The organism is Streptomyces sp. NBC_00210, assembly GCF_045160975.1.
Taxonomy (GTDB): Bacteria; Actinomycetota; Actinomycetes; order Streptomycetales; family Streptomycetaceae; genus Streptomyces.
In genome coordinates this window covers 4,940,417-5,055,759 of record NZ_CP108120.1, presented here as the reverse complement: position 1 = coordinate 5,055,759, position 115,343 = coordinate 4,940,417, and the positions used below count along the sequence as shown (strand labels likewise).

The 115,343-nt window shown below is 68.1% G+C and carries 93 protein-coding genes and 2 tRNA genes (2 of these 95 running past the window's edge); 53 read left to right on the top strand and 42 right to left on the bottom strand.

The annotated features are described in order from the left end of the window. Positions 1–715: the final stretch of a CBS domain-containing protein gene (locus OG729_RS23000; RefSeq protein WP_405807925.1), read on the top strand. 830 nt of this gene lie to the left of the window's left edge; 715 of the gene's 1,545 nt are visible here — the last part of the coding sequence; its start codon lies off the left edge, out of view; the stop codon is at positions 713–715. 187 nt (positions 716–902) lie between these two features. After that, the gene (locus OG729_RS22995) at positions 903–1,259 is read left to right on the top strand and encodes a hypothetical protein (protein WP_405807924.1); all 357 of its coding nucleotides are present in this window, start codon (positions 903–905) and stop codon (positions 1,257–1,259) included. Between the two features lie 1,009 nt (positions 1,260–2,268). Here OG729_RS22995 and OG729_RS22990 read toward each other — a convergent pair. Then, on the bottom strand, positions 2,269–2,661 hold the full coding sequence (locus tag OG729_RS22990; RefSeq protein ID WP_405811243.1) for a winged helix-turn-helix domain-containing protein: 393 nt from the start codon (positions 2,659–2,661) through the stop codon (positions 2,269–2,271). Between the two features lie 666 nt (positions 2,662–3,327). Here OG729_RS22990 and OG729_RS22985 point away from each other — a divergent pair. The 10 genes from OG729_RS22985 (at position 3,328) to OG729_RS22940 (ending at position 17,092) form a co-directional block, all read left to right on the top strand. Further along, a complete protein-coding gene (locus OG729_RS22985) occupies positions 3,328–4,491 on the top strand; it encodes a hypothetical protein (RefSeq protein WP_405807923.1) in 1,164 nt (387 codons plus the stop codon). Continuing rightward, positions 4,488–5,639, top strand: coding sequence for a caspase family protein (locus OG729_RS22980; RefSeq protein ID WP_405807922.1), 1,152 nt, complete (start codon positions 4,488–4,490; stop codon positions 5,637–5,639). Before OG729_RS22985 ends, OG729_RS22980 begins: the two co-directional genes overlap by 4 nt. A gap of 1,109 nt (positions 5,640–6,748) precedes the next feature. Further along, complete coding sequence (gene tuf / locus OG729_RS22975; RefSeq protein ID WP_405811241.1) at positions 6,749–7,963, top strand: elongation factor Tu; 1,215 nt, start codon at positions 6,749–6,751, stop codon at positions 7,961–7,963. Between the two features lie 193 nt (positions 7,964–8,156). Continuing rightward, positions 8,157–8,825: an HAD family hydrolase gene (locus OG729_RS22970; protein WP_405807921.1), complete on the top strand. Its 669-nt coding sequence runs from the start codon at positions 8,157–8,159 to the stop codon at positions 8,823–8,825. Continuing rightward, positions 8,822–9,208, top strand: a complete 387-nt coding sequence (locus OG729_RS22965) for a hypothetical protein (RefSeq protein WP_405807920.1) — start codon at positions 8,822–8,824, stop codon at positions 9,206–9,208. The genes OG729_RS22970 and OG729_RS22965 overlap by 4 nt, the downstream gene beginning before the upstream one ends. A gap of 18 nt (positions 9,209–9,226) precedes the next feature. Beyond that, entirely contained in the window at positions 9,227–9,409 is a 183-nt protein-coding gene (locus tag OG729_RS22960; RefSeq protein WP_405807919.1) for a hypothetical protein, read from the top strand. A gap of 708 nt (positions 9,410–10,117) precedes the next feature. Then, a complete protein-coding gene (locus tag OG729_RS22955) occupies positions 10,118–10,810 on the top strand; it encodes a hypothetical protein (RefSeq protein ID WP_405807918.1) in 693 nt (230 codons plus the stop codon). Positions 10,811–12,091: 1,281 nt separating this feature from the next. After that, positions 12,092–12,874 carry a hypothetical protein gene (locus OG729_RS22950; RefSeq protein ID WP_405807917.1) on the top strand — a complete coding sequence of 261 codons (783 nt, stop codon included), beginning with the start codon at positions 12,092–12,094 and terminating at the stop codon, positions 12,872–12,874. A 109-nt stretch (positions 12,875–12,983) separates the two neighbouring features. Beyond that, positions 12,984–15,533, top strand: a complete 2,550-nt coding sequence (locus OG729_RS22945; RefSeq protein ID WP_405807916.1) for a hypothetical protein — start codon at positions 12,984–12,986, stop codon at positions 15,531–15,533. 359 nt (positions 15,534–15,892) lie between these two features. Continuing rightward, complete coding sequence (locus tag OG729_RS22940) at positions 15,893–17,092, top strand: hypothetical protein (protein WP_405807915.1); 1,200 nt, start codon at positions 15,893–15,895, stop codon at positions 17,090–17,092. A 1,056-nt stretch (positions 17,093–18,148) separates the two neighbouring features. On the opposite strand, the gene OG729_RS22935 is transcribed toward OG729_RS22940, so the two are convergent. The 4 genes from OG729_RS22935 to OG729_RS22920 are packed head-to-tail and all read right to left on the bottom strand — an operon-like array spanning position 18,149 to position 26,367. After that, on the bottom strand, positions 18,149–21,406 hold the full coding sequence (locus tag OG729_RS22935) for a type I restriction endonuclease subunit R (RefSeq protein WP_405807914.1): 3,258 nt from the start codon (positions 21,404–21,406) through the stop codon (positions 18,149–18,151). Next, entirely contained in the window at positions 21,403–22,563 is a 1,161-nt protein-coding gene (locus OG729_RS22930) for a restriction endonuclease subunit S (protein WP_405807913.1), read from the bottom strand. Before OG729_RS22930 ends, OG729_RS22935 begins: the two co-directional genes overlap by 4 nt. Before the next feature lies 1 nt (position 22,564). Further along, positions 22,565–24,196 (bottom strand): N-6 DNA methylase, encoded by a 1,632-nt coding sequence (locus OG729_RS22925; RefSeq protein ID WP_405807912.1) that lies wholly within the window; start codon positions 24,194–24,196, stop codon positions 22,565–22,567. 17 nt (positions 24,197–24,213) lie between these two features. Further along, entirely contained in the window at positions 24,214–26,367 is a 2,154-nt protein-coding gene (locus OG729_RS22920; RefSeq protein WP_405807911.1) for a hypothetical protein, read from the bottom strand. Positions 26,368–26,903: 536 nt separating this feature from the next. On the opposite strand from OG729_RS22920, the gene OG729_RS22915 reads away from it, so the two are divergent. Beyond that, the gene (locus OG729_RS22915) at positions 26,904–27,926 is read left to right on the top strand and encodes an EcsC family protein (protein ID WP_405807910.1); all 1,023 of its coding nucleotides are present in this window, start codon (positions 26,904–26,906) and stop codon (positions 27,924–27,926) included. 248 nt (positions 27,927–28,174) lie between these two features. Next, on the top strand, positions 28,175–28,462 hold the full coding sequence (locus tag OG729_RS22910; RefSeq protein ID WP_405807909.1) for a hypothetical protein: 288 nt from the start codon (positions 28,175–28,177) through the stop codon (positions 28,460–28,462). A gap of 209 nt (positions 28,463–28,671) precedes the next feature. Here OG729_RS22910 and OG729_RS22905 read toward each other — a convergent pair whose 3' ends face one another. Further along, positions 28,672–29,448, bottom strand: coding sequence for a hypothetical protein (locus OG729_RS22905; RefSeq protein WP_405807908.1), 777 nt, complete (start codon positions 29,446–29,448; stop codon positions 28,672–28,674). A 413-nt stretch (positions 29,449–29,861) separates the two neighbouring features. On the opposite strand from OG729_RS22905, the gene OG729_RS22900 reads away from it, so the two are divergent. The 3 genes from OG729_RS22900 (at position 29,862) to OG729_RS22890 (ending at position 34,349) form a co-directional block, all read left to right on the top strand. Beyond that, positions 29,862–32,321 (top strand): AAA family ATPase, encoded by a 2,460-nt coding sequence (locus OG729_RS22900; RefSeq protein WP_405807907.1) that lies wholly within the window; start codon positions 29,862–29,864, stop codon positions 32,319–32,321. Positions 32,322–33,347: 1,026 nt separating this feature from the next. Continuing rightward, positions 33,348–33,479 (top strand): hypothetical protein, encoded by a 132-nt coding sequence (locus tag OG729_RS22895; protein ID WP_405807906.1) that lies wholly within the window; start codon positions 33,348–33,350, stop codon positions 33,477–33,479. Positions 33,480–33,800: 321 nt separating this feature from the next. Beyond that, positions 33,801–34,349, top strand: a complete 549-nt coding sequence (locus OG729_RS22890; protein ID WP_405807905.1) for a hypothetical protein — start codon at positions 33,801–33,803, stop codon at positions 34,347–34,349. A 223-nt stretch (positions 34,350–34,572) separates the two neighbouring features. Here OG729_RS22890 and OG729_RS22885 read toward each other — a convergent pair whose 3' ends face one another. Next, entirely contained in the window at positions 34,573–34,890 is a 318-nt protein-coding gene (locus OG729_RS22885; RefSeq protein ID WP_405807904.1) for a helix-turn-helix domain-containing protein, read from the bottom strand. Positions 34,891–34,983: 93 nt separating this feature from the next. On the opposite strand from OG729_RS22885, the gene OG729_RS22880 reads away from it, so the two are divergent. Next, a complete protein-coding gene (locus OG729_RS22880) occupies positions 34,984–35,895 on the top strand; it encodes a hypothetical protein (RefSeq protein ID WP_405807903.1) in 912 nt (303 codons plus the stop codon). 83 nt (positions 35,896–35,978) lie between these two features. Further along, positions 35,979–37,652, top strand: a complete 1,674-nt coding sequence (locus tag OG729_RS22875) for a hypothetical protein (RefSeq protein ID WP_405807902.1) — start codon at positions 35,979–35,981, stop codon at positions 37,650–37,652. A 257-nt stretch (positions 37,653–37,909) separates the two neighbouring features. Here OG729_RS22875 and OG729_RS22870 read toward each other — a convergent pair. The 7 genes from OG729_RS22870 to galU form a co-directional block, all read right to left on the bottom strand. Beyond that, positions 37,910–37,983 (bottom strand) — tRNA-Ala (locus tag OG729_RS22870). An 80-nt stretch (positions 37,984–38,063) separates the two neighbouring features. Then, a complete protein-coding gene (gene glpR / locus OG729_RS22865) occupies positions 38,064–39,206 on the bottom strand; it encodes a gephyrin-like molybdotransferase receptor GlpR (protein WP_405807901.1) in 1,143 nt (380 codons plus the stop codon). 136 nt (positions 39,207–39,342) lie between these two features. Next, the gene (locus OG729_RS22860) at positions 39,343–39,954 is read right to left on the bottom strand and encodes a GNAT family protein (protein WP_360882532.1); all 612 of its coding nucleotides are present in this window, start codon (positions 39,952–39,954) and stop codon (positions 39,343–39,345) included. A gap of 14 nt (positions 39,955–39,968) precedes the next feature. Next, complete coding sequence (locus OG729_RS22855) at positions 39,969–40,529, bottom strand: MogA/MoaB family molybdenum cofactor biosynthesis protein (RefSeq protein WP_360882535.1); 561 nt, start codon at positions 40,527–40,529, stop codon at positions 39,969–39,971. Continuing rightward, complete coding sequence (gene moaC / locus OG729_RS22850) at positions 40,526–41,005, bottom strand: cyclic pyranopterin monophosphate synthase MoaC (RefSeq protein WP_360882538.1); 480 nt, start codon at positions 41,003–41,005, stop codon at positions 40,526–40,528. The genes OG729_RS22855 and moaC overlap by 4 nt, the downstream gene beginning before the upstream one ends. 71 nt (positions 41,006–41,076) lie before the next feature. Continuing rightward, positions 41,077–42,378, bottom strand: coding sequence for a gephyrin-like molybdotransferase Glp (gene glp, locus OG729_RS22845; protein ID WP_405807900.1), 1,302 nt, complete (start codon positions 42,376–42,378; stop codon positions 41,077–41,079). Between the two features lie 4 nt (positions 42,379–42,382). Continuing rightward, positions 42,383–43,285 (bottom strand): UTP--glucose-1-phosphate uridylyltransferase GalU, encoded by a 903-nt coding sequence (galU, locus tag OG729_RS22840; protein WP_360882544.1) that lies wholly within the window; start codon positions 43,283–43,285, stop codon positions 42,383–42,385. A gap of 94 nt (positions 43,286–43,379) precedes the next feature. Between galU and OG729_RS22835 the strand changes: the two genes are divergently transcribed. After that, the gene (locus OG729_RS22835; protein ID WP_360882547.1) at positions 43,380–43,973 is read left to right on the top strand and encodes a 5-formyltetrahydrofolate cyclo-ligase; all 594 of its coding nucleotides are present in this window, start codon (positions 43,380–43,382) and stop codon (positions 43,971–43,973) included. Here the strand turns inward: OG729_RS22835 and OG729_RS22830 are convergent. Next, positions 43,963–46,692, bottom strand: a complete 2,730-nt coding sequence (locus OG729_RS22830; RefSeq protein WP_405807899.1) for a penicillin acylase family protein — start codon at positions 46,690–46,692, stop codon at positions 43,963–43,965. The genes OG729_RS22835 and OG729_RS22830 overlap by 11 nt on opposite strands. Positions 46,693–46,913: 221 nt before the next feature. On the opposite strand from OG729_RS22830, the gene OG729_RS22825 reads away from it, so the two are divergent. The 6 genes from OG729_RS22825 (at position 46,914) to mscL (ending at position 52,805) form a co-directional block, all read left to right on the top strand. Then, the gene (locus OG729_RS22825; RefSeq protein WP_405811240.1) at positions 46,914–48,428 is read left to right on the top strand and encodes a potassium/proton antiporter; all 1,515 of its coding nucleotides are present in this window, start codon (positions 46,914–46,916) and stop codon (positions 48,426–48,428) included. A gap of 359 nt (positions 48,429–48,787) precedes the next feature. Beyond that, the gene (locus OG729_RS22820) at positions 48,788–50,050 is read left to right on the top strand and encodes an MFS transporter (protein WP_405807898.1); all 1,263 of its coding nucleotides are present in this window, start codon (positions 48,788–48,790) and stop codon (positions 50,048–50,050) included. A gap of 69 nt (positions 50,051–50,119) precedes the next feature. Then, positions 50,120–50,464: an FmdB family zinc ribbon protein gene (locus OG729_RS22815; protein ID WP_405807897.1), complete on the top strand. Its 345-nt coding sequence runs from the start codon at positions 50,120–50,122 to the stop codon at positions 50,462–50,464. A 213-nt stretch (positions 50,465–50,677) separates the two neighbouring features. Continuing rightward, positions 50,678–51,535 (top strand): S-methyl-5'-thioadenosine phosphorylase, encoded by an 858-nt coding sequence (locus tag OG729_RS22810; protein ID WP_360882559.1) that lies wholly within the window; start codon positions 50,678–50,680, stop codon positions 51,533–51,535. A 199-nt stretch (positions 51,536–51,734) separates the two neighbouring features. After that, complete coding sequence (locus tag OG729_RS22805; RefSeq protein ID WP_405807896.1) at positions 51,735–52,208, top strand: hypothetical protein; 474 nt, start codon at positions 51,735–51,737, stop codon at positions 52,206–52,208. A 123-nt stretch (positions 52,209–52,331) separates the two neighbouring features. Next, the gene (mscL, locus tag OG729_RS22800) at positions 52,332–52,805 is read left to right on the top strand and encodes a large conductance mechanosensitive channel protein MscL (protein WP_405807895.1); all 474 of its coding nucleotides are present in this window, start codon (positions 52,332–52,334) and stop codon (positions 52,803–52,805) included. A gap of 7 nt (positions 52,806–52,812) precedes the next feature. Here mscL and OG729_RS22795 read toward each other — a convergent pair whose 3' ends face one another. After that, positions 52,813–53,019, bottom strand: coding sequence for a hypothetical protein (locus OG729_RS22795; RefSeq protein WP_405807894.1), 207 nt, complete (start codon positions 53,017–53,019; stop codon positions 52,813–52,815). Between the two features lie 524 nt (positions 53,020–53,543). Here OG729_RS22795 and OG729_RS22790 point away from each other — a divergent pair. From OG729_RS22790 to OG729_RS22780, 3 genes are all read left to right on the top strand, one after another. Then, positions 53,544–54,749, top strand: coding sequence for a low temperature requirement protein A (locus OG729_RS22790; RefSeq protein ID WP_405807893.1), 1,206 nt, complete (start codon positions 53,544–53,546; stop codon positions 54,747–54,749). Positions 54,750–54,818: 69 nt separating this feature from the next. Continuing rightward, complete coding sequence (locus OG729_RS22785; protein WP_405807892.1) at positions 54,819–55,886, top strand: P1 family peptidase; 1,068 nt, start codon at positions 54,819–54,821, stop codon at positions 55,884–55,886. A 143-nt stretch (positions 55,887–56,029) separates the two neighbouring features. After that, positions 56,030–56,794 carry a DUF6227 family protein gene (locus OG729_RS22780; protein ID WP_360867422.1) on the top strand — a complete coding sequence of 255 codons (765 nt, stop codon included), beginning with the start codon at positions 56,030–56,032 and terminating at the stop codon, positions 56,792–56,794. Positions 56,795–56,884: 90 nt separating this feature from the next. Here the strand turns inward: OG729_RS22780 and OG729_RS22775 are convergent, their stop codons facing one another. Beyond that, complete coding sequence (locus OG729_RS22775; protein ID WP_405807891.1) at positions 56,885–58,390, bottom strand: MFS transporter; 1,506 nt, start codon at positions 58,388–58,390, stop codon at positions 56,885–56,887. Between the two features lie 62 nt (positions 58,391–58,452). Here OG729_RS22775 and OG729_RS22770 point away from each other — a divergent pair, with 62 nt between their 5' ends. Next, entirely contained in the window at positions 58,453–59,409 is a 957-nt protein-coding gene (locus OG729_RS22770; RefSeq protein ID WP_405807890.1) for a helix-turn-helix transcriptional regulator, read from the top strand. A gap of 157 nt (positions 59,410–59,566) precedes the next feature. Here OG729_RS22770 and OG729_RS22765 read toward each other — a convergent pair whose 3' ends face one another. Continuing rightward, on the bottom strand, positions 59,567–60,565 hold the full coding sequence (locus OG729_RS22765; RefSeq protein WP_360867431.1) for a sigma-70 family RNA polymerase sigma factor: 999 nt from the start codon (positions 60,563–60,565) through the stop codon (positions 59,567–59,569). Between the two features lie 148 nt (positions 60,566–60,713). Here OG729_RS22765 and OG729_RS22760 point away from each other — a divergent pair, with 148 nt between their 5' ends. After that, on the top strand, positions 60,714–61,271 hold the full coding sequence (locus tag OG729_RS22760) for a GNAT family N-acetyltransferase (protein ID WP_405807889.1): 558 nt from the start codon (positions 60,714–60,716) through the stop codon (positions 61,269–61,271). A 95-nt stretch (positions 61,272–61,366) separates the two neighbouring features. On the opposite strand, the gene OG729_RS22755 is transcribed toward OG729_RS22760, so the two are convergent. Next, positions 61,367–62,149, bottom strand: coding sequence for a dioxygenase (locus OG729_RS22755; protein WP_405807888.1), 783 nt, complete (start codon positions 62,147–62,149; stop codon positions 61,367–61,369). A gap of 82 nt (positions 62,150–62,231) precedes the next feature. On the opposite strand from OG729_RS22755, the gene OG729_RS22750 reads away from it, so the two are divergent. Continuing rightward, positions 62,232–62,756 (top strand): MarR family winged helix-turn-helix transcriptional regulator, encoded by a 525-nt coding sequence (locus OG729_RS22750; RefSeq protein ID WP_405811238.1) that lies wholly within the window; start codon positions 62,232–62,234, stop codon positions 62,754–62,756. Between the two features lie 157 nt (positions 62,757–62,913). Here OG729_RS22750 and OG729_RS22745 read toward each other — a convergent pair whose 3' ends face one another. After that, positions 62,914–64,440, bottom strand: coding sequence for an MFS transporter (locus OG729_RS22745; RefSeq protein WP_405807887.1), 1,527 nt, complete (start codon positions 64,438–64,440; stop codon positions 62,914–62,916). A 179-nt stretch (positions 64,441–64,619) separates the two neighbouring features. Then, the gene (locus OG729_RS22740; RefSeq protein WP_405807886.1) at positions 64,620–65,267 is read right to left on the bottom strand and encodes a TetR/AcrR family transcriptional regulator; all 648 of its coding nucleotides are present in this window, start codon (positions 65,265–65,267) and stop codon (positions 64,620–64,622) included. Between the two features lie 273 nt (positions 65,268–65,540). On the opposite strand from OG729_RS22740, the gene OG729_RS22735 reads away from it, so the two are divergent. Then, on the top strand, positions 65,541–66,833 hold the full coding sequence (locus OG729_RS22735) for a M6 family metalloprotease domain-containing protein (protein WP_360867445.1): 1,293 nt from the start codon (positions 65,541–65,543) through the stop codon (positions 66,831–66,833). On the opposite strand, the gene OG729_RS22730 is transcribed toward OG729_RS22735, so the two are convergent. Beyond that, complete coding sequence (locus OG729_RS22730) at positions 66,820–68,514, bottom strand: class I adenylate-forming enzyme family protein (RefSeq protein WP_405807885.1); 1,695 nt, start codon at positions 68,512–68,514, stop codon at positions 66,820–66,822. The genes OG729_RS22735 and OG729_RS22730 overlap by 14 nt on opposite strands. A gap of 69 nt (positions 68,515–68,583) precedes the next feature. Then, positions 68,584–69,705: a CapA family protein gene (locus tag OG729_RS22725; RefSeq protein ID WP_360867451.1), complete on the bottom strand. Its 1,122-nt coding sequence runs from the start codon at positions 69,703–69,705 to the stop codon at positions 68,584–68,586. Positions 69,706–69,863: 158 nt separating this feature from the next. On the opposite strand from OG729_RS22725, the gene OG729_RS22720 reads away from it, so the two are divergent. Beyond that, positions 69,864–69,936 (top strand) — tRNA-Arg (locus tag OG729_RS22720). 215 nt (positions 69,937–70,151) lie between these two features. Here OG729_RS22720 and OG729_RS22715 read toward each other — a convergent pair. The 5 genes from OG729_RS22715 to OG729_RS22695 form a co-directional block, all read right to left on the bottom strand. Then, positions 70,152–70,622 carry a hypothetical protein gene (locus OG729_RS22715; RefSeq protein WP_405807884.1) on the bottom strand — a complete coding sequence of 157 codons (471 nt, stop codon included), beginning with the start codon at positions 70,620–70,622 and terminating at the stop codon, positions 70,152–70,154. A 111-nt stretch (positions 70,623–70,733) separates the two neighbouring features. After that, positions 70,734–71,423, bottom strand: a complete 690-nt coding sequence (locus OG729_RS22710; protein ID WP_405807883.1) for a hypothetical protein — start codon at positions 71,421–71,423, stop codon at positions 70,734–70,736. Further along, entirely contained in the window at positions 71,420–73,072 is a 1,653-nt protein-coding gene (locus tag OG729_RS22705) for a polyprenyl synthetase family protein (protein ID WP_405807882.1), read from the bottom strand. The genes OG729_RS22710 and OG729_RS22705 overlap by 4 nt, the downstream gene beginning before the upstream one ends. Then, a complete protein-coding gene (locus OG729_RS22700; RefSeq protein WP_405807881.1) occupies positions 73,065–74,150 on the bottom strand; it encodes a hypothetical protein in 1,086 nt (361 codons plus the stop codon). Before OG729_RS22700 ends, OG729_RS22705 begins: the two co-directional genes overlap by 8 nt. A 190-nt stretch (positions 74,151–74,340) precedes the next feature. Then, positions 74,341–75,900: a serine/threonine protein kinase gene (locus OG729_RS22695; protein WP_405807880.1), complete on the bottom strand. Its 1,560-nt coding sequence runs from the start codon at positions 75,898–75,900 to the stop codon at positions 74,341–74,343. A 632-nt stretch (positions 75,901–76,532) separates the two neighbouring features. Here OG729_RS22695 and OG729_RS22690 point away from each other — a divergent pair. Next, entirely contained in the window at positions 76,533–77,147 is a 615-nt protein-coding gene (locus OG729_RS22690; RefSeq protein ID WP_405807879.1) for a hypothetical protein, read from the top strand. A gap of 20 nt (positions 77,148–77,167) precedes the next feature. After that, complete coding sequence (locus tag OG729_RS22685; protein ID WP_405807878.1) at positions 77,168–78,031, top strand: choice-of-anchor K domain-containing protein; 864 nt, start codon at positions 77,168–77,170, stop codon at positions 78,029–78,031. A gap of 390 nt (positions 78,032–78,421) precedes the next feature. On the opposite strand, the gene OG729_RS22680 is transcribed toward OG729_RS22685, so the two are convergent. Continuing rightward, positions 78,422–78,754, bottom strand: coding sequence for a carboxymuconolactone decarboxylase family protein (locus OG729_RS22680; RefSeq protein WP_360867609.1), 333 nt, complete (start codon positions 78,752–78,754; stop codon positions 78,422–78,424). 335 nt (positions 78,755–79,089) lie between these two features. On the opposite strand from OG729_RS22680, the gene OG729_RS22675 reads away from it, so the two are divergent. Beyond that, entirely contained in the window at positions 79,090–79,236 is a 147-nt protein-coding gene (locus OG729_RS22675; RefSeq protein WP_360867612.1) for a hypothetical protein, read from the top strand. 176 nt (positions 79,237–79,412) lie between these two features. Here the strand turns inward: OG729_RS22675 and OG729_RS22670 are convergent, their stop codons facing one another. Beyond that, positions 79,413–80,735 carry a hypothetical protein gene (locus OG729_RS22670; RefSeq protein ID WP_405807877.1) on the bottom strand — a complete coding sequence of 441 codons (1,323 nt, stop codon included), beginning with the start codon at positions 80,733–80,735 and terminating at the stop codon, positions 79,413–79,415. A gap of 270 nt (positions 80,736–81,005) precedes the next feature. Between OG729_RS22670 and OG729_RS22665 the strand changes: the two genes are divergently transcribed. After that, entirely contained in the window at positions 81,006–81,299 is a 294-nt protein-coding gene (locus OG729_RS22665) for a hypothetical protein (protein ID WP_405807876.1), read from the top strand. A 39-nt stretch (positions 81,300–81,338) separates the two neighbouring features. Here OG729_RS22665 and OG729_RS22660 read toward each other — a convergent pair whose 3' ends face one another. The 3 genes from OG729_RS22660 to OG729_RS22650 form a co-directional block, all read right to left on the bottom strand. After that, positions 81,339–82,109 carry an adhesin gene (locus OG729_RS22660; protein ID WP_405807875.1) on the bottom strand — a complete coding sequence of 257 codons (771 nt, stop codon included), beginning with the start codon at positions 82,107–82,109 and terminating at the stop codon, positions 81,339–81,341. A 247-nt stretch (positions 82,110–82,356) separates the two neighbouring features. After that, the gene (locus OG729_RS22655) at positions 82,357–84,171 is read right to left on the bottom strand and encodes an MFS transporter (protein WP_405807874.1); all 1,815 of its coding nucleotides are present in this window, start codon (positions 84,169–84,171) and stop codon (positions 82,357–82,359) included. 187 nt (positions 84,172–84,358) lie between these two features. Beyond that, a complete protein-coding gene (locus OG729_RS22650; RefSeq protein WP_405807873.1) occupies positions 84,359–87,043 on the bottom strand; it encodes a serine hydrolase in 2,685 nt (894 codons plus the stop codon). A 221-nt stretch (positions 87,044–87,264) separates the two neighbouring features. On the opposite strand from OG729_RS22650, the gene OG729_RS22645 reads away from it, so the two are divergent. The 3 genes from OG729_RS22645 (at position 87,265) to OG729_RS22635 (ending at position 89,544) form a co-directional block, all read left to right on the top strand. Then, complete coding sequence (locus OG729_RS22645; protein ID WP_360867630.1) at positions 87,265–87,999, top strand: GPP34 family phosphoprotein; 735 nt, start codon at positions 87,265–87,267, stop codon at positions 87,997–87,999. 246 nt (positions 88,000–88,245) lie between these two features. Further along, on the top strand, positions 88,246–89,103 hold the full coding sequence (locus OG729_RS22640) for a helix-turn-helix transcriptional regulator (protein WP_360867632.1): 858 nt from the start codon (positions 88,246–88,248) through the stop codon (positions 89,101–89,103). Between the two features lie 231 nt (positions 89,104–89,334). Then, positions 89,335–89,544: a DUF397 domain-containing protein gene (locus OG729_RS22635; protein ID WP_360867635.1), complete on the top strand. Its 210-nt coding sequence runs from the start codon at positions 89,335–89,337 to the stop codon at positions 89,542–89,544. A 218-nt stretch (positions 89,545–89,762) separates the two neighbouring features. Here OG729_RS22635 and OG729_RS22630 read toward each other — a convergent pair whose 3' ends face one another. Then, positions 89,763–90,602, bottom strand: coding sequence for a hypothetical protein (locus OG729_RS22630; RefSeq protein WP_405807872.1), 840 nt, complete (start codon positions 90,600–90,602; stop codon positions 89,763–89,765). 108 nt (positions 90,603–90,710) lie between these two features. Here OG729_RS22630 and OG729_RS22625 point away from each other — a divergent pair, with 108 nt between their 5' ends. From OG729_RS22625 to OG729_RS22615, 3 genes are all read left to right on the top strand, one after another. Continuing rightward, on the top strand, positions 90,711–91,907 hold the full coding sequence (locus OG729_RS22625) for an FG-GAP-like repeat-containing protein (protein ID WP_405807871.1): 1,197 nt from the start codon (positions 90,711–90,713) through the stop codon (positions 91,905–91,907). Between the two features lie 113 nt (positions 91,908–92,020). Further along, positions 92,021–92,803, top strand: a complete 783-nt coding sequence (locus tag OG729_RS22620; RefSeq protein ID WP_405807870.1) for an SDR family oxidoreductase — start codon at positions 92,021–92,023, stop codon at positions 92,801–92,803. A 318-nt stretch (positions 92,804–93,121) separates the two neighbouring features. Next, entirely contained in the window at positions 93,122–94,720 is a 1,599-nt protein-coding gene (locus OG729_RS22615) for a sodium:solute symporter family protein (protein ID WP_405807869.1), read from the top strand. Positions 94,721–94,819: 99 nt separating this feature from the next. Here the strand turns inward: OG729_RS22615 and OG729_RS22610 are convergent, their stop codons facing one another. From OG729_RS22610 to OG729_RS22585, 6 genes are all read right to left on the bottom strand, one after another. Next, entirely contained in the window at positions 94,820–95,935 is a 1,116-nt protein-coding gene (locus tag OG729_RS22610; protein ID WP_360867649.1) for an ADP-ribosylglycohydrolase family protein, read from the bottom strand. Between the two features lie 108 nt (positions 95,936–96,043). Further along, a complete protein-coding gene (locus tag OG729_RS22605) occupies positions 96,044–98,422 on the bottom strand; it encodes a tetratricopeptide repeat protein (RefSeq protein ID WP_405807868.1) in 2,379 nt (792 codons plus the stop codon). Between the two features lie 5 nt (positions 98,423–98,427). Then, positions 98,428–101,016, bottom strand: a complete 2,589-nt coding sequence (locus tag OG729_RS22600; RefSeq protein WP_405807867.1) for a bifunctional FO biosynthesis protein CofGH — start codon at positions 101,014–101,016, stop codon at positions 98,428–98,430. An 89-nt stretch (positions 101,017–101,105) separates the two neighbouring features. Beyond that, positions 101,106–101,453 (bottom strand): hypothetical protein, encoded by a 348-nt coding sequence (locus tag OG729_RS22595; protein ID WP_360867658.1) that lies wholly within the window; start codon positions 101,451–101,453, stop codon positions 101,106–101,108. Between the two features lie 77 nt (positions 101,454–101,530). Beyond that, positions 101,531–102,118 carry a Uma2 family endonuclease gene (locus OG729_RS22590; protein WP_405807866.1) on the bottom strand — a complete coding sequence of 196 codons (588 nt, stop codon included), beginning with the start codon at positions 102,116–102,118 and terminating at the stop codon, positions 101,531–101,533. Positions 102,119–102,168: 50 nt separating this feature from the next. Further along, on the bottom strand, positions 102,169–103,080 hold the full coding sequence (locus tag OG729_RS22585; protein ID WP_405807865.1) for a hypothetical protein: 912 nt from the start codon (positions 103,078–103,080) through the stop codon (positions 102,169–102,171). Between the two features lie 353 nt (positions 103,081–103,433). Between OG729_RS22585 and OG729_RS22580 the strand changes: the two genes are divergently transcribed. Genes OG729_RS22580 through OG729_RS22560 form a run of 5 tightly spaced genes read left to right on the top strand, consistent with a single transcriptional unit; the run spans position 103,434 to position 110,412 of the window. Further along, the gene (locus OG729_RS22580; protein ID WP_360867667.1) at positions 103,434–103,916 is read left to right on the top strand and encodes an SseB family protein; all 483 of its coding nucleotides are present in this window, start codon (positions 103,434–103,436) and stop codon (positions 103,914–103,916) included. Beyond that, positions 103,913–104,560: a hypothetical protein gene (locus OG729_RS22575; protein ID WP_405807864.1), complete on the top strand. Its 648-nt coding sequence runs from the start codon at positions 103,913–103,915 to the stop codon at positions 104,558–104,560. The genes OG729_RS22580 and OG729_RS22575 overlap by 4 nt, the downstream gene beginning before the upstream one ends. Further along, positions 104,560–109,251 carry a putative T7SS-secreted protein gene (locus OG729_RS22570; protein WP_405807863.1) on the top strand — a complete coding sequence of 1,564 codons (4,692 nt, stop codon included), beginning with the start codon at positions 104,560–104,562 and terminating at the stop codon, positions 109,249–109,251. The genes OG729_RS22575 and OG729_RS22570 overlap by 1 nt, the downstream gene beginning before the upstream one ends. Before the next feature lie 22 nt (positions 109,252–109,273). After that, positions 109,274–109,828 carry a hypothetical protein gene (locus OG729_RS22565; RefSeq protein WP_405807862.1) on the top strand — a complete coding sequence of 185 codons (555 nt, stop codon included), beginning with the start codon at positions 109,274–109,276 and terminating at the stop codon, positions 109,826–109,828. Further along, positions 109,825–110,412 carry a DUF4291 domain-containing protein gene (locus tag OG729_RS22560; RefSeq protein ID WP_405807861.1) on the top strand — a complete coding sequence of 196 codons (588 nt, stop codon included), beginning with the start codon at positions 109,825–109,827 and terminating at the stop codon, positions 110,410–110,412. Before OG729_RS22565 ends, OG729_RS22560 begins: the two co-directional genes overlap by 4 nt. A 492-nt stretch (positions 110,413–110,904) precedes the next feature. Here the strand turns inward: OG729_RS22560 and OG729_RS22555 are convergent, their stop codons facing one another. Beyond that, a complete protein-coding gene (locus OG729_RS22555) occupies positions 110,905–111,348 on the bottom strand; it encodes an ATP-binding protein (RefSeq protein ID WP_405807860.1) in 444 nt (147 codons plus the stop codon). A gap of 123 nt (positions 111,349–111,471) precedes the next feature. Between OG729_RS22555 and OG729_RS22550 the strand changes: the two genes are divergently transcribed. After that, positions 111,472–112,326, top strand: a complete 855-nt coding sequence (locus tag OG729_RS22550) for a Scr1 family TA system antitoxin-like transcriptional regulator (RefSeq protein ID WP_405807859.1) — start codon at positions 111,472–111,474, stop codon at positions 112,324–112,326. Further along, positions 112,323–112,517 (top strand): DUF397 domain-containing protein, encoded by a 195-nt coding sequence (locus OG729_RS22545; protein ID WP_405807858.1) that lies wholly within the window; start codon positions 112,323–112,325, stop codon positions 112,515–112,517. Before OG729_RS22550 ends, OG729_RS22545 begins: the two co-directional genes overlap by 4 nt. A gap of 155 nt (positions 112,518–112,672) precedes the next feature. Here the strand turns inward: OG729_RS22545 and OG729_RS22540 are convergent, their stop codons facing one another. Next, positions 112,673–113,500 carry an LLM class F420-dependent oxidoreductase gene (locus OG729_RS22540; RefSeq protein WP_405807857.1) on the bottom strand — a complete coding sequence of 276 codons (828 nt, stop codon included), beginning with the start codon at positions 113,498–113,500 and terminating at the stop codon, positions 112,673–112,675. A 95-nt stretch (positions 113,501–113,595) separates the two neighbouring features. Between OG729_RS22540 and OG729_RS22535 the strand changes: the two genes are divergently transcribed. Both OG729_RS22535 and OG729_RS22530 read left to right on the top strand, forming a co-directional pair. Beyond that, the gene (locus tag OG729_RS22535; RefSeq protein WP_405807856.1) at positions 113,596–113,916 is read left to right on the top strand and encodes a hypothetical protein; all 321 of its coding nucleotides are present in this window, start codon (positions 113,596–113,598) and stop codon (positions 113,914–113,916) included. Positions 113,917–114,111: 195 nt separating this feature from the next. Continuing rightward, positions 114,112–115,343, top strand: the 5' portion of a protein-coding gene (locus tag OG729_RS22530) for a PucR family transcriptional regulator (protein WP_405807855.1). The gene runs 67 nt beyond the window's last position; only the first 1,232 of its 1,299 coding nucleotides appear in the window; it begins with the start codon at positions 114,112–114,114; its stop codon lies off the right edge, out of view.

Sequence of the window (115,343 nt, the reverse complement as noted above, 5' to 3'; positions counted from 1 at the left end):
TGTCGCTTCGGCGGACTGCCAAGTGGTATCCGTGCGCCCCGAGGACACGTTGCGGCAGGCGATCACCAAGATGGTCTTTCACGACTTCTCGCAACTACCAGTTTTGGATGGGGATGGTCGGCTGAGCGGTGCGATCACCTGGGAGTCGATAGGTAAGGCTCGTATGTCCGGGAACTCCCTCAGCCTGTCTGACGTCATAGTCCAGCCGCTGGACATTCACAGCCAGGCTGAGCTGCTCGACTGGATCCCTCAGATCCACAAACATGGTTATGCCTTCATACGCGATGACCAGCACAAGATCACAGGCATCGTCACCACGGCGGATCTCACGAACCAGTTCGGCGCCCGCGTCGAGCCCTTCGTTCTGCTGGAAGAGCTGGAGCAGCGGCTGCGGCGCCTACTCAATCAGGCGCTGGAGCGAGGAACCCTCACTCTCGACGCCATCCGATCCAGGCTGCTGCCGCACCGGCAGAAGAAGGTGCATGCGGCCGACGATCTAACTCTCGGTGAGTACTCACACGTCCTTGAGCCCGAGGCTCATTGGGGCGCCCTGAAATGGGATGCTGACCAAGGGCTCGTTCTGCCTTCGTTGCGAACGTGCACTGCATTCCGCAACAAGCTCATGCACTTCAGCCCCGACCCAATCCCCGGCGAGGAACTCACGCCCGTCCGGGGCTTGCTCGCGGTACTCAGGTCGCTGGATCCGATCGCCTGACAGCTCTGAGGTGGGAAGGCACTACTCCGATCACAAGCATTGATGGTGGCTACAGCAGTCTTGAGCGCAGGGAGTGGGGACGACGACGCCTATCGGTGACGACGCCAGTCGTCTCTCTCCAAAGATCCGGCATGACTGAGCGAGAGCAATGATGTCAACGGAAGCGGAGCGCAGGTTTCACACAGACATGGTTGCCGGCGTCGACCGCCTCAAGCGCGAGATCGGCTACAACGCGACGAGGTTCGCGCAGACGCTGGGCGAACTCGGTGGTGTGGCGGCCGCTCGACAGCTCCTTCGCGGACACGACGCGTCGGACGGTTTCACGACGCTTTGGGAGCACGACCGACTGGACGTCAGCGTGGAGGCGTACGTGCTACTCCCCTGGTACCGAGGTCTGTTCGATGAACATCATCTGGAGACGGCCATGTGGCGGCTAACCGAGCACCACTTCGACGTCGATCACTTCCTCGACGAGGCAAGAGAGAATCCACCTGGGTGGACGCAAGCCAACACCGACGCAGGCTGTGGCGACGCCGCCGACTGACCACACATGGCTGCACTCTCGGCTCCTGCATCGCAGATGTGCATGCCCCGGTCGCAGCCGCACTCCACGGAACCCACCATCGAACTGACGAAAGCTCATAAACGATCGAGGCAGGGACCCTGAGTCCTGGCTCGACAACAATAGGATTTTCTGCTGTGGAGATCCGGATCCCTGGTAGAGCAACGCGACCCCAGCACCGCCGTAGGCCGTATCGGAACGGTTCGCACGCTGGACGACAGAGGAGGTGACGGATCTTCGCCTTCACCGACCGGACGGGCCGGTCAGCGATGAACGTGTAGACGTACCATTTGTTCGTTCCCCGCTTGCGGCGCCACTGGATATGGAACCCCAGGAAGTCGAACCCCTCGCTCAGGTGCACCACTTGGGTCTTGGCTGGTGACAGTCGCAGCCCCATCGGTGCGAGAACCCTGGCGATTTCTTCGTGCAGTGCCTCGGTATCCTGCCTGGTCCCGTCGACCAGGACGATCGTGCACGAAGTTGAACAGATCATCGAACCGGCGGCCAGGGCCAGCCACCGCCCAACGGTGAAGCTTGGCCTGCATCTCCGATACTTGCTGGCGCGGCCCAGCTGAGGCTGCTTCCGGCAGAGCGCCGCCATTCGGCGGTGCACTATCGGCATTGCAGCATCCTTCCCCTCTCGATACCGCTGCCGCCCTTCCCCGTGCTCCGGGCTTTCCCCGCCTCGGAGTACTACGGCGGCTCCGCCCGACCCGGCCCGTTCGGCGGTCGATGCACCTATCCACACCAGCGAACAGGCAGTACGCCGTCAGGGAGTTGAGACCGGATGGTTCCCGTGTCTACTGTGATTCGCTCGTCGAAGTAGGAGCCCGACTGTGTCCCTGCGGCCTCGCCACGAGTACGCCGTACTCCTTTCCTCGTAGCCTCCCGGACGGCTTCGAAATACCGGCCAAAGAGTTCCCCACCGCCAACGACGGTGAGTGCGCACCGCCTCCGGCCCAGATCCGCCAGGTTCGAGCCGGTGTATTCGTTAAGAGAGGTAAAGACGCCGGCTTCTCGCGTACTCTTCTCCGTCCCGCTCGCCGGACCCGCACCATCTGGCAGTACTGGCACATCCCGGCTTTGTCAGGGCCGCTCCCGCCCTCCCCGGCATCACCCAGGCTGCCCTCAGCTCCACCTCCCTGCCACGACAGGTCAGCAGTGAAGGTCTCTCACCTCCACACGAAACACAGCGCCTCACGGCGCAACTCGAAGACGATCCACGCCCCGAGCGCCGCCGCGGTGGCTTTGCCTGCAGCCAGGTCTCCTTCACCCAGCCTGCCACCGCCACGTCGTCACGCTCAACCGCCCGCCGCACCGGCTGCTGACACGACCAGCCCTGCCGCCGCTGCAACTCCCACACCCTGCGGACCGACAAGGACACCAACAAGTCCGCGATCAGCACACCGACCCTGGACAACGTCCAGCGCTCATCCGCCCACCCCTGAGCCCTCGCCCCCTCCAGCAGAAGCGGCTCCAACAACGCGCAGGCGCCGTCATCCACCTTCGGCCCCTTCGCCGGGCCCGACGGACGCAAGGCCTCCACCCCGCGCGCTCCCGCCAGGACCGGCGCCACCGCTCCACTGACCGCACACTGACCGAAGATCCTCAGCGATCACCGTGTTCCCCTCACCCCGCGCAAAGGCTCCGGCGGCAAGCATGCGCACCCGCTCCCCGAGTTGCCTGACCCTGCGGTGTGAGACCACCACCCTGCGCGTACCTCATGACCCCGAACTACCGCAGGGATCACGCAATGTCACCCCCGACAACCCAACGGAAAGGTCAGTAGGAGCTGTTAGGGGGCAGCGGGCAAGGCGTCGGAATTAGTCAGCTCTTGTAGGGAGTCGGCGGCGGCGCAAAACAACTCCACCACGGGGGACGGGACGAGCCTCCCGCCCGATTTTGGCGGGCTCTGAGAACTAGCGCTGACGTTGGGCCGAGTCGCAGGTGCTCGACTAGCCACTTAGACTATTCCTAGCGGTGGATTAGTACGCCCCACCGGGTGCGCTCGATATCTGTCCGACTGCGATATGATTGAGGTGTCAAGCGTATGGCACTGGTATTCATTCATGGGATCGGAAATCGAGATCCAGGGGAGTTTGACGGCGTAACAAAGCTTCGTGATGGTCTATTCAAGAAACATCTCTTGCCCGCGATCTACAGGGATCCAGACGCTGTGTCGATCTTCAGTCCGCACTGGGGCGTACACGGAGGGAAACTTCGCTGGAACCACGCGTCTCTTCCCTACAGCACAAGAGAGCCTTTGAGCGCCGGAGATGATGACCTTTGGGGCATCGCCGCCGCAGCCGCCCCGTTGGATGTCCAACCCCAGGCCGTATTGGTAGCTATCGCGCGCTCCAGCGTCCGTAACGCCATTGACTTGCTGTTCACCTGCGCCGACTTGAGAGATCGAGAGCCGGATGAGATCAGTGAACTAGTCGACGTTGCCATCCAACTTGACGCATATTGCAGAAACCAGGAAACGGATCGCCCGTCAGGGCCTGAGAAGGTGCGTCACCCTTGGCTCGTCGACTGCGATGATGACGAGGACTTTGTCGACCTCCTGCTAAGGGAAGCGGTGCCAGTTGGCGAACCGGGTGCGGACGAGGCCATGGGGGGCAAGGGCGTTGGTGGCTTGGCTGGGAAGATCCTCCGCGGTACACCTGAGAGGGTGCAGACAGCGTTGGCTGCCACTGCAGCAAGAGGTGTGCGCCGCCTCTTTAGCGAGCGAGTATCGCTCTTGCTGGGTGACGTGTTCGCGTACCTGAAGGAACCGGATCAGATCAGGGGCGTCGTTGTGGCGGGCATCCGCGACGCCATTGACGACACTCCGCCTGGAGATCAGTTGGTCGTGGTGTCACACAGCATGGGTGGGAATATCGTCTACGACATACTCAGCAATTCCCCGGAGTTGCATGTCGACGTCCTGATCACCGTTGGCTCCCAGGTCGGCTTGTTCGCGGAGCTCGGTATGTTTTCATCTATTGGTTCGGCGTCAACAGAGAGCGCGAAGGTGCCAAGGCTAACTAACGTCGATCGCTGGATCAACGTGATGGACGACAACGACATCCTCGGCTACCACGCCGTCCCCATCTTTGACGGCGTGCAAGATTACTACTATCCAACCAGGGAGGTGTGGGCACACTCTGCCTACTTCCGTCAGCCCAACTTTCATGCGCGGTTGGCCGAGCGGATTTCGGAATGTTCATCGTGACCACCATCGAGGTCGATGCCGGAAACGGTCCGCATGTGCACGCGTTGGTCATCGGAGTTGGTTCGTATCCCTACTGCGCGCAGCCGAGTGGACCCGGTAAAGTCAGGAAGCTGCTGCGGCAGATAGAACCGCTCACATCGGCACCGCTCTCGGCAAAGAGGTTCAGTCAATGGTTGCTCAATAACCCCTGGGATCCACCAGTTGGTAGCGTTGAGGCCTTCATTTCTGCACCAGGGCCCGTCTACCTTTCATCGAAGGCAGGCACCCACCAGATTCAACCAGCGCGGTTCAGTGAGGCGCAGGAAGGCTGTCGCCGTTGGTTCGATCGGTGCAACACAAACCCTGAGAATATTGCCATATTCTTCTTTGCTGGACATGGCTGGGAGCGCGGTCAGCAGGAGCTCCTCATGGAGGACCTCGGCAAGGACCCGATGTCGCTGTTCGCGAGCATCGTTGATTTCCGCAACACCGCCCTCGCCATGCGCACATGTCAGGCTCACACCCAGTGCTTCTTCGTTGACGCCTGCCGCGATTTCCCTGACGGTCTGGCAGGTTACTTTGGGGACCGGGGGCGCCAACTCCTCGACATCGACCTCCGGCATGCGCGTGAAGCCGGCTCGAGAGACACCCCGCGCCTCTTCTCAGCCGCTCTGGGGCAGCGAGCATACGCGCCTCGCAATCAGCCCAGCCACTTCACAGAAAGTCTGATCAAAACGCTCGACGGGCTTGGTGCGCGGAAAACGGCGGCCGGGTGGCAGGTCCTGACGGATTACCTGTCGCCACACCTCAACAGGGTGCTTGCTTGGGATGCGCGCCAACGCGGTGAAGTGCCGGCCTTCGTGGATGCGGAAGGCGGCACCGGGGCGGTGGTGCGCACCCTGGAGCAAGCTCCGGTGGTGCCCTTCCGTCTCGGCTGCGATCCCGCGGCAGCACTTTCCAGTGCGCAGTGGAACCTGCTGCCATCGACGGCTGGCAGAGCGAGTAATCGCGGACCAGCAGCATTGCACTGGCAAGGCAAGATCTCCGCAGGCGTCCACCAGCTTTCGCTCCTGTTCCCCAACGAGGACTACCACGCGCGCACGGTGCACTACCCCTTCGACACTCCGTGTGTCGACGACTACATCCAGGTGGAGGAGAACAAGCCATGATCCCAGCTGCCGGCGGGGGGGTCCGAGTCGAGCTGATCTATCACGAGGCCGACATCCCGAATGGAACGGTAGTTGGCGGCGTCGAGATCGTCGACTCGCAGCTGCAGACCGCGGCAACTTCCGTGGTGCGGGTCAGCGAGCCGGTGATGGTGGAACTGCCTCAATCTGGCATCTATCATGCCCGTGGCCTGCTGGCGTCAGGAGGGGTATTGTCTGCCTCCTTCGATACCGGAACCACGAGCTCTCCGGTTATCTTGGCCTCCGCGCGCCAGGAGGGCCCGCCGATGTATCGATGGATCGCGGGTTGGCGTTGGGACCCGTCTCAGGGAGAATTCCTACCAACGGGTGTGGTCCTGGACAAGCATAGGGGTCAAGCCAGTGTCTGGCCAAAAAGCGGGCAAATTCTTCAAATCGGTGGACTTGACGTAGCGTCGCGCTCCGTCGTCGAGCCTAGGTACGCCTGGCTTCAGCCCGGTCTTGATCCTTATGACCTGACACTCCGTCCCGGGCTCGCGCACACACTGTTGGCTTTCCTCCAGGCCGGCGACCTACCCGCAGCCCGCTCGGTCGCAGGCGAAGCACAACAACTGGCGGGTCAGCCAGTTGGATCCGAGCCGATACTGGAGATAGCGATTGGCTACTACCTCCTCCGCATTGGCTCGGAACAGGCGTTGGCGTGGGCTGACGGTCTGGCTGATGCCTGCCCATCACCCGACGCTCACACCATCCGTGCCTGGGCCCTGCTTCAACAGCGCAAACCTCCGAAAGGGAAAGTGCGCTATGCGTTGCTGGAGGCCCTGAGGCTCGGTCTTCCGGCCCTAAGCGGGGGCTTGCGAATGCTTGGCGACGGCCTACACCTGTTGCCGGACGATGATAAAGCCTGTGCGAGAGCCAGAGGTTTCCTCGCCCCATACCTCAGGGCCACAACTCGCTCAGTCCTAACCACCTTCTGGGGTGTGGACCCCAATAATCCGATGCCCTTCCCAACTGCCACGAACGCCGTTCCAGCGCATGCCGAGCTTTGGCCCCGCACTTTGGTCGAAAGCGAAATTTCTGACACCTTGAGCTATGCCCCCGGGCGCGCTCTAGCCTCGGAATCGGCGCTGGAGATCGCACCTCATACCCAGGTACCGAAGGCGAGGTTTGAGCGGACGAAGCCGCACGTCAGCATCGGCACCATCGGCCACATTGGCCACGGCAAAACCACGCTCACGGCAGCTATCACCCAGGTGCTGCACTACGCGTACCCGGATCTGAACGACAACGTGGCGACGGTCAAGCAGCTTGACAAGGCGCCCCAGGAGCATCGACGCGGTATTTCCATCTCCGCTGCGCACGTCGAGTACCAGACCGAGTCGCGTCACTACGCGCACGTCGACTGCCCCGGTCACGCGGACTACATCAAGAACATGATCACGGGTGCGGCGCAGATGGACGGCGCCATCCTCGTGGTCGCCGCCACCAACGGCCCGATGCCGCAGACCAAGGAGCACATACTGCTGGCGCGGCAGGTTGGCGTTCCCTACATCGTTGTCGCCCTGAACAAGGCCGACATGGTGGACGACGAGGAGATCCTGGAGCTCGTCGAACTCGAGGTCCGCGAGCTCCTTTCCGAGTACGACTTCCCGGGCGAAGACGTTCCCGTCGTCAAGGTCTCGGCGCTCAAGGCCCTCGAGGGCGACCTCCGCTGGGGGGAGTCGGTCCTGACACTGATGGCTGCCGTTGACGAGGCCATCCCGACGCCCGAGCGTGACGTCGACAAGCCGTTCCTGATGCCGATCGAGGACGTCTTCACGATCACCGGTCGTGGCACCGTCGTCACCGGTCGTATCGAGCGTGGTGTCCTCAAGGTCAACGAGACCGTCGACATCGTAGGCATCAAGCAGGAGAAGACCACCACCACGGTCACCGGCATCGAGGCGTTCCGCAAGCTGCTCGACGAAGGCCAGGCCGGTGAGAACGTCGGCCTCCTTCTCCGCGATGTCACGCCTGAGGACGTCGAGCGCGGCCAGGTCATCATCAAGCCCGGTTCGGTCACGCCGCACACCGAGTTCGAGGCCCAGGCCTACATCCTGTCGAAGGACGAGGGTGGTCGTCACACCCCCATCTTCAACAACTACCGCCCGCAGTTCTACTTCCGTACCACGGACGTGACCGGCGTTGTGACCCTCCCCGAGGGCACCGAGATGGTCATGCCGGGCGACAACACCACCATGACGGTCAACCTCATCCAACCCGTCGCCATAGAGGAGGGCCTCAAGTTCGCCATCCGTGAGGGAAGCCGCACTGTAGGTGCCGGCCAAGTAGTCAAGATCATCAAGTGATTTGGCCGACGGTGACCCACAGGCGCCAAGCCGCGTCGGTGTAACTGGGGAATGTGGGACAGGTCGGGCAAGTGCACCCGGACCAGGTCGTCGGGGTGGCCTTCGCGGATGCGCTCTTGGTACGGGGCGGGGCCGTCGAAGCGGTACGTTTATACCGGGTGTTGACTACACGCGCGCAGTAGAGTCACCCGTCGTGCAGCCTTTGGTGCTCTTCGACCTCGACAACACCCTGGTGGACCGGCGACTGGCGCTGACCGACTGGGCAGCCGCCTTCCGGGCGCGCTTCGGCCTTCGTCCCGAGGACGAGATCTGGCTCATCAGTCAGCTCGCAGAGCGCGCCTCACCAGCTCACTTCGCGGAGATCCGAGGCCGGTTCCACCTCGTCGAGTCGGCCAGTGTGCTGTGGGACAGCTACTGCGCGGCCATCGCTGCGACGGTAACCTGCCACCCCGATGTATTGATGGGCCTGGAAAGGCTACGGGCCTTGGGGTGGCGGATCGGGATAGCGACGAACGGGGCCACGGACATTCAGTGGGCCAAGTTGCACGCAAGCGGTGTCGCCGACCGCACGGACGCCGTCTGTATCTCCGGGGAAGTAGGGGCGCGCAAGCCGGAGCCGGCCATGTTCCTCGAAGCGGTTCGCCGCTGTGGCGGCCGTGACGACGTCGTCGAAGCGTGGATGGTCGGTGACAACCCGGTGAATGACATCGGAGGCGGCCAAGCCGTCGGCCTTCGTACGGTGTGGATCAGCCGTGGCGTCACATGGCCGAGGAGCTGCCCGAGCCCGATCGTCAGGTCCCCCGAGGCCCGCCTTGCAATCGACCTGCTGGTGGCCCGTGAACCAAAGAGGAGCACCGCGTGACCAGATCAGACGTGACGGTAGGCGTTCTGCACCCCGGCAGTATGGGGGCGGCGGTGGCCAGCCAACTCGGACGTGCCGGTGTCCGTGTGCTGCGGGTTCCCACTAATCGCAGCCAGGCCACTGTGACGGGGGCGAAGAGGGCTGGGCTGGAAGCGGTCGGTGATCTCTCCGTCCTGCTGGAACTCTCCGACATCAAGCAGCTCTACGCCGATGCGGCAGTGGACGGCAAGCAACTTGTGGTCCTTGCCCAGGGAGGGGTCAGTCGACTTGCGGTGGTCTTCGCGGACAAGGCCGGAGCCTTCGTCTTCCACCTTTACCGCGACAGCAGTCGTCTCTACCCAGGGAACACTCTTGCCGAGGAAGCTGCCTTCGCCGAGCAGTAGCTATGCCATCACTGGCGTGTGGTCTCGGGCCTGGCCTTCGTGGTCCACAACGTCAAGGGGATCGAGCAGTACCTGGCCGCCAGCAGGAAAAGTCCCATCACCGGCCTGAACCCCGAGCGGGGTGATGTCCTCCCGCCCTACCCGACGAACGATGAGGCGGCCATGCGTCCCGCCCTCGAAGTATGGAGCCGCAGCGCCTGAGTCGGCGCACATCCCGTAATTGAGGATGGACACGTCGCCAGACCGCGGGAGCCTGCCTCCACGCCTGAGGCCCCCGCGGCATGTCCGCATCCCAACCCCCGGCCCGTTCCGACGCGGATCGCCGCGCTTCCCGGCGGCCCGTCAGTCTGACTTTCACACAAGTAGGAGCCCACACGCCGAGATCCCGGTCAGACGGTGACCGTCCCGCTCGCAGGAGGAACAGGCCGCGCAACCAACGTCTCATGCGGTGGGCGGTTCACGCTGATTGCAAAGTGCATGCAGTGGCCCGCATCTTGCCGTCGTCCCGTGTGGGGACGCGGACGGGCTGCAGAAATCAGCATCGTGTACGCCGTCGAGCGACTGCCAGACCCCGTACGGGGATGTCCGCCGAGATGTAGTTCGGTCCGCCCGCTGTCAGTTTGTGCCCGGACCCGGCTCGGTGACTGCTCAGGCCATGGCCTCACGAAGGAGAGCATGCGCGAGGTCGGTTTTCTGCAACTTTCCTGACCATGTGACATGTTGCTTGCGGGTCGGGCAGTATCTGTGCTTGTGCCGCCCGGCCCGGGGTCCGCGTCGCGTGAGGACCTCCTCACTGATCTGGCCCACCGCGAGACCGAACTTGCGGAGTCGAGCGCGGGAAGCGGCTGTACGTGTCATTGGCTCTGTGCACACAAGGCTGTGCGCAGAGCACGTTGTCCTCTTCGTGAGGTGCAGCGGATCTGGGGGCAAATGACGAACCACGCAGCGGACGAGCTCGAACCGTCTCGGCTCCAGAAGGCCGTCGAGACGATCGCCATCACACCGGAGTCGGCCACCAAGCTAGTGGGTGGTTACCGAGCGACTTTCGAGGCCAAGTTCAAGCGGGAGCCCGAGAGCCTGGAGGACAAGCGCCGGATCGCCGCCAAGATCATTGGCCGGTACGCCAAACTTTCGGCAGCCGCCGGGGCGGTCACCGCAGCCCCGAGCGTGATTCCGGCGGTCGGGACCGCGGTCGCAGTCCTGGGCGGTGGTGTCACTGATATCGCCGCGACACTCAAGCTCCAGATCGACATGTGCATGTGCCTGGTTGAGGTGTACGAGACCGAGCTGAGCAGTGAGGACAAGAAGCACCTCGCCTTCGTACTCGCGTTGGCTGGTTCGGCAGAACAGATGGCGGCGAAGGGTGGCAAGGCAGCGGTACTGAAGATCGCCGAGAAGTTGGTCTACCAGTACCTGAAAGGGCCAGCCTTGATCACGATCAAGCAGTTGTTCAAGCGGGTGTCCATCACTTTCACCCAGAAGGCGATGGCTAAGGCGATACCAGCCGGCGTCGGTGTCGCTTTCAGTAGCTCGACCAACTACGTCCTGACGACGGTGGTGGGCAAGGTCGCCGTCGCCGTCCTGGCGAAAGATGTGAAGTAGCAACGGTGCATCGGATCCGGTCCGTCAGATCCGAACGCCGACGGCGCATCGGCGCAGGAACACCTCATCGGCACACTCCATCTCTCATACGTGCACCAACTCCAGCACCGCGGAGTTCGTCACCATCCCTCACGGTGGTGCACACGGGGCTCACCGGAACATCGGCAGCAGCACTTGTGGCCGCAGGCTCGTCCGGAGCGCGGAGACGCATTGGCTACGAAGCGTTGTGCTGGACCACACCCGGCTCAGCCTCTACCCGTACGGTCCGGCTGGACCGATACACAGCCGGACCGGATCACGGTAGCTAGAACCCCACGAACTCGGGTTCCATTGCGCCAGATTAATGGGCAAGGACCGTTATTACGCACGGAAGATGCGTAAGAATGGCGGCCCGCGATCACGACTAACTGAACGGTAATTGGGGGCGGAGCGTGCGAGGGGATTTCGCGACGGACCGGGTGACCCGATGCTTCCCGGCCGTCGACCGCAGGGAGTCGATCGTCGTGTGCGGTGCCAAGCGCCCCTCGGGCTCATCGAGGTTCCATGCCTGAGTCGGTGGCGGCCCCACCAGCGGCAGAGTCTGCCCCTAGAGCGGTGGGGGGCCCGGCGTGGAGCAGTTCGGGCCTGGATGTCGCCGCGGGCCGATACCCGCTTTCGGTGGAGCGGCACGTCATGCGCATGGTTGATCACTTGGTACCCGGTGTCACTGCGGTGACACCCCATGCGCGGTACTACGCCCTTCACGGCTTGGTCGCGGCACACGCCGACGCAGCGGGGCTGTCTGCTCCAGCAGCTCAGGAGCTGCTCCGCCGATCCGAGGTCGCCCTCGCCGCCGTGTCTTTCGCCCACCATCCCCAGGGCCTGGAATGGATGCCACGTGCTCACGGGGTCGATGCCCTGTCCCAGAGGCTCCGCTCCGGTGCAATTTCGATGGCTGAGTCTGCGGCTGTGGGCAAGGAAGGGTACGTGGGCAACCCCTGGGGCTTTTGGGGGCCGTACGCAGGGTCCGAAACCGCCTTGGGCATCCTCAGCCCCGGAAGGATGCCCCTGCCCGGAACCCGACTCGACGCGTCGGCGGTACGCTCTGGCCTGGGCGAATTGCTCGAGCTGGCCACAGAGGACACGCTGCACGTTGGCGACCTGGCCTCGCTGGGCGCGAAGTTGTGCGTATGTGCCGGTGGTGAGCACGCTGACGGACTTTGGCTGGCCGACCTCATGTGCGGGCCGGACGCATCTGGTGTCGACCCGCGGTCGAGGGCTCGACGGGAAACGATCCAATTGATGGTACGGATCGTCTCCCAACACCCGGTCGTGCGCTTCACCCGGGACGTCGGCCGTGTGCTGGCATTCGGCGATTTCTTGGCCACGGACTGCGTGACCAGGGGCGTCGACGCGGCGCCCGTGTGGCGGGGGGTGGCCCTGCGGAACTACTCCGTCGGTGCCTGGCGCCGTCTGTGGTCCTGGCTCGTCGAGCACGTCGAAGGGATGATCACGACCGAGGAACTGGCCGACCGCTTTGCCGAACAACTACCGCCACAGACCGTGGACGAGTTCCTGTCGTCCCTTCCTGCGACGCAAAGCACGACCGGAGCGCCGCTGCCGGCCGAGCTCTGCCTTCGGGGAGCGGACACACCCTTGCCTCTCAACGAACTGCGCGTGCTGGCCGTCGGAGCACGCCGCGTGGATGAGCTCTCGGGGCGGGTCCGGGACGCGTTCCTCGGGCAGCGCGGTATCGAGCTCGGACCGGAATGGGTCGGGCGGAGACTGGAGGAAGCCCGCTCCGCCCCTCTGCGTGACACGGCACGCCGACTGGTCCACGACATGGTGGCGCGGTCCCAGCGCATCGCGCTGGCCAAGGCTCGGCGCCGTCCCGACGGTTCGCTCTGGCTGCCCACACGTCTGCACGAACGGAGCGGCCTGCTGTACAGGACCAGCCAGGAGGGCCGCGGCGACGTGGGCCTACGCCTGGACCAACTGGGCACCGTCCTGGCGACCTGTGGCGTGCTGCACCGCTGCAAACAGCGTTGGTCGGTGACCGCCAGGGGGGAGGAACTCGTTGCCTGACACCGGACCGGTCCCGAGTACCGAGCCGTCGTCCACGATTGCATCGCCGCTCACGCTCGTTCTCGATGAGACCCGAAACGTCGGTCAGAGTCTCGAAGAAGCACTGTTCTTGAGCTTCACCGCGGACTTCGGTTTCTTCGAGGAGGTGGCCCTCGGCGTCACCCAGTCGACGGGGGCTCGTGTCACCGTGGTCGGGGACGTCGGCATGGCGAGGTCTGATCCCAGAGCCGTCCGTCGAGCAGGGCGCAGCTACCTGGCAGGGCTCGCACACGCGGGTGGACCCGCGTTCCACCCGAAGGTGGTGGTCCTGGCCGGGCAGGAGCACGCCACCATCGCGCTCGGCTCGGGCAACACCACTCTGGCCGGCTGGCAGAGCAACGCCGAGTTGTGGACGGTGCTGCGCGTACTTGACGACCGGAGTCCGGCCGCGGTCCTGGAACTGGCAGCGTGGTTACGTGACCTGCCCGAAGAGGTGAAGTTCTCGGCCCACGTCCCCCAGGCCCTGCGAAGGGTCGCAGCCCTGCTGGAACGACTCCACGGTGACAGGACCCCAGTAGACCGGGAGACGCGTGTCGTCAGCAGCCTCCACTCGCCCATACTCAGCCAACTGCCCAACGGGCCGGTCGACGAGTTGGCCGTCTTCGCACCGTTCCACGACCGGCAGGGCCGGGCCCTGGGGCACCTGCTCGAACGCCTCCGTCCGAGCCGGTTCACCCTCGCCTACCAGCCCGGCCTCACCGATCTCGACGGACAGTCGGTCGCCGGGCTGGTCCAGCAGTACGGCGGCCGGATCATCGTTGACGACGGGCAGCGATACCGCCACGGCAAACTCGTCGAGTGGGTGGCGGAAGGGCGGCGCTGGGCCCTGACAGGCAGCCCGAACCTCTCCTCTGCCGCCCTACTGCTCCAGCAGGGCCAGGGCGGCAACTGCGAGCTCGGGATCATCACCCCCAGCTCCGCCTCGCTCCTCCCCGACGGTACGGAAGAGCCGGTCGCGCGGCTGCGTGCGGCGGCGTCCCTGCCCCGCCCGCAGACCCGCAGCGGACCGCTCCTGCTCGGTGCCGTCCGCGTGGCCGACGGACTTGAGATCAGTCTCGCTCGGCCGCTGCCCGTCATCAGCCATGTGGAGCTGTCGGCAGCCGAGGCGCCGCCGGAGCAGTGGGAGCGCATCTCGGACCTCGCCCCGGGGCAGGCCACGACCACCGTGCCGGTCTTGGCGGACGGGGGCAGCCGCGTACGTCTGGTGACCGTCGACGATTCGGGTGTCCCGAACTTCGGCAACATCGTCTTCGTAGTCGATGTGGAACGCGTCCTGCGTCGGTCAGCCCCGGCCCCGTCCCAGGTCCCCAGTGCGCAGCCGCTGGACCTGTTCACGGACATTCGGCTCGCGGACCGTTTCCTGAGCGACCTGGAATCCTTGCGTACGGTACTGCAGTCGGCATCGACGACGGCCCCTGCGGTCACGAGTACTCCGAGTACGACAGTCCCGACGCGGACACCGGACGACGAGGAGGGCTGGGAGCGCTACCTGGACGAGTGCGCCGGACGTATCGGAACGCCGCTCGTGCGTTTCGCGCTCGGCCTCCCGCTGCCCGCCGGTGTGGAAGAGCCCTTTCAGGACCTGTTGATGGTGACCTGGGACGAGCGGTTCACCGACGACATCGAGGCGGGCCTCGACGAGGACGACGCCGAGTCGGTGGCGGCGGAGCAGGACACCGAACCACTCGACAGAGCTCAGGGTTCGCTGCTGGTTCCCGATCTCCGACAGGCCGGAAAGGTCATCTGCCGCAAGTACCAGCGCTGGGTCGAAGACCTCGTCACCCCGAAACCCCAGAAAACACCGCTTGAGCGGATGCTCGCGGTGCGCCTGACCCTCTGGACCGTGGCTGCGGGCGCGTGGCCGCCGACCGATACCCGCTGGCTGCCCTTGCTGGCCGGTGCGGTGCGCGCCATGGACGGACGGGATGTTCCCACCCGGATCGAGCCGGAGGTCGGAAGTCTCGCCGCAGTCGCCCTCGCCGTGCTCCGGAGTTGCGCTCCCCGTTACGAGGTGACATCGGAGACCCTCATCTTCAACGAGACCTCCGCAGCGGTAGGCCACCTCCTTCCCGCAGCGGATGCCGCCCACGTCGCCGAGTACGCGTCCCTGCTGGGCAACGCCTTCGGTCTCACGGTGGCCCCGGAGAACGTGCTTTCCGTGGCGGGCGACGTCGTTCAGGGCGATCCTCTCGACGACGCGGTCTCGGCCCTCGCCGAAAGAGGCCGCGACGTGCACCGCCACGGGCGGCTCATGCTGCACGCCGTCGGACGTTTCAGTAACCCCGCACTCGTGGCCCTGGAAGCGATCGGCGCCGCCGAGGAAGAATCCCTGGTGGGGGCTTGGGCCACTGGTGGTCCCGATGGCGAGCGCTGGGCCCTGGCCATCTGGCGCCGACCGGATCTCGTCATCGTCGACGCGGCGAAGGCCGTACCCCTGTGGCGCCATTACCGGCTGGCCGGCCTGGTGGGGCCCAGAGCCCTGGCTGCACAACGGGGCTTCGAGTCCGCCGTGTCCGTCCCGCACGGCCCCCGCAACCAGTCCTTCGGCCTCGCGAGCCAAGCCCTCGCGGAGCTGGGACTATCCGAGTGCCACCCGCCTAGTTGCCGGCAAGGTGCATGAAGCCGCACGGGTTGCGCCCTGCACTCTCCCTGCCCACAACCGGTCGTCAGTCCCGTGCGCTGCGGAGGGCGGTCACTCGTCTCGATGGCGCTGCAGGTCTCCGCCCCCTCCCTCCGCGCTGCCTGTACTTGCAACATGGTCAAGTGGCGGGTGGCCAAGCTGGTTCGCGTGATCCATCGGTGCGCGTGGCCGTCTGGCGCTCACGGGGCCGGTCGGCCCCAACTCGGCTGCCGGGCGGTTCCGTACACGTGAGCAGGGGAGGGCGCCATCCTCTTCGTACGCAAGGGCAGCCGAGCCGGATTTCGCGCTAGCGTGATCACCGAGGCTTGCTCTGACCACAGGCGTAGGGGTTCGGACTGATGACGTTCATGCAGATTCCGTGGGGTGACATGTCATCTGCGATGGGAACCTTCTTCGCCTACCAGCGCGTCGAGTCAGCGGTCCGCGACAGGCATCCCGACTTGAACGACCGGCTGCGAATGCAGGAGCCGATCGGAGAGCATCGCGCCGCGGCCCTCACCGTCACCGGGGACGACGGCACGAAGACTCTGCTCTGGATGACGAGGTTCGGTCGCCCCTACGACTACCACTTGTTCTGGCTCATATACGGTCCTGCCGACGGGGGTTCTCCTCGCATCTGGGATCCACAAACGGGCGAGGGCGTCCTGGCTGACGCTTTCCACGAGCGCATCGCCGCTTGGAGGGACAGACGCGAGGAGGCGAGCCCCTGGAAGTGGGACGAGCCGGAGATGTGCCAGATCGTCCGCCTAGCGGATGCGTTGGTCGGGCGGGGCATCCCCGTCGCCCAGGTCGTGGCGAACAACAGGCTGCGGGCCAACGAGGCGTCGAAGGGATGGGAAGCTCGTAGTCTTCGGCGGCAGGAGGGCGACTTCCTCATTGCCCGGAGTGGCCCTCGGACGATCCGTGTCTCCTGCAAACCCACCCTCGGGTGGATGGTTGACATCCATGACTTCGAGCACGGCGTCCAGTGGCGCCTTGATCTCAACAGCCTCATCCACGGTCAAGCGAGCTTCACACCTGGGACTTCGCTGACCTACGGCGATCCGACCCGCCTGGCGGACGTGATCGAGGAACTCATGGACAACTCATTTGCCCTCGTTCCCTGCCCGGAAGCGGTTACCAAGATCGAGACACATGGGAAGAACGACTCAGAAGGACTCACCCTCTTCAGTGAGGAAGTGGTCTCACCCAGCCCCCACGTCCTGGTCACGGAAGTCGCGGCCCAGCTCCGGTCGATGGGGTTCGCCGACCTGGAACTGTCGTCCTCCGAGGGCTCACCATTCAGCTCGGACGGAGTCCACGTCGCATGGTGGGAGCGGTCCAAGGACCTGGGAACCGCCGACATCAAGCAGCTCTATGCCGACGCGGCGGTCGAGGGGAAACGGTTGGTTGTCCTCGTCAACGGCCGTATCACGCGGCCCGCGGCGGACTTCGCCAACAAGGCAGAGGCCTTTGTCTTCCACCTGTACCAGGACAGCCGTCGCGTGAGGCCGGCCAACAAGCTCGCGCAGGAGGCTGCCTTCACCACCGAACACTGACCCGCCCCTCACGTCCGAGGCGGGTCCCGCGCTGAACTGCGGTGAAGAGACGACTGGACCGCCGCCGACTCACGGTGGTCGCTTTCGCCGGGGCAGCCATGCAGGCAAGAATTTCTGCCGGAGGAGCGGGACGCGGGGGCCCTGTGGCTGTGCAGGCCTTCTGCCCGAGGGAGTGTGCCGAGGCGATCAGCTTGCAACGGCAACGGCCGTCCAGTGCCACGGTCTTCCGTCGCGCTGATCTTTGAACTCGCCCAGAGTCTTCCACCCGCTGCGCCACTTCCCGTGGCCGTGGTTCTTGGCACGGCAGGAGCAGGTGCACAGGAAGCCCCGTGCATTCTGACAGGACGAGTTGCACCTTTCATTCGGGTTGAACTCCCGGCCGATCAGCACGCCCGGGTACCTCTTGAGCAGCTCACTGCTTACTCGGGGGAAGTGATCGCTGGCAACTGTCCAACATCCCTGGCGGCCGTCCCAACGGAACGACCGATCGCTTCCGAGCCAGCTGTAGAGCTTCCGCTCGTGCTCCCACATGGTGTGAGCTGGGAACCAGACACCTAACCATCCCTTGGCGGGCAAGCCGATCGACGCCACGTGGGCACCCTGATAGCGCGGCATCCACTCCGGCGGCTTGAGGTACTCGGCCTTCTTCCGTCGATCACGCCTGCGTTCTTTGCGGCCGCTGGCAATCGTGCGGCTATGTCGAGGCCCAGGCCCCCACTGGACCGACACGAGTGAGGCGAGCTGACCAGAGGCATTGCAATGGAGACGACTCAGCGGCCCGTTGTGGGCGGCCACGCGGCCGTCCTGGTCGACCTCGACAAAGTTGCGGCACTTCAAACACGTGCGGGTCAGTCTTACGCCGTCCATGCCCCCCCTTTGACCGCGCTGACACCTACTGAGCGCCCTGCAGAAGCAGCTGGTCCGCATCGAACCGTGCCATAGCAGCAGGGCACTCCAATTCTCGGATTACAGCAGGTCCGCCACCGTGCAGCCGGGAGCTATCGCGTTGAGCGTAGAACCACATGATTCCAGCCGGCACGGCAACGGAACTGTGGCTCAGTCCCCCTTCACTTCCTTCGTGGACCATTCGTTGGCAAAGTGCTCCATCTGCTTGAGGACCAGGTTGATGGCCTCCGGGGCCTGGTCCGGCGGGTAGTTGCGGCGGGCCAGGAGACGCTTGATGGCGCTGCGCAGGCGGGCGCGCACCGGCTCACGCGCGATCCAGTCCGGCTTCAGCTTGCTGCGGACCTCCGCGACCAGCTCGCGGGCTACACCAGCCAGTACGTCGTCACCCATCACCGACTGCGCCGTGCCGTGGTCGGCCAGGGCGTCGTAGAAGGCGAGCTCCCGCCAATCCAGCGGCGGCTCGAACTTCTCGCCGCGACGGGCGTCGTCCATGACCTCCTTCGCCATCTCGACGAGCTTGGCGATGAGCTCGGCGCTCGTGTACTGCTGCCGCATGTAGCGGACCATCAGGTCCTGCAGCCGCTCGGAGAACGTGGTGCGCCGGACGACGTTGTGCCGCGTCACCTCGCGCATCTTCCGCTCGATGAGCCGCCGCAACGCTTCGGCCGCCAGGTGCGGGGTCTCACTGTTCTGCAGCTGCGCGACGAGAGCATCGTTCAGATGCGTCAGGTCGGCGGCCTCCAGGCCGGCCTCGGCGAACAGGTCCGTCACGCCGCTGGTCTCGACGACCGAGGACGTCAGCTGCGAGAGGTACAACTCGACGTCGCGGGCGACGGGCAGCCCGCGGGCCTCACGGTCCATCGCGTCGTACTTCGCCATGTAGGCGCGGACCTCGACGAAGAACTGGACGTCCCGCCGCCAGGCCGCGTGGTCCGGGAAGCGCTCACCGATGTTCTTGGCGCTGGCGGACAGCGCGTAGAAGCGCTCCAGGCGGTGGGCGTGCTCGCGGAAGCGACGGCCGAGCGTCTGGCGGGGGTCGTCGAGCTTGTCCGGGTTGTTACCGGCCGTGCGCGGGTCACGCAGGTAGTTCGCGGCCTTGATCGCGGCGTCGATGAACGCCGTCTTCGACGGCATCTCCAACCGCTGGCGCCAGTCGAAGCCGCGCAGGATGTCGGCGAGGATGTCGTACTCGTTGCGCAGCTCGTCCAGCGCCCGGTCAAGGTCCTGACCGAGAGTGCGGTCCTGCTGGTCGGCCTCGGTGTACTCGGCGATAGCGCGCTGGAGGTTCTCGGTCAGCGGCGCGTACCCAACGAGGAGACCGTCCTCCTTGGCCCGGAAGCGGCGATTGACGCGGGCCAGGGCCTGCATCAGGTTGGCGCCCTTCAGCGGCCGGTCCAGGTACATCGTGTGGATCGGCGGGGCGTCGAAGCCGGTCAGCAGCATGTTGTTGACGATGAGCAGCTCGAGCTCGTCGTCCGGGTCCTTGGCACGGTTGATAACCGTCTTGCGCCGGCTGTCGCTCAGGGCGTGGGCCAGGAGGTGGTCCTTGTCCTTGCGCGAGTTCGAGGAGAAGACGATCTTCATGGCGCCCTTGTCGACCTCGTCGCTGTGCCACTCGGGTCTCAGCTCGCGCAAGGCGTCGTAGACGCGAACGCAGATTTCCCGGGTCGCGCACACGACCATCGCCTTGCCGGCCGCGCCGCCCGTCTCGGAGACGCCGACGAACGGTTGCATCCGCTCGCGCCGCCCCTCCCAGTGCTCGACGAGGTCGGCGGCGAGGTCTCGCACGCGGGCGGGCGCGCCGTACATCGCGTTCATCGTCGCGACGGCCTGCTCGACCCGGCGGCGCTCGGTGTCGTCGAGGCCGTCGGTGATGCGGTCGGCCTCCTCGTCGATCTTCGTCGGGTCGACGTCCTCGTCCAGCACGAGCTGGATGACGCGGCTCTCGTGGAAGACCTTGACGGTGGCGCCGTCGTCGGCGGCCCGCTTGAGGTCGTAGACGTCGATGTAATCGCCGAACACCTCGCGGGTGTTGCGGTCGGCCTCGGAGATCGGGGTGCCGGTGAAGGCGAGCAGCGTGGCGTGCGGGAGCGCGTCGCGCAGGTGGCGGGCGTATCCGTCGAGAGAGTCGTAGTGGCTGCGGTGCGCCTCGTCGACCACGACCACGATGTTACGGCGGTCAGAGAGCAGCGGGTGGTCTGCGCCGGAGTCCTTCTCCTCCTTGGTGCGGCCGAACTTCTGCAGCGTGGTGAAGAGGATGCCGCCGACCCGCTTGGCGGCGAGCTGTTCGCGCAGCTCGGCCCGGGTGAGGACCTGCTTCGGTGCCTCCGGGAGGATCTCGCTCTCGAGGAACGTCGAGTACAGCTGGTCGTCGAGGTCCGTGCGGTCGGTGATGACGACAACCGTCGGGTTAAGCAGCGCTGGGTCCTTCATCACCATGGTGGTGGCCAGGACCATCTCCTCGGACTTGCCCGACCCCTGGGTGTGCCAGACCACGCCGGCCTTCCCGTCGCTCGCCGAGGCCTCACGGACGGCCTCCGCTGCACGGGTCCCGGCGTGGAACTGGTGAGGTTTGGCGATGCGCTTCATCCGCTTCGAGGGGACAAAGTTGATGAAGGACTTGATGAGGGAGAGGAAACGCGGCTGGGTGAAGAGGCCGTCCACGGCCAAGTTCTGACCCGAGTCCCATATCCCCTCGGCGTCGAGCGGGTCGACGCGGGCGCCGAACTCGTCCGTGTTCCACGGCGCGAAGTGCTCGTACGGGGTGAAGGGCGTGCCGTACTTCGCCGTGATGCCGTCGGAGAGCAGGACGACCGAGTTGTAGCGGAAAGCGGTCGGGAACTCCTCGACGTACCGGGTGATCTGTGAGTGCGCCGTCTGGAGGGTGGCGTCCTCGTCGCCGGCGCGCTTCAGCTCCAGGACGGCGAGGGGCAGGCCGTTGACGTAAAGGACGACGTCGAAGCGGCGGTTCTTCTCGCCGTCGATGACTGTGACCTGGTTGACGGCGCGATAGACGTTTGCGTCGGGCTCGTCCAGGTCGACCAGGCGGATGGTCGGGTTGTGCTCGGCTCCGAAGGCGTCGGTGTACGTGACGGAGCGGATGCCGGCCGTGAGGTAGCCGTGGGCGGTGCGGTTCTCCTCGTACGTGTCCTGCGACGCCGGGGTCGCTGCGGCGGCGACGGCATCGCGGACGGCATCCGGGGGGAGAGCGGGGTTGAGCCGCTCGATCGCCTCGGTGAGGTCCGGGTACAGGATCAGGTCGTCCCACGACTTGCGGTGGCCGGAGCCGGGGGCGAACTCGTTGCCGGGAGTGTGCTTCCAGGCGAGTTCGCCGAGTTCATCAAGGGCGAGGAGCTCCCAGTCGGACTCGTGGGGGCGGTGGCGCTCGTCGTCGTCGGGGTACGTCATACCTGCTCCTCGACAATCTTCTCGGCGTCCTTGACGCGTAGGCGGCCGAACATGAGTTGGGGGAGGAGGGCGTCGCGGAGGGTGGCGAGGGTCAGGGACTCCTGCTCGGCAAGCAGAGCTCGGGTCCAGAGAGAGCTCATCCGCGCGCCGAATGAGGAGACGGCCTCTGACGTCGGCACAAGCACTGGTTCATCCAGGTCCCTGCGCTGAATGTGGCCCATAGTCGTCGCCTTGTCAGCGGCGATTGCTCGAAACTCATCGATCTTTCGGTGCACCAGCTGACTCACCAGCCACTGCGGGAAACCGTTCTTCGGCACGCACTTAAAGATGTGCTGGTTGATAATTGCCTCGGGGTGGAACCAACGGGAGACTGTCAGTGAACCGGACCAGGCAAAGAGAACATCTCCTGGTCGTGCCAGGTGCTTCTCCGGCACATCAATGTCGTTGTACACCGTCGAACTACCAGGACCGCTGTTGATCTCCGCGATCCGAACAACCATGCGCCCAGTGCCTGTGGCGTCCTTCGTGAAGGCACGGCCGTTGATGAAGTCTGCTGTGTCCGACAGAGCCTGCTCAGTAAACTGATCCGGAGTCTTCAACACGGCTTGCCGGAAGAGCTCGGCGGACAGTTCGTCAGCTCTGGCCGCGATCCGCTCATTGACCGCAATCTTGCTGGACATTGCATAGTAAAAGCTACCGATTCCGGCCTGACTGTCACGATCTGGTACCGGAATATTAAGTTTGCCGAAGTCGCCTTTCTTGAAGTGAGGAATCATCGTTCCGACCTGCAGGGACTGGATCCGCTCCTGCACTACGGGCGACCTCAGGGCCGCAAACAGGTAGAGTGGGTGGATCTTGGAGCGATCCGCCCGAACCGCGACCATATCCTGAGCGATACAGAAATCCACGGGGTTCGGAGCGATAGCTACCCGCCCGGGCGATCCCTTACAGACGAAGATCAGATCTCCCGGTCGAGGGTGCCCGCGAAACCAGTTGTCGTATGTCTCCTGAGAGACGTAGCGAACCTTTTCATAGCGAGGGTGCAGCATCTCGTTACTGATGCAGTTCGTCGCAATTAGCTTGATTCCGCTCGCGACTGTGGGGCAAGTTCGTCCGCGATTATCAACCACGGTGCTCAGCAGTTCAGAAAAGGGCACCTCACGAGTTTGCATCTTCAAGCCCCCCAAGAAGCTTCGCAACAAGGTCTTGCTGGCGGTCAGATTCCTTGAATAGGTGGAAGAGTTCTTCGGTGAGCGCAGCAATCCTCTCCGTCATCACCTCTGAGTCCTCTTCCTCCGCCTCAACGGCCCCCACATACCGCCCCGGCGTCAGCAAGTACCCGCGCTCCCGAACCGTCTCCAACCTGGCCGAGAAGCAGAACCCAGGCTCATCCCCATACGTCAGCCCCTCCTCGCGCGTCGACGCCGTACCCCGCCACGCGTGATAGGTGTCAGCGATCTTCGCGAGGTCCGCGTCAGTCAGGATGCGCTCTGTCCTGTCGACCATCTCGCCCATGCTCCGGGCGTCAATGAACAGGATCTCCTCACGCCGATCGTCCAACCGTCGTGCTCCCTGAGGGGACTTGTCCTTGGCCAAGAACCAGAGGCACGCCGCGATCTGGGTCGTCCGGAAAAGCTGGGGGGGCAGCGCCACCATGCACGCCACCAGGTCCGCCTCCACCATCGCCTGGCGGATGTCACCTTCACCGCTCGACTCAGAGCTCATCGAGCCGTTGGCCAGGACGACGCCAGCCGTGCCCCGCTCGCCCAGCTTGGAGACCATGTGCTGGAGCCACGCGTAGTTGGCGTTGTTCTTCGGCGGGACGCCGAACTTCCACCGGGCGTCGCCCTCGTCCCGCGCCCAGTCCTTGATGTTGAAAGGCGGGTTGGCCATCACGAAGTCGGCCTTGAGGTCGGCGTGCTTGTCCTCGGCGAAGGTGTCGCCCCAGCGGGTGGCGAGGTTGCCGTCGATGCCGTGGATGGCCAGGTTCATCTTGGCCAGACGCCAGGTGCGCTCGTTGAGCTCCTGGCCGAAGACCGATAGGTCGGCCTTGTGGCCCCGCCCTCGATGGGCCTCGATGAACTTGGCCGCCTGGACGAACATGCCGCCCGAGCCGCACGCCGGGTCGTACACGCGCCCCTCGTACGGCTCCAGGATCTCCACGATCAGCTGGACGACGGACCGTGGCGTGTAGAACTCGCCGCCCCGCTTGCCCTCCGCGCGCGCGAAGTTGCCGAGGAAGTACTCGTACACCTCGCCCAGCACGTCCTGCGCGGGCTTGCCCTCGCTGGCGCCGAAGCGGGCGTCGCTGATGAGGTCGACGAGCTCGGCCAGGCGCTTCTGGTCGATGTTGTCCCGGTTGAAGATCTTCGGCAGGACGCCCTTCAGCGACGGGTTCTCGGCCATCACCGCGTCCATCGCCTCGTCGAGCAGCTTGCCGACGCCCTGGCTCTTGGCATTCGCGGCGATCCACGACCAGCGGGCGATCTCCGGGACCCAGAAGACGTGCGCGCCGGTGTACTCGTCGCGATCCTCCAGGAAGTCGTCCATCCTCTCCTCGGTGATACCGTCGTCGGCAAGCTCCGTGGCCAGCTCACTCCGGCGCTCGTCGAACGCGTCGGACACGTACTTCAGGAAGATGAGGCCGAGGACGAACTCCTTGTACTGCGCGGCGTCGATGGAGCCGCGCAGCTTGTCCGCGGCCTTCCACAGGATCGCCTGGATCTCCTTGGCGGTGGAGGCGCTGAACAGCTCCGCCTGGTCGGTGGGCCTTTTCGCAGCGGTAGCCATCGGGCAGACCGTCTCCTTCAGTCATCGGTGCCCAGAAGACCGGGCAGGTTCTGGATGGTCAGGGTGCCGTCGGCGAGGCCGGCGGCTGTGATGCGGGTCAGATCGTCAAGGGCAGCGGCCTGCTCCCGCAGCAGCCCCGCTCTGAGCTCGACCTCGGCAAGCGCGGCGTCGTACCGCTCTGCCTCCTCGCGCCCCAGGTCCGGGATGTTCAGGTCCTCGATGCTGCGGGAGGCCCGTACGGCGCCGCTGGTGCGCGCGTGCTCGGCGGCCGCTGCCTGCAGCAGCGCGGCCAGCACCCGCGGCCGGACCGGCGGGTCGGCGTCGGGGCGGACGCGCAGTATGCGGGCCGGGGCTGCGACCACCGACAGGCCGCCGGTGTCGACGTGGGCACCGAAGCTCGGGCTGGTGGTGACGACGACGTCGCCGGGCTCGGTGAACTGGGCGTGCTCGTACGCCGTGAGGAGTAAACCGCGGTCGATCCGGCGGCTGCCGAGCCGCACGGTGCCGAGGATCTCGTCCGGGCCGAGCACCGCATAGTGGCCGTCGGCCGTGAGGTGCTCGGGCGCGATGCGGTGGCCAGGACGGCGGCGCAGGCGGCGTTCCTCGAGGAGGCGGCGGACCGTGGTGCGCCGCACTGGCTGTTCCTCAGGGCGCAACACGGCCTGGATACGCATGGCCGCGCGCAGGTCGACGTCGAGGCGGGACTGCTGCTGCAGGTTCGCCAGGCGCTGCTCGAGGTCACTGATGCGGGCCGGACGTTCGACGACGGCGCGGGCGTAGCGGGCCTCGGTGGGGCGCTGGCTCGCCGTGAAGGCGGTGCCCGGCCGGTCGTCGAGTTCCTTCGCGGGGACGATCACGCCGTGGCGGGGCTCGTGCCGCCGGTCGCCGCGCCAGCCGGACGCGCGCCAGATGGCGATGTCCTCGGCGAGCGTGTCGAGCACCGGCTCGGTGAGCCGCCGCGCGGACAGGTCGGCGAGCAGGACACGGCCGGTGCGCTCCTCCTGCGGGGTGCGGGAAAGGACCCACACTGCGGTGCGGTAGCCGGGGCGGTACGGCATAGCGCCGTCGGGCAGGCTGATCACGGCCTTCAGCAGGCCCGCGCCGAGGAAGGAGCGACGTAGCCTGTCGGCTTCGCCGTGCCGGGGCAGTGGACGTACGAAGACATCGGCCGGTCCGAGGACGACGGCGGTGGAGCCGGCTTCGAGGTAGTCGGTGAGCGCCTGCACCTGCTCGAGGACGGCCTCCGGTCGGCGGGTCTCCGCAGCCTCGTACGGGAGGGCGCACACCAGCAGGTCCGGGTACCCCCACTCATCGACGGAGGCCGACAGGTCCGTCCCCTCCATGACGTCGAGGTGGAACTCGTACACCCCCCGTACGAGCATCCGGCGGCGCACGAGCCGGACGCGGGCCGGGGCGTGATCGGCGGCGAGGTAGGTGTGACCGGAGTCTTCGGCGGCCTGGTCGTGCAGGGCGGCGAGGAGGTCGCCGGCTCGGGCGTGCGGGGTGGCGACGACGGACTCCTCGCGGAGGGTGTCGATGCCGGACACAGAAGCGAGAGCCCGGACGACGGCCGGGACCGGTTCGTCGACGGCCAGATCGTGGGAGCCGAGACGACGCCGCGCGTCCAGGACCCAGTCGAAGGCTTCAGCCGGGGTGTAGGCGGCCTCGGTTAGTTCATCCGCGAGCGCGGCGAGCGCTGGACCGGTGGGATCCGGGGCGGGGACGGCGCGCAGCTCGGCCAGGAGGAACTGGTCCTCGGCGTCCAGTTCGGCGGCCCTGGCGACCAGGGCGTCCCAATCCTGGCCGGCGAGCGGAGCATCGTACTGCTGGCGCAGGCAGAGCAGGGCCGTCAGCGCGCCCACCAGGACGGACGCCGGAAGCGCGGGAGTCCGCCAGGCGGCGAGGGTGTGCAAGGCGAGCTCGGCGCGCAGTTGGCGGGCGTCCGTGTTGCCGCGGCCCGTCTCTGTCAGCCACTCGACGACGGCGCGGGCGTCGAACAGGGGACGGCCGTCCTCGTGGGCGATCGGCGCCGGAAAGTCCGGATGCCGACGGCTCCAATTGGTGGGGACGGGCCGCTTTACCTGTGCGAGAGAGGCAATTTCGGCGTATGTGATCCGCCAGGCCGGCTCCTCGGGCACGATGAGCGATGTTGCTTCACGCGCACTGGTCATGAGCCCCGCCCCCTTTTTATTACAGAGCTTCTTCTCTTCCCCTGCGTGCGAGCCGGTCGGATGCCTTGGACTCCGGTTCAGCGGCAGTCAGAACTTTACAGCGAGGGCTTGGGTTACCTCCCAGTTGGCCTGATAACCGGGGTTATCACTGCCTTGGCTCTCTCTTGCATCCCCAGGAGTCCAAGGTGATGCCTCTCAGCCCTGGTAAGGGCTCAGCCCACCAGTTTCGGAGGACGGACCTGACCAGCCCTCCTCGGCGCCGCCTCCCGGCCGGTGCCTGGAGCGGCAGAAGGCCGACTGATCTGCCTCACCCAGATCCAGCTCCCCCACCGTCAGTCAGGGGCCTCCGGCAGCGTCATCACTCGTCCCTTTTCCGACCGACGATTCCGTGAACCAGGAGACCCCGGTGGTTTCACCCGCGATGTCCTACCAGCCGACACGTGGGTGAAGCCGCAGTGCGGGGCCCCTGCACGGCCGACGCACCCTGCCCCGGTACCCGCACGTACCGCCGATAACAGTCGAGATGGAGAACGTCAATGAGCACGTACGCCGACCCACGCGTCGACGATGCGACCCCGATGACCCCGATGAGCGCGTACGAGGGGCAGGTGTGGGACACCCTCAACGAGCACTGGCAGCGCCGGAACAACCACCGTGGTCTGCCGAACTGGGCGAGCGCCGCGCTCGGTCGCACCGGTGAGGTCGCGGGAAGCGCCGTGAGACGGGTTACGGACGCTGTGCCAGAGGCGGTCACGGAACCGATCCGTCGCGCGGGCGACGCGGTCGCCGAGAAGGCCATGCGACCGGCGCTCGGAGCCGCGGCTGCGTTGCTTGAACTGGTCAACGACTGGGCCATGGAGCTCAACGACCCGAAGAACGTCGAGAAGCTCGCCCGCAAGCGAGGTTTCACGATAGATGGTTTCTCCGAACTGCGGCGGCACGACCTCAAGGTTTGCGACCAGCTGCTGACCCGCCACACCCTCACGTGGCGCACCGTCGGCGCGTTCGAAGGTGGCGTCATGGGCCTGCTGGCCATGGTCCCCGTCGCTGGTATCCCCGTCGCGCTGACAGCGGACATCCTCGTCATCCAGGTCTTGAGCACGTCGATCGCATCGCGCATCGCGTACTCCTACGGCTACGACGCCAAAGACCCCGACGAGCAGATGTTCATCCAACGCCTGGTACAGCGGTCCTTCATGGCACAGGCGGCCAAAGCCGCGCCGTTGCGTGATGCCGCACGGGCGGCGGACGCGGTCAAGGGACGCATAAAGTGGTCACCGAAGCTCCGCCAGGACCACCGCCTCCTGGCCGCCCTTGAGAAGTTGATGCAGCAGCTGGGCCCGGCCGGCTCCAGGGTGCCGGTTCAAAACGTCGCCAAGGTCGTGCCGTTCGTGGGTGTCCTCATCGGTGCCGGCATGAACTCCGCCGTCCTCGGCAGAGTGGCCGCCGACGCCCAGCGGTACTGCCAGACACGATTCCTGTGCGACAGGTACGGGCTACCGCTGCCAGCCGCACTGGCGACCGACCGGGACGACGCCCCTCAGACCGACGCCACGTAAGTGATGGCCGTTGGGTCCACGATGCAGCCTTCGGCAGGCCCTCACTGACGGGGCGAGCACCCGCGCCCCGTTAGGGCGTGCTTCGCCGTCCCGGTGAGACGTGCCAGTAGATTCCGAACTTCTTGCAGAGCTTGGCGACCTTGGTATCGGACTAATGGATCGCAGTGTTCCCCTCCCTTCCTATAGAGGTCGAGACGACGAACGGTACGGAACCGTTCACGACGGGGGGCGCGATTACGCTCCCGCCGGTGGGTGTGGCGCTCGACGACGGTGAGCTGTGCCCCGGCACGGATGGCTTCTCCGACATCGACTTCGGAACCCAGGTCAACGTCACCAACGCGGCTGGGACTCTCGTCGCCCAGAGCTCCCTCGGTCTGGGCGCGAAGACCGACGCGGGGTGCGCTTTCCCGTTCACGGTCGATGGGGTCGTCCCGGAGTCGAAGTTCTGCTCCGTCGAGGTCTCCCATCGCGGCGGCCTCACTCAGACCGAGGCCGATCTGCACGCCGGCGGTCTCGCCTTCACCCTCGGCGACTGACCACGGCCATGCCGTTGTGCGGTACGCGTCAGGTCAGCACCGGCAGTACGCCCACACCCGCGCGGCCGAGGTCACGCGCCAGGGCGTATCCAGCACCTCCGCGGCCTTGCCGCGCAGGCCCCAGCTTGTTTCCTCGCCCAGGCGCTTCGCGGAATGTCATGCCGTGAGCGGGTTGCCTTCTACGCATCAGGCCTCCACATGCCATTTGGTCAACATTTCAACGAGGGAACATCCCTGACTCTCCCAACGAGGACGCCGAGCGAATTCGCCTTCTCCTTCAGCCCGGGGTTCAGGTCTACGGAGTCCTCGAGCACCACTACGGGCTGGGCCTGGCCATGTCGAGGAACAGAACGGACCGACCTGCTGACGTGCTCGACAACCTCTGTCAGGCGGTTCTCCCTTTCGTCAGCCGGTTGCTGGGGAACCGCGACCCACGCGCCGTACGCGGTCCGTTTGTTGATCCAGCCGAGGTCGAAGTGCGGGCCCCGGCGCGCCGGGGCGCGGACGTCGAGTGTCGTCCGCCCATCGACCTGCTCGATCAGGCGCGACAACAGCTTCTCGTGTCGCGGCGTGCCGCGCCCCAGCACTCCAGCCTCGAACCGGTCGATCTGCCGGGTGCGCAGATGCAGCCTGTCGAACGGTCCGCCGAGGAAGCCGTCTCCGACCTCAGGCATGACCGTCACGTGATCGCTCTGTACCTTGAGGTCCCGGCAGCGAGCCGGAGCTCCGAACAGAAGATCCGAGTAGCCAGCGGCGTCTACCACGTGAATGTGTCGGCCTGCTTTGCGTGACTCCAGCACCGCCAGAAGTTTCCTGCTCAATCCCCGGTCCATGTCCTTGACGTTGCCTGCCAGCTCTCCGTGGACCACGAGGGTTACCTTCCTGGAGAAACTGTTCTGGCAGGTAGCTCCCAATGTCTGCGAACGAGATAAGCAGTCCTTACGGATGACCCATTCACCGTCCACCAGAGTCTTGCCGGTGAACATGAGCGTGTGTCCTCGGAGTTCGCGTATCCATCCAGTGCACGGTGCGGACACTCTCGTCAGCCTCCAACCGGGTCCGAACAGCCCTCGTAACGCAGAGTACTTCGGGTGCGGCGGACAGCAAGGCACATCTCGATGACCGGGGCCCGTCCGCATCCGCACCTGCCCGGGCCGGGGGCAGCACAGTCGGCCGGTGCTGCTACGCATTAACTGGCTGCAGGCCCGCCGGTGCTGCTGTCGCTAGGGCGAGCCACGTCTCGCATGAGTTCCTAAGGCCGATAACCCCGGTTATCAATATTTCGCATCTCGTGTTGCCCTTCGTCTTTCTAATGTTCCGTTGGCGAGCAGCGCGGCAGAAATTCCAGGCAGCGCCCCGCTCGCGTCATCCACGGACTCGACGCCCCGGGAGGCACCTCATGACGGAACAGCCCGAACAGAACGCGCACGTCCCCGAAGACACCGCCCGGTCGGAGCAGGACGACCGGCCCGGAACCGTGGCAGACCTCGTGCGCAGGCGTCTTGAGGGGTCGCCTCTCGGTGAGCCCGTGAAGCTGCTGCTGCGGACGGCTCTGGGCGCCAGCGAGACCCGAAGCGCTTCCACGATCGGCCGGACCTACCTCGAATCAGTCGCCGTAACCCGCTTCCGCGGCATCGGACCGCGCGCCTGGCTCAAGCTGAGCCCCCGGCCCGGCGTGAACCTGGTCGTGGGTCGCAACGGATCCGGCAAGTCCAGCATTGCCGAGGGCATCGAGACTGCCTTCACTGGCGTGAACATGCGCTGGCAAAGGCAGCACGCGACGCGTAGCAGCAACTGGCGCAACCTTCACGACACTGGCGGTAGGCCGGAGATCGAGGTCAAGCTGGCCATCGAGGGAGACGCTGGCCGCAGCACCCTCACCCGCACCTGGGAAGGCGACGGATTCGGAGACTCCCAGGCAGAACTGAAGCGGCCGGGATACGGCCGCGCAAGTCTCGACCAGGTGGACTGGAAGCAGGACTTGCAGGACTTCCGGCCCTTCCTGTCGTACGTCGATCTCGACCGCATGATCAGCGGCAAGCCCTCCGAGATGTACGACGCCATCGCCACCATCCTCGGTATGGGGCAGCTCAGCGCGGCCGACAGCCGGCTCCGCAGGGAGGCCAAGGCGTTCGAAGACGCGGAGAAGGCGGCGAAGGCGGAGCTGCCGGGCCTGAAGGAGGCCCTGTACGAGCTGGAGGACGACGATCGCGCGATCCAGGCGCTCGTAGCCATCGACACAGCCGGAACCCCCGACTTCAAAGTCCTGGATGCCTTGGTCACCGGTCTGCCCGGCGACACGGACGTCAACCTGATCGCCGGGCTGCGTGCCGAGGCAGAGGTACAGGAACCCGACGTGGCGCAGGTCCGCACCGCTGTGGATCGTCTACGCAAGGCTCTCGCCGACATCGAAGACCTGCACGGCACCGATACCGAGGAAGCCCTGCAGCGTGCGGAACTGCTCGAACGGGCCGTGGCGCACCACGAGCGCCACCCCGACGAGGCATCCTGCTCCGTGTGCGGGACCGCCGGGATGCTGGACGCGGCATGGGCTGCGGATGCCATCGCCCAGATCGCCGCACTGCGGCAGGAGGCGAAGGCAGCCGCAGGCGCGCGCAGCGAACTCCGGTCGGCCGCGCGAGCAGTGCAGGATCTCGTTCACACGCCTCGGCGAATCCCCACCTCCCTCACCGACCCGTGGAACGCCTGGACCACCTGCCGGTCGATCAGCGATCCGGACGAGCTCGCCCGACGCGCCCTTGATGCCGCCGTGACCCTGGCCAATGCCTGTGTCTCGGTCAAGGAGCGTGCCGTAAAGGAGTTGGAGGAGCGGGACGAGCGCTGGCGCAGGCTCGTCGTCCGCCTGGCGGGCTGGGCGGAGAAGGCCCAGGCCGTGGAGGCGAACAAGTCTCAGTTGAGGGACATCAAGAGGGCGAGCACCTGGATCAAGGCGCTGGCCACCGAACTGCGGGAACAGCGCATGGAAGGTTTCGCCGACCATTCGCAGCGGATCTGGGAGCGGCTCCGCCAGGAGAGCAACATCGATCTCAAGGCCGTGAGCCTGAAGGGCAGCGAGAAGGCCACTGTCCGCAAGCTCGTCATGGATGTCTCCGTCGACGGCCAGGAGGCCTCTGCTCTCAGCGTCATGAGCCAGGGCGAGCAGCACTCCCTTGCGCTGTCCCTGTTCCTGCCCCGGGCCGCCACTGCCGACAGCCCGTTCGGCTTCATCATCATCGACGACCCCGTGCAGTCCATGGACCCCGCCAAGGTCAACGGACTCGCCCAGGTCCTGCACGAGCTCGGCGAACACCGACAGGTCGTTGTGTTCACCCACGACACCCGACTCCAGCGGGCGTTCACCAGCCAGGGTCTGCCCGTGACGGTGTTCGAGGTCGAGCGGGCCAAGTCGTCCAAGGTGAAGGTCAAACCGGTGACCGACCCGGTACGGCAGGCGCTCGACGATGCGCGGGCCCTCGCCAGTACCAGTGACCTGCCGACGGCGGCACGGACCCACGTGCTGCCCAGCCTGTGCCGTATCGCTCTGGAGAACGCCTTCCTTGAGGCCGCCTGGATCCGGAACCACCGCGCCGGCGCGCCCGAGCACGCACTGCAGGCGGCCATTGGCGAAGCAGACAAGCTCCTGAAGGTGGCAGCGCTGGCCTTGTTCGGCGACGCCGAGCGGACCGGCGATGTCTACCGGGAACTGCGCACCCTTTGCGGACCGCGTGCGGTGGAACTCCTCAAGCAGTGCCAGAACGGCGCCCACGCCGCCGGGGCTCAGATCATCGACCCCCACCGATTCGTCGACGACATCGAGACTATGGCGCAGAAGGTGCGCAAGCCGGAGGTGACCGCGTGATGAGTACTTCCACTGCCTCTGTCGAGGAGCTCCTTCTGATCGCTGACCGGTTGCTCGTCGCCCGCCTGGGTGCCACAGCCGCCGGTTGCAATCGCGGGGCCTCGCTCGCTCTGCGAACCGCCCTGGAGATTTCCGTCAACCGCACGCTCGACGCCGCGGTGCCAGGACTCGCCAGCACCACGATGCGGGCCAAGATGCTATGCCTCCACTGCTACACCTCGGCTGAGACCGCTCGCCGAACCACCGCCGTCTGGTCACACCTATGCCTGGGATGCCACTACCACCAATACGAGATCGGCCCGGCAGAGGACCAGGTCCGCGTCTGGCGAGCGGAGGTTGGCGAGTTGGTCGGGGCGTTGGCTACCCACAGGGCTTGATTGTTGTTCGCCGGAGCCGAGCGCCTCACCGTCGCAGCGTCCATGGGCGCCGCATGGGGAGGAATGTTCATGGGCACTACCGCGCGCGACGAGATCATCGCTGCAGGGCTGAAGGCGATGGAACGACCCCTACGCCTGCTAGACCACAGGGCAAAGCGGTGGGGGAGGTCGGCAGAGAACGATCGCGAAGGCTCGTTCGCGTCCGCCCGAAACAGGGGCTGGTGACCGACCATCTCCTTCGGCAGCACCCTCCGCCATCCAGCCCAACGAGCTGGCTATTCATATAGCCATCGCCGATGGTGATTCCATGTATCTTCCCGGCCCCCGCTTCCATCGCACAGTGACTCTCGTCGTGATCGACGCACAAGAGCGCGTAGCCCTCTTTCCACTCTCTGATTCCGTCCACAAGAACTGGACTTTGCCCCACGCCCCGGTCCGGCTGGTCGAGTCCTACGCCGAGGTCGCCCTGAGGCTAGGAACACGTTGCTTCAGCCGCTCGGCTATCCGATGGGGGCCAGTTGTCGGACGAAGATGGGCCGCTCCCCCCTCGAGTGGCGCGCCACGAGTGCGGATGGAGGAGCGTGTGTTTCTAGCTCGCACCAAGGCACCCTTGGTGCCCAACTCGATCCGCAGAGGAGGGCGGTCTGGGATGGCCGCCGTGTGGGCGGCGCGGGCGATGCTCTCGTCACTCCTGAGGGAGTCCCACTTCGACAGCACGTCGACCCTGATCGACGGCTACCTCGACGGCTGGCTACCCGACGGACCAATCACTCTTGATTGAGCCCCATGATGGCCCTCACCTGCACGAGCCCTCATCGGCGCCGCAGGGCCAGTCCACCAAGCGCAAACCCCGCGCCAAGAGATCCGGACCCCCTGCGGGGGGCGCAGAGAATGACGAACACCCCAAAGAGCACCGCTGCTGTGGTTGCGCAAGCCCCCTTTCGACGCAATGGTTTGCGCGCCCCCTCTGTTGCATAGGTGAGATTCTGCAAGGGGCCCCGCGACGGCACGCGGTGGCTCTAGAGTGACGCTTGCGTGCAAGGTGTGGGCGGACTTGCACGCAACAGCGCCTAGCCGTAGGGAGTTTGATGGGAAGTCGGCAATGAGTGACATGCTCTTCCATCGTCTCGACGCGGAGGAACACGCTGCCCGGGAGTTGGTTGCCCGACTGCGCGCTGAGATCGCCGAAGCCGAGGAGCGGCTGGCAGCACTTGCAATCACGCGGCGTACTGCAGCGCAGCTTCTCGAAGAGGCGCCTCCTGGGAAACCGACTGCGAGTGGGGGATCCGCCGAAGGCCGCGACGGGGTTCATACACAGTCCTCCACGAATGGCGCTTCAGAAGCCACCGAGTCGGATGCAGAGTCGGCCCCCGGCGGGCAGCCGGGCACACAGCAGCGGCGCATGACGGACAAGCAGCAGGGTTCGAAGCTCTCCGGTCGACTTACCGAGCTGAACCGGAAGGTAGTCACGCTGGTGGGGTCGGCAGATCGACCGATGAGCCCCAAGGACGTAGTCATCCCCCTCGTCGACAAGAGTGCGCCGCGAGCAGAGATCGAGCGGATGCGTCACCGGCTCAACCGCCTGGTGGATAAGGGATACCTGAAGCAGGTCGGACCGGGCCTGTACACCGGGGCGGAGGTGGATCGATAAGTAGCAGCGCCTAGCAGCACGTCCGTTGCCGTGAAGGATCAGCACGGCGCTGGACGGTGAGTTGGTGGTGCCGCCAAGGGATCAGTCTCGGCGGCACCGAGCATGTGAGTCCGACTAGGGGCTTCTGCATGCCATTTTTGAGGGTAGCCCACTGTCGGGCCACCTGTGGCGTGCTGAGCCCAATCCGTCCTGCCTGCACAGATGACGTGCGGGTTCCGGAGGTTCAGCTATGCATCGATCCCGGATCATTGGTGCCCGGGTAGAGACCCACGCCGAGCCCGTCCTCCAGACGGCTCAACGTCGCCACGTCCGGCCAGCTACTGCCGGCGAGGAGATTCGCGACCGCCTGACGGTTGACACCACTGAGAGCGGCGACGCGTCGCAGCCCCAGCCCCTGACGGGTCATTTGGCTGGTCAGGGCTTGTGCGACCGCCTGCACTACCCTGGCCTGGGGCTGGTCAACGAACGTCGCCTCGGGCCAGTTCTCCGGGTCCCGAGCCAGCTCCCGCGGCGGCCTACTACGGCCTCGCCCTCCGGTCATGCGCATGCGCTCCTGACTGTCGAAGTGCACACTCACGAAACAGATGGCCACTTGTGTAGCCACTTTTCGTGGTGTGTTCCTTTGGAGACGGCTATGAGCGGCGCGATCCTCGGCTACCAGCCGTTGGAAAAGCCATCCGAGTGGCCCTTGGTCGCCGATGGCGTTCGCATGGTGGCCGCCGCGACCTGCGATTCCGTCCCATATCCAGTCCCGAAAGTGATGCTGGCGCTCTCCGGTCTGGCCATGTACGCCGAGCGCGTCGGCATTGCCCGCGACCCGCTGGCCTGGCTGGCGCCAGAGGTGATGACGCGTTATCTGCTGGCGCGGACGAAACTCGAAGGCAGTTCCATCCAGACGTACCGGAGCATCCTGCTGCGTATCCGCGAGGCTCTGCTGTGGCTGGAGTACGGGCAGCAGCCCACACCCCGGATGAGCGCCAAGCGGCAGCGCGCCGCCCCCTATACCCCGCCGGAACTCGCCCGCTACCTGATGTGGGCCCGCGGTCTGCCTTCTACATCCGCCCTCGGCGGCAGTGCCCTGGCGCTGCTGGCCCTCGGTGCCGGCTGCGGGCTGGCACGCCGAGAGGTGCTGGCTACCCGCGGCACCGACATCACCGTACTGCCGTCCGAGGCGGTGGTCGTAGCAGTGCCAGGCAGCGACCGGCTGGTGGTCTGCCGGGCGATGTGGGAGGAAGACCTCGCCGCGCGGGCTCGCACCGTTGGCGACGGGTACCTGTTCCTGCCCCAACGCCAGGTCGCCGACCCGAAGAATGGTGTGTCCAACTGGGCGAAGCGGACGCTTAAGGGCACTTCCGGACTTCCCAATCTGAAGCTGGCCCGCCTGCGAAGCACCTGGATTGTCGAGCTGCTGCGCCAGCGCGCCCCGGAAGATGTCATCGCTGCGGCGGCAGGCATGAAGTCGACAGCCGCACTGGCCCCCTACCGGGCATCGGTCCCCCCGCTCACCACCGCGGCCACCACCCGCATGCTGCGTGGCTCGGCATGAGAACTCCCGCCGACGACCCCCGCTATCAACCTGGCAACGGCCGTCCCCGCCGCCCCTACCCGCGTTCACACGAGCCGTCCGAGATGCCTGACAGCAAGGTTAAGAAGCTTCGTCGCACCCTCCAGCAGAGCGGCGTCGTGGACATGGTCGAGGCACAGTTTGCAGGACTGCCCGGCCCGCCCGGCTACCCCATCCGTCTCGTTCTGCTTGGTCTGGTCTGCGCAAGCTACGAGAGAACCAGCAGCAATCTCGACGACGCCTTCGAGATCATCACGTTCGGCACCAGTGAGCAACTGCGCGCCGAACTCTCCATCCCCACCTGCGACATCGAAGACCAGGACTCGGTTAACGCGCTGTACAACCGCTTCCACCGCGCCTGGACCCGCATGAACCGCCTGCTGGACGCAGCACCGCACCAGCGCCGCAGCCGGCTTCCCAGAGCTGCAGGCCTCAAAGTCGCCGCGCAGTGGAACGGTGAACGCGGACAGCAAGCCCTCCGTGGCCTGGAAGAACTCGCCAACCGGCTGGTCACTGCCCCGGTCCGCACCGCCTTTGCCAAAGGTGTTATGCGCCACTGGCGTGGCGACACAGCGATTGACACCACCTGCGTGCCGACTTGGGCCCGCCCCCATACACGCAAGCGCTCCGCGCTGGAGGCGAGCGCCAACTGGCACTACAAGGGTGGCGGCGATCGGGAGTTCGGCTACAGCGCCACCCTGGCCATCGCGGCGCACGCCGATCCGGACCGGGCCGGCCGTTACCCGCAGCTCATCCTCGGGATGGTGCTGCACACGCCCGAGAAAGACATGGGTCGTCATGCCCACTACGTCAGCGCTGTCCTGGCTCAGCTCACCGAGCTCCGCGGCTTCACGGCGGCCGACCGTGCATACACGAAGCTCTTCCCTGAGAACTTCCATCAACCGATGCGTGCCCTCGGCTACATGCCAGTTCTCGACTTCACCAAGGCCCAGGTCGCCGATCAGGCCGAGCATTACCACCAGGGCGCCATCGCCAAAGTGGGCCGACTGTTCTGTCCCCTCACCCCGCGCCGGCTGCTCGACCTCTACCAGCAGATCCGAAGCGCCAAGAACGAGCGTGAGCGCATCCCGCTGCGAGAGCAGCTGCAGGAGATCGAGCCGTACACACTCACCCGCAAGGACACCCTCGACGACCGCGGCACCGAGCGATACGCCTGCCCCGTCACCAAACTCAACTGCCCCTGGGCGCAAGAGCGTGAGGGCCGCGTCGCACCGAAGAGGAAGGGGCCTGTGCCAGTCGCCATCAACCTCGACGTCCACAGGGAGCGTGCTGCGCATCCCGCTGCCCGGCCAAGCGTCGAGCCCCCCGAACTTCCCCTCGGCGAACGCCCCAAGTGCTGTCGCCAGTCCTCCGTCACGGTGCAAGCACATGTCATGCCCCGTATGCGGCAAGAACTGCCCTGGCAGACGCCTTCCTGGGCCCTGGCTTACCAGACGCTCCGCGCCCACATCGAGGGCGGCAACGGACGGCTGAAGTCCGTCGACTCCGCCTTGCACGCCCGTGAGAGGCGTCAGCCTCGCGGGCGTGTCGCCCAGGCTCTTTTGTCCGCCATCACCGTCATGGTCCACAACATCAAGGAGATCGAGCAGTACCTCGCGGCCAGCAGGAAGAGTCCCATCACCGGTCTTGACCTCGAGCCGGGCGATGTCCTCCCGCCCTACCCGGCGGCCGATGAGACGGCCATGCCCCGCCCTCGAAGTCTTAGCCGCAGCCCCTGAGCCGTCACCCATCCCGTAATTGAAGATCGACACGCCGCGAGACCGCAGGAGCCTGCCTCCACGCCTGCGGTCCCCGCGGCATGTCCGCATCCCAACTCCCGGTCCGTTCCGACGCGGACCGCCGCGCTTCCCAGCGGCCCGGCAGGCTGACTTTCACACAAGTAGGAGCTCAAACGCCGAGATCCCGGTCAGACGGTGACCGTCTGACCGGGATCTCGTGAACAGTTCGTGGGCTAACCCGCGAACGGCCCTTGTTGTGGACCTGTGGGGATTTGAACCCCAGACCCCCTCGATGCGAACGAGGTGCGCTACCAGACTGCGCCACAGGCCCTTGCAACGAGTGAAACTCTAGCATCCCCGTCGGGGTGCTTGGAAATCCGTTCCCTCGCTGGTCACGCCCTGGTCGCACGCTCACTCGTTGGCGGCGCGCGGCCGGTCCTCGTCCGCGTACTGGTCGAAAAGCGGCGTGCGACCGCGCTCGCGCGTGCGGCGCGACGGAGCCTGCCGCTGACGCGGCGGTTCGGCCGCCGGGGCCGGCGCCGAAGTCGGCTCGGCCGTCGACGAGCGGGCCGCGCTCCAGGTCTCCGGGTCGCCGACCTCGACTCCGCCCGTCGCCCGCGGGGCGACGGGCGCCGTGACGTACGTCGGCAGCGGGACCGGGACCGGCTCCCAGCTGTCGCCGCGCGCCGGTCCGCGCTCGCGCTGCTGGTCGACCCACTCCGCGTGGTCCGTCTGCTCGACGAGCGCGCGCCGGCCTGCCTCCTGCGGGGAGAGCGTGGGGGATGGTTCGGGCTCGGGTCCCGCCTCGGGCTCCTCGTCGGGGTCGGCGGCCGAGGCGGCCGTGGCCTGGGGCCGGCGGGGCCGGTTCTCGCGCAGCCGCTGCGCCGCGGCCTCCGCCCGGCGCCGGTCCATGGTGAACACGAAGCGCCGTCGCTCCTTGGCGCGCAGATGCACGATGTACGCGCTGAGCAGTATGGCCGGGACGCCCGGGGCCCATAGGAAGCCCAGTCCGCCGACCGCGGCCACGATCGCGCCCAGCGTGAACGCGAGGAAGAGGACCACGGTGGTGCGTCTGCGGCGGGCCAGCACCTTGCTGCGCCGGGCGCGCTCGGCGGCGGGGCCGCCCGGCCGGGGGCGCGGACGCCGCGTGGGGTCCGGACGCCCCTGCGCGGGCACGGACCGGGCCTGTGCCGCCGGATCCGCGGCCGGGCGGGCCTGCGGGGCCTGGTCCGGCACCGGGCGGGCCGGTACGTCCATCCGGGCTTCGGTACGGGCCGGGGGCGCGGCGAAGGCCCGGACGTCCACGGAACTCAAACGGTCCGTGGCGGCATCCGGGTCCACGTCGGGCTCGCCCTGCTCCGCGTTGCGCTCCCGCAGCTCCTTGGCGTATCGGCGCTCCATTGCACCGCGTCCGGACAGCAGCCGGATGGCGGTGGAGAAGCGTTCCGTCGGACGGGCTTCATTGAGCTCGTCCTGCCTGCGGAGCCACATCGGCACCAAGTAGGCGGCCCAGGCCCCGACGATGACTGCGTAGATGAGGCCGCTGCTGCTCACGCTTCACACGGTAGAGGTGTTCTCGCAAGGGCATCCGCCAATTGGCCCGGTGTGTCGCACGATCTGGCTGATATCACGGACTTTTTTTGCGATTGTTCAGATCAGCGCATGGTCGACAGCGAGTAATTTCGAACATTTATTTTATTTCCCGGTGCCTTCCGGGTCGTGCCTGGTGCCAGCGGCGGAGCAGTCCTTCGGGCACCTCTTCGGAGGTGAGTGCGAACACCAGATGGTCCCGCCACGCGCCGTCGATGTGGAGATAACGCGGGCGCAGTCCCTCTTCGCGGAATCCGAGTTTCTCCACGACGCGGCGACTGGGGCCGTTCTCGGGCCGAATGCAGACCTCGATGCGGTGGAGTCCGACGACACGGAAACAGTGGTCGACGGCGAGCGCGACGGCGGTCGGCATCACCCCGCGGCCCGCGACCTCCCGGTCCACCCAGTAGCCGACATGGCCCGAGCACATCGAGCCCCAGGTGATCCCGGCGACCGTCAACTGGCCGACCAGACGGCCCTGGTACTCGATGACGAAGGGCAGCATCCGGCCCGCGTTGGCCTCGAGGCGCAGATGGCGGACCATTTGCCGGTAGGTGGGGCGCTGGGTGTTCGGGGCGCCGGGCGCGGGCGGCGGAACGGTCGCCTCCCAGGGCCTGAGCCAGTCCCGGTTGCGCCGGTTGACCTCGCGCCAGTTGCGCTGATCGCGCAGCTTTATGGGGCGGAGGACCACGTCGCCGTCCGCCAGGACCACGGGCCAGGAGGCGTTCAGCTCGGGCTCCCGGCGGGTCTTGGGTGGTCGCCGCCGCGGATCTGGTCCACGGCGTGCACCAGCAACTGCTCCAGTACGGCGAGGCCGTCGCGCACCCCGCCGGTGGAACCGGGGAGGTTGACGATCAGGGTGCGGCCGGCGACTCCGGCGAGCCCCCGGGACAGCGCGGCCGCGGGCACCTTCTCGCGTCCGTACGCGCGGATCGCCTCGGGGATGCCGGGGATCTCGTGGTCCAGGACGCTGCGGGTGACCTCGGGCGTCCTGTCGGTGGGTGAGATACCGGTGCCGCCGGTGGTGAGGATGACGTCGTACGCGGCGGCCACCCCCTCGCGCAGGGCCTGCTCGACCGGATCGCCGTCCGGGACCACGCGCGGGCCGTCCACCTGGAAGCCCAGCGCGGCAAGACCCTCGGCGAGGATCGGGCCGCCCTTGTCCTCGTACACACCGGCGGCGGCGCGGTTGGACGCGGTCACGACCAGGGCCCGCCGGGCCGCTTCGGGTCCCGGCCCGTGGCCGTGGCTGTGGCTGTAGACCTCACCGGCGCGCGGCGGGTTCATGACCGGCTCCAGTCGCCGGACTTGCCGCCCGTCTTCTCCTCGACCCGGATGTCGGTGATCACCGCGCCCTTGTCGACGGCCTTCACCATGTCCACGACGGTGAGGGCGGCGACCGAGACCGCGGTCAGGGCCTCCATCTCGACACCCGTACGGTCGGTGGTCTTCACCGTGGCGGTGATCTCCACGGCGTCGTCGGCGACCGACAGATCCAGCGTGACGCCGGATACGGCGAGCGGGTGGCAGAGCGGGATCAGATCGGGGGTGCGCTTGGCGCCCATGATGCCCGCGATCCGGGCCGTGGCGAGCGCATCGCCCTTGGGGACGCCCTCACCCCGCAGCAGCTCCACGACCTGCGCAGAGACCAGCACCCGGCCACTGGCGCGGGCGGTGCGTGCGGTGACGTCCTTTCCCGAGACGTCGACCATACGGGCCGCCCCCGCCTCGTCGATGTGCGTCAGCCTGCCTTGGGTACTCATCGCTGTGGCGCTCCCGGTCAGGGCCCTGCGGGGCCTGTGTGGGCAGACACGGTACCGCCACCGTAAGCAGGTCAGCGGAGGAGGACCACTTCCACCTCCGCGCCGGGCTCCACCGAGGTGTCCGTCTCCGGGACGACGATCAGGCAGTCGGCATGGGCGAGGGCGGCGATCAGATGGGAGCCGGAGCCGCCGACCGGGGAGACGGTGCCCGACCTGGAGTCGTACGCACCGCGCAGGAACTGCCGCTTGCCCTCGGGCGACGACAGCGCCTTGTCGGCCTTCAGCGCCGCCCGCACCTTCGGGCGGTGGACGTCCTTCAGCCCCATCAGGGCCCTGATCGCGGGTCGTACGAACAGCTCGAAGGAGACGTACGAGGAGACGGGATTGCCCGGCAGGGCCAGCAGCGGCGTGTGCTCCGGGCCGATCGAGCCGAAGCCCTGCGGCTTGCCGGGCTGCATGGCGAGCTTGCGGAAGTCGACCCCGCTGCCCGGCACGTCCTCGTCACCCACCGAGGAGAGCGCTTCCTTGACAACGTCGTACGCACCGACGCTGACGCCGCCGGTGGTGACCAGCAGATCGGCGCGGATCAGCTGGTCCTCAATGGTGGCGCGCAGGATCTCCGCATCGTCGGTGACCGCGCCGACCCGGTAGGACAGAGCGCCCGCGTCGCGCGCTGCGGCGCACAGCGCGAAGCTGTTGGAGTCGTAGATCTGCCCCTCGGCCAATCTCTCGCCGGGCTGGACCAGTTCGCTGCCGGTGGAGAGCACGACGACGCGCGGCCGCGGCCGCACCCGCACGGTGCCGCGGCCGATGGCGGCGAGCAGGCCGATCTGGGGCGGGCCGAGCACCGTGCCCGACTCCAGCGCCAGGTCACCCGCCTGGACGTCGCTGCCGCGCGAGCGCACATGGGCGCGGGCCTCGACCGGGCGGTGGACGCGGACCTCACCGCTCGCGCCCTGAGGGGTCTCGCCCGCCGGACGCATCGTGGTGGCCGCTCCCTCGCCGGTGCCGCCGTCGGTCCACTCGACCGGGACGACCGCCTCGGCGCCGGGCGGCAGCGGGGCGCCGGTCATGATGCGGGCGGCCTCGCCCGGTCCGACCGTGGGCAGTCCGCCGCTGCCTGCCGCCACATCGCCGATCACCGTGAGGACCGCGGGGAACTCCTCGCTGGCGCCCGCGACGTCGGCGGTGCGGACCGCGTAACCGTCCATGGAGCTGTTGTCGAAGGGCGGCAGCGCGACCGGCACGGTGACGTCCTCGACCAGGACGCAGCCCTGGGCGTCGGGCAACTGCAGCTCGATCGGATCGAGCGGGCGGATCGCGCCGAGGATGTCCTCCAGATGGTCGTCCACCGACCAGATCGTGCTGCTCACGGTGTTACATCTCCTCGGTCACATAACTGCGAAGCCAGGACCGGAACTCCGGGCCCAGGTCTTCACGTTCGCACGCGAGTCTGACAATTGCCCGCAGATAGTCCCCGCGGTCGCCTGTGTCATACCGGCGGCCCTTGAAGATCACCCCGTGCACCGGGCCGCCCACCTTCTCGTCCTCGGCGAGCTTCTCCAGGGCGTCGGTCAGCTGGATCTCGTTGCCGCGGCCCGGCTCGGTCTGGCGAAGTATCTCGAAGACGGCCGGGTTCAGGACATAGCGGCCGATGATGGCGAGATTGCTCGGAGCCTCGGCCGGGTCGGGCTTCTCGACCAGCTTGGTCACCCTGACCACGTCGGACTCGCCGGTGGCCTCGACGGCCGCGCAGCCGTACATATGGATCTGGGCGGGGTCGACCTCCATCAGCGCGATGACGCTGCCGCCCTCTCGCTCCTGGATCTCGACCATACGGGCGAGCAGCGGGTCGCGCGGGTCGATCAGGTCGTCGCCGAGGAGGACCGCGAAGGGCTGGTCGCCGACGTGCGGGGCGGCGCACAGGACGGCGTGGCCGAGGCCGCGCGGGTCGCCCTGGCGGACGTAGTGCATGGTGGCGAGGTCACTCGACTCCTGGACCTTCGCGAGCCGGCCGGCGTCGCCCTTGCTCTTGAGCGCCTCCTCCAGCTCGTAATTGCGGTCGAAGTGGTCCTCGAGCGGGCGCTTGTTGCGGCCCGTGATCATGAGCACGTCGGAGAGCCCGGCCGAGACCGCCTCTTCGACGACGTACTGGATCGCGGGCTTGTCGACCACAGGCAGCATCTCTTTGGGAGTGGCTTTCGTGGCCGGCAGGAACCGGGTGCCGAGGCCTGCGGCGGGGATGACAGCCTTGCTGATCCTGGGGTGCGACTGAGTCATGCGGATCACCATATCCGGTGACTATGGGCTGAAGATGAGCCTCCGGTTAACTTCCTTCTCATAAAGGCGTATACGAGAGGTTTGTGAACGCACGATGTGTGGAGACTTGTCCGGAAAGAGTGCGGTACGACGCGAACTCCTCGCGGCCCGGGGCCTGATGTCAGCTGAAGACGTCGAAGCGGCCGCCGCGGTTCTCGCCCGACAGGCCCTGGACCTTGCGGAATTGACCGAAGCAGGCACGGTCGCGGCATATGTCTCGGTCGGGCGCGAGCCCGGCACGCGCGCGCTGCTCGACGCGCTGCGCGCGCGGGGCGTACGCGTCCTGCTGCCGGTCCTGAAGCCGGACAACGATCTGGATTGGGGCGTGTACGAGGGCCCGGAGCATCTGGTGCGCGCCGGCCGCGGCCTGCTGGAGCCTGACGGCGAGCGGCTCGGCGTGGACGCAGTGATCGAAGCGGATGCCGTACTCCTCCCGGGGCTCGCGGTGGACTCGCGCGGTATGCGTCTCGGCCGCGGGGGCGGCTCGTACGACCGGGTGCTCGCCCGCCTGACGGCGGCCGGCGCCGACCCGGCGCTGGTGGTGCTGCTGTACGCGAACGAGGTGGTCGAGCGGGTCCCGCAGGAGCCGCACGACCACCCCGTGCACGCGGTGGTCACACCCGAGTCGATCAGACGCTTTACGGCGTGAGCTTGAGGGTGTCGACGGTCTTCGCCTTCACCGCCTGCTCGCCGTAGGCCCAGTCGAGGAGTTCACCCTTGGCCCACTTGTCGGTCTGGTCGGTGTAGTGCGCGCTGTACGCATGCCCCGAGGCACCGCTCAGATTGATCCAGCGGGACTTGTCCCAGTCGCCGACGTTGACGACCATCCGCATCGACGGCACCCAGATCACGCCGTATCCGCCCGCGGCGTTCCAGCCGGCCGCATTGACCGCCGCCTCGCCGCCGCCCAGATTCCACGGGCCGCGGTTGAGCACGAACTGCAGGAAGCCGGGACCATCGGTGCCGAGCGTCTGGTTCTTCAGCGTCAGCTGGTGCAGCCTGCCCCAGCTCCAGCTGGAGGCGTCCTTGCCGAGCTTGGCGGTCAGCTCCCAGCGGGCGTCATCCATGGCCCGGGCGAGCAGCTGGTCACGGTTGGTCGCCGCCTTCTCCGTACGGCCGGCCGGCGCCCGCCACCACTCGTTCTTCTCGTCCTTGAGGATCCTGCGTACGACCTCGAACCAGCGGTCACCGCCGTCCGGCTGCGCCGATTCCGTGTCGCGCTGACCGCACTCGCGCACCCGCTCGCTGAGCTCGTCGTCCGGGGCCGAGCTGTCGGCCGGGCGGACGTTCAGGCACTCGCCCTCCACCCGCAGCTCCTTGGGCAGCTTGTTGCCGAAGGCGAGCTTGAGGACATTGCGCCAGACCGCGTTGAAGTACGCGGCCGCGCCGGAGTCCGGCTCCTGGGTGTAGTCCCAGCCCTCCAGCAGCTTCTGCGCCTCACGGACGTACGGGTCCGAAATGTCGATCTTCAGCAGATACGGCGTCAGCAGCTTGGCGATCTCGCTGCTGTTGTCCATCTGCATGGTGCGCATGTCTTCGGTCGAGATCTTGCCGCCGCCCTGGATCTTCGACTCGATGAGGTCGTTGATCCGCTGGCTGCGGGTGCCGTAGCCGTAGTCCTTGGTGAGCAGATACCGATACTTCTTGGCGTCCACGACCGCCTGGTTGGCGGTGACGATGTAGCCGCGTTCGGGATCGAACTCGTACGGCAGCTCATCGAAGGGGACGAAGCCCTTCCACTTGTACGCGGGGTCCCAGCCGGGCGCGGGGACCGAGCCGTCGCCCTTGGCGCGCACCGGGATCGTGCCCGGGGCCTGGTAGCCGATGTGGCCCTCGGCGTCGGCGTAGACAAGGTTCTGCGAGGGGACCTCGAAGTTCTTGGCGGCCGCGCGGAAGGACTTGAAGTCCTTGGCGCGGTTGAGCTCGAAGACCGCGTCCATGGACCTGCCGGGCTGGAGCGCGGTCCACTGCAGCGCGACCGCGTATCCGGCGCCGCGATCGGGGGCGGCATTGGACACGGGGGCCTGCTGGCCCACCTTCTCCAGCTCACTGCTGCGGTCGGAGACCAGCGGTCCGTGCCCGGTGGAGCGGACCGTGATCGTCTTGCTGGACTCGCCCGCGACCTTGATGACCTCCTTGCGGGTGGTCAGCTTCTTCTCTTCGCCGCCCACCTCGTAGCTGTCGCCGGACAGCTTCTCCAGGTAGAGGTCGGTGACGTCCGCGCCGAGGTTGGTGAAGCCCCAGGCGATGTTCTGGTTGTGACCGATTATCACGCCCGGCGTGCCGGAGAAGGTGTAGCCGGCGGTGTCGTACTGGCAGGAGGGGGAGACCGTACGGCAGTGCAGCCCCATCTGGTACCAGACGGAGGGCAGCTGCGGCGCGAGATGCGGGTCATTGGCCAGCAGCGGCTTGTCGGTCGTCGTGTACCTGCCGGAGACGACCCAGGAGTTGGAGCCGATGCCGCTGCCGCTCGGGCCCAGCAGCGACGGGATCGTGTCCAGCGTCTTCGAGAGCGCGGCGAGCTGGGAGTTCAGACCCTGGGCCGCGCCTGCCGCGCTGCCCTGTCCGCCGTTGCCCGACACATCGGACGGCTTGGCGTCCGGATCGAACTTCCCGGTGGCGGGACTGATCCCGCCCTCCTGCACGATCGGCTTGTTCCTGTCGTACGGATACTCCGGGTAGAGGTCCTTGATCTTCTTCTCGGTGAGCCTGCTGGTCAGCAGCGAGCGGTCGATCTCGTCCTGCATATTGCCGCGCAGGTCCCAGGCCATCGCCTTGAGCCAGGCCACCGAGTCAACCGGAGTCCACTGTTCGGGCTTGTAGTCGTTCGCGAAGGACAGGGCCGCGTACTCGACGGAGAGTTCCTTGCCGTCCTTGCCCTTGAGATAGGCGTTGACGCCCTCCGCGTAAGCCTGGAGGTACTTCTTGGTGTCCGGCGAGAGCTTGGTCTCGTACTCCCGCTCGGCAACCTGGCGCCAGCCGAGGGTACGCAGGAAGGCGTCCGTCTCGACCTGTCCGGAGCCGAACATCTCGGAGAGTCGGCCGGCCGTCATATGGCGGCGGACGTCCATCTCCCAGAAGCGGTCCTGCGCCTGGACGAAGCCCTGGGCGCGGAACAGGTCTTCGTCACTGTCCGCATAGATCTGCGGAATGCCGAAGCTGTCGCGCCTGACCTCGACCTGGCCCTTGAGGCCCGCGAGTTTGATCGTCCCGTTGGTCTGGGGATACGAGGCGCGCACCGTGCTGATGCTCCAGTACGTGCCGTATCCGACACCCGCGACAAGCGCCAGCACCAGGAAGAACACGAGCAGGCGGGCGCGTCGCCCCTTCTTCTTCTTGGGGGAAGAGGCGGTTGTGTTGGCGGGCATCGCTGTCCTTCGAGGCGCAGGCTGGTCCTGGAGTGCTGGAGCAACCATAGGCGCAGCGTTCCACCGGCCCTGACGCGGTATCCGTAAGCCGGTCCCCGGACCTCACGGCTCGCACAAATGATCTACCACGGCAAGGAAATGTTAAAGATTAGGTAAGGTAACGATGTGTCGCCCGCCGGAAGAACGATCCGGCACGTAGGCGCGAGGGGAAGGATCGGCCACTGACTGTCCACCGGCTCAATGAACTCCTGCTCATCTGCTCGCTCGTTCTGCTCATCGCCGTCGCGGCCGTGCGGATCTCCTCCCGCAGCGGGCTTCCCAGCCTGCTCCTGTATCTCGGTATAGGGGTCGCGATCGGTCAGGACGGCATCTTCCACGTCCAGTTCAACGACGCGGTGCTGACGCAGGTGATCGGCTATGCCGCGCTTGTCGTGATCCTGGCCGAGGGTGGACTTGGCACCAAGTGGAAGCAGGTCAAACCCGCGTTGCCCGCGGCGGTCGCACTGTCGACCGTCGGCGTCGCGGTGAGCGTGGGCATCACGGCCGCAGGAGCTCATTATCTGGTCGGACTTGAGTGGCGGCAGGCGCTCATCATCGGTGCGGTCGTCTCGTCGACGGACGCCGCCGCGGTCTTCTCCGTACTGCGCAGGGTGCCGCTGCCGTCCCGGGTGACCGGTGTGCTGGAGGCCGAGTCGGGCTTCAACGACGCCCCCGTGGTGATCCTGGTGGTGGCCTTCTCGACAGCCGGACCCATCGACGACTGGTACGTACTGATCGGGAAGATCGCGCTGGAGCTGCTGATCGGTGCGGCAATCGGACTCGCGGCAGGCTGGCTGGGCGCCTACGGGCTGCGGCATGTGGCGCTGCCCGCATCGGGGCTGTATCCCATCGCGGTGATGGCGATCGCGGTGGTCGCGTACGCCGCCGGCGCCATGGCGCACGGCAGTGGCTTCCTCGCCGTCTATCTCGCCTCGATGGTGCTCGGGAACTCCAAGCTCCCGCACGCGCCCGCGAACCGCGGATTCGCCGAAGGGCTCGGCTGGATCGCACAGATCGGCATGTTCGTCCTGCTCGGCCTGCTGGTGACCCCGCACGAACTCGGCGACGACATCCTGCCGGCCGTGGTCGTGGGCCTGGTGCTTACCGTGGTGGCGCGGCCGCTGGAAGTGTTCGTCAGTCTGCTGCCCTTCCGCATTCCCTGGCAGGAGCAGGTACTGATGTCGTGGGCGGGCCTGCGCGGCGCCGTGCCCATCATTCTCGCCACCATCCCGATGGTGTACGGCATCGAGGGCAGCGACCGGGTCTTCAACATCGTCTTCGTCCTGGTCGTCGTCTACACCCTGGTGCAGGGACCGACGCTGCCCTGGGTGGCGAAGGCACTGCGGCTCGGCGACCGTTCGGAGGCCGCCGACCTGGGCATCGAGTCGGCGCCACTGGAGCGGCTGCGCGGACATCTGCTCTCGGTGGCGATCCCCGACGAGTCGAAGATGCACGGAGTGGAGGTCGCGGAGCTGCGGCTGCCCCCGGGGTCGGCGGTCACCCTGGTCGTACGGGACAGGAAGAGCTTCGTACCGCTGCCGACGACCGTGCTGCGGCGGGGCGACGAGCTGCTGGTGGTGGCGACGGATCCGGTGCGGGACGCGGCGGAGCGGCGGCTGCGGGCCGTCGGTCAGGGCGGAAAGCTGGCGGACTGGCTGGGGACGGGTGGAAACGGGGGCGTCGGCGGGACCGCATGAAGCGGCGCGGCGTGAGCCCTCTTGAGCCTCGGAACGCGGCCGGAAACCGCGCGGGCCCCGGAAGTCACGGAATCCGGAAACCGCCCGGGCCACGGAAGTCACGGAAGAAGATCCGGTTAATCGCAGGCGGATCGGTGACTGTGTGACCCATTTCCCAGGGACGATCGCGAGACTCCCTGTACCATGAAGGCACACTGATCGACCAACTCTGCCTGACGCAGAGCTGGCGCGACCGTATGGCGGCCGCGGAGCCCTCGCAGTAGGCCCCGGTATCTACCGCAGATCCGCGCAAGAGGACAGCTCTCGGCGGCTCCCGTACACCCAGGGGAGCGCTACCAGGCGGCAGAAAGGCACGGACCGTGGCATCCACGGTCGAGAACCGTCCTGGCTACGGGCAGCTTCTGCGCACCCCGGGCGCCTGGACATTCCTGCTTCCCGGCTTCCTGGCGCGCCAGCCCTTCGCGATGCTGACCATCGGCATCGTCCTGCTGGTCCAGCACACCACCGGTTCGTACGGCAGCGCAGGCGCGGTCGCCGCCGTCACCGGCGTGTCCATGGCCCTGTTCGCACCGCAGAGCGGCAAACTCGCCGACCGCTTCGGACAGCAGGCCGTACTGCTGCCGGGCGTGCTGGTGCACGCCGCTTCCGGCGCCGCTCTGATCGCGCTCGCGCTGGCGCACGCGCCCCTGTGGGCGCTGTTCGCCGCGGCCGTCCCGACGGGTGCGTCCGTACCGCAGATCGGCCCGATGGTGCGCGCCCGCTGGGCCGCCAAGCTGGAAGGCTCGCCGCTGATGTCTACGGCGGCGGCTTTCGAGTCCGTGACGGACGAGTTCACCTTTGTCGTCGGGCCGGTGCTCGCGACCGCGCTGGCCACGGGCGTCCACCCGGCGGCCGGACTGATCGCCGAGGCCGGACTGACGCTGGCCGGCGGCCTGTTCTTCGCGGCCCAGAGCCGTACGCAGCCCGCGGTACGGCCCGCCGCGACGGCCGACCGGCCGCACGTGTCCGCCCTCTCCGTCCCCGGCGTCCGGGTGCTGGCCGTGGCCTTCCTCGGCATCGGCTCGGTCTTCGGTGGAATGCAGGTCTCGCTGACCGCCTTCGCCGAGGAGATCGGCAACCCCGGGGCCAACGGTCTGCTGTACGGAATCTTCGCGGCCGGCAACATGCTGGCGGGCATCGCGTGCGGCGCGATCGCGTGGAAGAGCGGACCGCGGCGGCGGCTGGTGCTCGGCTACGCCGGGCTCACACTGGCGGCCTCCGCGCTCTGGACGGTGCACTCGGTGGCACTCCTGGCGGGTCTTGGGCTGCTGGTCGGCCTCTGCATCGCACCTGCCCTGATCAGCGGCTACACCCTGGTGGAGTCGCTGGTGCCCGCCTCGGCACGCACCGAGGCCTTCACCTGGCTGACGGGCGCGGTGGCGCTGGGCCAGGCAGCGGCCGTGACGGTCGCCGGACGGTTGGCCGACGAGAACGGCGCGAGCGCCGGATTCGCGGTCCCGCTGGTCGGCACCGCGCTGGCGCTGACCACCCTGCTGGCCCTGCGCTCGCGGCTCTCGCCGAGGGCTTCGGGGCGGATCGCGGCACGTGGCATGGGTCACCGCGTGCCCGTGACGGTGGACTGATCCAGCGGAATACGTCACTATGGACCGTCGTTAGCACTCATAGAGTGAGAGTGCCAGGAGGAAGACACAGTGCCTACGTACCAGTACCAGTGCACCGAATGCGGCGAGGGCCTCGAGGCGGTGCAGAAGTTCACCGATGACGCTCTGACCGTGTGCCCGAGCTGCGACGGACGCCTGAAGAAGGTGTTCTCGGCGGTCGGCATTGTCTTCAAGGGCTCCGGCTTCTACCGCAATGACAGCCGTGGGTCGTCGTCGAGCAGCGCGCCCGCGTCGTCGGCCTCGTCCACGAGCGCGAAGTCGTCGGACTCGAAGCCCGCGACGTCGACCTCGTCTTCTTCGTCGTCTTCTTCGTCGTCTTCTTCGTCTTCGTCGAGCACGTCCTCGTCGAGCGGCAGCAGCAGCTCGGCCGCCTGACGTCCGCTTGAACTCGGTTGCTTGAACTCGGTTGCTTGAACTCGGTTGCTTGAACTCGGTTGCTTGAACTCGGTTGCTTGAACTCGGTTGCTTGAACTCGGTTGCTTGAACTCGGCTGCTTGATCTTGGCTGCTTGACCTCTGCCTCTGCAGGACCCTGTCGTTTCGTACGGCGGGGTCCTCGGCATTTTTGCGTCCCGATACTGTGATCGCCATGGCGACCAACGCGAACGCACTGTCGGACGCCGCCGAGATCGGTGTGATCGGCGGCTCGGGCTTCTACTCCTTCCTCGACGACGTCACCGAGATCCAGGTGGAGACGCCTTACGGCCCGCCCAGCGACTCGCTGTTCCTCGGCGAGATCGCCGGGCGACGGGTCGCCTTCCTGCCCCGGCACGGACGCGGCCACCATCTGCCGCCGCACCGCATCAACTACCGCGCCAATCTGTGGGCGCTGAGGTCTGTGGGCGTACGACAGGTGCTGGGGCCGTGCGCGGTGGGCGGGCTGCGGCCGGAGTACGGGCCGGGGACGCTGCTCGTACCGGATCAGTTCGTGGACCGTACGCAGACGCGGGCGCAGACGTATTTCGACGGGCTGCCGCTCCCGGACGGGAGCATTCCGAACGTGGTGCACGTGTCGCCGGCCGATCCCTACTGCCCCAAGGGGCGCAAGGCCGCGCTCGCCGCCGCGCGCGGGCGCGACTGGGAGCCGGTGGACGGCGGGACGCTGGTGGTGGTCGAAGGGCCGCGTTTCTCGACGCGGGCGGAGTCGCGCTGGTACGCGGCGATGGGCTGGTCGGTGATCGGCATGACCGGACATCCGGAGGCGATGCTCGCCCGTGAGCTGGAGCTCTGCTACACGTCGATGACCCTGGTGACGGACCTGGACGCGGGGGCCGAATCGGGCGAGGGCGTCTCCCACGAGGAGGTGCTGAAGGTCTTCGCCGCCAATGTGGACCGGCTGCGTACGGTGCTCTTCGACGCGGTGGCCGGGCTGCCGGCGGACGGAGCGCGGGACTGTCTGTGCCGGAGGGCGCTGGGCGGCATCGATCCGGGGATCGAGCTGCCGTAATCGCCCGCCAGGGTGGGGGAGTTGTCCACAAGGCGGGGGTCGTCCACAGGCGTCGGCGGGATGCGGGCGGATGGTGGATCGTGAGGAGTGCTTGGTCCGGCTCCACTCCTCACGACAGGCGGTGCGTGTCATGTCGCTCCTCCCTCCCCTCCCTCCCCTCCCTCCCCTCCCTTCTTCTCCCGCGCCTGAACCTCTTGGTGTGCCGCCCTTCACGCCAGTGCGGGTGCGCGGCGGGGCCCACCGGCTGCGGCGGGCAATGCGCCGGCGACGGCGCGCGCTGGCGGCCGGTCTCGCCATGACGGCGGCGGCGCTTGCCGCTTCGGGTGCGCGTGGGGCGGACGGCGCGGAAGCCGGGGCGCCCACGGCGGTGCAGCGCGAGCGTCGGCCCGCCGCCGAGATGGTGTCCGCTCCGGTGCGCATCGCGGACGCCGCGACGGTCCGGCTGCTGCGCCCGGGAGACCGGGTCGACGTGATCGCCGCCGCCGACTCCCCCGCCGGGGAAGCCTCAAAGGCGCGAGTGGTGGCGTCGGGGGCGCGGGTCACCCAAGTACCCATGGCTCGGGAGCCGGTTGGGGACGGCGGCGCGCTGGTGGTGCTGTCCGTTCCGCGTGCCATCGCAGCGGCGCTGGCGGGCGCGGGGGCGACCTCCCGGCTGGCGGTGACGGTGTGCTGACTTCTACTGACGAATCGTCAGGCAATCTCCTCGTATACCCGGACTGGACAGCGTGGTCAGGCGCTGACGTAGGTTTCGGAGCGTTTGATTCCGTGTCCTGCACATACGAAGAGAGGATCAGTGGTGAGCGAGAAGAAGGTCAGCGTCCTGGAGGGCTTCAAGGCCTTCCTGATGCGCGGCAATGTGATCGACCTGGCCGTCGCAGTGGTCATCGGCGCGGCGTTCACCCAGATCGTGAACTCCGTGGTGAAGGGCGTCATCAGCCCGCTGGTCGGGGCATTCGGCACGAAGGACCTCACCAAGTACACCTACTGCCTGAAGAGTCCGTGTGTGACCGACCCCAAGACCGGCGAGGCCACCAGCGGCATTCCGATCATGTGGGGCTCGGTGCTCAGCGCCGCGCTGACCTTCCTGATCACCGCGACCGTCGTCTACTTCCTGATGGTCCTGCCCATGGCCAAGTACCTGGCGAGGCGGGCGGACCGGGAGGCGGCCAAGGAAGGCGCGAAGGAAGTCGTCGAGCTGACCGAGCTCGAAGTACTGAAGGAGATCCGCGACGCGTTGGTGGCCCAGCGGGGCTCGGGGCGCGACCAGTAGCGACGGCTCAGATGTGGTGGGGCGGCTTCTCGTCGAGGAAGCGCGCGAGATCGGATGCGCTGTCGCCACCCGCGAGAGGCCGCTCGCCCCACCCACGGTCCGTATCGTCCGAGGACTGCTGGTCCAGCGGATCGTCAAAGATCAGCTTCGGCTTCGGGGCATGCTGCCGCGGCTGCTTCGCATCACGCGGTCCGGGGGCGGGGGCGGTGCTCATGCGTCCAGGGTACGGCGGGCAGGGACGGGTGCGGGCCACGGGTGGGGCGCGGGCCGGGAGCCCGCGGCGCGAAGCCGCCGCGCGGGCCCGGGGGGCGGATCCCTCTCCCGGGGCCACCGCCCCGGGAGACGGCCACAGGCTCGCAGCCTGCGGCTGCGGCGCGAAGCCGCCGCGCGGGGCCCGGGGCGGAGCCCCGACAGCCCGGCGGTCCGGGGGCACCGCCCCAAGGAGGCGGGTGGCCGCAGGCCAAGGGACCGTTGGTCCGCAGGCTGCGGCCGCGGCGCGAAGCCGCCGCGCGGGGCCCGGGGCGGAGCCCCGACAGTCCGGGGGTCCGGGGGCACCGCCCCCGGTTTCGGGATGGGGGTACCTCCCACGGCCGCCAGGCCGTAGGGGGAGGGCGGGGTGGGGAGCACAAACTGCCGGCACCAGCCGCCCGCGCCCCGCCCCACGCCCCACGCCCCACCCACCACCGCACCCTCGCGCGTCCAGGTCGCCCGCCACCCGCCCTCTGCTGTGCTTGGCGCATGACTGACACGCCACGCGCCGGCAGCCCACCGAACCCGTCGAATCCGTCGAACCCGTTGCGCCCCCTCATCGCCCGGCAGCGCGACGAGGAGCACCGCGCCGCAACCCCCCTCGAGCTCTTCTTCGACCTCTGCTTCGTCGTGGCGATCGCCCAGGCCGGTGTCCAGCTGGTGCACTCCGTCGCCGAGCATCACACGGTGGACGGCATCCTCAGCTACGTGATGGTCTTCTTCGCCATCTGGTGGGCGTGGATGAACTTCACGTGGTTCGCGTCGGCGTACGACAACGACGACGCCCTCTACCGCGTGGTCACCCTCGTCCAGATCGCCGGCGTCCTGATCCTCGCGGCCGGCGTCTCCCGCGCCTTCCAGGACCACGACTTCCTCCTCGTCTGGCTCGGCTATGTGGTCATGCGCCTCGCGCTGACCTCGCAGTGGCTGAGGGTCGCGCGGGCCGCGTCCGGCGCCGAGCGGACCATGGCCCTGCGGTACGCGGGCGGCGTGATCGTCTGTCAGATCGGCTGGAGTGCCCTGCTGTTCGCGCCCGAGTCCGCCCGCGGCTGGATCTTCCTGGTCATGGCGATCGCCGAGATGTGCGTACCGGTGTACGCCGAGAAGGACTTCCACACCAACTGGCACCCGCACCACATCGCCGAGCGCTACGGCCTGTTCACCATCATCGTGCTCGGCGAGAGCATCGCCGCGGCCACCGTCGCCGTGAAGTCCGGTGTCGACGAGAACGACGCCCTGGGCGATGTGCTGCCGATCGCCGCGGGCGGGCTCCTGACCGTCTTCGCCGCCTGGTGGATCTACTTCGTCGTCCCGGCCCACGACCGCCTTGCCTCCAACAAGGAGGGATTCCTGTGGGGTTACGGCCACTACGGGATCTTTGCCTCGGCCGCCGCGATCGGCGCGGGCATCGAGGTGGCGGTGGAGCAGGCCGTGGGCAAGGCGCACATCTCCACCACCGCAGCGTCGGCCGCCGTCACCGTCCCCGCCGCCGTGTTCATGCTGCTGGTGTGGGCACTGCACGCGCGCTACTTCAAGGTGGGGATCGCCCAGCAGCTCATCCTGCCCGCCGCCTCGGCGGCGATTCTGCTCTGTACGTTCGCCGGGGAGCGGGCAGTCCTCGCGGCCGGTCTCGTGGCGACGGCGGCGGTCGCGGTCGGCGTCACGCTCACCGCCCGGACGGCGGCCGGGTCGTGACCGACGCCACGGCCGCGACATACCGAGGTCCGGGGTGCGGGGCCAAGTCCCGTGGTACGCATGGGCGTCATGGCAACACATGACGCACGGACGGGCGGGCTCGCGGACGAGGCGGCCGGCGGGTTGACGGACGTGACCGGCCTCCGCGTCGGCCACGCGCGCGTGCCCGGTGAGCGCGCCCTCAGCGGCACCACCGTCGTCCTCGCCCCCGCCGGCGGCGCGATCGCCGCCGTGGACGTACGGGGCGGCGGCCCCGGCACCCGGGAGACCGACGCTCTCGACCCGCGCAATCTCGTCCAGCGCGTCGAGGCGCTCGTACTGACCGGCGGCAGCGCCTACGGCCTCGACTCCGCCGCCGGCGTGATGGCATGGCTGGAGGAGCAGGGCCGGGGCGTACGGGTGGGCCCCGACCCGTCCCATGTCGTGCCGGTCGTCCCCGCCGCCTGCGTCTTCGACCTGGGCCGCGGCGGCGACTGGCGGGCCAGACCGGACGCCGCGACCGGACGTGCCGCCGTCGAAGCAGCAGCCCGTACGGACGAGGGCGCGCCGGTCGAGGAGGGCGGCGTCGGCGCGGGCACGGGCGCGGTCGTCGGGCAGTTCAAGGGCGGGATCGGCACCGCGAGCACCGTCCTGGACTCCGGGATCACCGTCGCCGCGCTCGTCGTGGCGAACGCCGTGGGCTCGGCGGTGGATCCGAGGACGGGCGCGCTGTACGGGCAGTACATCGGCGGCCGCATCGCGTACCCCAGCCCCGACGTGCACGCCGCGGCCCAGCTCCGGCTCACCGAGGTGCGCGAGAGAAACGGCCGCCCCCCGCTCAACACGACCCTCGCCGTCGTCGCCACCGACGCCGATCTCACCCGTGCCCAGGCGCAGAAGCTCGCGGGCTCGGCGCACGACGGCATCGCCCGCGCCGTACGCCCGGTGCATCTCCTCAACGACGGGGACACCGTCTTCACCCTCGCAACAGGCGCCGTCCCGCTGAAGGCGGCGAGCCCGCTCGCCCTCAACGAGGTGCTCGCTGCGGGCGCGGACGTGGTGACGCGGGCGATCGTGCGGGCGGTCCTCGTGGCCCGGGGCGTCGAGGGTCCCGGCGGGCTCTTCCCTTCGTACCGGGACCTGTACGACATCGACTGACGTACGGGACAAGGCGGTTGGCCGGGGCGCGGGAACTTCTCCCGCACGCCCCTCGTTTTCCCGAACCCCGGACGCGTTGTCAGACCCAAGCGCTACGTTTAGCAATCACCAAGTGACTTGCGGCGACGGCCTGGAGACCCACCTTGAACGATCCGTACGAGACAACCGAGACGCACCTCGAGCGACTCCTGGGTCGTGCGCTCAACTCCTTCGACCTGCCGGATGCGACGGTCGAGCGGCTCGGATCGGCGCTGGCGCACGCCAGTTCGCTGCACTCCTCGCACCACAGCGCGGCCCTGCACCGCGCGACGTACCGGCATGCCTATCTGCTCAGCGACGGCAGCTCGCTCGTGCTGTGGGAGCTGGTGCACAACACCGGTCGCGACAGCGACGAGCAGCACGAGCTGTACACCGAGGAGTCGGAGGCCCGGCTCGCCGCATCCCGGCTGCCCGCCGGTTTCCCGGGCTTCGCCGGGACCGCGGGCGGCGATCCCGACGCCGTCTGTGACGCGGATCTCGACGCCGATCTGGAGCTCCTCGCCAGTGTGATGACGGTTCATCCCGCCCCGCTCCCCCGGATGTACGTCCCGGACAACTCCGCGGACCACGCGCGCCGTGTGCTGCGCCGCGCGGAGAACGCCGACCGGCCGGGTGAGGAGACCGCGCTCCGGCTGCGGGCCGCCTTCGCCCACCACATCACGCAGGCCTTCGGCCGCCAGTGCCAGGTGGAGGGCAAGGACGCGGGCTTCACGCTGTACGAGCACGCGTTCCTGCTGCTCGACGGCACCGAGACGAGCCTGTGGGAAGTGGAGCACACGGCGACGCCGGACGGCCGCCATATGTGCGAGGTGTACTGCGCCGAGCACACCGCGCGCGAAGCGATGGAGCTCCGCGCGCGGGTGCGTTGACCCGCCACCTCCAGGTCAGACCCGTACGTAGGAGGCCCGGCCCCGAGAGTGCTCGGGGCCGGGCCTCCTCACTTCCCACAGGCAGCCGCCTCAGTGGGCGAGCGCGGGCTCCACGTCGGCCTCGACAGCGTCCGGCTCCGCGCCTTCCACATGCTGCTTCGGTCGCGCCGGCAGCGCGAACATCACCGCGAAGATCACGACCAGCACCGCCACCACCCACCACAGCGAGTTCTGGAACGCCTCCGCGAACGCCGTCCCGACCGCGCTCGGCGCCATCCTGTCGTCGATCGAGCCGAAGAAGACCACCGAGACAAGTCCCAGCCCCAGCGCATTGCCCATCTGCATGGTGGTGTTGATCAGTCCGGACGCCGAGCCGGAGTGCTCGCGCGGCACGTCCGACAGCACCGCGTCCGTCAGCGGCGCCACGATCAGACCCATGCCGACGCCCATGACCACCAACGGCAGCGCCATCTGCCAGGAGTGGATCCCGGTGCCGTAGCGCCCGGCCTCCCAGATGTAGAGCAGCAGACCCGCGGCCATCGTCAGCGCGCCCGCCTGCAGCACCTTCCGGCCGAAGCGGGGCACCAGCTTCTGTACGGACATCCCGGCCGCCGTCGAGACCGCGATCGAGAACGGGACGCCGGTCAGACCCGCGCGCAGCGGGCTCCAGCCCAGACCTATCTGCATGTACAGCGTCCAGACCAGGAAGAAGATCCCGCAGGCGATCCCGAAGGTGAGCTGCACGGCGATACCGGCGGCGAAGCTCTTCACCTTGAACAGCGACAGCTCGACGAGCGGCGACCCGTCCTTGCGCGTCTTGTGCTTCTCGTACGCCACGAACACGGCGAAGACGACCAGGCTGCCGGCCATGCACAGATGACCCCAGAGCGGCCAGCCCAGCTCGCGGCCGCGGGTCAGCGGGTATATCAGCATCAGCAGACCGATGGTGACGAGCGCGACGCCGACCAGGTCGAGCCGGAGCGCCTTCGGAGCGCGGGACTCGCTGATGAACTTCCGGCCCAGGATCAGTCCGGCGATGCCCACCGGCAGGTTGATCAGGAAGATCGGCCGCCACTCGAGGCCGAAGAGGTTCCACTGGGTCAGCAGTGCGCCGAGCAGCGGGCCCGACACCGCGCCAAGGCCGATGATCGCGCCGAACATCCCGAAGACCTTGCCGCGTTCGTGCGCCGGGAAGGTGACATGGATGATCGCGAGCACCTGCGGCACCATCATCGCGGCGGCCGCGCCCTGCAGCAGGCGGGAGGCGACCAGCATCTCCTCGTTCGCGGCGAAGCCGCAGAGCGCGGAGGCGAGCGTGAAGCCGGTGATGCCGATCAGGAACAGCCGCTTGCGGCCGTAGATGTCACCGAGCCGGCCGCCCGTGATCAGACCGGCGGCGAAGGCGAGCGCGTATCCGGCGGTGATCCACTGGATCGCGCCGAAGGATGCCCCGAGGTCCCGCTCGATGCTCGGGATCGCGATATTGACGATGGTGACGTCGACCAGGTCCATGAAGGCCGCGGTCATGACGATGGCGAGCGCGATCCATCGGCGGCGGTCTGAAGCCGTACCCGGTACGGCGGGCTGTGAACTCATAGGGAAGAAGGTAGCGGCCATATAGGCCAGGTCGCGTCCTAGTTGGCTGGCATCCTGGAAACATGACGGACACTCCGGCACGACTGCTGAATCTGCTCTCCCTCCTCCAGACTCCGCGTGAATGGCCGGGCAGCGAGCTCGCCGAGCGCCTTGAGGTGAGTCCGCGGACGATCCGGCGCGACATCGACCGGCTGCGTGATCTCGGTTATCCGGTCGAGGCGACGAAGGGCGCGGTGGGCGGCTACCGCCTGGTCGCCGGGGCGGCGATGCCGCCACTGCTCCTCGACGACGAGGAGGCGGTCGCGATCGCGGTCGGCCTGCGGGCGGGGGCGGGCCATGCGATCGAGGGCATCGAGGAAGCCTCCGTACGTGCGCTCGCCAAGCTGGAACAGGTGCTGCCGTCCCGGCTGCGGCACCGGGTCACCACGCTGCAGGCGGCGACGATCCCGCTGACCCGCGGCGACGGCGCGACGATCGACCCACAGACACTGACGGTGATCGCGGGGGCGGCGACGGGCCGTGAGCGGCTGCGCTTCGGCTACCGGGCCGGGGACGGCACGGAGACGAAGCGCCAGGTGGAGCCGTACCGCCTGGTCTCGACGGGCCGCCGGTGGTATCTGGTCGCGTACGACATGGGCCGGGAGGACTGGCGTACGTTCCGGGTGGACCGGGTGTCCGAGCCGTTCGCGACGGGGGCGCGGTTCGCTCCGCGGGAGCTGCCGACGGCGAGCGCTACGGAACTGCTCGGCCACTCGATGTCCCGCCAGCCGGAACACCAGGTGGACGTGAGCTTCGAGGCCCCGGCGTCCCTCGTCGCCGCGCGCCTCCCGGAGACCCTGGGCGCGCCCTCCCCGACGGGCGAGGAAACCTGCCGCCTGCGGACGAGGACGGCGGACTCGCTGGAGTGGCTGGCACTCCGACTGGCCCTGGTGGACTGCGAGTTCACGGTCCACGGCCCGCCCGGCCTGGTGGAGTACGTGACGGACCTGGGCGCGCGCCTGAGCCGCGCGACGGGGTGAGGCGGTGACGCGTCCGCCTGTGTGGGGGGTGCGGTGTGCGGTGGCTCGGCCGGGAGTCTGGGGCCCGTACAAGACCGGGAGTTGGGGCCCGCACAAGAAAGGACCCCAGCACCGGGGGGGAGGGTGCCGGGGCCCAGCTCTGGTCGACGTGGCGCCGTTAGGCCGCCGCGTCGAAGCCCGTGTCGCGTGCCATCCGCTTCAGCTCGAGCAGCGCGTGCTTCTCGATCTGGCGGATCCGCTCGCGTGTCAGGCCATGCTCCTTGCCGACCTCAGTCAGCGTGCGCTCACGTCCGTCCTCGATGCCGTACCGCATCCGGATGATCGACGCCGTACGGTTGTCGAGCTTGCCTATCAGGTCGTCCAGCCCCTCGCTGCGCAGCAGCGAAAGCACCGACTGCTCCGGCGAGATCGCGGACGTGTCCTCCAGCAGGTCGCCGAACTGCGTCTCACCTGCATCGTCCACCGACATGTTCAGGCTCACCGGGTCGCGCGCCCAGTCGAGCACGTCCGTCACGCGCTCCGGCGTCGAGGCGAGCTCCTGCGCGATCTCCGCCGGCTCCGGTTCCCGCCCGTTCTCACGGTTGAACTCGCGCTGGACACGGCGGATCCGTCCGAGCTCCTCCACCAGGTGGACCGGGAGCCGGATCGTGCGGGACTGGTCGGCTATGGAGCGGGTGATCGCCTGCCGGATCCACCACGTGGCGTACGTCGAGAACTTGAAGCCCTTGGCGTAGTCGAACTTCTCGACCGCACGGACCAGACCGGCGTTGCCCTCCTGGATCAGGTCGAGGAGAGGCAGCCCGCTGCGCGGATAGCGCCGCGCCACGGCCACCACCAGGCGGAGGTTGGAGCGTATGAAGATGTCCTTCGCGCGCTCTCCCTCGGCGACCAGCGCTTCCAGCTCTTCGCGCGTCGCGCCGCCCGCGTCGCTCTCCACTTCCCCGTCGAGGATGTGCCGGGCGTACACACCCGCCTCGATCGTCTGCGACAGCTCTACTTCCTTGGCGGCATCGAGCAGCGGCGTACGCGCGATCTCGTCGAGATACATGCCGACCAGGTCGCGGTCGGCGATCTCCCCGCCCACGGCGCGAACGCTGCTTGCCCGGCCGGTCCCACTGGAGGCGGACTGACGACGGGCGACGGCACGGGTTGCCATGCGAGCTCCCTTACATGAGTAGGTCGCGACACCCTCTCGGGTGCCCTGCATCCGATGGAAACAACGACTGGAATCGGGACAGAATTCCCACGCGGCCCAACGATTTTCGTGATCTTGCAGTACCCTGTCCGGCCACAGGGGAGGAAGAGTGCCGCAGGAACACATAGATGTGCAGGTCAGAGCGGGCACGGAGGCCGATCTCGAGGCCCTCACGCAGCTCTACAACCACTACGTGCGTGAGACGGCCATCACATTCGACACCTCCGCCTTCACGCCCGAGCAGCGCCGACCATGGCTGCACTCCTACCCTGAAGACGGCCCGCACCGCCTTCTGGTTGCTCAGGATGTCCGATTTGTGGACACATCCCCGAGCGCCGGGATTCTGGGCTACGCGACGAGCAGCCCGTTCCGGCCAAAACCCGCGTACTCCACCTCGGTCGAGGTCAGCGTCTACTGCGCGCCCGAAGCCGCGGGCCGCGGCATCGGCACGCTTCTCTACAAGGCACTGTTCGAGGCGCTGGAGGGCGAGGACCTTCACCGCGCCTACGCCGGGATCGCCCAGCCGAACGAGGCCTCGGCGCGGCTGCATGCCCGCTTCGGCTTCCGCCACATCGGCACGTACGAAGAAGTGGGCAGGAAGTTCGGCCGGTACTGGGACGTCGCGTGGTACGAGAAGAAGCTGGGCCCCGAGGCCCAGGCGCACTGATCCGCAAGCCGATCCGCAAGCCCGTCACGGCGATGGCCTCGGCACGCTCACCCCGTACCGATCCCTGCACCGATCGGGCTCAACAACCCTTCCCGCTAGCCGAATTGGACGGACCGCTTCGCCAGGCCCATCCAGAAGCCCTCGATCACACTCCGCCCGCCCTTGAGCTCGTCCGCAGACGCTCCCAGCGTGACGAACAGCGGCGCGAAGTGCTCGGTCCGCGGATGAGCCAGCCGTCCGGCCGGGGCCTTGTTCTCGAAGTCCAGCAGCGCGTCCACATCTGCCGCCGCGAGCGCCCGCCGCCCCCAGTCGTCGAACTCCGCCGACCAGCCGGGAGTCCCCTGATGCCGCAGCGCGGCCAGGTTGTGGGTGAAGAAGCCGCTGCCGACGATCAGCACGCCCTCGTCCCGCAGCGGCGCGAGCCTGCGCCCGATCTCCATCAGCTTCTGCGGGTCGAGCGTGGGCATGGAGATCTGCAGTACGGGAATGTCGGCACCCGGGAACATCTCCACCAGCGGGACGTACGCGCCGTGGTCGAGCCCCCGGTCCGGGACGTCCTGCACCGGCGTACCGGCGCGGCCCAGCAACTTCCGCACGGACTCGGCGAGTTCGGGCGCGCCGGGCGCGTCGTACCGTACCTGGTAGTAGTGCTCGGGGAAGCCCCAGAAGTCGTACACCAGCGGCATGCGCTCGGTGGCGCCGATCGCGAGCGGGGCCTCCTCCCAGTGCGCGGAGACCGTCAGGATCGCGCGGGGGCGCGGCAGGTCCGCGGACCACGCGGCCAGCTCACCGGGCCAGACGGGGTCGTCGGCGAGGGGCGGTGCGCCATGGGAGAGATAGAGGGCGGGCATGCGCTCCGCGGCCGAGGTGGCGTTCATGACGGCTCCCGATCTACTTGAACTTTCAAGCTGACATCCACTCTAACTCCATATAGTTCAACTTTCAAGAATGGGTCGTAGAGTGGGATACATGAACACGGCATCCAACGGCGGGAGCGAGCGCGAGCCGCGCTGGCTCAGCGAGGACGAACAGCGCGCGTGGCGCGCCTATCTGCACGCCACCACCCTCCTCGAGGACCACCTCGACCGCCAGCTGCAGCGCGACGCCGGGATGCCGCACATCTACTACGGCCTGCTCGTCCAGCTCTCCCAGGCCCCGCGCCGCCGCATGCGGATGACGGAGCTGGCCATCGACGCCAAGATCACCCGGTCCCGGCTCTCCCACGCCATCGCACGGCTGGAGAAGAACGGCTGGGTGCGCCGCGAGGACTGTCCCTCCGACAAGCGCGGGCAGAACGCGGTGCTGACGGACGAAGGATTCAAGGTCCTGGAACGTACGGCTCCCGGACATGTCGAAGCCGTACGCCAGGCAATGTTCGACCGGCTCACGGCCGAGCAGGTCGGACAGCTCGGCGAGATCATGCGGATCCTGGCCGAGGGGCTCCAGCCGCAGGACTCGGGTGCGGACCTGCCCTGGCTGCGCTGATCCTGGCGAACCCTGGCTGCGCCGGCCCTCGCTGCGCTGATCCTGCCGGCGCCGCCCCTGGTCGTGCACGGCACGCGAAGGGCCCCGCCCGGGTTCAACGTTTCACCCGGGCGGGGCCCTGTCCGCTCAATGACCTCTCAGCACACCTCAGCGCACCTCAGTGTGCGACGACGGGGATCTTGACCTCGTCCTCGACACCGTCACCCGAGGCGGCGGTGACCGAACCGGCCTCCGGACGCCCTGTGTTGATCAGCGTGAACGCAATCGTCGCGGCGGTCACGAGGATGCCGACCGCCCACCAGATGGCGTTCGAGTAGCCGTGCACCATGGCCTGCGCCTGGAGCAGCTTCTCGTTGGTGGCTCCCGCCGCGTGCGAGGTGATGTACGCGGTCGTGGCCGAAGCGGCGATGGTGTTCAGCAACGCCGTACCGATGGCACCACCGACCTGCTGTGAGGTGTTGACCATCGCGGACGCCACACCGGCGTCCTCCGGACGCACGCCGTGCGTGGCCAGCGACATGGCGGGCATGAAGGCCGTACCCATGCCCAGACCCAGCAGCACCTGCGCCGGCAGGATCAGGCCGACGTACGAGCTCCCGATCTCCAGCTGGGTCAGCATCAGCATGCCGGTACCGGCGACCAGGAAGCCCGGCCCCATCAGCAGCCGCGGCGCGACCCGGGTCATCAGCCGGGCACCGATCTGCGTCGAGCCGGTGATCATGCCCGCGATCATCGGGAGGAAGGCGAAGCCGGTCATGACCGGCGAGTAGCCCTTCACGATCTGCAGGTAGTAGGTGAGGAAGAGGAAGAGCCCGAACATCGCGATGATCGCGAGGCCCAGCGACAGATAGACCCCGCCGCGGTTGCGCTCGGTCAGGACGCGCAGCGGCAGCAGCGGCGACTTGACCTTGGACTCGGTGAAGACGAACGCGGCGAGCAGCACCGCGGATGCGATGAACATGCTCACGGTCAGACCGTCGGACCAGCCGGCGGACTCGGCGCGCGTGAAGCCGTAGACGAGCGTGACCAGGCCCAGGGTGGACAGGACCACGCCGGGGATGTCGAGCGTGGAGCGGTTGCGGGTTCCTGCCGGCTCACGGATGACGAAGTACGCGCCCGCAGCCGCGATGATCGCGAACGGGATGTTGACGAAGAACGTCCAGCGCCAGTTGAGGTACTGAGTCAGGACACCGCCGAGGATCAGGCCCACGGCGCCGCCACCACCGGCGATCGCGCCGTAGATGCCGAAGGCCTTGGCGCGCTCCTTGGCGTCGGTGAACATCACCGCGAGCAGCGACAGCGCGGCCGGCGCGAGAAGCGCACCGAAGGCACCCTGCAGGGCGCGGGAGCCGAACATCATCGCCTCACCCGTGGCGGCGCCACCGAGCGCCGAAGCGGCCGCGAAGCCGAGCAGTCCGACGACGAAGGTGCGCTTACGGCCCCACAGGTCGGCGATGCGCCCGCCGAAGAGCAGGAGTCCGCCGAAGGCCAGGGCGTAGGCCGTGATGACCCACTGCTTGTTCCCGTCGGAGATTCCCAGGTCCAACTGGGCGTGAGGGAGCGCGATGTTCACGATCGTCGCGTCCAGCACCACCATCAGCTGGGCCAGGGCGATGAAGACCAGGGCCTTCCAGCGACTGGGGTCCGGGAGCGATATATCGGGGTTATCGGCTGTTTTTGACATGGGAGTAGCCACCTAGGGGTGCAGAGAGGTCAAAGCGGACGTGTCAGAGAGTGGTGGTCAGGAGTTCGCGGTCAGGAGTTCGTGGTCTACGAATCGCGGTTCGTGGTCTACGAATCGTGGTTCGTGTCAAAGAGTCGTGGTCAAAGAGTTGTCAGGGAGGACCTGCGAAGCCAACTGAATTAATCGGTGCGCATGTCTTCCAAGGTCGCGGCCGAGCCCGGCAGTTCGGAGCGCGCGGGCGCTTCGAGGCCGTCCAGGAACAGCTCCAGATGGCGGTGTGTGAACCGGTCGATATTCAGGCACGCGGTGCCCGGCAGCGGCCGGGTGAGCTGGGAGAGGGCGACGAGCAGATCGCCGATGCCGACGTCGTCACGCATCCGGCCGGCCGACTGCGCCCGGTCCACGAGGCCCTGCACGATCCCTTCGAGACGGTCGAGGCCGGCGAGCATTTCGGGGTGGTCCCTGTCGAAGCCGCTGGAGAGCATCGGGCACATCGCCCCGATCCGCTCGTCGGCCGCGGCGTGGACGAAGCGGCGCACGGCGGTGAAGGGGTCGGCCTCCTCGGCCGCCGCCTGCTCCGCCTGTGCGCAGGTACGGGACATCACGGAGAGGACGACCTCGCGGATGAGCTCGGCGCGGTCCGGGAAGTGGCGGTAGAGCGTGGCGTTGCCGACACCTGCGCGGCGCGCGATCTCGTCGAGCGGGACGTCGGGCCCGAACTCCACGAACATCTCGCGCGCGGCCGTCACGATGCGCTCCCGGTTCCGCAGGGCGTCGGCCCGCGGCCGGGGGGCGCGGCGCGCTTCAGGGGCGGCAGCGGTGCTCACGACTCCACGTCCTCTCGTCTCCCGTCGCATCCCGCACGAACGGGTTTGTCCGGCGTATCGGGGACCGTTTCCCCGTTTCGCCGAAGTGACTATGCAAACGGGGAAACGATCCCCGGTTATTTCCCTCGCTGGATGTGACCTGCATCACACATATCGGTCCCAAAAACCCACGACCGGCCCACCCCGGCGCGCGCCCCGTCGCCACCCGTCACAGGCTGATCGCACAGAGTGCAGCCAGGGCACAGCCTGCTGCCGCGGACCGAAGGCGGGTGCATGGAGTCGCCGCAGCCGACGCGCCATCGGATACGCAGCAGCGCCAGATCCCGCCGGATCGCTTCACTCGCCGCCCTCGCAGCTCTCCCGCTCGCCGCTCTCACGACGGCGAGCGGCACTCTCCCCGCCCCCAACCGTTCCTCGGCCGGACCGGTGGCCCTCGACGAAACCGGGCTCGGGCCGTGCCGTATCGCATCGACGCTGGGCATCCAGATGTCGGAGGGCATGCCGACGCCGCCCGGCTACTCGCGCTCCACCGGCGAGATCCGCGCCCTCAACCTGATGATCGACTTCCCGGACGCGCCGGGTACCGGGCGGGCGCTCGACCGGCTCGCGGAGTTCTTCCCGCAGACCGCGGACTGGTTCCGGACCAGTTCGTACGGGCGGCTCAGCTACCGTGCGCACGCCCCGATCACCGACTGGCTGCGGATGCCGATGCCGTTCGCCGCGTACGGAATAGAGCGCGGCTCTCCCTATGAACCGGGCTACCGGCAGCTCGTCCAGGACATCGCGGCCGCGGCCGATGCGAAGGTGGACTTCAGCGCGTACGACCTGGTCAACATCCTGGTCACGCCCAACGCGGGTCCCTCGGCGCTGGACACCGTGCTCTCGGTGACCTTCTCCGGCAACGACGACGCCCCGCTGGCGGACGGCGTGCCGCTGGCCAACACGTCCTTCGTCTACAGCCGTCAGGACGACGGCTCCGGGTCGTACTCCGAGACGGGCTATCGCGTACTGCCCCACGAGAACGGCCATGTCTTCGGGCTGCCCGACCTCTACACCGCCGAGGGCGGGGGCGCGGTCGGCCACTGGGACATCATGTCCGAGGACTGGGGCGCCAATAACGACCTGCTGGGCTGGCACAAATGGAAGCTGGGCTGGCTGGACGCCGACCAGATCGGCTGTGCGTCCGCGCCCGGCACCACGGAGTACGTGCTGACGCCGCTGGCCGTCGCGGGTGGCGCGAAAATGGCGATCGTGCCGCTGACGACGGACATGGGGTACGCGGTCGAGGTGCGCACGCGGGCGGGCAACGACGAGGCCGTGTGCGAACCGGGCGTACTGATCTACCGGGTGAAGTCCGACGTGGACACCGGGCAGGGTCCGGTGACGGTCTCGGACAGCAACCGGGGCAGCGGCGGGTGCACCCGCCGCCCCAACGTGCACGCGGAGCTGTCGGACGCGCCGTACCGGCCGGGCCAGTCCTTCGTCGACCGGAAGAACGGCATACGGATCACGGTGATCCGCGAGGGCAAGGGCGGCACCTTCCGGGTGCGCGTCACGCGTTCCTGACCCTTTCCTGTACGGGTCCCCGCAGCTCCCGCTTGAGGATCTTCCCGGTCGGATTACGGGGCATGGGCTCGTCCCGTACGAGGACATGGGCGGGCACCTTGAAGGCGGCCAGAGTGTTGCCGACATGGGCCCGCAGGTCGTCCACGGTGACGGTGGCCCCCGGGCGCAGCTGCACGACGGCCGCAACCTCCTCCCCGAGCTCCGGGTGCGGCACCCCCAGTACGGCGGCGTCCACGACGTCCGTATGGTCGTGCAGGACGGCCTCCACCTCGACGCAGTACACGTTCTCACCGCCGCGGATGACCATGTCCTTGAGCCGGTCGACGATGCTCACACAGCCGTCCCGCAGGGTCGCGAGGTCGCCGGTCCTGAACCAGCCGTCGTGGAAGGCGGCAGCGGTTGCCTTCTCGTCGCGCCAGTAACCGCGCACCAAGGACTGTCCGCGCAGCCACAGCTCCCCGACCTGCCCTTCGGGCAGCGCCTCGCCGTCCGGCCCGGCGATCCGCACCTCGGTGGCCGGGGTGGCCCGGCCCACGCTGCCCGGGTGCTCCCGGTACCCGGCCCCGAAGTTGGCGAGCACGCCGCCGCTGGTCTCGGTGAGACCGTAGCCGTTGCGCGGCTCGATCCGCTCTCCGTACCGGGCCGTGAGCCGCGCCACGAGATCGGGCGGCGCAGCGGCTCCACCCGTGCTGAGGTGCGTGAGCGACTCCATGAGCGCCCCCGCCCGCTCGGCGGCGTCCAGCAGCTGGAGCGCGGTGGTCGGCACGCCGGAGTAGTGCGTGACGCGGTGCCGCTCGATGAGCGCGAGGGCCTGCTCGGCGTTCCACTTCCGCATCAGTACGAGCGTCCCGCCGGCGGCCATCGTCGAGTACAGCGTGGTGAACGCGGCCACATGGAAGAACGGGAACGTCATCAGCGCCACCGGCGCGGGCCCCTGCCCCGGTATCACCCCGCGCGCGAGGGCGGCAGCGGCGGCGTGGTACCGCGGATTGAGCGCGGCACCGGCCTGCGCGAGCTGGGTGGCGACGGCGCCCTTGGGCCGCCCGGTGGTCCCGGACGTATACATGATGGTGGCGTCGTCCTCGGCGCGCACCTCTGCGTCGGGGGGCGCGGCCATCGGATCGGCGGCCTCGAAGTCCTCGTACCGCTCCACCCCCTCGCCGGGCTCACCCTCGTGATGAAACACGACGACGGGGACGCCGTGGCGCCTGCGCCAGTCGTCGATGCGCGGCAGCCGCTCCCCGTCGACGAGCAGCACCCGCGGGGTGCAGTCGTCGAGGGCGTAGGCGAACTCGCCCTCCGTCCACCAGGCATTGAGCGGCACGGCGACGAGCCCCGCCAACTGGGTTGCCCAGAAGGCGATTTGCCACTGAGGGTGATTGCGCATGGCGACGACGGCCCGGTCGCCCGGCCGCAGTCCGTACTCGTCGACGAGCCGCCGGGCGAGCGCGGATGCGGCGGCGAAGAACTCGCGATAGCTGTACTTCCCGCTCTCGGCAACGAGAAACGGCCGGTCCCCGAAGGCCCATGTGACCTCGACGAATTCCCGCAGGGTGCGCGGTCCGTCGGCGTACAGCAGCCCGCCGTCCTCCCCGCGGACGACGGCGAACGGGGCGCCGGAGGCGGTGAGGACGGCTTCTGGGGTGTCCGCGCGGCGGGCGGGCGAATCGGGGTGCGGCACGGTCGCCCTCTCTAAGCGCTTGCTCAGTACGAGCGGGACGCTATTCCCCGTTCCCGGCCCCGTCAAGGTTCATGTACCGGCCACCCAGAGCACACCGTCGGCCTCCAGTCCGACGCGCACCCCGAAGCCCCGGCTGACCCGGTCGAGCGTCGCCCGCAGCCACTCGCGGTCTTCGCCCGAGGCGCGCCGGAGCCGCATCCGCCGGGACTGCATTGCTGCCATCCGTACGCCGGCGGTGCTGCCGGTGCTGCCGGTGTCCGGCTCCACCGAGACGAAGTACAGCAGCCGCAGATCGTCCCGGAACTGCTCGTAGCCGGTGATGCCTTCGTAGTCGTCGATGAAGTCGCCGCAGCCGTACAGGATGAGCTTCCCGCGGTACAGCTCCAGGGGGCGGGGATGGTGCGACGAGTGCCCGTGCACGACATCGACACCACCGTCGATCAGCGCATGCGCGAAACGGACCTGCCCTCTGGGGATTCCGTACCCCCAATTGGATCCCCAGTGGACGGAGGCGACCGCCACGTCGCCCGGTCGCTTCATCTGCCGCACCCGGCGGACGATCGAGGCCGCCGCGGCGTCCGACGGCGCCGCCACGAAGTCGACACCGGCCAGGCCCTCACCGGCGGCCCAGCTCCGCGGAATACCGCTGGACGCCATCCCGAAGGAGAAGACCAGCACCCGCGCACCACCACGGACGGCGACCACCGCGGGCCGCCGCGCCTCGTCCACATCACGCCCGGCCCCCGCCGTCCGCAGACCCGCTCCGGCCAGGGAGTCGAGCGTCTCCTGAAGCCCCCGGCGGCCGAAGTCCAGCACATGGTTGTTGGCAAGCGCACAAACGTCGGGCCGGGCAGCGACCAGGCAGGGCAGGTTGGCCGGATGCATCCGGTAGTGGACCGCCTTGCCCACAGCGAAGTCGCCGCTCCGCGTGACGCTCGTCTCCAGATTCACCACCCGGACATCGACCGCGGCCTCGTCGAGCACCTCCAGGGCATCGCCCCAGGGCCAGGAGTACCCGACGGGCCGCGGGACGGGCCCGTTCGCGGCCTCCGCGAGCTCCACATAGGACCGGGCGTCAGGGGTGTACTGCTCCCACAGGGTCGCATCACCGGGGTGGGGAAGGATCTGATCGACACCGCGCCCGAGCATGACGTCGCCGCAGAGGAACAGCGTCACAAGGTCCCCGCGCATGTGTCCACGCTAAGTCGCGCGGAAGAGGGGAGCGGAAACCACCTGCAAGCCACGTGGATGCGCGACCGCCGACCACGGCTTGACCTGCAGGAACGGAAACCTTGCAAGGTAGGAGTCCGTATCCGCTAGGCTGGTCGCCGGACCTCACCGGGTCCTCCGCCTTCGTAGCTCAGGGGATAGAGCACCGCTCTCCTAAAGCGGGTGTCGCAGGTTCGAATCCTGCCGGGGGCACACGATGAAGGGCCAGCTCCGGAGGATTTCCCTCCCGGGCCGGCCCTTCGCCGTATACGGTGCCGTGCCACTCACGTGCCACTACATCCGGGCGGAGTCCTTGTCGGCCTTGCCCGAGGGGTCTCCCCCGCCGTCGCGGATCATCGCGCCGAGGCGTTCGGCGTGGCTCCGGGCTGAGCGCCGAAGCCACCGATGGGCTGGTTTGTCAGTGGAGGTCAGTCCTCGTCGGGGCCGAGGACGCGGCCCTTGAGCTTGACGGGGTTGGCGGTGCCCACCCGGAGCTCGCCGTCGGTGTAGCGGCCTGGCGTCACGCCGTCGATGGCGGTGACCTGGGCCGCGTAGCCGAGGCACTCCTGGTTGGTGGACAGATACGGGTTGTGGGTGAAGGTCAGCGTGCGGCCTCCGTCGGCGAGGGTGCCCTGGGTGGTCTTGAGGTTGCCCTTCGCCTGGAGCGTGTTGACGTCGTGGTAGGACCAGGAGAGCCAGCCGGTGAAGACGAAGCCCTTGGGTGCCTTGAGGTTGAAGGTGATATCGCCGGGGTTCACCGGGTCCGGGACGGTGCTGAGGATGCCGAAGCTGAGGTGGGCCGGCACCCCTCCCGGCGCGTCCTCGACGATGCCCTGCTGGAGGATGTACAGCTTGCTCTCTGCTCCCGGCTGAACGGGTGCCTGGGTCTGCGTGGTCATGGTTTCCCTTCCGTGGGTGGTGGGTGGTGTCCGCGTGGGCGGATCCGCCGGTGGCGGGCTTGGGGGTGGGCTCGCTCATGGGCCGCCGGCGCCGAAGACGGACCCCTTGAGCTAGGTGGGGGGCGCAGTGGCGGTGGGCGCGTGGTCGGCCAGGAGCGGGCCGAGGACGACGAGGGCGCCGAGAACGATGTCCTCGTAGAGGTAGAACCCTGCTTCCAGGGGCGGCAGTTCGTCATCGCTGCCCTCGGCGTCGGTGTCCGGGGCGGTGTCGTGTCCGGTGCCGTTGCCGGTCTCGTCCTGGGGTGCGGGCGTGCCGAGCAGGTCGGTGAAGTCCTGCGCGGCGCCCTGGAGGGCGGCGCGGGCGGTGGTGGCCAGCAGGCGCAGGGGGAGCTCGAGGGCGGCGGTGGTGCGCTGACCGGGGATCAGCTTCGTGGCGGCGGGTACCTCCGCGGTGGTGGCGGCGAGCCACTGCACGGGCAGGGTGCAGGTGGAGATGATCCGCTCGGCGGACATCAGGGGCGGGGGGGCGCCGTGGACCATGAGGTCCTCCCACTCCATGAGGTCGAAGAGGAACTGGCCGCCCTTGTAGAGGGGCCAGGGCCGGACCGTGTCGAGCAGGACGCGGGCGCGTGCGGGTTCGCGTTGGCGCAGGGCCAGGCCGTGCCGGGCCAGGGTGCACAGGCACTGGCGCAGACAGCTGTTGACCTGGCCGAGGAAGGCGAACGCCCGGTGGTCGGTCGGGGTCAGCGGGCCGGTGGCGGTGGGGTCGGCCGGCGGGGGTGTGGTCGTGGTGGTGGTCATAGTGGCCTTGAGGTGACGTAGTGGGCGATCTGCCGCAGGACGGCTTTGCCTTCGTTCTCGGGCATGGCGCGCAGGTCTTCTTCGAAGCGCGCGATGCCTTCGGCAGCGAGCCGGTCGGCGAGGTCGGTGGCGTATTCGATGGAGCCGTGCCGCCGCATGGCGGCGAGGAGTTCCTCGGCGTGCTGCTGGGTCTTGTCGGTACGGCGTTGGCGCAGGACGTCGAAGAGGCGGGGGCGCTCGTGGGTGTACGCGGTGCGGAAGAGGTGGATCAGCATCACGGTGCGCTTGCCTTCGAGCAGGTCCCCGAGGGGCTCCTTGCCGTAGAGGGCCTCCTCGCCGACCAGGTTCAGGATGTCGTCCTGGATCTGGAAGGCGATGCCGATCAGGCGGAACGCCTCGTCGAACCGGCCCAGTACGGCAGGGTCGGTGACGCCGGCGCAGACGGCGCCGATGCGGCACGGGCTGATGCAGGTGTACCAGCCGGTCTTCTTGGTGCTCATCGTGAAGTAGGCGTCGTCGGCCTCGGGGACGACTTCGTGGCGGATCCAGCCCAGTTCCATGGCCTGGCCCTCGATGGACTCCCGGCACATGTGCATCGCCTCGTGGATGAGGCCGAGGGTGCGGGCCAGGCCGAGTGTTTCGAGGTTGGACAGCACGGCGTCGACGGCGAGCAGGTTCAGCCCGTCGCCGACGTTGACGGCCAGGCCCAGGCCGTGTTCCTCGTGCATGGTCGGCAGGCCGCGCCGATGGGTGGACTCGTCGGCGATGTCGTCGTGGACGAGGAAGCCGTTGTGGAACAGCTCCAGCGCGGCGGCGGCGCGTACGGCGTCATCGGGACGTCCGCCGAAGGCGGCGCAGGCCGCGATGGTGAGGGTGGGCCGCAGGCCCTTGCCCTGCCGGGCGGGGTATGAGCGCATGAGGTCGTACAGCTCGGCGCGCGGCTCGCGGTCCGGCAGCAGCCGTTCGATCTCCTCGTTGGTGCGTGCCCGGCACCGGCGCATGGTCTCCATCAGGTCCGCGTCGCGGACGGTGTCCTCCAGTGACCAGCTGGTGCTGGTGCGTCCGTCCCACAGCGGGCGCGGGGCCCTGACGGTGGTGTCGCCGATCAGTGCGGGCGGTGCGGGCGCTTCCTCGGGGGAGCGCCGGGCGAGGAAGTCCAGCGCCGTCCAGTCGACCGGCTCGGCGGCCGGCTCCAGGGCGGCGGGTGCCGCACTTCCCCACAGTTGGGGGGCCTGCTCGCGGTAGGCGCCCCAGAGTTCCTGCATGCTGCGCAGGCCCGCCGCGCGCTGGGACAGCAGCGTGAAGGCCCGCCACACGGCGAGGGTGTCCTCCTGGGAGCCGCGGACGTCGAGGCTGTCGGGCAGGACCTGGTCGACGGGTGGGCGCTGGAGGTCGAACAGCAGGTTCATGGCCCGGTTGTCGAAGGCGACCTCGACGTCGGGATCCGGGCAGCGGTCCTGGTGTACGACGATACGGCTGTGCCGCGCGCTGAGCGTGGCGTGGCTGCCGTCGTTGAAGTGCAGGCCGAGCCGGATGTCGCGCAGCTGGTCGGCGGCGGCGGCGAGGATGGCCGGCGCCCGGTCGGACAGGGCGGCGACGGTCTCGTCCAGCAGCCGGGAACCCGTGAACGCGGGCATGGTCTCAGTCATGGGCACCACCGGCGAACTCCACGATGCCCTCGGTGTGAAAGCCGATACGGCGTCCGCCGATACGGCCCTCCACCGTGCACGGGCCGAGGGTCTCGTGCACGCTGAACGGGTGCAGGCTCGTCTCGGACGGGTTGGCGATCCGGCCCGCCGTGTGCGAGCGGAAATCGAGGACGAGACGGTCGTCGCCGAGCCGGGCGGTGATCAGCAGCCGGCCGGGCACCTCGGCCATCGACGGGGTGCCCAGCATGTCCGCCAGCGGCGGCACCATCGCCACCCGGTCGCGGTCCAGGCTGCCGCTGACCGCGACCCGCAGGTTGCGGCGCGGAAAGTGGCGGATCATGCGCCCGTCGCGCCACAGCATCACCGACCCGTTGGCCGCGTCCGCCGGACGCGCGGGCTGGATCAGGGTGAAGACCACAGCCGAGGGCGGGGCGGCATCGGCCGGGCCCGAAGGGTCGTTGACGAATCCGAACACCCAGCCCCCGAGCGTGGGCCAGGACCAGCGGCCGCGTACCCGTTCGTGGTAGCCCAGCAGGTCCGTCGCCGTGACCGTGCCGTCGCCGTGCCGCACGGTACCGGTGCCCAGGACGCCGGGCTCCGACTGCCACCGCAGGTGTTCGTCCTCGCCGAAGGGCGCGCACTGCGAGGTGCACGGCCTGCTGGTCCGGGTCAGCCGCACATCGGCCGCTGGTGCCGCCGACCGGGCCGCCACCCGGAACGCGCCGGACTCGCCGTGCGGATGCGGTAACCGGAACGCCGACCAGGGCAGTTCGGGCTGTTCGGCGTTGAACTGCGTCGCACTCCAACCGTGCCCCTCCGCGTAGACGAGAAGGATCGCCATGTGCTGCCCCTCGGCCGCCGTGCCGGTGCCGCTGCGCCGTCCGGTGGCCGGAGCGCCCGGATCCACGAAGACCGCGCCGGTGGAGGACCCCAGGACGGACAGGTTGGCGATCAGGGCTTGCCGGCCGCACCGGGACAGGAACGCGTAGTGCAGCCATTTGCGGTCGAGTGGATGGGCGAGCGGGGCATGCGGGAAGGGGCCCGGGGGCCCGAGCCTCGTGAGGGTCGGCGTGGACACGTTTCGAAGCTAACGCACTGCATCCCAACCGTCACACTTCGTGACGATCAGGCGAGTGACCTGGGAGCACAGAAACGTTCACTTCCGTATTCGAGGTTTGAAACCGCAAGGAGCCGTCCATGGCGGACAATCCGCCACAGACGGCTCAAGGTCCCGCGCAAGCCTTCTCGCCGAGCGGGTCCGGGGTCGCTCAGTCCTCGTCGTCCCCGAGGACGCTTGCTTTCAGGCGTACTTCCGGCTGGCCCGCGATCACCGCTCGTCCGTCGCTGTACCGGCCCGGCTCGGCATCCGTCCCGGCCCGGACGCCGAGGGTGTACACCAGGGCCACCGCCGGATTGCCGGGAGTGTTCAAACGGGGTTCGTCCGTCACGGACAGCGACCTGCCGCCCTCGAGCACCGCTGCCGTCGGCTCCGGAGCGGCGACCACGGAACCTTCAACGCGGTAGTACGCGCACGTCGCCCGGCCGTCGAAGACGAGACCCGTGGGAGCGTTGAAGCTGTGCTTCACGCGCCCGGGGGCCCAGGCATCAGTGGACGAGACCCGTACGTGGATCAACTCGCTGCCGCCGCGCGGGATTTCCACCCCGACTTCCTGGCGTACCAGCAGCCGCGCGGCCGTCGCCGCGGCGGGAGCCCGGTCTGCGTCCTGAGCGCTTTCGGCTTCTCCGGCCGGTTCCGGATTCTCGTCCGGTTCCGGCTCGGTGGCCTGGGAGTGAGCCGTGGTGAGGGGCAGGGCCGCGATCCGGTGGTGGAAGTTGTCCGCCACGAGCAGTCGCCCGGCCGGGTCCACGGCCAGACCGCACGGATAGGCCAGCGAGCCGCCGACGGCCGTCTCTGCCGCCTCATCGGCCTCCGCCGCCGGGTCCGGCCCCGCGACGACGCGGGCCACTCCGTCGGCCAGCCGCCATACGCGGTGTCCGTTCATGTCGGCGACGTGGACGGCCCCCTCGGCGTCGACCGCCACGGCGCACGGGGCACTCCAGTCGACCGCCGTGGCGCCGGCGTTCCCGTACGGCGGTCCCGCGAGCACACGAAGAGTCCCGTCCGTGCCCAGCAGCAGCACCCGACGGCCCACCGGGTCGGCGATATACAGCTGCCCCGACGCGTCGGCCGCCAGACCCGCGGGCAGGAACGCCTCGCCCGCGTCGGCCACGCCGGAGCGTCCGGATGTCTCGACGACCGTGCTGATGACACCGTCCCTGCCGACCCTGCGCACCCTGGGGCTGCCCGCTTCGCCGACGTACAGCGATCCGGCGCCGTCCACAGCCAGGGCGCACGGGGCGTCCAGCCGGGCGCGGTCGGCGGGGCCACCGTCGCCGTCGCCGCCCCGGGAGCCGTCTCCCGCAACGGTGTCGATGACGCCCGAGGGGTCGATCCGGCGGATCCGGTGGTTCATCTCGTCGGCGATGAGCACACCTCCGTCCGCGTCGACCGCGACGGCGGCCGGGAAGCCCAGGCGGGCCCGCACCGCGTCCGCGCCGTCCCCGGCGAACCCCCGCAGCCCGTCCCCGGCGACCGTCGTCATCACGCCGGAGCCGTCGATCCGGCGAACCCGGTGGTTGGCATGGTCGGCGATGAAGACAGCCCCTTGTCCCACGGCCACATCCGCGGGGAAGGCCAACTGTGCTTGCGGCGCCGGCCGCCCGTCCCCGGAGAATCCGGCGGTGCCGTTTCCCGCCACGGTGACCAGCGGGTCGTGCCCGTCCGGGGAGACCGGCTCCCGCATCCGGGCTGCGGCCTTCGCCGTCACGCCGTCACCATCCGGCACCGTCGCAGTGACGCCTGGGCGGCGTCTCTCACCTTCCACGGCTTCGTCACCCGCATGTCCGTCTCCTTTCCGAGCCGTTACTGACACCCCCTGCATACCGGCCGGGCCACACCCTCAGGAGCAGCGCACCGAGCGCTCCACCCGCACGAGGGAGGTCCGCCGGGGACGCACCAGTCAGGAGCCGCTGGGGACGGGCTGCGGGGGGTCCGGCCCAGGCAGACGGTCGCGGGCGCCGACGACTTCAGCGGGCGCGGGGCTGCTGGGCTGCGCGTCCGTGCGCCCCCGCGAGCCTCAGCTCCACCCGAAAAAGTGACGCAGAATCGATCCCGCATTCGCAAACGGGGGAACGACGGCATACCGCCCGCGGGCCCGGGCTAAGCATGGACGCGGATGACGGCTCGGTGCATGCCGATTGCCTGCGCAATGCCCCGGCCGAAGCCACCGGCGGCGTCCTGCGTTCCGTCTCCCGGACACCACTCTCATGACGTCCCGTGCTCCGTGAACCGCATGGCATGCGGTGCCAGGCCCTGCCCGTCGCCTGCGGGCCGGGGTGATCCGCGCCAGGACGTCCCTTTCACCGCACGCTTCGATCACAGCCCCAGGAGGACTCGGAGATGGCCACTGAAGTGCAGTCCGCGAAGAAGGAAGCCTACAAACGGGGAGAGGAACAGGGGCGGGCCGACGCGCTCGCCGGACGCCCGCACGCCGACCCGCCGCGCGACGGCACACGCGGCGAGAAGGACAACTACGCGAACGGCTACGACTGGGGCTACGAACAGGGCCGTGCGCAGAAGCTGGACCTCGTGGTGTGGCAGGAAGGCGGGGTCGAGGACGCCCCCGGTGGCCTCGGCGCCACCATCAACATCTGCGTCCGTACGCCGAACTGGAGCGAAACCGTCGACGCCGGTGAACGGGAGCACGTCTTTACCGCCCCCACCGGATTCCGCTGGAACGGCATGGTGGGCGCCCAGTACAAGCGCATGGACCAGACCACAGGCGGCAGCCTGCCGCCGGTCCAGGCCAGGGTGAGCGAGGACGGGCGCACGCTGACCTTCACCTACCACGTGCACTTGAACACGACCGACCAGGACAAGGACTGCGTCGTCTACACCTGCGGTCTCGAAGCCGTCGACGGCGCCAGGCTCGGCCGCTTCACCGACGGCGTCGCCCAGATCGGCACCGCGCCCCCGGCCAAGCTCAAGGCCGAGGTCATCGAGGACGAGGACTGAGAGAGCAGGAGTCAGACACCATGACCACCGTCGTCACCTCCGGCGTCTTCCCGACCACCACCCCTGCCATCTCCCCTGTCGACGGGCTGGGCACCGCGGACGTCAGGTGGGGCAGCAGCGGCTCCCAGAGCGGGTACCAGTTCCGCGGTTCGGCCGCGGACGTCCAGCTCGACGGCACCGAGTTCGTCGTCGGTACCTTCGTGCACCGCAATCTCCCCACCAACGTCAGCCCGAGCCAGTTCAACGTCATGCTCGCCGTCACCGTCATGTTCGAGGACGGCAGCACGACCGATCTGAACTTCGCCTTCCATCACAACGAGACACCCAACAGCACCGGCAGCAGTCCCGTGGATGACGATCTGGTCGATCTGCAGGAGTTCATCCACCCTCAGCCGGTCACGATCGACGGGAAGCAGTACAGGGCGGTCCTGAGCGGGTTCAAGCGGGGCGGCCAGATCGTCCGGCAGTTCCGCAGCCCCGAGGGCGGAGTCAACTTCGCCGAGGTCGTCTGCATGTTCACCTTCGACGAGCCGGACGTGATCATCTCCGACCTGCGCTACCTGGGCAACGGCACGGGCCAGCCCGACGAATACATCGAGATCTTCAACAAGGGCGGCGCGCCCCAGGACCTGACCGGCTGGGTCGTGGAGAGCAAGCCCACCGGGCACGTCTACACCTTCCCCCCGGGGACGGTCATCCAGCCCGGCCAGCGCTACCGGGTCTACACCAACGAGATCCGCCAGGATTCCGGAGGATTCTCCTTCGGTTCCGCCGAGGAGGTCTGGCGTGACGAGGGCGGCATCGGCCGCCTGGTCCACGATGGCTTCGTCGTGGACCAGTACCCCTACCTCGACAAGGGCTTCAACAAGACCGGCACGCCGTAGCGGGGGCATCGCCTTACCGGGACTGGTGAGGCCGGCTTCGGCCCCACCAGTCCCGGTAGGACAGCTCGCGCCTCTTGTTGTGCGCATCTCAGGCGGCCGCCGCCGGAACGGATTCAGCACACCCTCGAACTGGCCCTTTCGTACGATCGCTCCCAGCCGCTCGGAGGCACTCTGTTACTCGCCGCGCTGCTCGCCGTCCAGAGATTGGCCCGTCGGCGGCCCAATCGGCGTCCGGTGGATGGCTCGACGGCCAGCGCCGTTGGCGACCCGCGTGAACAAGCCTGGGCTGTCTGAGCGGCGGCACGGGATGGCGCCATGTCCTGCTCAGCCGTCGGCCGCGCCGATCATCGATGCCGGGCGCGGCTGTGGCTGCAGACCTCGGCGACGTCTCTACGCTCGGCCCTTGGCCTCGGCGTCGGCGTCGGCGACAGCGATCGCGACGCCGAGCGCCTTGGCGATGTTGCCGGCTGCCGTCATGACCCGGGCTGTGCCCACGATGGGGGCGATGGCGACCAGGACATCCTGCAGCTGGTCGGCGGTCATACCAGCCTGGATGGCGGGGTCGATGTTGGCGACGTAGGAGATCGGCGGAGCGTCCGAGGCGGCGAGGGCCGCGATGCGGGTGAGCATGAACATGTCCGGGGTCAGCCCGCACCGCTCAACCGAGTCGACCGTCATCGCGGCGAGGGTGTCCAGTACGGGGGTTTCAGATGCTGTGGCCATGGTGGAGGGTCTCCTGTTGGTGTCGTGACGAGGATCAGCGGGCGGAAGAAGGGCTCCGCATCCCGGTGCAGCGTCTACTGCTCGACCGTAAGTCCGTTCCACGCGGATTGCCTGTCGAGGGAATCGTCCGAGGAGGGAGGCAGATGGGCGGCGACAGGACGGAACCTGCGACCCGCGCGGTGCAGCCAAGTGCGCTGTGAACGTTGGGGCGTCCAGGTGAGGGGGACACTGATCCCATGGCCCTACCCAAAACGCATCATTGCTCGGCCTGCTCGGACGATGCCTCGCCGGAGACAGTCCTTCACGAAGACCTCGTCGTCGGAGCACCGCTGTCCATGGATGATCTCACTGAGGAGCAGCGCCTCGACCGGTTCGCCCGCAAGTACGCGCACGACGGCTGCCAGGTCAGAGAAGTCCGGCGGGTCCCACACGACAGCTTGAGCGGCTACGCCTGGTCCGTCCGCTTCGTCGAGAGTTCCTGACAACCCATCGCGGGACATTCCCGGGAGGATGCCCCTCAGGAGGCGCAGCAGGCCAGAAGCCCTTCTGCCCAACAGGACAGGAGGGCTTTCGGCTTGCGGCCGCCCGCCCACTGCTCAGCCGTCGCCACGTGGGTGTACGTCGACGAGCTCCTGCAGCGGCTGCACGCCGTCCTGGCTCAGGACTTGCCGAGCTTCAGGTCCCCGATCACCCCGATCCGGATGCCCAGCCACGGATACGTGTGGTTGTAGAAGACGTTGTCCTGCGGTTGGGGTCCGACCGCCGAGGGCCACAGCTGGTAGGCCGGGGCGTTGGAGATTCCGCCGTGCAGCCGCCGCCAGACCCGCACGGAGTTCCCTCCGAAGGGGGGCGGCGTGATCGTGTCGGTCCATTCGACCGCGTTGCCGCCCTGGTCGAGCGTGCCCCACGGCGACGTGGTCCTGGCCTGGCCGACCGTGCTGAGGCTGCCTTCGTAGAGGTCGGCATAGATGAAGGGGTCCAGCCCGATCGGGTTGACGGTGGCACAGGCCTCGGGATGCAGCTGGCCCGGGCACCAGCTCGGGGCCGGCTGGTTGGCGGCGTGGAACGAGGCCAGTGGCTGGTTCGCCGCGTTGGTGACATCGCCGGTGGTGGGATTGAGGACGGTGGGGTTCGGGGCCGTCGCGTCACCGTCTCCGAAGACTCCCGGGTTGGTCGGGTACTTCCAGTAGGAGAAGGTGCCGCCGCCGCTCGGGTCGTAGTAGGCCGCCTTGATCCACTCGTCCTGGCTCGGCACGACGAAGCCGGAATCATGGGCTCGGGTCGCATTCCGCCGGGCCAGGTCGTACATCCCTCGGTCGGTCCGTGCCGACAGTCTGACCTGGTAGGTGACGTAGCTGAAGCCGCCGTTGCGGCCGGTCTGCCTGGAGATCACCCGACCGTTGTAGAGCGAGTTGACGAAGCGCGCGGCCCGCAGGAAGTTCGAGAACCCGTACGGCTTGTTCGCCCATTCCGGAAAGGCCACCGAGTAGTGGCGGCCGTTGCCGGCCCGGGCGGAGAGGTTGATCTGGCCGTACTTCGGCCACGCCGACGAGCTCTCGGTGTCGTCATAGAGATGGAGGCGGTTGCGTCCCTCGGGATCGACGGTGTTCAGGAACGCCACCCACTGCGCGACGGTGACCTCGAGTTTCCCGATCTCGTACGGGTAACTCACGCCGCCGACCGTCAGACACTCGGTCGAGGACTGAGGGGCATCGGCGCACGACTCGTAGATGGCGTCCTTGAACGGGAGAATGCCGACCGAGGGATTGCCGGGCGCGCCCACCTTGGCGGTCGTCAGTGTGATGACCGCGCCTTCACGGGAGGGGCCGCCCCCGGGGGGATTCGGCTCGGCGGCAGCGGCACCGGAGCCGGCGATCGCGCACGGAGCGAGCAGCGCCGCTGCCCCGCACGTCGCTACGAGGGCCCTGCGTAGGCGAGTGCGACTGGAAACGAAGTACATGGGCATACCCTTTTCGGCCATGGCAGCCCGCTCCTCCGGCAAGGCACAGCGCGGAGCGGCCCGACGATCACACAACGGTCGACGTCACGCTAGCCCCGTCCGCCACTCTCCGCTTCCGGTGCATCACGGGATGTCACCGAAACATCGCACTCCCGGGAGCGAGTAGACCCCCAGGGACCTGTCACGCGGAGCCGTTCGGAGTACTCCGGAGGAGCGCCGGCCCCTGTGCGAGTGACACCTCATTGCACAAAGCCGGGGTTACGGAGTCCGCTTCGGGCCTAGGGTCTGCCCATGAGCCAGTACGCCACAGCGATACAGGACGAAGCAGAAGGACACGAGCACTTCGGGCCGAGCGGGCACGACATCCGTCAGCCCGTCCGCGTGCATGCGGTTCGCTGGCCCGATCCCGGCGGCACGGGGTGGGAAGAGGCCAGCACCATGTGCGGGCGTCCGGCGGCCGGGATGGAGAGGGCCGTGCACACGGCTCCCGATCCCACCGCCTGGCACGCGCCCAGGTGGGACCTGCTGAAGTGCGGCACCTGCGACGAGGCCGTGCAGGCCGAGACCGCCACCGCGCAGCGTTAGGGATGCAGGCTGCCGCCGCGCAGCGTCAGGGGTGCAGCGTCACGGGGTGCACTCCGCCCGCATCTGCGCCGCCGCATGGTGTGCCCCTTCGCGGTCACCCCCGAAGTCCTTGCCACGGTCGACCAGCTGGACCGCCAGCTGCTGGTTGCGGACCGGGATCTTCGCCAGGGTCAGGCCGCGGCCGCGCAATGACGTCTGGTCGATCTCGAAGGACCTGATCGTGCTGTCCTCGTCGTCTGGGTCTGCCAGGACGTGGTACGTCGTCGGATCGCCCGCCACGTCCTGGTCGCGGGGGGTCTTCGGGATGACCACGGCCACCGAGCAGGTCGTATAGCCGCTGCCCACGTACCAGGACCACGTCGCCCTGCCGTTGCCGTCTTTGGTTGCGCTGCCCGACATGGGGACCGCGGTGAAGCTGCCGTCGCAGCCGTCGCCCTTGTGCCCACCCGTGCTCACCGTGTACCAGCCGTCGAAGCCGTCGCTGAAGCGGCCGGTCTCGCGGTAGAGGCCGCCGCCGGTGCAACCGGGGCCCGCCCAGGCGGAGTACGGCGGCCGGCTCTGCGGAGGCTTCGCGGTGCCCGGCTTCCCGGGGCCGGAGCCGCTCGGGGAGGGAGTGGCCGACGAATCGGACGGCGAGGTGCCGGGTTCTTCCGTGGGGGCGATGCGCCGCGGCGGGCCGCCGAGGTCGCCCGGGTCGAAGTCGGAGCCGGGGTCGTCGGACGCGTTCGCCGAGCTCGATTCGCCCCCGAACAGCGTGATCGCCGAGACGACCAGTGCAAGGACGGCCAGCACAACCCACCCGGCCAGCATGATCTTTCCGGTTCGGGAGAAAAGAGATACACGTCCTGAAATCGTCTCGCGTGTCACCCAAAACCCGCCCTGGGACCCGTCTTTCACGACGTCGCCACCGCCCGACGTGCTTTCGGGGCACTGCCGCTACCGCACCGTTCGCATCCCATGCCACACCTGAACCACTAGACCAACTACTCGGTATGTCAAGCCTGTCCACTATGCAGCAGCAGCCGGGACCGAGGTAGGCGTTAACGCCGGTAACGGTTCAGCGGAGTTCATCCGGGCACGGAGTGCCACGCGGCAGCTGGTACGGAGCCGCCAGCCGGTACACCCCCGGCGCGGGCGCGAGCAGTTCGGTCCACTCGTCCCCCTCCGCGTCCTCCTCCGCCTTCAGCAGACAACCGTGGAGGTTGGTGAAGGCCTTGGGCCCGTCCTCGCGCTCCTTCGACTCCTCCGTCTCCTGCGGGCCCTTCACCTTCTTGCCCTGCACGTCGACGATGCTCAGCCACGGCGAGTACGGCACCCGGATCAACACCCGGCCCGCGTTCTTCACCTCGATCGTGAGCTCGCCCGCGCCCGCGTGGGCGACGGTCGCCGGCGGGTCGGCCAGTGGAATCGGGTCCTTCACCGCGAACAGCTGCCAGTTCGCGTCGCCCCAGATCCGCGTCAGATACGGCTGCCCCTCGCGGACGAGTCGTGCCTCCTGCTTGGCCCCGCTGGAGTCGGGCGAGCCCTTCGGCAGCACCACATAGTGGACCGCCCAGCGGTCCAGCCAGGCGCGGTAGCCCACCGAGGTCAGCGTCTGGTCGTCGTCGTAGAAGAGCGGATTGCGCTTCATGTCCGCCTGCCGGTTCCAGCCGCGGGCCAGATTGACGTACGGCGCGAGCGCGGACGCCTCGCGGTGGCTGCTGGCGGGGACCACCTCGACCCGGCCACGCTCGGCGCGCAGCTGCTGCAACCGGTTGACCAGCGGCGCGAGCTCACGGCTCCAGGACGCGGCCGGAGCCGTACGCACCATGTCGTCCACGGCCTTGAAGCCGATCCAGAAGTTCAGGCCCGCGAAGGCGATGACGAGCGCGTACCACTTACGGGACTTCGGCACGGTGTACGGCAGTGCCGCCAGCAGCACCACACCCGCGAAGAGCATGGGCAGCCGCGAGATGTTCGAGCCGATCTGGGAGTCGATCGCCCAGGTCAGCAGGGTGCCGAGGGTGTAGACGGCGGCGGCGGTGCGGACCGTGCGCCACTGGTTCGGTACGAGTACGAGGACGAAGACCCCGAAGAGGAACGGCAGCGAGGTCGACCAGAACGACATCGGCTGCGTACCGGAGAACGGGAAGAGCCAGGCGGAGAGTGCCACGACCACGACCGGGGCGACGCCGAGGGCGTACGCGCCTGGTCTGCGCCCGTTCAGGAACAGCGCCGCCGCGACGACGCCGAGGAAGAGGCCTGCGACCGGACTCGACGCGGTGGCAAGGCCTGCGAGCGGGGCAGCGGCCGCCGCCTTCGCCCAGCGTTTCGTCCTCAGGCGATGCGGCCAGCAGAAGACCGCGGCGACCGCGCCCAGCGCGAACATCATGCCGAGACCGAAGGTCACCCGGCCCGACAGGGCATTGCAGAGGAAGGCGAAGACACCGGCGAGTGCGCAGGCCAGCGGGTTACGGACGGCACGGACACGGACCAGGATCAGCGCGGTCAGGGCGGCCGAGACCGTTCCGGCGACCATCATGGTCGAGCGGACGCCGATCAGTGACATCAGATACGGCGAGACGACGCTGTACGAGACCGGGTGCATCCCGCCGTACCAGGCGAGGTTGTACGCGGAGTCCGGGTGACGGCCGACGAACTCGGCCCAGGCGTCCTGGGCCGCGATGTCGCCGCCGCTGTTCGCGAAGAAGAAGAACCAGAGCAGGTGGGTGAGCGCGGCGAGGGCGGTCGCGACGAGCACGGGGTGGCGCGTCAGGCGGTCGCGGACGTCGGCGAGCGGACCGGGATCGGCGCGGCCGGGCACGGGGGGCCGTATTCGCAGCCCCGTGTCGGGGCTGGTGGCGCCCGCCCGTGTCGGCTCAGCGGTGGTCACTGCGGCTCTCCCCGTCTTCCCCGGCTGTGCCGTTGTCCCCCGGCCTGCCCAACCTCCGACGTGCTGCTTGCGGTTGTGCTCACACTGACGTTCCACACTCGAAGACGCTGTCCCGGCGCCTTTGAGTTGCCCGGGACGCTAGCACGCGGGCGTCCCGGAGGCCCCGGGACGCCCGCGCCGTGCAGGCTCAGCCGAGCCGGGTCAGCTTGGCGCCGAATCCAGGTTCCGTCAGGTCCTGCTGGAGCGCGACCGGGGCGGTCACCTTGCCGGTGCCCGCGCCCACGGAGAGCTCGCCGACGACGGTGCCTGCCTTCGCGGAGTGCGGAACCGTCTCTGCTCCGTCCGTGAGCGTGATCGTGACGTCGAGACCGCCCCAGCCGACGGCCTTGAGTTCCTTTGTGGCAACGACGGCGGTGCGGCCGCCGAGGCCGTCGTCCACGTAACCGACGACATCGCCCTTCTTGACGACGGTCGCGGAGGTGACGCCCTTCTGGGCGGCCTTGATCATGGCGATGCTGTAGTCGATCGCCAGGTTCAGCTTGTCGTCGAGAATGGTGGCCTTCTGGGCGCCCATGGCGACACCGACGATGCGGCGTACCGTGCCGTCGACCTCGACGTTGGCGGCCCAGAGCAGATTGCCGCCGGCCGGGGTGGAGGAGCCGGTCTTGATGCCGCCCACTCCCGGCTCCAGCAGGGCCTTGTCGTTGTTGTTGCGGATCGTCCCGTCGATGCCGGGGATCGTCGTCAGCGTCGTGTCCACGATCTTCCGGAACACGTCGTTCTGCATGACCGCCTTGGCCAGCTTGAGCTGATCCTGCGGGGTGGACACGGTGGTGGACTTCAGACCGCTGGGGTCCGTGTAGGTGGAGTTGGTCATGCCGAGGTCCTTGGCGGCGTCGTTCATCTTCTTGACGAACCCGGCCTCGGACTGGGCGTCCCAGCGGGCGAGCAGGCGTGCGGCGTTGTTGCTGGAGGGAATCATCAGCAACTGCAGCATCTGCTTCTCGGTGAACTGCTGGCCCAACGAGAAGTTCGCCCGAGACTCGTCCTTGTTGTTCGACTCGTCGGCCGCCTGCTGGTCGACGGTGATCTTCGGGCCGACTTCCTGCCCCTTGAGGGGGTGGTCCCGGAGGATCACGTACGCCGTCATCGTCTTCGCCACGCTCGCGAGCGGTGCGGGCTTCTGGGCGCCGTACGTGCCGATGCTGCCGACGCCCTCCACCTCGACGGCGCCCTGGCCCTCGTCCGGGAACGGCAGGCTGAGCTTGCCGCCCTTGAAGGTGAAGGTGGACGCCGCGGAGAGGTCGAGCTTGGGGTCGGGGAGCGGGCGCAGAACCTGTACGACCGCAAAGATGATCAGGAGCAGGAGGACGAGGGGCGTCCAGATCTTGACCCGCCGGATGACCGTGCGGACGGGGGTCTGGGGCGGGGGCGGGGTGTTGGTCAGCTCGGCGAGCAGATCGAGCGGCGGGAGCGGCGGCATGGGCTGCTGCTTGGTCCGCTCGGCCTCGGTGAGCGACGCGGGGGCCGCGGCGGCGGCTTCGGGCTTGCTGGGGGCGGGTGTCGCTGAACCTTCGCCCCGCAGCGGCACGAAGGTGCTGCTGCGACCCGCGGGGGCCTCGGGGCGGGACGCCGGGGGCAGCTTGAGGGCGGTGGTGGGGTTGTCGACGGCGGGCCGCCGGGGAGCCTTGAAGACGGCCGTGGGCTGATCGACGGGCTTGTCCTTGACGGACGGAGCGGGCTGCACGTCTGAGGACGCGGAGGCGCTGCCCTTGGCCGCCGGGGTGGGCTTTGCGTCTGCGGACGCGGGGGCGCCGTCCTCGGCGGACGGCGGCGCGGCGGGGGTGGGCGCGTCGTCGTCGGCTTCGTCGGCTTCGTCGGCTTCGTCGCGGTGCGTGGGCTGTGCTTCGGCGGACGCGTCGTCCTTGGCCTCCGCGGGAGCGTCCCCGGCGGGGGCCTTGTCGGCTTCCGCGGCAGTGGCTGCGGCGCCCCCGTCGCCGGAGGTCTCGTCGGCCCGGTCGTCGGTGGCGGTGTCGGTGCCCGTCTCGCCCTCCGGCGCGGGCTCAACATCGGAGGAGGCACCTGCGTCCTCCGCGGCTGCAGCGGACACGCTCGCGTCCGGAGCGTCCTCTGCGTCAGCTGCGCTCGGAGCGTCCTCGGCGTCAGGGGCCTCCGCGACAGGCGCGCCGGGGCCCTCGGAGCCTCCCGCTCCGGCCGCGGCGTCCGAAGGGGCTTCAGCGGCCTCGTCCGGGGTCTCAGCGTCCGACGCAGCCGCGCCCGAGGGGCCCTCCGCGTCAGGCGCGTCCGCAACCTCCGCATCCGGCGCATCGGTATCCGCAGGCGCAACGCCCGACGCGTCGGCACCCGCAGCCGCGGCGTCAGGCGCCTCGACGTCACGAGCCTCACCGTCCGACGCACCCTCGACGGCCGAGTCCGCCGTCTCCGGAGCACCCGCGGCGTCGGGCCCGTCCGACGGGTCCTCCGCGTCTGCCGAGTCCCCGCCGTCCGCCGCGTCCGCCTCCGGAGCGCCCGCGTCTGCCGAGTCCCCGCCGTCCGCCGCGTCCCCCGCGGCGTCGGGCTCCCCCGGCGTGGGCTTCGCGTCGCCGTCGCCGCTCGCGACCCACGCCGCCACCGCCGCCCGCAGCCGGGCGTCGTTCTCCGCCGAGCCCGACTCCGTGCCCGGCTCCGGGGCCGGACCCCGCTCCGGCGGGAGCTTGAAGATCGCCGTAGGCTGGTCGACCTTGGGTGGCGACGCCTGGCGAAACACGGCGAGCCGCGGGTCGCGTTCACCCGAAGTCGTCTCCCCCGACGACTTCCGCTGCTCCGACTTGTCGGGGGACTCGCCCGCCACCGTGCCTCCTCCATGAGTCATGCGCCATGCACCGTACGTACGTATCTACGCGACAACACGGGCGCCGTCACGCGACAGCCCGTGTTGTCCGAACCATCTATCAGTGTCCTGTGTGAGACCGCTGTCCCGGTGCCTAGACGAGAACGACATACCTGCCGGTTCCCATAGAAAACACCCAGGCGCTCTCGACAGATGAATGTGAGAGGGGTCACCCTGTCATTCATCCACGCGGGGAGGCATGGATGGGCAGGAGCCGCAGAACACTTCCGGAGGAGCTACTGCTGCTCGCTCTGGACCCGACCACGGGTACCACAGCGCAGCCGCAGTCGCTCGACCTCGGCCTGGCCGGAGCCCAGCTAGTAGAGCTGGCTCTGGCAGGACGGATAGCCCCAGACGGGGATCGTATCGCCGTGGTGATGCCACGGCCGACTGGAGATCCGACTCTGGACTCCGCACTGGAACTGCTGCGCAGACGCGGCAGTCCGGTACGGGCAGTCCACTGGATTGGCGGGCCCCGACTGGGGCTGCGCCAGATTTACCTCTCGCATCTGGAGCGGTGCGGCATGGTGCATGCCGTGGCGGGCCAGATGTGCGGAGTGCTGCCGACGACTCGCTACCAGGCGACGGACACGGCGATAAGCCGGGACATCAGGGCCCGGCTGGACAGTGCGATCCGCACCGGCGTACCGCCGGACCCGCGGACCGCGGCGCTCGCCGCGCTGGCCCACGCGGTCGGACTTGGCAAGCACCTCTACCCCGGGAACGAAGGGCGTTCCTCGAGGTCCCGGCTGCGGGATCTCATCAGGCACGACCCGATGGGCGGACTCGTGGCGCACGCCGTGATGGACGTTCAGAACGGTGCGGCCGCTCAGCCCCGCCGTAATCCCACCGCTGTGAACGGCAGCCGACAGCCGGCAGCCGTGGCGGCCGCCATGCAGCCACGCCACGGAAGCATGGCCCGCGTCGCCGCGCACTGACGCACCAGCATCCGCACCAGCACCACCAGCAGCAACCGCAGAACCAGCACCACCCGCAGAACCGCCGCACCGACGTCCCCAAGGCCCGGTCCGGGAGCCGCACAGAACGCGCGGGGCAGCCTCACCGCTGCCCCGCGCGTTCGCGTATGTCGTCTGTGTAGCCATTTCGCAGCGGAGCCACGACCATTGGTGGCAGTCTGCTGAGCGGTAGATACGCTCAGCTACGCAGCCGGAGGTGCAGTTTCCGTGGCGTCCAACGTCAACCCCACCGTCAGGCGACGCCGATTGGGCCAGGAGCTGCGCCGGCTTCGGGAACTCAAGGGCATGACGGCCGAAGAGGTGGCGGAGCGCCTGCTTGTCTCGCAGTCGAAGATCAGCCGCCTCGAGAACGGCCGTCGCTCGATCAGCCAGCGCGACGTCCGCGATCTGTGCGGGGTCTATGAGGTCGAGGACCACCGTATCGTCGATTCGCTGATGCAGATGGCCAAGGACTCCCGCCAGCAGGGCTGGTGGCACGCCTTCGGCGACATCCCGTACAGCGTCTACATCGGTCTGGAGACCGATGCCGCGAGCCTGCGGGTGTACGAACCCCAGGTCGTCCCCGGCCTGCTGCAGACCCAGCGCTATGCCGAGGCACTGATCGCCGGTGCGTTGCCCGAAAGCGGCAGCGCCGACGTCGAGAAACGGGTCAGCGTCCGGCTGCGCCGCCAGGAGCGGATCAAGGAGGCTGAACATCCGCTGCGGCTCTGGGCGGTGATCGACGAGGCAGCGCTGCACCGTCTGGTCGGCGACAAGCAGCTGATGCGCGAGCAGCTCGAGCATCTGGTGGAGCTGTCCCAACTGCCGCATGTCACCGTGCAGGTGCTGCCCTTCGACATGGGCGCCCACCCGGGCATTCTCGGCCAGTACGCGATCCTCGAGTTCCCGGACGCCTCCGACTCCAGCGTCGTCTACATCGAGGGCGTGACGAGCGATCTGTATCTGGAGAAGGCCAACGACGTGCAGCGGTACAGCGTCATGTACGAGCATCTGCGCGCCCAGGCCCTGAACGTGGACCAGACCAGGCAGTTCATCGCGGACATCGCCAAGGAGTACGCCCGCTGAAAGGCGCGCCGGCAGGCTTGCAGAAAGCCCTGCAAAAAGACCCTCAGAAGGGTCTCGGCCACGAGGGAGGCCGCACGGTACACCCGCGCCCCCTCGCGGCGGAAGACTCATGTGGAATATGCCATCCGGTCGAGTGAACACCCGCCTCAGGTGCCAAGGGTGACTAGTACCTTCGATCACGCCAGCAAGAACGTTGGCGCACATCACACCACTCGCCGAAGCGGAGCAAACATGGCAATCATTGAGGGTGCCACGGAATCCTGGACGAAGTCCTCGTACTCCGGTGGAAACGGCGCTTGCGTAGAGGTCAAGTCCCCCGTCGTGGCGGCGATTGCCGTGCGGGACTCCAAAGTTCCGGCAGGGCCGTCGATCAAATTCGTTCCCCAGTCGTGGAACTCCTTCGTGAACGAAGTGGCGCAGGGCGCGTTCGATCTCGGCTGAACAAAAAGCCGAAGAGCCCGCGAGGAAGTTCAGCGAAAAGCACCACGAACGAACGCAGCGCAGAGCACCATTGAACAGCGCACCACCCACCGGAGCCCTCTCGACTGGTCCGCCGTCCCGGCCGAGGGGGCTCGGCCATGCCCCCACGGCCATCCCCCACCCGCTTCCGTCAAGCACCGCCCCGCAAGCCGCCGTCCCGCTGCGGATCCACGCCCCTCTCAGCGCAGTTGATCGACGTAGCGGTCGGTTCCGGGAACCGTCGGGATGAAGGGAGCCACCAGCTCAACCCGCCCGAGCCCCGATTCGACGACCGCTGCGTCGAGTCCGGCGAACGCAGACTCCCAGCGCTCCCTCGGGTCCTCCTCGAGGAACCACAGCAGCGTCAGCCGGGTGTCCACGCCCTCCACCTGCTTCACATAGCTCATCCGGTCGCCCGGCAGCGGCGTCGGCCTGAAGACGGTCACCATCGCCGTGCACGAGCCGGCCAGGCGCTTGGGCAGATGTCTCGTACGCAGCCACTCCAGCAACTCCGCCCGCTGCTCGGGCCCGTCGGCGTCGATCACCTCGACCACCAGGCCCGCGTACGGATGATCCAGCGCGTGAAAGTCGCGCGGTCCTGCCGCGCCGTCGCGGTAGACGGTCGCCTCGTGGTCCTGGAAGGCCGTGAAGACATGGGTACGGTCCTGGTAGACGCGCGCGTCCCGGTTCAGCCGCCTGTTGATGCCGACGGTCCACTTCATATGGTCGGCGTAGCGGCCTTCGGTGATCCAGTACGTGGAGATGTAGCAGCCTGCCGTGACGGGCTGGGCCACCACCGACTTCTCCGGGTAGCGCAGCTCCCGGAGGTCTCTGGTGGCGACCCAGCGCCGTCCCGCGTACATCCAGGGCATCGCCATCGCGCCCGCGTAGTAGTGGTCGTCCTCGTACCAGCGGTTGTACGCGTACTCATGGCCGGGATGCGGTTCGACCATGGTGATCAGGGCGTGACCGGGTCGCACGCCGTACGGCCCCACGCCCGCCAGTTCGGCGTACACCTCGCTGCGCGTGTCTTTTGTCATCCCTCCGGTGTATCTGATGATGCGTCAGTTGGGGAGGGGGAGAACAACCTTATCGAGCCCTGAACAGTCGACAGGTGCATGAAGAGAATAAGACGTGGCATCACCGCGATGGCAGGCCTCGTGATGGCCGGCCTGATGACGACTGCGCTGCCCACACAGACGGCGCAGGCGGTGCAGGCGGCGACCGGTGCCGACCGCTGCCCGACGGGGTACTTCTGCGGTTTCACCGGAGATCACGGCGACGGCACCATGTTCAAGACGAACACGAACATGCCGACGCTCGGGACCTGGGACAACAAGATCCGCTCGTTCACCAACCGCGGATCGCAGTTCGCCTGCCTCTACACCGAGCCGAACTACTCACTCGCCGGCGAGGACGCCTCGTACTGGACGGAGCGGCCCGCCGGCACCGGCGAATACCACTGGTCCCTGAGCCTCGACCGCCGCATCAGCTCGATCAAGTGGGTCAGGACCGAGCGCGAGTGCTCGCAGGACGCCTACCCGCGCTGGCACCTCCCGTTCCCCGATCCAGCACCCAACAAGGCCGGATTCGGCGACCTCGACGGCAACCTCAGCTCCGACGTCCTCGTACGTGACGCGGTCGGGCGGCTCTGGTTCCTGCCGGGTGACGACTCGGGCCGACTGGTCGGCAGCGGCTGGAACGCCATGACCGCGCTGACCCGGCACGGCGATCTGTCCGGCGACGGCCACGAGGATCTGCTGGCGCGCGACAGGAGCGGCACGCTCTGGCTCTACCCGGGGCGCGGCAACGGCACCTTCGCGGCCCGCACCTCCGTGGGCTCCGGCTGGAACGCGATGACGGCCATCAGGGCGGCCGGTGACCTGACCGGCGACGGGCGGGGCGACCTGCTCGCTCGCGACCGCGACGGAAGGCTCTGGGTGTATCCCGGCCGCGGCAACGGCACCTTCGGTGCGCGCAAGTCCCTTGGCACCGGCTGGAACGCGATGAACTACCTCATCGGCCCCGGCGACCTGAACCGGGACGGTCGTGCCGATCTGCTCGCCCGTGACACCTCCGGACAGCTCTGGAACTACCCCGGGCGCGGCAACGGCACCTTCGGAGCCCGCAAGGCGCTCGGCGGCGGGTGGCAGGTCATGCAGACCCTGATCGCCGTGGGCTCGGTCGACAGCGACGACGGCAACGACCTGCTGGCCGTCACCAACGAGACGTACCAAGGAGGCCGTCCTGGCGTGCTGTTCCTCTACCGGGGCGGCTACAACGGCACCTTCGGGAGGGCGCTGAATCTCAACGAGGACTGGTGGGGGCTGAACGGCGTGTACTGACGCCGGTCTTCCCTCCTCGGCATCCGGCCCGTACTCTGACGCACCGTCAGATACGGGCCGGACCCGTGTCCAACGGACCTGCGCCGAACGGACCTGTACCGAAGGAGCGCGCCATGCTGCTGCAGGGGAAGACAGTGATCGTCTCCGGTGTAGGGGCCGGACTCGGGCATCAGATCGCGGCGACGGTCGTACGGGACGGGGGCAACGCGGTCCTCGGTGCGCGAACCGAGGAGAATCTCGCCAAGTCGGCCGGCGAGATCGACCCGGCCGGCACCCGCACCGCATACCGCGCCACCGACATCACCGACGAGACGCAGTGCCAGGCACTGGCCGCGCTCGCACAGGAGCGCTTCGGGCGGATCGACGCGGTGGCCCATGTCGCCGCCCGGGACAGCTACTTCGGGGGCCTGGCGGACGCGGACTTCGAGACCTGGCAGGGCGTCATCGATGTGAATCTGCTGGGCACGCTGCGGATGACCAGGGCCTGCCTGCCGGCGCTGAAGGAGCGGGGCGGCTCGGTCGTCATCATCGGCACACAGTCGGCGGTGGCCGCGCCCTCGCAGGTGTGGCAGGCGGCGTACGCGGCGTCCAAGGGAGCGCTGACCTCGGCGATGTACTCGATGGCGCGGGAGCTGGGTCCGGATCGGATCCGGGTGAACACCGTGCTGCCCGGCTGGATGTGGGGGCCGCCCGTCCAGGCGTACGTCCAGTTAACCGCGCACACCGAGGGCGTACCGGAGAACGAGGTGCTCGGGCGGCTCACCGAGCGGATGGCGCTGCCCGAGCTGGCCACGGACACAGATGTGGCGGAGGCAGTGACCTTCCTGGCCTCCGACCGGGCCCGGGCGATCACGGGTCAGTCGCTGCTGGTCAACGCCGGTGAGCTGATGCGGTAGCGCTCACCGTCCGGGCTCAACTCCCCCGCCTCCTCGGCCTCAACTCCCGCGCCTCCTCGGTCTCGACTCCCCTGCTCCTCGGGCTCAACTCCCCTGCCTCCTCGGGCTCAACTCCCCTGCCTCCTCGGGCTCTTCCACCGGCCGCACGGACAATCCCCCCGTGCGGCCCTTTTTCACCCTCGCGTTGACTACATATGTGAATGGAGGTCAACAACTCGAACATTTTTACTCGCTCTTGACCTCTCGGGTCGTTGTCGTGACCGCTCGCCTGGCCACACCATGAACGGCGTTCACAAGGCGGACCCCAGGAGGGGGCACATGAACAGTCTCGACTGGACCGTGCTCATCGGATACTTCGGTGTGATGGTCGCGATCGGACTCTGGTCCCACAAGCGCGTCGACAACGTAAGCGACTTCTTCACCGCCGGCGGCAAGATGCCCTGGTGGCTGTCGGGCATCTCGCACCACATGTCCGGCTACAGCGCTGTGATGTTCACCGGCTACGCGGGCATCGCCTACAAGTACGGTGTCACGTCCTTCGTGACCTGGTCGCTCCCGATCGCCATCGGCATCTTCATCGGCGCGAAGCTCTTCGCCCCGCGGCTGAACCGGCTGCGCTCCAAGCTGCATGTCGCATCACCGCTGGAGTATCTGAAGACCCGCTACAACCTGAAGACGCAGCAGGCCCTCGCCTGGTCCGGACTGCTGCTGAAGATCGTGGACGTGGGCGCCAAGTGGGCCGCCATCGCCACCCTGTTGTCCGTCTTCACCGGCATCTCGCTCAACCAGGGCATCCTGATCACCGGTGTCATCACCGGCGTCTACTGCACGGTCGGCGGCCTGTGGGCGGACGCCCTGACCGAGCTCGGGCAGTTCATCATCCAGTTGCTGGCCGGTCTCGCGATGCTGATCGCCGTCATGGGCAAACTCGACGGCTTCAGCACCCTGTGGACGGTGTGGGACAAGCCGGAGCTGCAGGGCCACACGGACGCCACCGCCGGGCCCTACACCGTGACGTTCCTGCTCGCGTTCCTCTTCATCAAGACCTTCGAGTACAACGGCGGCATGTGGAACCAGGCGCAGCGCTATATGGCGACCGCCAACGCCCGCGAGGCCACCCGCTCGGCGCGGCTCTCCTCGATCCTGTGGTTCGTGTGGCCGCTGGTCCTCTTCTTCCCGATGTGGTGCGCCCCGCTGCTCGTGGAGGCGAAGAAGCCGGACGCCTCCGACTCGTACGCCCTGATGACCGAACAGCTGCTGCCGCACGGTCTGCTGGGCCTGGTCATCGTGGGCTTCTTCTCGCACACCATGGCCATGTGCTCCTCCGACGCCAACGCGATCGCCGCGGTCTTCACCCGGGACATCGCGCCGGTCCTCTCCAAGAAGGCCCGGGGCTGGTCGGAGCGGGTGGGTCTGATCGCCGCCCGGGTATCCACGATCTCCTTCCTGGCGCTGTCGATGGCGATCGCGACCCAGGTCAACTCGCCCACGTTCAAGGACATCATCACCGTCGTGATCAAGTGGGTGGCCGGACTGATGGGACCCATCGCGATCCCGTTCATGCTCGGCCTGCTGCGGCCGTTCCGTAAGTCGGGACCGACTGCGGCACTCACCAGCTGGGCGGCCGGCCTGATCGCCTTCTTCTTCCTCAACTACGAGATCGACGGCACGGCCAGGACCGATGTGGCCCTGCAGTACCAGGTCTCCGTACCGCTGGCGATCTCGCTCGTGCTCTACATCGTCATCGGCATCGTCAAGCCGGAGGACACCCCCGAACGGGACGCGGTCATCGCCCGGATCAACTCGGACGACGACGGTCCCGGCGGGGCGGGGCCGGCAGCGGCAACCGTGCCGGCGCCTGCCGAGCCCGCGCCCGCGGAGGCGAAGGTGCTGGGCCGCGAGGGCGCGGACGGCTGACGCTGTGCCCGCGCGAGGGCCCGGCTCCCCAGGGGTCCCGGGGGCGGAGGGGTTCCAGGGGTGGAGCCGGGCCCTCGTCCGATCGTCAGGTGCGCCGCGTCAGCTGCGCGGGTAGCGGGCCAGCCAGCCGGGAGAGGCGACCGTGGGGCCGTGCAGGGCCGGGCCCTGGGTCATCTCCATCGCGAAGTCGTCGGCGAGCTCCAGGATGGTCGGGCGGCCCTCCAGCTCGCAGAGCCAGGCGGGCGGCAGCGCCGTCTCGCCGTGCAGCGCGCCGAGCAGCGCGCCGGTCACGGCACCGGTGGTCTCCGAAGGCCCGTCGTGGTTGACGGCAAGACGCAGGCCGTGCCGGATGTCCTCGCCGACGAGGGCGCAGTAGACGGCGATGCCGAGGGCGTCCTCGGCGTGATACCCCTCGCCGAGCGAGGCGATCCTGGCGGGGCTCGGAATGCCCTGGCGTACGGCGCCGAGCGCCTGCTGCAGGGCGTCCGTGACCGGCTGGTGCCCGGGGCGCGCGGCCAGCAGCGCGAGCGCCCGCTGCACGGAGCCGTCGAGCGTCTCGCCACGGGCAAGACCGTGCACGATCACCGCGAAGGCGCCCGCCGAGAGATACGCGGTGGGATGGCCGTGCGTCTGGGCCGCGCACTCCACGGCCAGCTGGCACACCAGCTGCGGCTCCCAGCCCACCAGCAGCCCGAACGGCGCGGAGCGCACCATTGCGCCCGCGTCCCGCGCGGCGGGGTTCTTGGGCGCTTCGAGAGTGCCCATGGTCTCGTCGCCGAGCCCGATGAGGCAGGCCGGGGCGGGATCGCGGCGGGTGTAGAGCCACTCCTCACGGGCGAGCCAGCCGTTGTCCTTGCGGCGCTCGTCGGGACCCCAGTCGCGCTGGGTCGCGGCCCATCTCAGATAGGCCCGGTGCACATCGGTGGGCGGATGCCAGGCGCCGGTGTCCCGGCGGACCTGGGCGCGGATCAGCCCGTCGACGGTGAAGAGGGTCAGTTGCGTGGCGGCGGTGACGGCTCCGCGGCGCCCGTGCGCGGGCACGAGGTCGGCGAGACCGTCCGGGCCGTGGGCCGCGCGTATCTCCTCCACGGTGAGCGCCGCGACGCCGACGCCGAGCGCGTCGCCGATGGCACCACCGAGCAGGGCGCCGCGCACACGGGCACGGAAATCCTGCTGCTCCGCCCGGCCCCAGACGGCTGTGGCTGTTGCGCTCACCGCACGCCCTCCCTGGACGTCGAACGTATGCCTGGCGCAGCACTGTAATCGAACGCGGAGGGCGGAGTCCTCCGCCGCCGGACAGGGGCCGAAGTGTGGCCTGTCCGGTTACGAAGCAGGCGGGGGCGGTACCAGCCGCTCACGATGGGCCGCCGCCCAGCTGTAGGACGGGTTCAGGACAAGCGCACGGTCGAGATCGGCCAGCGCCTCGGCGCGTCTGCCCAGCGCCTCATTCGCCATCGCCCGGCTGCCCAGGGCCCAGGCATACGCAGGGTTGAGCTCGAGCGCCCGGTCGTAGTGGGCGATCGCCTCCTCGTAGCGGCCCATGAACCGGTAGGCGTCGCCGCGCTCGCCCACCGTCGCCGCGGTGTCCGGCGCCAGGCGGTCCGCCCGGTCGATGTCGGCCAGCGCCCCCTCGATGTCGTCGACCCGCAGCCGGACATGGGCCCGCTGCACCAGGGCCCAGACGTACTCGTCCCACAGCTCGATCGCCCGGTCCAGGTCCACCAGCGCCTCGGCCTGCTGCCCCTGCTGGTACTTGGCCTGGCCGCGGCTGCCGTGGGCCCGGTAGTCGTCGGGGTTCAGGGCGAGCGCCCGGTTCAGCTCCGCCATCGCCTCGGCCAGACGACCCGCGCGCCGATAGGTCTCCCCGCGTTCGCGCACCGCCACCGACCAGTCGGGGATCAGCTCCTCGGCCCGGTCCAGATCCTCCAGCGCCCGCTCGAACTCCCCCATGGCCCGGTAGGTGATCGCACGTCCCTGATACGCCCAGGGATCGTCCGGGGCGAGGGCGATCCCCTGCCGGTAGTCGGCGAGCGCCTCCTCGTACGCCTCGACACGGAACAGCTGCCAGCCGCGGGCGAGATATGCGTCCGCCCGGCCCCGGGTGTCCAGCTCGGAACGGCCGAGCAGCAGGCCCAGCACCCGTACGGCGCCACGCCGTTCATCGGCGAGCTCAGCGACGCACGCACGCCCCCAGGCCCGCAGCTCGTCCGTACCGCTGTCCTCACCGGCCTCGGTGACGGCCCGCGCCCAGCGGCGCGCGACAACCACGCCCTCGCGGCAGGCCGCGACCCCGTCACGCAGCACAGCCGGCAGTGCCGACCTCGGCCGGGCGCACAGCAGGTGGTACGTCTCCTCAATGCGCGCCGCGCGCCAGGGCTCCGTCGCCCACAGCGTCAGAGTGGAGATGCCGTCACCCGCCTCCGCGCACCGGGCCGCGAACACCTCGGCAAGGCGGGTGTGCGCGGCGGTCCACCGCTGCGGCGAGCCGGTGCGCCGCAGCCGCAGCATCGGGACCCGTACCACGTCGTGGTACTGGGCCCGGCCGCCGCGTTCGCTGACGAACGGCAAAGACCGCACCCAGCCGTACAGGCCCGCGGCTTCCTCATCCGCTCCGGCACGGAACAGGTCTTCGTCGAGGCGGCGCGGCAGGGCGCCGTCGAGCGCGGCCGAGCGTCGAACCGTGTCCTCCTCCCATTTCAGAAACCGTTCCACGGCGGTGGCGCTCGGGTCGTCGACCGCGCCCGGGTTCTCCGCAAGCGTGGACACCAGAACCGGCAGCCGCCCCGAGAGCTGAAGCACTTCTCGTACGACCGGCTCGTCCACCACACCCTTGGCGGTGAGGAGTTGGCGTGCCTCGGTCTCGGTGAAGGGCCCGAGAGGGAGGTCGGTGATGAAGTCGACGCAGTCGGCCCAGCGGACCGGGTCGAAGGGGTGCTGACCGGCGGTGGTGACGACAACGTTCGCGGGCAGCGATCCGTACCGCTCGGTCGTGAGCAGATCGCGCAGCCAGCCGTCGAGGAAAGGCCCCGTGCGCTCGTAGGTGTCGAAAAACAGCGCGATCCACGGAGCGCGGTCCGCGACCCGTTCCAGCTCGGAGACGAGGACGGGGGTGAGGGACCGGAGCGGATCCAGGACGAGCTGCACATCGTCGTGGTTGCGAAAGCGCGCACTGAGCGCGGCACGCAGCTTGTCGGTGCCCTGGGCGACTTGGGCGGGGTCGACGGCACCAGCCATCGCCCCGACGCCCGGGAGGAGCCCGAGCCCGGCGAGACCCGCGCGGGCGGCGGCGAGCGATGCGGCGGACGGCTCCTGGGAGGCCGGGTCCGGCGCCGGGGCAAGTGCCTCAGCCTCGTACCGCCGCTGCCGATAGGTCGCCAGCATCCGGGCCAGCCCCTTGAGCGGGTGGCCCTGCCGCTCGAACCGTTCGCACAGGGCGGCCAGCGCCTCCGGGACACTGTTGACCGTCTCGTCGACGTACGCCGTCAACGCCCCGCGGTCACGCGCCGCGTCCTCCAGCCGGCGTACGAGGGAGGTCTTGCCGACGCCGGCATTGCCGTGGATGTGGAAGATGAACCGGTGCCGCTCGTCCTCCGGCGGGATGTCGAAATTCCCCCGGAACAGGGCCAGTTCGTCACGTCGCCCCACAAAGCGCATCCGGCGCTTGAAGAGTTCCTGCATCGAAGGACGCGCACTCCCAGCCATGCGGGTCAGTCTGGCAGCACGGGCAGCAGCTCCGGCAGGTGCCCGTCCGACGCGGCCGCGGCCTGCTGCCGCTCCTCGGGCACCTCGCCGTACAGGGTCGTACGCGGCTTCGCCGGCCGTCCGGCCGCCTCCGCGATGGCCACGAGGTCCTGGACGGAGCGGTACGAGCCGTAACTCGAGCCCGCCATACGGGAGATGGTCTCCTCCATCAGCGTGCCGCCGAGGTCGTTGGCACCGGAGCGGAGCATCTCGGCCGCGCCATCCGCCCCCAGTTTCACCCAGCTGGTCTGGATGTTGGTGATGTGCGGGTGGAGAAGGATGCGGGCCATGGCGGTGACCGCGCGGTTGTCGCGGACGGTCGGCCCCGGGCGGGCGATGCCCGCGAGGTAGACGGGCGCATTGGTGTGGATGAAGGGCAGCGTCACGAACTCGGTGAACCCACCGGTCTCCTGCTGGATCCGGGCCAGCGTCCGGAAGTGGCCGAGCCAGTGCCGGGGCTGGTCCACATGCCCGTACATCATCGTCGAGCTCGACCGGATGCCGAGCTCGTGCGCGGTCTTGACGACCTCGATCCAGGTGGCGGTGGGCAGCTTGCCCTTGGTGAGGATCCAGCGGACTTCGTCGTCGAGGATCTCGGCAGCCGTGCCGGGGATGGAGTCGAGCCCGGCTTCCTTGGCTGCGGTGAGCCACTCGCGGATCGAAAGCCCGGTGCGGGTCGCTCCGTTGACGACCTCCATGGGCGAGAAGGCGTGCACATGCATGCCGGGGACGCGGCTCTTCACGGCGCGCGCGATGTCGAAGTACGCGGTGCCCGGCAGATCCGGGTGGATGCCGCCCTGCATGCAGACCTCGACCGCACCGACGTCCCAGGCCTGCGCGGCCCGGTCCGCGACCTGGTCGAGGGACAGGGTGTACGCGTCGGCGTCCGTACGCCGCTGGGCGAAGGCGCAGAAGCGGCAGCCGGTGTAGCAGACGTTGGTGAAGTTGATGTTGCGCGTGACGACGTACGTGACGTCGTCGCCTACGACGTCACGGCGCAGCTCGTCCGCGATACGGGTGAGCGCGTCCAGCGCGGGCCCGTCCGCGTGGAGGAGGGCGAGGGCTTCGTCGTCGGTGAGCCTCGTCGGATCGTCCGCGGCCTGCTTGAGAGCCCCTCGTACGTCGGTGTCGATCCGGGAGGGCACCATGCCGGGCTGGGCGGCCTCGCGCAGGGCCTCCCAGTCGCCGTAGACCTCGTCGAAGTCGTCGCGCCGGTCGGAGGTACGGCCGGCGGTGTCGATGGTCCGGTGCAGATCGGTACGACCGGCGGCGGTGAACCCCTCGTCGGGCTCCTGCCAGGGCAGGCCTTCGGGCTTCACATCGCGGGCGAGTCCGGTGTCGGCGTCCGCCAGCGCACGCACATGCGGCAGCAGCCGGGGATCCAGCCAGGGCTCGCCGCGCTGTACGAACTCAGGGTAGACGCAGAGACGTTCCTCAAGACGGAAGCCTGCCGCCGCGGACTGCTCGGCGAGCTCGTCGATCTGCGGCCAGGGCCGCTCGGGGTTCACATGGTCGGGCGTGAGGGGCGAGACCCCGCCCCAGTCGTCGATCCCGGCCCCGATGAGCCGCGCGTACTCGCCCGCCACCAGGTTCGGCGGAGCCTGCAGACAGGCCGAGGGCCCCATGATGTGCCGCGCGACGGCGACGGTGGCGACCAGCTCGTCCAGCTCGGCGTCGGGCATACCGCGCATCGCCGTGTCCGGCTTGGCGCGGAAGTTCTGCATGATCAGTTCCTGGATCCCGTGGTACGCCCGGGAGATGCGCCGCAACGCGAACAGCGAATCCGCGCGCTCCTCGTACGTCTCGCCGATCCCGATCAGCAGGCCGGAGGTGAAGGGCACGGAGGAGCGCCCCGCGTCCTCGAGCACCCTGAGCCTGACGGCCGGCTCCTTGTCCGGGGATCCGTAATGCGGCCCGCCCGGCTCGCTCCACAGCCGTGTCGCCGTGGTCTCCAGCATCATGCCCATGGACGGCGCCACGGGCTTGAGCCGCTGGAAGTCGGTCCAGGTCATGACACCGGGGTTGAGATGCGGCAGCAGCCCGGTCTCCTCCAGGATGCGGATCGCGATGGCCCGTACGTACGCGATGGTGTCGTCGTACCCGTGCGCGTCCAGCCACTCCCGCGCCTCGGGCCAGCGGTCCTCGGGCTTGTCGCCGAGCGTGATGAGCGCTTCCTTGCAGCCGAGCGCGGCCCCGCGGCGGGCGATGTCCAGGACTTCGTCCGGCGACATGAACATCCCGTGCCCGGCGCGCCGCAGCTTGCCAGGGACGGTGACGAAGGTGCAGTAGTGGCACTTGTCACGGCAGAGCCGGGTGAGGGGGATGAAGACGCTCTTCGAGTACGTGATGACACCGGGGCGCCCCGCGGCCTCCAGCCCGGCATCCCGCACGCGCGCGGCGGACGCGGCGAGGTCTTCGAGCTCGTCGCCCCGCGCCTGCAGCAGCACGGCGGCCTCGGCGACGTCGAGGGCAACCCCGTCCCTGGCGCGCTTGAGGGCTCGGCGCATGGCGTTGGCGGTGGGCCGTACGGGGCGTCCGGGCTGGTGATCCGTCATGAATCGAGCATACGAGCGCGCGGGGCGGGGAAATAGCTGGCCTCGGGCGGGCCCCGGCCCGGCTGGAGCCCTCCGGGGGCTCCGAGCGATCACGCCATGGCGAGGATCGCCGTCGCCGTGGTGATCTGCAGCGTGAGCTGGGTGAGGACGAGCGTTTTCCGCAAGCGCCTCGCCCAACCAGCCGTTGAGATCACGATCACTGCCGCGACTCCCGCCGCGGCACTCCCCCAGAACGCGTACCAGGCCACGTTGCCCAGCATGTTGTAGCCGGGGGCGCACTCCTCCCCGTAGCCGAGACAACGACCGAAACGTTCGGACATCAGGACAGGCAGCCACGCAAGGAGGGCAGTCGGGAACAGCGTCACCAGACCCAGATAGGCGGGACGGTGCCATTGCCGGTCACTGGTCTGGCTGCGGAGGGGCAGAGCGTCATTCATGTCCTCCAGTTCGCCACGGGCCGCCGCCTGTGAGATCCGTTCAGCTACTCATCCGCGTACTCGACTCCGTACCCAGGTCAGTCGGCGTAGTCCTTGAGCTTCTGCGTCTCCAGGGTGATTCCGACCGGGTCGGGGAGCTCGACAACGGCGCCGAAGGGGCGCGTGGTGATGCTTCGGTACGAGCCGCCCTCGGGCTCGGCATGGACGGTGACCGAGCAGGTTTCACGGTCGACGAGAAGGTAGAGGGGGATACCGGCTGCCGCGTAGCCGTCGGGCTTCTCGACGCGGTCGCGCTTGTCGGTGTCCGGGTCGTGCGAGGTGACCTCGACGGTCATCAGGACGCCGTCGGGCGCTGCCCACTCGCCCTGCGGAACGAAGTGGTCGATAGGCGCGAGAGCGCCGTCCGGACGGGCCCGCCCCCTGCGATACGTCTCGACCTTCAGGCCCTGCTCGGGGTAGAGGCGATGATCGGGCAGGTGCTGCATGCACTGTTCGAGGAGCCACATCACGATGGCTCCGTGGACACCATCCGGCACGGGCTTGACCTGGACCTTCCCCTGAATGAACTCCAGCCGCACCATCTCTGGCGAACGGCGGGCGAGTTCCTCGAACTCCTCGACCGACATCTGGGGCCGGGACGGCCGGGGGGTGGTCCTGGGGGTCATGGCGTCGCCTCCTCCCCTCCATGGTGCCCTGACCGGCGCATCCTGCACGCTCATCCGCGCCCCCTCGGGGGCAGTCCAGCAGCGATGCGTGCGGCGTCGGCGTGCGCGGCCACGTCCGCCGGGCGCGGGCCGGGGCGGAAAGTGGCCGGGATGTCGTCCTCGTCCTCGCTGCGGCAGGCCTCGCACATGCCGTTGATCAGCGGCTCGTCCTCCTCGGTCGTGTCGCAGAACATGCAGACCATGACGCTGCGCAGCACGGTCTCGCGCTCGCGGGCGGGCTTGGGCGGCATCTTGTCCTCCAGTCGTCGTTTCGCGATCCCGGCAGGGTTGTGGATCGCGTCGGGCAGTCCGTCAGTGAGCGCACGGATCAGGTGCTTCACGCTCGCGCCGTACTCCAGCCAGGTCGCGGCAAGGGGATCCAGCCGCTCACAGTCGGCGGCGGAGAGGGTCATCCGGTGGTCGGTACGGCCGAGAGCGGCGAGGGTTCGGTAGGCGGCGGTGCGCTCCGGTGCGGACTCGGCCTCGGCGGTCGCGGCGGCCGGCTCGTCGTCCGGGGCGTCGAGCATCACGCCTCGTACGCTCCGGCAGAACTCCTGCCACCAGGCGGCACTGCGAGCGGTCCGCGACCAGTACGTACGCGTCACCCAGCGCACCCCGTCGTCGCGGACCACTTGCTCTTTGATCCGGCGCAGATTGCCCGCGTTCGTAAGTGCCTTGAGAGCACTGCGGATCGCCGCCTGGCCGTAGCCCGCGATGTTTTTGGCAAGGGTCTTGTGGTCCATCGCCGCGCCCTCGGGGAGTCGGTCGATGAACGCGGCGACGGCCGCTTCCCGCTTGGGCAGATGTGCGAAGTCACCGCGGCGGCGCGGGGCTTGATCGGGCGCGGGGCGCTTGCCGTAGCCCGGGCCGGCCATGGGGTGTGCGGGCGTGGGGAGGGCACAGCTAGAGTTGAGGTAAGCCACGAGATCGGGTCCTTGTCGATCTTGGAGGTCAGACCCCGGCCGGTGTTCCAGCACCTGTCGGGGTTGTTTATTGCTGCGAACGCTAGAGGCATATGACAGCGCGTGGCAAGTTGAACACCCAAAGTCAACACCTCTGGGCACTGAGGGAGTTGGGGAGGGTGGGTGGGTTCAATCCACCAACCATTCCTCACAAAGAGGGCTCGGAGCTCGGAGCTCAACCCAACGGCCGAGCTGAGCCGAGCCGGATCCCGGCCTGGGGCAATCGAGGTTCGCAGCTTGCGTGTTCGATATGCCGCGACTCTCCCCCTTTCTCTGTTGCTTACGAAAAAAATGTTCGTGGCACCATGCCGGGCATGACCAGCAACGGGGACGGCATATCGGGTCCCGAACGGCCCTTGAGACTCACCGATTTGGCCGATTCAGTAACAGATTCACCTGCCCTGGGAGCGGCGCCGACAGTTCCCCCTGAGGATCAACTCGCTGCGGCTCGCAGAGAGTTTGCAGTGTTGCTCGGGGAATTCCGGCGCACTGCTGTGCTGGTGCCGATCGACCCGCACGGGAGCCTGTGGACCGCGGACCAGGGCGGGGTTCGCTGGATCTGTGCCTTCTCGGACGAAGAGGCGCTGGCACGGTTTGCACGGGCGCAGGGGGACGCCGAGCGCGAGTGGACGTACCAGACGATCCTGGGCGCGCGGCTGCTGGATGTGATGGTGCCGATGCTGTCGGGACCAGCAGGCGTGGCACTCGACGCGGGCAGTGACGAAGGCATGTTGTTCCCGCCGGTGCAGGGCATCGTGCCGGACGCGGCGGCGGTGGACCTCGGGGGGATGGAATGAGCGGAAGCGATCCTGATCTCGCGGCGCCGGAAGTGGCGCTGGCCGCCATTGCGGCGGGCATCAACTTGGCGCATGCCGAGTTGAAGGACCTCGGGATGATCGGCGAGGCGTCGACCGGGCGGGGTTTCTCAGATCTTGCGTTGTCGGGCATGGAGTTGGGGCACAGCGGGCTGACCGCGGAGTTCCAGACGTTCTGTGATCGCTGGGAGTGGGGCGTACGAGCGCTGACCTTGCGCGGGAATGCCTTTGCGCAGGGGGTGGGTCTGTCGGCCGGCTCGTTCGCCGAGCAGGAGCAGTACATCAAGGACTCGATCAAGATCGGCGTGAACTCGGTCAACGGGAACCCGCACTTGAGCGAGGACGACGTCAAGGCGATGAGCTGGGACAAGATCAGCACCCAGTCCGCGTTCGACGGTGCGGACTGGAGCGCCGAGTCCTTCTCCAAGGCCCAGAAAGAGGTCAACCAGACCTGGAAGAACACCGGGTACGACGTGATGGACGCGCAGATGGACTCGATGGAGCGCTCGGGTCTGATCGACCCGAAGATTCGTGACGCGATGGACGAGCAGATGCGCGAGACATTCGATCCGTCGGAGGAAACGATCGCGCAGGCTGAGCAGCCGCGGTGGGGGGAGCACGACTGATGCCGGACTGGGGAGGGTGGGTCGACAAGGGCGTTGATTTTGTCGACAAGGGGATCGGCAAGGCCAAGGAGAAGGTCGGCGAGGGTGTCGACTGGGCAACGGACAAGGTCGGTGACGGTCTTGACCACATGGGCCAGCACAAGTTGGCGGACGTGGTCGAGGACTGGGGCGACGAGACCGCCTCATCGCTGGGCGCGGAAGTCGGTGAGCAGCAGCTCGGCGAAACCGAGGAAGCGAATGAGCTGATCCACGGCAATCCCGGGAAGATCGCCGAGTCGGTGAAGAACCTGCGGGACTTCCAGTTGGCGTTCGACCTGGTCGGCGCCGGGATGAAGAGACTCGACTCCAGCAACTGGAAGGGCGAGGCGGCCGACACCTTCCGGGAGAAGTTCCAGACGCTGCCCACCGACTGGCTGCACGCGGCCGATGCCTTTGAGGACGCCGCCAAGGCTCTCGAGACGTACTCCAAGGCGATCACCGGCGCACAGGGCAAGGCAAAGGAAGCGATCGCCCTGTACAAGGAGGGCGACAAGGCCTCCAAGAAGGCCGTGGACGCGCACAACAAGAAGGTCGACGCCTACAACGCCGCACGCACCAGCGACAACCCGCTGCCCAAGCCGGATGAGTTCTCCGACCCGGGCACGGCCAAACGCGAGCGGGCGCAGGAAATCCTCAAAGAGGCGCGCAGCCACCGCAACGAAGCTGCCGAGACCGCGAAGACGGCCGTCACCGCGGCGATGGCGCACGCCCCCAAGGAACCCACCGGCCGCAAAAAGCTCGAGCTCGAGCTCATGGACTACAGCCTGGGCCAGAGCTTCGAGCTCGCGCACTTCGGCGGCGGCATCGTCAAGGGCACGGCCGGGCTCCTCAACTTCGTCCGCTCGGTCAACCCGATCGACCCGTACAACCTGACCCACCCGGCGGAGTACTACAAGGGCCTCAACATGACGCTCGCCGGGCTGGCGTCCACGGTCGCCAACCCGGACCGTGCGCTGAAGAACGCGTGGGATGCGGCAAAGGGCGACCCGTCCGAGTTCCTCGGCCGTCTCGTCCCCGAACTCATCGGCACCAAGGGCGCGGGCGGCCTCAAGGGACTGCTGCGCAGCGGCGCGAAGGACCTTGCCGAGCACCCGCCCGGCAAGGGTCGTCTCGGCCACGACAAGGACCCCCACGGCAACGGCAAGAAGTGCAGCGAGACGAAGTGCGAGGGCGACCCCGTCGATGTCGCGACCGGGCGGATGCTCCTGCCGCAGACGGACATCGCGCTGCCGGCCTCACTGCCCATGGTGTTCCGGCGCACCTTCGACTCCTCGTACCGCGCCGGCGGCTGGTTCGGCCCGACCTGGTCAAGCACAGTGGACCAGCGCCTGGAGATCGACTCCGAGGGCGTGGTGTTCAGCTGCGACGAGGGCAGCCTGCTGGCGTATCCGCATCCTGCGCCCGGTGTCCCCGTCATGCCCACGCATGGCCGCCGCTGGCCCCTGGACCGGGTGAACGACGGCTACACCGTCACCGACCCCGACACCGGCCAGGTGTGGCATTTCGTCGACCACACCGCCGAACTGGCGCTTCTTGCCCAAATCGACGACCGCAACGGCCGCTACATCAGTTTCGAGTACGACGACACCGGCGCCCCGACGTCGATCGTGCATCACGGCGGCTACCACCTGAAACTCACCACGAGCGACGGCAGGGTCACTGCCCTTCATCTCGCCGGAGCGGCTGCCGACGGCACCGACCAGGAGATCCTCCGCTACGGCTACACGCACGGCCATCTCACCGAAGTCACCAACTCCTCAAACCGACCCCTGTGCTTCGGCTACGACGAGCACGGCCGCATCACCTCGTGGACCGATACCAACGGCAGCCACTACGACTACGTCTACGACGACCTCGGCCGTTGCGTATACCAGTCGGGCACGAACGGGCATGTCGAATCCCGTTTCACGTGGGACGACAGGGACCCGGACACCGGTCTGCGTATAACGTCCATCACCAACGGACTGGGCCACACCAAGAGGTTCGTGATCAACGAACGCTCCCAGGTCGTCGCCGAGATCGACGCAGTAGGCGCGGTAACCCGCTTCGAATACGACCGCTACAACCGCCTCCTGACCCGCACCGACCCCCTCGGTCGTGCCACACGCTTTGCCTACGACCAGGCTGGTGAACTCACCACTGTGGTGCGTCCCGACGGGCAGGAATCGCACACGGAGTACAACGAGCTCGGACTCCCAGTGCGCCTCACCAGGCCCGACCGGACATCGATCCGGCAGCAGTACGACGAACGCGGCAACCCCACGAGCGTGACCGACCCGACCGGGGCCGTCACGTACTACGCGTACGACGAGGCCGGGCACTCAACGGCTGTCACCGACCCGCTCGACAACACCAGCCACATCCGCAGCAACCCTGCCGGCCTGCCGATCGAGATCTCCGACCCCTTGGGCGCAACGACCCGCATCGAACGGGACGCCTTCGGCCGTCCCATCGCCCTCACGGACCCGCTCGGCAACACCACCCGTCTCGAATGGACCCCAGAGGGCAGTCTCGCGCGCCGCATCGAGGCGGACGGCACCGAGCAGTCATGGACGTACGACGGCGAGGGCAACTGCACTACTCACACAGACGCCATGGGCGCGGTGTCCCGCTTCGAGTACACCCATTTCGACCTCGTGAAGGCTCGAACAGGCCCGGACGGCGTGCGGTACGAGTTCACCCACGACCACGAGCTCCGGCTGACCCAGGTACTCAATCCCCAAGGCCTAACCTGGAGCTACGAGTACGACGCAGCCGGCCACCTCATATCCGAGACGGACTTCGACGACCGGACACTCACATACACCCGGGACGCGGCGGGCCGACTCATCGCTCGGACCGATGCACTCGGCCAGACGATCCGCTACGAGCGCGATGAACTGGACCGAACCGTCATCAAGGACGCCGCTGGGACGGTCACGACCTTCGCATACGACATCTTCGATCAACTCGCCGAAGCGACCAATCCCGACGCAACCATCACCTACCTACGCGACCGCTACGGCCGACTCATCTCCGAAACGGTCAACGGCCGAACCACCACCTTCGAATACGACAAGCTCGGACACCGCACGAGCCGGACAACACCGAGCGGAGCAGTCAGCACCTGGACCTACGACGCAGCAGGCAGGCGCACCTCACTCACCGCCTCAGGGCGCACGCTCACCTTCGAACACGACGCAGCAGGCCACGAGATCTCCCGTCACATTGGCCAAACCATTAGCCTGACATCCCAGTTCGACAGAATGGGGCGCCTCACCAGCCAACGAGTTCACGGCGCGGGCCGCAGCATCCAACGTCGCGACTACACCTACCGCCCCGACGGTCACCTCACCGGCCTCGAAGACCAGCTCTCCGGCAGCAAAGCCTTCGAGGTCGACCTGGCCGGTCGCGTCACTGCCGTCCGCGCCGCGAACTGGACGGAGCGTTACGCGTACGACGAGGCAGGCAACCAGACCTCGGCCTCCTTGCCGACCTCCCACTCGGATTCCGACGTCGCCGCAGGCGCGCGCACGTACGCGGGCACACGTATCACCGCCGCCGGGGGCATCCGGTACGACCACGATGCCCAGGGCCGCGTCACCCTCAGACAGAAATCCCGCCTCTCGCGCAAGCCGGACACCTGGCACTATGCATGGGATGCGGAAGACCGCCTGGTTGGTGTCACCACCCCGGACGGCACCGTCTGGCGCTACCTGTACGACCCACTGGGCCGCCGCATTGCCAAGCGTCGGCTCGCACCCGCTGGCGACAAGGTGCTGGAAGAGGTGATCTTCACGTGGGTGGGGGCCACACTCTGCGAACAGACGACAGTATCGGACGAGTTGCCAAATCCGGTCACTGTCACATGGGACCACCAGGGCCTGCACCCCCTGACCCAGACGGAACGCATTCTCTCCGCCTCCCAGGAGGAAATCGACAGCCGTTTCTTCTCGATCGTCACGGACCTGGTGGGCACCCCCACCGAACTCGTCGACGAGCAGGGCGACATCGTCTGGCGGACCCGTTCCACGCTCTGGGGTACGACGACCTGGAACCGCGGCGCATCGGCGTACACACCCCTTCGCTTCCCCGGTCAGTACTTCGACCCCGAATCAGGGCTTCACTACAACGTCTTCCGTCATTACGACCCGGAAGCCGGGCGCTACCTCTCACCTGATCTGCTCGGCTTGGGCCCCGCTCCAAACCCGACCACATACGTCCACAACCCGCTCACGTGGTCGGACCACCTGGGTCTCGCACCGGATGAATGCAAGGTCACTGTCTACCGGAAGCAGACCACGCACCCGCTCAGCCAGCGCGTGCATGTCGATGAAAACGGCAATGTGACAATCACCGGGAAGAACCAGCTCTACCTGAACATGAGCGGCAAAATAGAACACACACTCGAATTCCGTGGCGACAGCGGGCAGATCGTTTCGTTCGACGTCCCCAAGAGCTATGTCGACGAGGTTCGGAAGTGGGCCGTACCTCAGGAAATGCCTCGCGATCTCGATTTCACCAAGGCCGAATGGAAGGAAGTGAAGAAGTACTATCCGGAGATCTCGGACCCAACCAAGGGGACAGATCTCTACGGAATGCCGGGCTCGTTGCTACAGGACTTGAAAGACAACATAATTCCCGGTTCTGGTAAGATCGTCCAGGATCACTAACACGCAAGCAGGGGCCATCGACATGCTGCATGAAATCGAAGATCTTGAATTGGAGAGGTCACGAACCTCCCAACGCGCGGAATTCAGTTCTGCGCCGCCCCTTCTTGCTTATTTCGACCTGACAGTGGAGGGCAGCTCCGCCGCCTACGCGAAACGACTGCGCGGCACTCTGAACGCCGTTCTGGCGCTCGCGATGTCGGAGGACTTCGCGGGTGAGGATATTTCCGTCGACACCGTTCCGGAATGGTTCGTCGGGGTATGCCGGGGGGGCGAGGGGCCCAACGAAGGGTTCGCCCGAGACGGGAGCCGGCGCTACTCCGAGCAAACCGGTGGAGGGCCCTGGGAGCTGCAGAACTGGCTGTACCGCTTCGATCCCGATCTGGAGGTGAGAGGTTGGTCCTGGTGGGATCTCACTGCTATGCCGGACGGTCGGCTGAGAATGTGGGCCGACACATGGGGCGAGCCCTTCTTCTCCTGGGAGGACCTTCGCTGGCTGCTGTACACGTGTGGTGCGCAGGTAGTTGACGGCCCGGTCCTCGCAAAGCCTGAGGTGTGGGCGCAGGAGCCTTCCGTATGACCCACCAAGTCCGCGCCGTCTTCACTGAAGAAACCATCACCGTGTACCAGGCCTATCCGCCCGGCATCGCTATACCGGCACTGAAGGCCGACACCTTCGTGGCCCCCTTCAAACGCACGCGAATGACCTGGATCAAGCCCTCCTTTCTATGGATGATGTACCGCTCCGGTTGGGCGGCGAAGACTGACCAGGAACGAATCCTGGCCATCGAGATCACCCGGGAAGGCTTCGAATGGGCACTTTCCCATGCGTGCCTTAGCCATTTTGACCGGAAGCGCTTCAGCGCCGAGGAAGACTGGCGCGCGGAACTGGAGTCGAGCCCCGTCCGCATCCAGTGGGACCCAGACAGAGATCTAAATCTCAACCCGCTGCCTCACCGGGCCATTCAGATCGGACTGTCCGGGGAAGCGGTCACGAGATACCTGGATGACTGGATCACCGGCATAACGGATGTGACACAGATGGCGGGCGACATCCACAAGGCGGTCCAGGACGGAAATCGCGAAGCGGCCGAAGTGCTGCTTCCGCTCGAACGCGAGTACCCGCTTCCCAGTCACATCGCCGAACGCATCGGCAGCCAGTAATCATTTCCCATCCAGCCCTGACGGGTGCCCCTCGGAACCCAAGCGAGGGGATATATGCCCGGTGAAGAGAATGAACACGCCGAGTCACTCAAGCAACGATGGCTGGTGCCTGGAAACGACTTGCCCAGCTTCTGGAGCATGATGCCGAGGCAGCAGGCATGAAAGAGCACAGTAGGTTGCAGATCTATTCGATGGAAGAAGCGAGCGAATCCAGAGGGATTTGCATCGCGAGGTGCGTCGGAGGGGTCGTACGGGTTGGACAGACCTTCACACCCGGAGGCGCACCTGGAACCGCGTCCGTGGACCTGAGCGTGACCGTGACCAGAATCGAGCGTTACGGCCGAGCCGTGGGCTTCTTCGATCAGGGCCATGCGGCTCGGGTTCACCTGTCCGGCAGCTCGGTGTCCGCCCTCGCCAGGGGGACCATCATTGTCCGAACGGCGACCTCGAAGAGCGCGGCCGTCAGCTAGGCCCATGGAGATGTGTGGAGTGTCAGCCTGCGGGAGGCTGCTCGATCACAGCGAATCGCGGCACTTCTGCCCAGACTGTCTTGCCGATGACGCGGTCGCCGACGCCCCAGTCCGTCGCCAACGCCTCGACAAGGAGGAGGCCCCGGCCAGCCTCGGCGTCGGGCTTCGGCAGGTTTAGCTCGGGTTCGCAGTCGCCTCGGGCGTCCGAGACCTCGATGCGGAGCGTCGTCGGGGCGAGCGTGAGGCGCAGTTCGAAGTCGCGGCCCGGGACACGGCCGTGCGTGACCGCGTTCGCCGCCAGTTCCGCGATGATCTGGGCCGCGGAGTCGGAGACGTCGCTGCCGTACGGGACACCCCAGCCGTCGAGTTGATGGACGGCCAGGTGACGGGCGAGGCGAGCGCCCCGGCGCGTAGCCGTGAAGCGCTGGGTGAAGTCGGTCGTGGGGGTGGTGGTTTCGGCTTTCACGTCACTGAGCGTGGCCGGTTCGCCGTAACCTGACCAGGAGTGTTCTTGCGACTCTGGGTAACTGTACGGGTACGGACGGCAGGCTGTACGGAACGTCGGCCGTGACCGAGAAGGCGGTACGGCATGACGGAAGAGCGGCCGGAGCGGCCGGCTGAAGTGGACGGGACGGCGCATCTCTTCAGGGCTCTCGGCAAGCAGATCAAGGTGCTGCGAGAGCAGGCCCGGCTGAGCCAGCGGGAGTTGGGGGTTGCCGCGCACTGTGGTGAGGATCTGATCTCGGCGATTGAGCGGGGGGTACGGACACCACAGCCCGACTTTCTTGAGCGGGTGGATGAGTTACTGACCGCCGGTGGTGTGCTGAAGGCCGCTGTCGAGGACGTACGGGAGGCCCAGGCCAAGGCGCGGACGCGGCATCCGGACTGGTTCAGGGACTATGCGCGGGCTGAGGCGGAGGCCGTTGCGCTGCTCGACTACAGCAATCAGGCCGTTCCGGGACTGCTTCAGACCGAGGACTACGCGCGCGCCATCTTCACCCAACGACGGCCCTTGCTCGACGAGGAGACCATCGAGAAGCGAGTGGCCGACCGACTGGCCCGGCAGCAGATTTTCGAACGCTGGCCCGCTCCGACCTTCAGCTATGTACTGGAAGAGGTCGTCTTGCAACGGCCTATCGGTGGACCGGCGGTCCATGAAACGCAGTTGCGTCGGCTGCTGCACACCGGACGGCTGCGGACCGTAGAGCTTCAGGTGATGCCCACTGATCGCGAAGAACATCCCAGCATGGGAGGCTCGTTCATCCTGTTGACTCCCAAGGGGCGGCAGGAGGTGGCGTATACAGAAATCTACGGGCACCCCCGACTGATCACCGAACCGGAGGAAGTCCGTGTCTTCATCGACCGCCATGGGATCATCCGAGCGCAGGCTCTCAGCCCACGGGAGTCGCTGGCCCTGATCGAGAAGATGCTGGGAGAGCTATGAACACCGAGCAGCTCCACTGGTTCAAGAGCAGCTACAGCGACGGCGAAGGCGGCGCCTGCGTCGAGGTCGCCACCTCCCCCATCGCCATCCACGTACGAGACTCCAAGACCCCCCGGGGACCGGAGTTCTCCGTGAACCCGGACGCCTGGTCCGCGTTCGTGTCGTACACGGGGCTCCTCCCTCTGGATTAGCCCCACGCGTGTCTCCCCGGCCGCGCCCCCGCCCCCTCGTCAGGCTCGGGCCGCATGAAGACGCCACGCCTCATCGTCCTCGCCGCGCTGTCCGCCGCCGCCCTGCTCCCCACGGGCGGGCCGCGGACCGTCCAGGCGCCGGGCGGGCCCGGGGATCACACGTACTGCGCGTACTCGTCCAGCGCCCGCAGTACCTCCGCCTCGCCCCCCGGCGGCAGTTGCAGCACCACTTCCGCCACGCCCAACTCCGCGTAGTGCGCCAGCTTCCCGGGCGACGGCAGGACCGCGTACGGCACCACCTGCAAGGTCTCCGGGTCGCGGCCCGCCGATTCCCAGGCGGCCCGGAGCACCGGAACCGACTCCGAAAGGCCTCGGCCGCCGATCGGGAGCCAGCCGTCCGCGGACTCGGCGATGTGGGCGAAGAGCTTCGGGCCGGCCGCGCCGCCGATGAGGGTGCGGGGCGCGCCGCCCGTGGGCTTCGGGTAGGCGTACGACGCCCGTACGGAACCGAACTCGCCCTTGTACGCCGTCGGTTCGGACGCCCACAGCGCGCGCATCAGCGCCATCCGGTCCCGCCCCAGCTCCCGCCGCGTCGACCACTCCACGCCGTGGTCCGCGGCTTCCTCCCTGTTCCAGCCGTAGCCGATGCCGAGCGTGAAACGCCCGCCCGACAGGTGGTCGAGGGTCGCGACCTGCTTGGCGAGGTCGATCGGGTCGTGCTGGGCGATCAGCGTGATACCCGTGCCGAGGCCGAGCTGCGAGGTGACTGCCGCGGCCTGGCCGAGGGCGACGAGGGGGTCCAGGGTGCGGCCGTACTCGGGCGGCAGTTCGCCGCCCGCGGGGTACGGGGTCGCCCGCTCCACCGGGATGTGGGTGTGCTCGGGAAGATAGAGCCCGCCGAAGCCGCGCTCCTCCAGCTCGCGGGCGAGTCGCACCGGCGTGATCGTCTCGTCCGTGAGGAAGATCGTGGTCGAGATCCGCATACGGAACCCTCCGTCATCGTCTCTGGTGACGGCCAACGGTATGCCGTACGGTGCCACATGCCGAGAGCCCGGCAACCACGGGGAGGAACCACATCATGATGCGTCTGCGCATCGCCACCACGGCACTTGTGCTGTCCGGAGCCCTGCTGGCGGGTGCGCCCGTCGCCTCGGCGTCGTCGCCCGCCCGCACCACCGCGGTCGCCGTGGTGCACCAAGCCCCGGCCGCGGCGCCCGAGGCCGGTTCGACCGTCACCCAGGCGGACGTCACCACCGTCAGTGAGGGCCGCAAGAGCAAGAAGAAGAAAAAGAAGAAGAAGGGCTTCGGGTCCGGGCTGGTCATCGGCCTGATCATCGCCATCGCGCTGCTCGTCGTCGTCGCACTGCTGCTGTCCCGCCGGAAGCGGAGCAGCGACTAGTTCCTGTCCGGTCGATCAGGCTGGATCAGCGAGCCCGGCAAGATCGGCCGGACAGGGCCTACGTAAGGGCCCGGCTTCAGGCCCGACTGGAACCCTTCGTACCGCTTCATGCACGGAATCATCACGGTTTGGCCTAGTCGCCGCCATGGACTAACCAACCGCTTAGCATGATGGCCTCCCAACGCTGGAGGGCTCATGTACACCAGTTACACCAGTCCCGTCCCTCCTCTCGAGTCGCTTGAGCCGCTTGAGCCGCTCGGGCCTCTCGAACCCCTCGAACTCTTCGACCGGGTCTGCCGCCGTCTCCTGAACCGCGGCACGGAACTCGCCGACACCGTCGTGGACCAGATCCGCGCCGAGGTGCCCTACTACGCCGACCCCGTGCTCGCGCCCCCCGACCTGCGGCAGACCGTCGGCCAGGGCATCAGGCTCGGGCTGGAGGTCAGCCTGGATCCGGGCAGGATCGTGGACGTCGAGCGGTACACCAGAGAGCTCGGCAGACGACGAGCGGAACAGGGCCGCCCCCTCGACGAAGTGCTGCACGCCTACCGGGTCGCCGGCTCGGAGGTCTGGAGCGGAATCGTCAGCACGGTGGAGCGTGACGGGCTCGGCAACATGCGTCAACTCGTGCACGTGGCCGAGCTGGTGTGGAAGCAGAACGACCGCGAAGCCGTCATGCTCGCCGACGCCTACCGGCAGGTCGCCCAGGGCGTCGCCAGCCGGCACGGAGAACGAGTCCGGCTGATCCTCGCCGCGCTGCTGGAGGGCCGCAACGAACCCCAGTTCACCAAGGACGCGGCGGCCATCCTCGATCTGCCGCACGACGGACGTTTCGCGGTGGCGGTGCTGAAGGCCACGCCACCGTACGGCCGCGTCCCCGAAAGCACCCCGGAGCTTCGCGGCATCCGGATCCTGCGCCACAACTACGGACAGAGCGACGTGCTCGTCGTCCATCTGGGCGACCTCCCACTGGACGTGCTCGCTTCCGGACTGGACGCCGGCCCCGGGCTCCGTATCGGAATCAGCCCGGTCGTCCAGGGTCTCGACAGCCTGCCCCGAGCGCGTGACATGGCCGGCCTCGCCCTCGGCACGTGCCGCGCCGACGGTGAGGTCGCGCGGCTCGACGCCCGCATGCCCGACGGGCTGCTGATCTCGCGTCCCGACCTGTCCGCCGAACTGGCCCGCCAGGTGCTGCGGCCCGTGTACGACCTGGAACCCGCCGACCGCGACACACTGCTCGACACCCTCCGTATCTGGATCGAGAACGGCGGCTCCGCCGCCCAAGCCGCCCGGCGCATGTTCTGCCATCGCAACACCGTGCTCAACCGCCTGCGCCGCTTCGAGCAGATCACCGGCCTGGTGCTCGCCCGCCCTCGCGACCTGGTGCAACTGACCCTCGCGCTCGACGCCCACCTGCTCCTCGGACC

Coding starts and splice junctions, on each gene's coding strand:
- OG729_RS22995 (WP_405807924.1), top strand. CDS start 903: ATGGTTGCCGGCGTCGACCGCCTCAAGCGCGAGATCGGCTACAACGCG.
- OG729_RS22985 (WP_405807923.1), top strand. CDS start 3,328: ATGGCACTGGTATTCATTCATGGGATCGGAAATCGAGATCCAGGGGAG.
- OG729_RS22950 (WP_405807917.1), top strand. CDS start 12,092: ATGGTACGGATCGTCTCCCAACACCCGGTCGTGCGCTTCACCCGGGAC.
- OG729_RS22940 (WP_405807915.1), top strand. CDS start 15,893: ATGACGTTCATGCAGATTCCGTGGGGTGACATGTCATCTGCGATGGGA.
- OG729_RS22935 (WP_405807914.1), bottom strand. CDS start 21,406: ATGACGTACCCCGACGACGACGAGCGCCACCGCCCCCACGAGTCCGAC.
- OG729_RS22925 (WP_405807912.1), bottom strand. CDS start 24,196: ATGGCTACCGCTGCGAAAAGGCCCACCGACCAGGCGGAGCTGTTCAGC.
- OG729_RS22920 (WP_405807911.1), bottom strand. CDS start 26,367: ATGACCAGTGCGCGTGAAGCAACATCGCTCATCGTGCCCGAGGAGCCG.
- OG729_RS22915 (WP_405807910.1), top strand. CDS start 26,904: ATGAGCACGTACGCCGACCCACGCGTCGACGATGCGACCCCGATGACC.
- OG729_RS22905 (WP_405807908.1), bottom strand. CDS start 29,448: ATGTTCACCGGCAAGACTCTGGTGGACGGTGAATGGGTCATCCGTAAG.
- OG729_RS22900 (WP_405807907.1), top strand. CDS start 29,862: ATGACGGAACAGCCCGAACAGAACGCGCACGTCCCCGAAGACACCGCC.
- OG729_RS22895 (WP_405807906.1), top strand. CDS start 33,348: ATGGCCGCCGTGTGGGCGGCGCGGGCGATGCTCTCGTCACTCCTGAGG.
- OG729_RS22890 (WP_405807905.1), top strand. CDS start 33,801: ATGAGTGACATGCTCTTCCATCGTCTCGACGCGGAGGAACACGCTGCC.
- OG729_RS22885 (WP_405807904.1), bottom strand. CDS start 34,890: ATGACCGGAGGGCGAGGCCGTAGTAGGCCGCCGCGGGAGCTGGCTCGG.
- OG729_RS22880 (WP_405807903.1), top strand. CDS start 34,984: ATGAGCGGCGCGATCCTCGGCTACCAGCCGTTGGAAAAGCCATCCGAG.
- OG729_RS22875 (WP_405807902.1), top strand. CDS start 35,979: ATGCCTGACAGCAAGGTTAAGAAGCTTCGTCGCACCCTCCAGCAGAGC.
- OG729_RS22855 (WP_360882535.1), bottom strand. CDS start 40,529: ATGAACCCGCCGCGCGCCGGTGAGGTCTACAGCCACAGCCACGGCCAC.
- moaC (WP_360882538.1), bottom strand. CDS start 41,005: ATGAGTACCCAAGGCAGGCTGACGCACATCGACGAGGCGGGGGCGGCC.
- galU (WP_360882544.1), bottom strand. CDS start 43,285: ATGACTCAGTCGCACCCCAGGATCAGCAAGGCTGTCATCCCCGCCGCA.
- OG729_RS22835 (WP_360882547.1), top strand. CDS start 43,380: ATGTGTGGAGACTTGTCCGGAAAGAGTGCGGTACGACGCGAACTCCTC.
- OG729_RS22830 (WP_405807899.1), bottom strand. CDS start 46,692: ATGCCCGCCAACACAACCGCCTCTTCCCCCAAGAAGAAGAAGGGGCGA.
- OG729_RS22810 (WP_360882559.1), top strand. CDS start 50,678: ATGGCGACCAACGCGAACGCACTGTCGGACGCCGCCGAGATCGGTGTG.
- OG729_RS22795 (WP_405807894.1), bottom strand. CDS start 53,019: ATGAGCACCGCCCCCGCCCCCGGACCGCGTGATGCGAAGCAGCCGCGG.
- OG729_RS22790 (WP_405807893.1), top strand. CDS start 53,544: ATGACTGACACGCCACGCGCCGGCAGCCCACCGAACCCGTCGAATCCG.
- OG729_RS22785 (WP_405807892.1), top strand. CDS start 54,819: ATGGCAACACATGACGCACGGACGGGCGGGCTCGCGGACGAGGCGGCC.
- OG729_RS22775 (WP_405807891.1), bottom strand. CDS start 58,390: ATGAGTTCACAGCCCGCCGTACCGGGTACGGCTTCAGACCGCCGCCGA.
- OG729_RS22770 (WP_405807890.1), top strand. CDS start 58,453: ATGACGGACACTCCGGCACGACTGCTGAATCTGCTCTCCCTCCTCCAG.
- OG729_RS22765 (WP_360867431.1), bottom strand. CDS start 60,565: ATGGCAACCCGTGCCGTCGCCCGTCGTCAGTCCGCCTCCAGTGGGACC.
- OG729_RS22755 (WP_405807888.1), bottom strand. CDS start 62,149: ATGAACGCCACCTCGGCCGCGGAGCGCATGCCCGCCCTCTATCTCTCC.
- OG729_RS22745 (WP_405807887.1), bottom strand. CDS start 64,440: ATGTCAAAAACAGCCGATAACCCCGATATATCGCTCCCGGACCCCAGT.
- OG729_RS22735 (WP_360867445.1), top strand. CDS start 65,541: ATGGAGTCGCCGCAGCCGACGCGCCATCGGATACGCAGCAGCGCCAGA.
- OG729_RS22725 (WP_360867451.1), bottom strand. CDS start 69,705: ATGCGCGGGGACCTTGTGACGCTGTTCCTCTGCGGCGACGTCATGCTC.
- OG729_RS22715 (WP_405807884.1), bottom strand. CDS start 70,622: ATGACCACGCAGACCCAGGCACCCGTTCAGCCGGGAGCAGAGAGCAAG.
- OG729_RS22710 (WP_405807883.1), bottom strand. CDS start 71,423: ATGACCACCACCACGACCACACCCCCGCCGGCCGACCCCACCGCCACC.
- OG729_RS22705 (WP_405807882.1), bottom strand. CDS start 73,072: ATGACTGAGACCATGCCCGCGTTCACGGGTTCCCGGCTGCTGGACGAG.
- OG729_RS22690 (WP_405807879.1), top strand. CDS start 76,533: ATGGCCACTGAAGTGCAGTCCGCGAAGAAGGAAGCCTACAAACGGGGA.
- OG729_RS22685 (WP_405807878.1), top strand. CDS start 77,168: ATGACCACCGTCGTCACCTCCGGCGTCTTCCCGACCACCACCCCTGCC.
- OG729_RS22680 (WP_360867609.1), bottom strand. CDS start 78,754: ATGGCCACAGCATCTGAAACCCCCGTACTGGACACCCTCGCCGCGATG.
- OG729_RS22675 (WP_360867612.1), top strand. CDS start 79,090: ATGGATGATCTCACTGAGGAGCAGCGCCTCGACCGGTTCGCCCGCAAG.
- OG729_RS22670 (WP_405807877.1), bottom strand. CDS start 80,735: ATGGCCGAAAAGGGTATGCCCATGTACTTCGTTTCCAGTCGCACTCGC.
- OG729_RS22665 (WP_405807876.1), top strand. CDS start 81,006: ATGAGCCAGTACGCCACAGCGATACAGGACGAAGCAGAAGGACACGAG.
- OG729_RS22660 (WP_405807875.1), bottom strand. CDS start 82,109: ATGCTGGCCGGGTGGGTTGTGCTGGCCGTCCTTGCACTGGTCGTCTCG.
- OG729_RS22650 (WP_405807873.1), bottom strand. CDS start 87,043: ATGACTCATGGAGGAGGCACGGTGGCGGGCGAGTCCCCCGACAAGTCG.
- OG729_RS22645 (WP_360867630.1), top strand. CDS start 87,265: ATGGGCAGGAGCCGCAGAACACTTCCGGAGGAGCTACTGCTGCTCGCT.
- OG729_RS22635 (WP_360867635.1), top strand. CDS start 89,335: ATGGCAATCATTGAGGGTGCCACGGAATCCTGGACGAAGTCCTCGTAC.
- OG729_RS22630 (WP_405807872.1), bottom strand. CDS start 90,602: ATGACAAAAGACACGCGCAGCGAGGTGTACGCCGAACTGGCGGGCGTG.
- OG729_RS22625 (WP_405807871.1), top strand. CDS start 90,711: ATGGCAGGCCTCGTGATGGCCGGCCTGATGACGACTGCGCTGCCCACA.
- OG729_RS22620 (WP_405807870.1), top strand. CDS start 92,021: ATGCTGCTGCAGGGGAAGACAGTGATCGTCTCCGGTGTAGGGGCCGGA.
- OG729_RS22615 (WP_405807869.1), top strand. CDS start 93,122: ATGAACAGTCTCGACTGGACCGTGCTCATCGGATACTTCGGTGTGATG.
- OG729_RS22605 (WP_405807868.1), bottom strand. CDS start 98,422: ATGGCTGGGAGTGCGCGTCCTTCGATGCAGGAACTCTTCAAGCGCCGG.
- OG729_RS22600 (WP_405807867.1), bottom strand. CDS start 101,016: ATGACGGATCACCAGCCCGGACGCCCCGTACGGCCCACCGCCAACGCC.
- OG729_RS22595 (WP_360867658.1), bottom strand. CDS start 101,453: ATGAATGACGCTCTGCCCCTCCGCAGCCAGACCAGTGACCGGCAATGG.
- OG729_RS22590 (WP_405807866.1), bottom strand. CDS start 102,118: ATGACCCCCAGGACCACCCCCCGGCCGTCCCGGCCCCAGATGTCGGTC.
- OG729_RS22580 (WP_360867667.1), top strand. CDS start 103,434: ATGACCAGCAACGGGGACGGCATATCGGGTCCCGAACGGCCCTTGAGA.
- OG729_RS22575 (WP_405807864.1), top strand. CDS start 103,913: ATGAGCGGAAGCGATCCTGATCTCGCGGCGCCGGAAGTGGCGCTGGCC.
- OG729_RS22570 (WP_405807863.1), top strand. CDS start 104,560: ATGCCGGACTGGGGAGGGTGGGTCGACAAGGGCGTTGATTTTGTCGAC.
- OG729_RS22565 (WP_405807862.1), top strand. CDS start 109,274: ATGCTGCATGAAATCGAAGATCTTGAATTGGAGAGGTCACGAACCTCC.
- OG729_RS22560 (WP_405807861.1), top strand. CDS start 109,825: ATGACCCACCAAGTCCGCGCCGTCTTCACTGAAGAAACCATCACCGTG.
- OG729_RS22550 (WP_405807859.1), top strand. CDS start 111,472: ATGACGGAAGAGCGGCCGGAGCGGCCGGCTGAAGTGGACGGGACGGCG.
- OG729_RS22545 (WP_405807858.1), top strand. CDS start 112,323: ATGAACACCGAGCAGCTCCACTGGTTCAAGAGCAGCTACAGCGACGGC.
- OG729_RS22540 (WP_405807857.1), bottom strand. CDS start 113,500: ATGCGGATCTCGACCACGATCTTCCTCACGGACGAGACGATCACGCCG.
- OG729_RS22535 (WP_405807856.1), top strand. CDS start 113,596: ATGATGCGTCTGCGCATCGCCACCACGGCACTTGTGCTGTCCGGAGCC.